This is a genomic window from Pseudomonas sp. FFUP_PS_473, from assembly GCF_002858665.1.
Classification (GTDB): domain Bacteria; phylum Pseudomonadota; class Gammaproteobacteria; order Pseudomonadales; family Pseudomonadaceae; genus Aquipseudomonas; species Aquipseudomonas defluvii.
Genome location: NZ_PJQQ01000006.1, coordinates 112,625 through 207,798, shown reverse-complemented (window position 1 = coordinate 207,798; position 95,174 = coordinate 112,625). Strand labels below are relative to the sequence as shown.

Annotated in this window: 78 protein-coding genes and 2 pseudogenes (1 of these 80 cut by a window edge); 34 read left to right on the top strand and 46 right to left on the bottom strand. The window is 60.8% G+C overall.

The window, feature by feature from the left end; all coding sequences use genetic code 11:
• Positions 1 to 130 precede the first annotated feature (130 nt).
• On the bottom strand, positions 131 to 1,207 hold the full coding sequence (gene hppD / locus CYD26_RS06415; protein WP_065758954.1) for a 4-hydroxyphenylpyruvate dioxygenase: 1,077 nt from the start codon (positions 1,205 to 1,207) through the stop codon (positions 131 to 133).
• Between the two features lie 427 nt (positions 1,208 to 1,634).
• Between hppD and CYD26_RS06410 the strand changes: the two genes are divergently transcribed.
• Together CYD26_RS06410 and rarD are read left to right on the top strand one after the other, a co-directional pair.
• Positions 1,635 to 3,206 carry an EAL domain-containing protein gene (locus CYD26_RS06410; protein WP_102052140.1) on the top strand — a complete coding sequence of 524 codons (1,572 nt, stop codon included), beginning with the start codon at positions 1,635 to 1,637 and terminating at the stop codon, positions 3,204 to 3,206.
• A 49-nt stretch (positions 3,207 to 3,255) separates the two neighbouring features.
• Positions 3,256 to 4,143 carry an EamA family transporter RarD gene (gene rarD, locus CYD26_RS06405; protein WP_102052139.1) on the top strand — a complete coding sequence of 296 codons (888 nt, stop codon included), beginning with the start codon at positions 3,256 to 3,258 and terminating at the stop codon, positions 4,141 to 4,143.
• Here rarD and CYD26_RS06400 read toward each other — a convergent pair.
• Entirely contained in the window at positions 4,106 to 5,677 is a 1,572-nt protein-coding gene (locus tag CYD26_RS06400; protein WP_102052138.1) for a TerC family protein, read from the bottom strand. The genes rarD and CYD26_RS06400 overlap by 38 nt on opposite strands.
• A 272-nt stretch (positions 5,678 to 5,949) precedes the next feature.
• Here CYD26_RS06400 and CYD26_RS06395 point away from each other — a divergent pair, with 272 nt between their 5' ends.
• Positions 5,950 to 6,537 (top strand): LysE family translocator, encoded by a 588-nt coding sequence (locus tag CYD26_RS06395; RefSeq protein WP_065757887.1) that lies wholly within the window; start codon positions 5,950 to 5,952, stop codon positions 6,535 to 6,537.
• On the opposite strand, the gene CYD26_RS06390 is transcribed toward CYD26_RS06395, so the two are convergent.
• Together CYD26_RS06390 and CYD26_RS06385 are read right to left on the bottom strand one after the other, a co-directional pair.
• On the bottom strand, positions 6,526 to 7,311 hold the full coding sequence (locus tag CYD26_RS06390) for an AraC family transcriptional regulator (RefSeq protein ID WP_102052137.1): 786 nt from the start codon (positions 7,309 to 7,311) through the stop codon (positions 6,526 to 6,528). The two genes, CYD26_RS06395 and CYD26_RS06390, sit on opposite strands and share 12 nt — an antisense overlap.
• Positions 7,312 to 7,337: 26 nt before the next feature.
• Positions 7,338 to 7,880 carry a helix-turn-helix domain-containing protein gene (locus tag CYD26_RS06385; protein WP_065757885.1) on the bottom strand — a complete coding sequence of 181 codons (543 nt, stop codon included), beginning with the start codon at positions 7,878 to 7,880 and terminating at the stop codon, positions 7,338 to 7,340.
• Positions 7,881 to 8,040: 160 nt separating this feature from the next.
• Here CYD26_RS06385 and CYD26_RS06380 point away from each other — a divergent pair, with 160 nt between their 5' ends.
• Both CYD26_RS06380 and CYD26_RS06375 read left to right on the top strand, forming a co-directional pair.
• The gene (locus CYD26_RS06380; protein ID WP_065757884.1) at positions 8,041 to 8,823 is read left to right on the top strand and encodes an aldolase; all 783 of its coding nucleotides are present in this window, start codon (positions 8,041 to 8,043) and stop codon (positions 8,821 to 8,823) included.
• A gap of 25 nt (positions 8,824 to 8,848) precedes the next feature.
• On the top strand, positions 8,849 to 9,733 hold the full coding sequence (locus CYD26_RS06375; RefSeq protein WP_099774519.1) for a dihydrodipicolinate synthase family protein: 885 nt from the start codon (positions 8,849 to 8,851) through the stop codon (positions 9,731 to 9,733).
• Between the two features lie 88 nt (positions 9,734 to 9,821).
• On the opposite strand, the gene CYD26_RS06370 is transcribed toward CYD26_RS06375, so the two are convergent.
• The 6 genes from CYD26_RS06370 to lexA form a co-directional block, all read right to left on the bottom strand.
• Entirely contained in the window at positions 9,822 to 10,478 is a 657-nt protein-coding gene (locus tag CYD26_RS06370) for a CoA transferase subunit B (protein WP_065757882.1), read from the bottom strand.
• A 36-nt stretch (positions 10,479 to 10,514) separates the two neighbouring features.
• Positions 10,515 to 11,213, bottom strand: coding sequence for a CoA transferase subunit A (locus CYD26_RS06365; protein ID WP_102052136.1), 699 nt, complete (start codon positions 11,211 to 11,213; stop codon positions 10,515 to 10,517).
• A gap of 193 nt (positions 11,214 to 11,406) precedes the next feature.
• Positions 11,407 to 14,505: an error-prone DNA polymerase gene (locus CYD26_RS06360; protein WP_218197055.1), complete on the bottom strand. Its 3,099-nt coding sequence runs from the start codon at positions 14,503 to 14,505 to the stop codon at positions 11,407 to 11,409.
• Complete coding sequence (locus CYD26_RS06355; RefSeq protein WP_102052134.1) at positions 14,481 to 15,896, bottom strand: DNA polymerase Y family protein; 1,416 nt, start codon at positions 15,894 to 15,896, stop codon at positions 14,481 to 14,483. The genes CYD26_RS06360 and CYD26_RS06355 overlap by 25 nt, the downstream gene beginning before the upstream one ends.
• Before the next feature lie 6 nt (positions 15,897 to 15,902).
• Entirely contained in the window at positions 15,903 to 16,520 is a 618-nt protein-coding gene (imuA, locus tag CYD26_RS06350; RefSeq protein ID WP_102052133.1) for a translesion DNA synthesis-associated protein ImuA, read from the bottom strand.
• Entirely contained in the window at positions 16,520 to 17,137 is a 618-nt protein-coding gene (gene lexA / locus CYD26_RS06345; protein WP_178081691.1) for a transcriptional repressor LexA, read from the bottom strand. The genes imuA and lexA overlap by 1 nt, the downstream gene beginning before the upstream one ends.
• 101 nt (positions 17,138 to 17,238) lie before the next feature.
• On the opposite strand from lexA, the gene CYD26_RS06340 reads away from it, so the two are divergent.
• Positions 17,239 to 17,904 (top strand): HAD family phosphatase, encoded by a 666-nt coding sequence (locus CYD26_RS06340; protein ID WP_102052132.1) that lies wholly within the window; start codon positions 17,239 to 17,241, stop codon positions 17,902 to 17,904.
• Here the strand turns inward: CYD26_RS06340 and CYD26_RS25455 are convergent.
• The 3 genes and pseudogenes from CYD26_RS25455 to CYD26_RS06330 all read right to left on the bottom strand — a co-directional run.
• Positions 17,898 to 17,993 (bottom strand): annotated as a pseudogene (locus CYD26_RS25455) (hypothetical protein); the annotation flags it as partial. The gene CYD26_RS06340 and the pseudogene CYD26_RS25455 sit on opposite strands and share 7 nt — an antisense overlap.
• A gap of 124 nt (positions 17,994 to 18,117) precedes the next feature.
• The gene (xerC, locus tag CYD26_RS06335; RefSeq protein ID WP_371917196.1) at positions 18,118 to 18,963 is read right to left on the bottom strand and encodes a tyrosine recombinase XerC; all 846 of its coding nucleotides are present in this window, start codon (positions 18,961 to 18,963) and stop codon (positions 18,118 to 18,120) included.
• Between the two features lie 262 nt (positions 18,964 to 19,225).
• The gene (locus CYD26_RS06330) at positions 19,226 to 19,897 is read right to left on the bottom strand and encodes a DUF3313 domain-containing protein (RefSeq protein ID WP_102052130.1); all 672 of its coding nucleotides are present in this window, start codon (positions 19,895 to 19,897) and stop codon (positions 19,226 to 19,228) included.
• A gap of 80 nt (positions 19,898 to 19,977) precedes the next feature.
• Here CYD26_RS06330 and CYD26_RS06325 point away from each other — a divergent pair, with 80 nt between their 5' ends.
• On the top strand, positions 19,978 to 20,625 hold the full coding sequence (locus CYD26_RS06325; RefSeq protein ID WP_065757873.1) for a DUF1345 domain-containing protein: 648 nt from the start codon (positions 19,978 to 19,980) through the stop codon (positions 20,623 to 20,625).
• Here CYD26_RS06325 and CYD26_RS06320 read toward each other — a convergent pair.
• Positions 20,614 to 21,810, bottom strand: coding sequence for a pyridoxal phosphate-dependent aminotransferase (locus CYD26_RS06320; RefSeq protein ID WP_102052129.1), 1,197 nt, complete (start codon positions 21,808 to 21,810; stop codon positions 20,614 to 20,616). The two genes, CYD26_RS06325 and CYD26_RS06320, sit on opposite strands and share 12 nt — an antisense overlap.
• 303 nt (positions 21,811 to 22,113) lie before the next feature.
• On the opposite strand from CYD26_RS06320, the gene CYD26_RS06315 reads away from it, so the two are divergent.
• Positions 22,114 to 22,371, top strand: a complete 258-nt coding sequence (locus CYD26_RS06315) for a DUF1652 domain-containing protein (RefSeq protein WP_065757871.1) — start codon at positions 22,114 to 22,116, stop codon at positions 22,369 to 22,371.
• 3 nt (positions 22,372 to 22,374) lie between these two features.
• Here the strand turns inward: CYD26_RS06315 and CYD26_RS06310 are convergent, their stop codons facing one another.
• The 9 genes from CYD26_RS06310 to CYD26_RS06270 all read right to left on the bottom strand — a co-directional run bounded on the left by CYD26_RS06310 (position 22,375) and on the right by CYD26_RS06270 (position 39,105).
• A complete protein-coding gene (locus CYD26_RS06310; RefSeq protein ID WP_065757870.1) occupies positions 22,375 to 24,456 on the bottom strand; it encodes a bifunctional diguanylate cyclase/phosphodiesterase in 2,082 nt (693 codons plus the stop codon).
• A 171-nt stretch (positions 24,457 to 24,627) separates the two neighbouring features.
• Entirely contained in the window at positions 24,628 to 26,115 is a 1,488-nt protein-coding gene (locus CYD26_RS06305; RefSeq protein ID WP_102052128.1) for an efflux transporter outer membrane subunit, read from the bottom strand.
• On the bottom strand, positions 26,112 to 29,222 hold the full coding sequence (locus CYD26_RS06300) for an efflux RND transporter permease subunit (RefSeq protein ID WP_102052127.1): 3,111 nt from the start codon (positions 29,220 to 29,222) through the stop codon (positions 26,112 to 26,114). Before CYD26_RS06300 ends, CYD26_RS06305 begins: the two co-directional genes overlap by 4 nt.
• A 22-nt stretch (positions 29,223 to 29,244) precedes the next feature.
• The gene (locus CYD26_RS06295) at positions 29,245 to 32,340 is read right to left on the bottom strand and encodes an MdtB/MuxB family multidrug efflux RND transporter permease subunit (RefSeq protein ID WP_065757867.1); all 3,096 of its coding nucleotides are present in this window, start codon (positions 32,338 to 32,340) and stop codon (positions 29,245 to 29,247) included.
• Positions 32,337 to 33,629, bottom strand: a complete 1,293-nt coding sequence (locus CYD26_RS06290) for an MdtA/MuxA family multidrug efflux RND transporter periplasmic adaptor subunit (RefSeq protein ID WP_102052126.1) — start codon at positions 33,627 to 33,629, stop codon at positions 32,337 to 32,339. Before CYD26_RS06290 ends, CYD26_RS06295 begins: the two co-directional genes overlap by 4 nt.
• A gap of 216 nt (positions 33,630 to 33,845) precedes the next feature.
• Complete coding sequence (tpx, locus tag CYD26_RS06285) at positions 33,846 to 34,346, bottom strand: thiol peroxidase (protein WP_102052125.1); 501 nt, start codon at positions 34,344 to 34,346, stop codon at positions 33,846 to 33,848.
• Between the two features lie 826 nt (positions 34,347 to 35,172).
• Positions 35,173 to 36,450, bottom strand: coding sequence for a serine/threonine transporter (locus CYD26_RS06280; RefSeq protein ID WP_102052124.1), 1,278 nt, complete (start codon positions 36,448 to 36,450; stop codon positions 35,173 to 35,175).
• Between the two features lie 284 nt (positions 36,451 to 36,734).
• Positions 36,735 to 37,937 (bottom strand): amino acid aminotransferase, encoded by a 1,203-nt coding sequence (locus CYD26_RS06275; protein ID WP_099774502.1) that lies wholly within the window; start codon positions 37,935 to 37,937, stop codon positions 36,735 to 36,737.
• A gap of 136 nt (positions 37,938 to 38,073) precedes the next feature.
• Positions 38,074 to 39,105, bottom strand: a complete 1,032-nt coding sequence (locus CYD26_RS06270) for an Ldh family oxidoreductase (RefSeq protein WP_102052123.1) — start codon at positions 39,103 to 39,105, stop codon at positions 38,074 to 38,076.
• A 147-nt stretch (positions 39,106 to 39,252) separates the two neighbouring features.
• Between CYD26_RS06270 and CYD26_RS06265 the strand changes: the two genes are divergently transcribed.
• From CYD26_RS06265 to CYD26_RS06235, 7 genes are all read left to right on the top strand, one after another.
• Complete coding sequence (locus CYD26_RS06265) at positions 39,253 to 40,122, top strand: MurR/RpiR family transcriptional regulator (protein WP_065757861.1); 870 nt, start codon at positions 39,253 to 39,255, stop codon at positions 40,120 to 40,122.
• Between the two features lie 31 nt (positions 40,123 to 40,153).
• Positions 40,154 to 40,912: a transporter substrate-binding domain-containing protein gene (locus tag CYD26_RS06260; RefSeq protein WP_065757860.1), complete on the top strand. Its 759-nt coding sequence runs from the start codon at positions 40,154 to 40,156 to the stop codon at positions 40,910 to 40,912.
• A 115-nt stretch (positions 40,913 to 41,027) separates the two neighbouring features.
• Positions 41,028 to 41,747 carry an ABC transporter permease gene (locus CYD26_RS06255; RefSeq protein ID WP_102052122.1) on the top strand — a complete coding sequence of 240 codons (720 nt, stop codon included), beginning with the start codon at positions 41,028 to 41,030 and terminating at the stop codon, positions 41,745 to 41,747.
• A complete protein-coding gene (locus CYD26_RS06250) occupies positions 41,744 to 42,454 on the top strand; it encodes an ABC transporter permease (protein ID WP_065757858.1) in 711 nt (236 codons plus the stop codon). Before CYD26_RS06255 ends, CYD26_RS06250 begins: the two co-directional genes overlap by 4 nt.
• A 27-nt stretch (positions 42,455 to 42,481) precedes the next feature.
• Positions 42,482 to 43,723 carry an FAD-binding oxidoreductase gene (locus CYD26_RS06245; RefSeq protein WP_102052121.1) on the top strand — a complete coding sequence of 414 codons (1,242 nt, stop codon included), beginning with the start codon at positions 42,482 to 42,484 and terminating at the stop codon, positions 43,721 to 43,723.
• A 19-nt stretch (positions 43,724 to 43,742) separates the two neighbouring features.
• A complete protein-coding gene (locus CYD26_RS06240; RefSeq protein WP_065757856.1) occupies positions 43,743 to 44,531 on the top strand; it encodes an amino acid ABC transporter ATP-binding protein in 789 nt (262 codons plus the stop codon).
• Positions 44,532 to 44,862: 331 nt separating this feature from the next.
• Positions 44,863 to 45,672 carry a gamma-glutamyl-gamma-aminobutyrate hydrolase family protein gene (locus CYD26_RS06235; RefSeq protein WP_065757855.1) on the top strand — a complete coding sequence of 270 codons (810 nt, stop codon included), beginning with the start codon at positions 44,863 to 44,865 and terminating at the stop codon, positions 45,670 to 45,672.
• Between the two features lie 179 nt (positions 45,673 to 45,851).
• Here the strand turns inward: CYD26_RS06235 and nfuA are convergent, their stop codons facing one another.
• Entirely contained in the window at positions 45,852 to 46,436 is a 585-nt protein-coding gene (nfuA, locus tag CYD26_RS06230) for a Fe-S biogenesis protein NfuA (RefSeq protein ID WP_065757854.1), read from the bottom strand.
• A gap of 152 nt (positions 46,437 to 46,588) precedes the next feature.
• Complete coding sequence (locus tag CYD26_RS06225) at positions 46,589 to 48,889, bottom strand: fatty acid cis/trans isomerase (protein ID WP_065757853.1); 2,301 nt, start codon at positions 48,887 to 48,889, stop codon at positions 46,589 to 46,591.
• 156 nt (positions 48,890 to 49,045) lie between these two features.
• On the opposite strand from CYD26_RS06225, the gene metH reads away from it, so the two are divergent.
• Both metH and CYD26_RS06215 read left to right on the top strand, forming a co-directional pair.
• Positions 49,046 to 52,753 (top strand): methionine synthase, encoded by a 3,708-nt coding sequence (gene metH / locus CYD26_RS06220; protein WP_099774496.1) that lies wholly within the window; start codon positions 49,046 to 49,048, stop codon positions 52,751 to 52,753.
• A gap of 109 nt (positions 52,754 to 52,862) precedes the next feature.
• Positions 52,863 to 53,081 (top strand): DUF2970 domain-containing protein, encoded by a 219-nt coding sequence (locus CYD26_RS06215; RefSeq protein WP_065757851.1) that lies wholly within the window; start codon positions 52,863 to 52,865, stop codon positions 53,079 to 53,081.
• A gap of 418 nt (positions 53,082 to 53,499) precedes the next feature.
• Here the strand turns inward: CYD26_RS06215 and CYD26_RS06210 are convergent, their stop codons facing one another.
• Positions 53,500 to 54,582 carry an ABC transporter substrate-binding protein gene (locus tag CYD26_RS06210; RefSeq protein WP_102052120.1) on the bottom strand — a complete coding sequence of 361 codons (1,083 nt, stop codon included), beginning with the start codon at positions 54,580 to 54,582 and terminating at the stop codon, positions 53,500 to 53,502.
• Between the two features lie 219 nt (positions 54,583 to 54,801).
• On the opposite strand from CYD26_RS06210, the gene CYD26_RS06205 reads away from it, so the two are divergent.
• Together CYD26_RS06205 and CYD26_RS06200 are read left to right on the top strand one after the other, a co-directional pair.
• Positions 54,802 to 56,460 (top strand): nitrite/sulfite reductase, encoded by a 1,659-nt coding sequence (locus tag CYD26_RS06205; RefSeq protein ID WP_102052119.1) that lies wholly within the window; start codon positions 54,802 to 54,804, stop codon positions 56,458 to 56,460.
• Positions 56,444 to 56,938 carry a DUF934 domain-containing protein gene (locus CYD26_RS06200; RefSeq protein WP_102052118.1) on the top strand — a complete coding sequence of 165 codons (495 nt, stop codon included), beginning with the start codon at positions 56,444 to 56,446 and terminating at the stop codon, positions 56,936 to 56,938. Before CYD26_RS06205 ends, CYD26_RS06200 begins: the two co-directional genes overlap by 17 nt.
• A 98-nt stretch (positions 56,939 to 57,036) precedes the next feature.
• On the opposite strand, the gene CYD26_RS06195 is transcribed toward CYD26_RS06200, so the two are convergent.
• From CYD26_RS06195 to hpaA, 13 genes are all read right to left on the bottom strand, one after another.
• Positions 57,037 to 57,930: an EamA family transporter gene (locus CYD26_RS06195; RefSeq protein WP_102052117.1), complete on the bottom strand. Its 894-nt coding sequence runs from the start codon at positions 57,928 to 57,930 to the stop codon at positions 57,037 to 57,039.
• Between the two features lie 175 nt (positions 57,931 to 58,105).
• A complete protein-coding gene (locus tag CYD26_RS06190) occupies positions 58,106 to 59,374 on the bottom strand; it encodes an OprD family porin (RefSeq protein ID WP_102052116.1) in 1,269 nt (422 codons plus the stop codon).
• A 94-nt stretch (positions 59,375 to 59,468) separates the two neighbouring features.
• The gene (locus tag CYD26_RS06185) at positions 59,469 to 60,473 is read right to left on the bottom strand and encodes a branched-chain amino acid ABC transporter permease (RefSeq protein ID WP_065757845.1); all 1,005 of its coding nucleotides are present in this window, start codon (positions 60,471 to 60,473) and stop codon (positions 59,469 to 59,471) included.
• Positions 60,474 to 60,475: 2 nt separating this feature from the next.
• Positions 60,476 to 61,363 carry a branched-chain amino acid ABC transporter permease gene (locus tag CYD26_RS06180; RefSeq protein WP_065757844.1) on the bottom strand — a complete coding sequence of 296 codons (888 nt, stop codon included), beginning with the start codon at positions 61,361 to 61,363 and terminating at the stop codon, positions 60,476 to 60,478.
• A 73-nt stretch (positions 61,364 to 61,436) separates the two neighbouring features.
• Positions 61,437 to 62,651, bottom strand: a complete 1,215-nt coding sequence (locus tag CYD26_RS06175; RefSeq protein WP_099776653.1) for an ABC transporter substrate-binding protein — start codon at positions 62,649 to 62,651, stop codon at positions 61,437 to 61,439.
• A 108-nt stretch (positions 62,652 to 62,759) separates the two neighbouring features.
• On the bottom strand, positions 62,760 to 63,482 hold the full coding sequence (locus tag CYD26_RS06170; RefSeq protein ID WP_102052115.1) for an ABC transporter ATP-binding protein: 723 nt from the start codon (positions 63,480 to 63,482) through the stop codon (positions 62,760 to 62,762).
• Complete coding sequence (locus tag CYD26_RS06165) at positions 63,479 to 64,255, bottom strand: ABC transporter ATP-binding protein (protein WP_102052114.1); 777 nt, start codon at positions 64,253 to 64,255, stop codon at positions 63,479 to 63,481. The genes CYD26_RS06170 and CYD26_RS06165 overlap by 4 nt, the downstream gene beginning before the upstream one ends.
• Before the next feature lie 266 nt (positions 64,256 to 64,521).
• Positions 64,522 to 66,978 carry an AAA family ATPase gene (locus CYD26_RS06160; RefSeq protein WP_102052113.1) on the bottom strand — a complete coding sequence of 819 codons (2,457 nt, stop codon included), beginning with the start codon at positions 66,976 to 66,978 and terminating at the stop codon, positions 64,522 to 64,524.
• Between the two features lie 10 nt (positions 66,979 to 66,988).
• Positions 66,989 to 68,188 (bottom strand): glycine zipper family protein, encoded by a 1,200-nt coding sequence (locus tag CYD26_RS06155; protein WP_102052112.1) that lies wholly within the window; start codon positions 68,186 to 68,188, stop codon positions 66,989 to 66,991.
• A gap of 100 nt (positions 68,189 to 68,288) precedes the next feature.
• On the bottom strand, positions 68,289 to 68,489 hold the full coding sequence (locus CYD26_RS06150) for a hypothetical protein (protein ID WP_099774488.1): 201 nt from the start codon (positions 68,487 to 68,489) through the stop codon (positions 68,289 to 68,291).
• A gap of 92 nt (positions 68,490 to 68,581) precedes the next feature.
• The gene (hpaR, locus tag CYD26_RS06145) at positions 68,582 to 69,004 is read right to left on the bottom strand and encodes a homoprotocatechuate degradation operon regulator HpaR (protein ID WP_083199727.1); all 423 of its coding nucleotides are present in this window, start codon (positions 69,002 to 69,004) and stop codon (positions 68,582 to 68,584) included.
• 99 nt (positions 69,005 to 69,103) lie between these two features.
• A complete protein-coding gene (locus CYD26_RS06140) occupies positions 69,104 to 70,360 on the bottom strand; it encodes a Bcr/CflA family multidrug efflux MFS transporter (protein WP_099774486.1) in 1,257 nt (418 codons plus the stop codon).
• 178 nt (positions 70,361 to 70,538) lie between these two features.
• Complete coding sequence (gene hpaA / locus CYD26_RS06135; protein WP_102052111.1) at positions 70,539 to 71,441, bottom strand: 4-hydroxyphenylacetate catabolism regulatory protein HpaA; 903 nt, start codon at positions 71,439 to 71,441, stop codon at positions 70,539 to 70,541.
• A 201-nt stretch (positions 71,442 to 71,642) separates the two neighbouring features.
• Here hpaA and CYD26_RS06130 point away from each other — a divergent pair, with 201 nt between their 5' ends.
• The 9 genes from CYD26_RS06130 (at position 71,643) to CYD26_RS06090 (ending at position 80,424) form a co-directional block, all read left to right on the top strand.
• On the top strand, positions 71,643 to 72,302 hold the full coding sequence (locus CYD26_RS06130; RefSeq protein WP_099774482.1) for a fumarylacetoacetate hydrolase family protein: 660 nt from the start codon (positions 71,643 to 71,645) through the stop codon (positions 72,300 to 72,302).
• 11 nt (positions 72,303 to 72,313) lie between these two features.
• Positions 72,314 to 73,081 carry a fumarylacetoacetate hydrolase family protein gene (locus tag CYD26_RS06125; protein WP_102052110.1) on the top strand — a complete coding sequence of 256 codons (768 nt, stop codon included), beginning with the start codon at positions 72,314 to 72,316 and terminating at the stop codon, positions 73,079 to 73,081.
• A 5-nt stretch (positions 73,082 to 73,086) separates the two neighbouring features.
• Positions 73,087 to 74,547 (top strand): 5-carboxymethyl-2-hydroxymuconate semialdehyde dehydrogenase, encoded by a 1,461-nt coding sequence (hpaE, locus tag CYD26_RS06120; RefSeq protein ID WP_102052150.1) that lies wholly within the window; start codon positions 73,087 to 73,089, stop codon positions 74,545 to 74,547.
• A 119-nt stretch (positions 74,548 to 74,666) separates the two neighbouring features.
• Positions 74,667 to 75,524: a 3,4-dihydroxyphenylacetate 2,3-dioxygenase gene (hpaD, locus tag CYD26_RS06115; protein ID WP_102052109.1), complete on the top strand. Its 858-nt coding sequence runs from the start codon at positions 74,667 to 74,669 to the stop codon at positions 75,522 to 75,524.
• 55 nt (positions 75,525 to 75,579) lie between these two features.
• Positions 75,580 to 75,972, top strand: a complete 393-nt coding sequence (locus tag CYD26_RS06110) for a 5-carboxymethyl-2-hydroxymuconate Delta-isomerase (protein WP_065757831.1) — start codon at positions 75,580 to 75,582, stop codon at positions 75,970 to 75,972.
• Between the two features lie 46 nt (positions 75,973 to 76,018).
• A complete protein-coding gene (locus tag CYD26_RS06105) occupies positions 76,019 to 77,323 on the top strand; it encodes an MFS transporter (protein ID WP_102052108.1) in 1,305 nt (434 codons plus the stop codon).
• A gap of 13 nt (positions 77,324 to 77,336) precedes the next feature.
• A complete protein-coding gene (gene hpaH, locus CYD26_RS06100; protein ID WP_102052107.1) occupies positions 77,337 to 78,140 on the top strand; it encodes a 2-oxo-hept-4-ene-1,7-dioate hydratase in 804 nt (267 codons plus the stop codon).
• A 10-nt stretch (positions 78,141 to 78,150) separates the two neighbouring features.
• A complete protein-coding gene (hpaI, locus tag CYD26_RS06095; protein WP_065757828.1) occupies positions 78,151 to 78,954 on the top strand; it encodes a 4-hydroxy-2-oxoheptanedioate aldolase in 804 nt (267 codons plus the stop codon).
• A 15-nt stretch (positions 78,955 to 78,969) separates the two neighbouring features.
• Positions 78,970 to 80,424, top strand: coding sequence for an NAD-dependent succinate-semialdehyde dehydrogenase (locus CYD26_RS06090; protein ID WP_102052106.1), 1,455 nt, complete (start codon positions 78,970 to 78,972; stop codon positions 80,422 to 80,424).
• 65 nt (positions 80,425 to 80,489) lie between these two features.
• On the opposite strand, the gene tyrS is transcribed toward CYD26_RS06090, so the two are convergent.
• Entirely contained in the window at positions 80,490 to 81,725 is a 1,236-nt protein-coding gene (tyrS, locus tag CYD26_RS06085; protein WP_102052105.1) for a tyrosine--tRNA ligase, read from the bottom strand.
• A 336-nt stretch (positions 81,726 to 82,061) separates the two neighbouring features.
• On the opposite strand from tyrS, the gene CYD26_RS06080 reads away from it, so the two are divergent.
• Positions 82,062 to 83,360 (top strand): FAD-binding oxidoreductase, encoded by a 1,299-nt coding sequence (locus CYD26_RS06080; RefSeq protein ID WP_102052104.1) that lies wholly within the window; start codon positions 82,062 to 82,064, stop codon positions 83,358 to 83,360.
• Between the two features lie 33 nt (positions 83,361 to 83,393).
• The gene (locus tag CYD26_RS06075; RefSeq protein WP_065757824.1) at positions 83,394 to 83,759 is read left to right on the top strand and encodes a cupin domain-containing protein; all 366 of its coding nucleotides are present in this window, start codon (positions 83,394 to 83,396) and stop codon (positions 83,757 to 83,759) included.
• Positions 83,760 to 84,018: 259 nt separating this feature from the next.
• On the opposite strand, the gene feaR is transcribed toward CYD26_RS06075, so the two are convergent.
• From feaR to CYD26_RS06045, 6 genes and pseudogenes are all read right to left on the bottom strand, one after another.
• Complete coding sequence (feaR, locus tag CYD26_RS06070) at positions 84,019 to 84,981, bottom strand: transcriptional regulator FeaR (protein ID WP_102052103.1); 963 nt, start codon at positions 84,979 to 84,981, stop codon at positions 84,019 to 84,021.
• A 113-nt stretch (positions 84,982 to 85,094) separates the two neighbouring features.
• Positions 85,095 to 85,679 carry a DUF3156 family protein gene (locus CYD26_RS06065; RefSeq protein WP_102052102.1) on the bottom strand — a complete coding sequence of 195 codons (585 nt, stop codon included), beginning with the start codon at positions 85,677 to 85,679 and terminating at the stop codon, positions 85,095 to 85,097.
• Positions 85,660 to 87,159, bottom strand: a complete 1,500-nt coding sequence (locus CYD26_RS06060) for an APC family permease (RefSeq protein ID WP_065757821.1) — start codon at positions 87,157 to 87,159, stop codon at positions 85,660 to 85,662. Before CYD26_RS06060 ends, CYD26_RS06065 begins: the two co-directional genes overlap by 20 nt.
• 214 nt (positions 87,160 to 87,373) lie before the next feature.
• Positions 87,374 to 87,913 (bottom strand): annotated as a pseudogene (locus tag CYD26_RS25855) (methyl-accepting chemotaxis protein); the annotation flags it as partial.
• A 536-nt stretch (positions 87,914 to 88,449) separates the two neighbouring features.
• Complete coding sequence (locus CYD26_RS06050) at positions 88,450 to 89,388, bottom strand: p-hydroxyphenylacetate 3-hydroxylase reductase component (RefSeq protein ID WP_102052100.1); 939 nt, start codon at positions 89,386 to 89,388, stop codon at positions 88,450 to 88,452.
• Between the two features lie 75 nt (positions 89,389 to 89,463).
• Positions 89,464 to 90,633: a p-hydroxyphenylacetate 3-hydroxylase oxygenase component gene (locus CYD26_RS06045; RefSeq protein ID WP_102052099.1), complete on the bottom strand. Its 1,170-nt coding sequence runs from the start codon at positions 90,631 to 90,633 to the stop codon at positions 89,464 to 89,466.
• A 358-nt stretch (positions 90,634 to 90,991) separates the two neighbouring features.
• Here CYD26_RS06045 and CYD26_RS06040 point away from each other — a divergent pair, with 358 nt between their 5' ends.
• The 4 genes from CYD26_RS06040 to CYD26_RS06025 all read left to right on the top strand — a co-directional run.
• Complete coding sequence (locus CYD26_RS06040; RefSeq protein ID WP_102052098.1) at positions 90,992 to 92,479, top strand: aldehyde dehydrogenase family protein; 1,488 nt, start codon at positions 90,992 to 90,994, stop codon at positions 92,477 to 92,479.
• Positions 92,480 to 92,578: 99 nt separating this feature from the next.
• Positions 92,579 to 93,844, top strand: coding sequence for an MFS transporter (locus tag CYD26_RS06035; RefSeq protein ID WP_218197054.1), 1,266 nt, complete (start codon positions 92,579 to 92,581; stop codon positions 93,842 to 93,844).
• A gap of 49 nt (positions 93,845 to 93,893) precedes the next feature.
• Complete coding sequence (locus CYD26_RS06030; RefSeq protein ID WP_102052097.1) at positions 93,894 to 94,334, top strand: heme-binding protein; 441 nt, start codon at positions 93,894 to 93,896, stop codon at positions 94,332 to 94,334.
• A gap of 110 nt (positions 94,335 to 94,444) precedes the next feature.
• On the top strand, positions 94,445 to 95,174 hold the 5' portion of the coding sequence (locus CYD26_RS06025) for an FAD-binding oxidoreductase (protein WP_102052096.1). Its footprint extends 569 nt past the window's final position; 730 of the gene's 1,299 nt are visible here — the first part of the coding sequence; the start codon lies at positions 94,445 to 94,447; its stop codon lies off the right edge, out of view.

The following is a 95,174-nucleotide window of genomic DNA, read 5'->3' as shown; positions in this document are numbered from 1 at the left end:
TCACCTCCAAGTCACCCATTCAGCCACCACAGCCAAACGGGTTGCGCTAACGCGCAACGCGCCATGCCTGGCGCACAACAAAGAGGCCAGCGTACGAACGCTGGCCTCTTGTGTATCACGCTATCGGTAATCAGTCGGTAGCCAATACACCACGGCGTACCTGATCACGTTCAATCGACTCGAACAGTGCCTTGAAGTTACCTTCACCGAAACCGTCGTCACCCTTGCGCTGAATGAATTCGAAGAACACCGGCCCCATCAGGGTCTCCGAGAAAATCTGCAGCAGCAGGCGTTTGTCGTCAGGCTGCGAGGAGCCGTCGAGCAGAATGCCCCGCGCCTTCAGCTCTTCTACCGGCTCGCCATGGCCAGGCAAGCGGCCTTCAAGCATTTCGTAGTAGGTCTCCGGCGGTGCGGTCATGAAGCGCATGCCCAGTTTTTTCAGGGCATCCCAGCTCTTGAGCAGATCATCGGTGAGGAAGGCCACATGCTGAATGCCTTCACCGTTGAACTGCATCAGGAATTCTTCGATCTGCCCTGCACCTTTGGACGATTCTTCGTTCAGCGGAATGCGGATCATGCCATCCGGTGCGGTCATGGCCTTGGAGGTCAGGCCGGTGTACTCGCCCTTGATATCGAAGTAGCGGATCTCGCGGAAGTTGAACAGTTTCTCGTAGAACGCGGCCCAATAGGCCATACGACCACGATAAACGTTGTGCGTCAGGTGATCGATGATCTTGAGGCCCGCACCCTCCGGGTGACGGTCGACACCTTCAATGAAGTTGAAGTCGATGTCGTAGATCGAACTGCCTTCCTCGAAGCGGTCGATCAGGTAGAGTGGCGCGCCGCCAATACCCTTGATCGCTGGCAGGCGCAGCTCCATTGGCCCGGTTTCGATTTCCACCGGCTGCGCACCCAGTTCCAGTGCACGGGCATACGCCTCGTGGGCATTACGCACGCGAAACGCCATGCCGCACACCGACGGACCGTGCTCGGCAGCGAAGTACGAGGCAATGCTCTTGGGTTCGTTGTTGAGGATCAGGTTGATACCGCCCTGGCGGTACAGATGGACGTCCTTGGAGCGGTGGGTCGCCACTTTGGTGAAGCCCATGATCTGAAAGATCGGCTCCAGAACCCCGGGGGTCGGTGCAGCAAACTCGATGAATTCGAAGCCCATCAGGCCCATCGGGTTGTCAAAGATATCAGCCATGCTCGTGTCCTCATCAATACGGTAAAAACAGGTTCAATTGCTATCGATGTCGAGCAGACGGGGTGGCGCGCAGGAGATGCCCCTCACACTGCGTGCGAGGTAGTCACCAAAGATCAGTTTGAACCCATGACACTTCATATGGACCCATTCTCGGCGGGTTTGATTCCCCGGAGGCGGAGAACCTTATTATTGTATGCGTAACCTGATTCTACATGGCGTAAAAACATTTGTCCGCACTTTAGTTCACGCCACTGCTTGCACGGCCATGGGGGTTGCAGGGCACATTCTCGGACAACGCCGGTGCCCTATCAGGATGGTGAGTACACTGTAGCCATAATAGACTACTGCCACACCCGCTATCACAGGCGGGCGGGGCAAGCGCTATGCTTGCCAACGAAGGACCCTTTGCCATGACAGGTAGTCAACCATGCCCCTTTCGCGAAAACGCCGCAGCCGCTCCACTGGACGCGTCCTGCTGCCCTGGCTGGTGGGTTTCATTCCGGTAATTTGCGGCGTGCTTCTGCTGAACTGGCAGGCACAGCGAGAGCTGCAAGCCAGAGCACAGCTCAACGCAGAGCACGCCATCGAACAGTTCGACCGGGTGCTGGACAACATCGCCCAGGCCGCACGCAACCTGCTGCCGCTGGCGGGCCAACCTTGCGAGCAGGTCAAGCTGCCCTTGCGTGAACAGGTCACGCGAGGCACCTTCGTTCGTTCGACCAACCTGTTCTACGACGATGCCCTTTACTGCAGCTCACTGTTCGGCAGCTACCGCGAAGCAGTCAACCCTGGCGACTATACCGACGGCAGCCTCTGGCTGATGGATGGCAACTCCGTCTCCCCGGGGCACCCGCTGCTGGTCTACCGCCTCAGTGAAGGCAGCAAGGGAGCAATCACAACCGTCGATGGCGATCACTTGATACACCTGTTGCGCCTGATCGACCCGGATTCCGACCTGCGTGTAAAGGTGGGCACGCACTGGATGGGAACTGACGGCCGGGTGCGCAACGACCCCGTGCCAGACTTTGCCGTGGCCCCGACAGCCCTGAAGTCCTCGCATTTCAGCTTCACGGTCCATAGCGGTTACCCGGAGGGCGAGGTATGGCGCCTGATGCAACGCCAGTACGGCCCCTTGTTCGGCCTGCTGGTCTTCCTCGGCATCATTGCCGGAGTAGCCTGCAACTGGCAACTGAAGCGCGCCAATTCGCCTCGGGCTGAACTGCAACGGGCACTCGAGGCAGATGAATTCGTGCCGTACTTTCAACCCGTCGTACGCCAGGGTGACTATCGTTGGGCCGGCGTCGAAGTGCTGATGCGCTGGATGCACCCGCGTGACGGCCTGGTACGTCCTGACCTGTTCATTCCCTACGCCGAGCACAGTGGCCAGATCATCCCAATGACCCGTCGCCTGATGCAGCAGGTCGCGGAACAACTGGCACCCCATGCGGACAACTTCGAGGAAGGTTTTCATATCGGTATCAATATCAGCGCAGCCCACTGCCAGGACCTGGCGCTCTACGATGACTGCCAGAAGCTGCTGGCGGCCTTTCCAACTGGGCGCATTCGGCTGACCCTGGAGCTGACCGAGCGTACGCTGATAACCCCCACCGACTGCACGTTCAACCTGTTCGCCAAGCTGCACGAATTAGGGGTGATGATTGCCCTGGATGACTTCGGCACGGGTCAGTCGAGCCTGACCTACCTGCGCCAGTTCAAAGTGGATTACCTGAAGATCGACAAGAGTTTTGTCGGCATGATCGGTGTGGATGCCTTGTCACTGCACATTCTCGACAGCATCATCGAGCTCTCCAACAAGCTGGACATGGGCGTCGTTGCCGAAGGCGTAGAAACACAGGCGCAACGGGATTACCTGGCCCAACGCCAAGTGGACTTCCAGCAAGGCTACCTGTTCGGCAAGCCCTTGCCGCTGAACGGTTTCATCGACGCCTTGGCCCACCAGAAAAAGGAGCCTGCGGTTGCCCAGCCCTCCTGCCCCTGAGATCATTGCAGGTCAACCGTTCTGTCACTTGCGTTAGTTAGAGGCACCCTTGTCCAAAGGTATCGTTTCATCCGTCATGGCTTCGTTCCTGTTTGCCGTGATGTATTTCTACACCTCGCTGCTCAGCCCGCTGGACGGTGAGGAGATCTTCGGCTGGCGCGTACTGCTGACAATGCCCTGCGTTACCCTGTTCATGCTGATTTCCAGGGACTGGTCACTGGTCATCGGGTTACTCGCCAGAATCCGTCAGAAGCCGATGTTACTGCTGGGTTTGTGCGCCACGTCGGCACTGATGGGCGTGCAGCTCTGGCTGTTTCTCTGGGCACCGCTACACGGTCGTAGCCTGGAAGTCTCCCTGGGCTACTTCCTGCTGCCGCTGAGCATGGTGCTGACCGGGCGCATGGTCTATGGCGAACGTCTGTCACGCCTGCAAAAACTGGCCGTGCTTTGCGCCATGGCCGGTGTTGCTCACGCGCTCTACCAACATGGCAGCTTCGCCTGGGAGACCCTGCTGGTGGCCGGCGGCTACCCTGTGTATTTCGTACTGCGGCGCAAACTGCGCACCGATCACCTGGGCGGGCTGTGGACCGACATGTGTCTGCTGCTGCCAGCGGCACTCTATTTCATTGTACAGGGACCACTGTCGGCGGCCGATCTGGTTGAGCATCCGGGGCTTTACGCGCTGATCCCGCTGCTCGGCGTGATCAGCGCGCTGGCCCTGATTTGCTACGTACTGGCCAGCCGGCTGTTAGCGTTCAGCCTGTTCGGCCTGCTTAGCTATGTCGAGCCGGTATTGCTGGTCGCGGTAGCGCTGATGCTGGGTGAAAGCATCGACGCCGACCAATGGCTGACCTATATCCCGATCTGGCTGGCTGTAGTGGTGCTGGTGCTTGAGGGCATCAAGCACCTGCTGCGTCAGCGTCGCCGCCTGGCGTAAGGCGCACCTGCCGCACCCTGCGCTCGGCCACCGCCACCACCGTGAGCTGCCAGCCGTTCCAGTTCAGCTTGTCGCCGACCATCGGCAACCGGTCAAGCAGGCTCATGACCAGGCCCGCAAGGGTCTGGTAATCCTCGGTGGCCTTGGCTACAAAGCCGGTACGGGCCTGAATCTGGCTCAGGTTCAAGGCGCCGTTGACCAGGTACCCCTCTGGGCCTTCGACGATGTCCGGCCCCTCGACCTCAGTGGCATCTGGCAACTCGCCGGCAATCGACTCAAGAATGTCGGTCATGGTCAGCACACCAGTGAAATCGCCGAACTCGTTCACCACAAAGGCGATGTGAGTCGACTGGTTGCGCATTTGCTCAAGGGCATTGAGCACGCTGAAGCTTTCCAGCACATGCAACGGTGTGCGCGCCAGGCGCTCCAGGTCTGGCTCATTGCCGGCCAGCAGCTCTTTGAGCAGTTCTTTCTTGTGCACAAAACCCAACGGCTCTTCGACGTTCCCATCACGGATCAAAGGCAAACGCGAATAGGACGAATGCATCAGTGCCGTGCGAATCGCCTCTGCCGATTGTGCCAGGTCAATGACATCGACCTCGGCCCGAGCCGTCATCACAGTCTTGATCGGGCGCTCGGCGAGGTTCAGCACGCCACTGATCATCACACGCTCGCGGCGATCGAATAGCACCTGTTCGGTTCCACCCTCGACCAGATCGGCGATCTCCTCGCCGACTTCGTCTGCCTCAAGCCGGCGCCCGCCGAGCAGACGCAGCACGGCATGGGCGGTGCGCTCACGCAGTGGTCGGTGCTGCTGCAGGCTGCGCTTGCGACGCACACGAGCCAGTTGGTTGAACACTTCGATCAGAATCGAGAAACCAATCGCGGCATACAGGTAACCTTTGGGTATGTGGAAACCCAGGCCTTCGGCCGTCAGGCTGAAGCCGATCATCATCAAAAAGCCCAGGCAGAGCATGATCACGGTCGGGTGGGCATTGACGAAGCGAGTCAGCGGCTTGCTGGCGACAATCATGATGCCGATGGAGAACACCACCGCGATCATCATGATCGACAAGTGCTCGACCATACCCACCGCAGTAATCACGGCATCCAGCGAGAACACGGCGTCGAGCACCACAATCTGCGCCACGATGGGCCAAAAGGCGGCATGACGAACTGTTCCGCCTGTCTGGGCAACATGACCCTCAAGGCGCTCATGCAGCTCCATGGTGGCCTTGAACAACAGGAACACGCCACCAAACAGCATGATCAGGTCTCGCCCGGAGAACGACTTGTCGAAGACCTCGAACAGCGGCGCGGTCAGGGTCACCATCCAGGAAATACTGGCCAGCAGGCCCAAGCGCATGATCAGCGCCAGGCTCAAACCAATCACCCGCGCGCGATCACGCTGATGCGGCGGCAGTTTGTCGGCAAGGATGGCGATGAATACCAGGTTGTCGATGCCCAGAACCAGTTCCAGGACAATCAGCGTGGCAAGGCCCAGCCAGGCCGTGGGATCGGCTAGCCATTCCATGGGGAGGTACTCGCAAGCAAGGCGTCACAGGGACGAGACAAAGGCCAGGACGGCCAGCTACTGGGGGGCTCCGAGAACGAAGTCATATCAACCTTGATATCAATAAGGGACATCGATCCTACAAGCGTCAGGTGCTCTTGATATAGCGGGAAACTATTACAAAAGCTGTAACGCCCTCCTCCATGACGCCTCACCAGGGTGATTTTCTTCAATACCCTGCCTCCCCTGCTGCTTAGGCTATGTGACCGTTCCCCTTAACCCAGAAGGTCACTATGAGCCTGATGTTATCCATGGCCGCCTTTGCGCTGGCCGCTTCGATTTCTCCCGGCCCGGTCAATATCGTCGCCCTCGGTGCCGGAGCCCGGCATGGTTTGCGCGCCAGCCTGGCGCATGTCACGGGGGCGACGCTGGGCTTTTGCCTGCTGTTGGTGCTGGTCGGGCTTGGCCTTCACGAACTGTTGCGTCACTGGCCCGGCCTGGCCCGCCTGCTGCAGGCGGGGGGTGTGCTGTTTCTGTTCTACATGGCCTGGAAGCTGAGCAGCGACAATGGCGAGCTTGGCGCAGGGAACCGTGAAGAGCCGCCCTCCATGCTCTACGGGGCAACACTGCAATGGCTGAACCCCAAGGCCTGGCTGGCGAGCGTTGCCGGTATTGGCGCGTACGTCGGCGAAGGCGAGGTGGGCCTGCTGTGGCAGTTCACCGGGTTGTATTTCGTGATCTGTTATCTGTCTGTCGCCAGTTGGGCCTGGGCCGGTAGTGTCATCAGCCACTACCTGAACAACCCTCGACGCATGCGCCTGTTCAATCGCAGCCTGGCGCTATTGTTAGTGGCCAGCGCGATCTACCTGTTACTCGGCTGAACGGTAGTGCCCGGGCGTGGCGGCCAGGTGCTGCTTGAAAGCCCGCTGCAGGTGGGCCTGATCGGCAAATCCGGCGTCGGCGGCCACCTCGGCAATCAGCCGCCCCCGACGCAACTGCGCCCGGGCATACTGGATGCGATGGTCAAGCAAGTAGCCGTGAGGCGTCAGGCCGTAGTGCTGCTTGAAGGCCCGAATCAGGTAAGATGCCGATAGCCCGGCGGCCTGACAGATGTCCTCCAGTTTCAGCGGCTCGGTGCAGTGCTGGCGAATATAGTCGGCGGCACGTTCCAGACGCTGGTTGCCCTGCGCTGGCTCGACCCAAACGGGCCCCAATTGATCCAGCAGCTGAACAAAGAATGCCTCTGCTGCCGCGGCCTTCTCCTGGGGGCTGCGTGCTGGATCAACCAGCCACGCATACAGCCTCAAGAGTTCGCTGTACACCTGTACCGACGTGGTATGAGTCGCCGCCAATGGCTGAAATCCCAATCGCTCAAGCCAGGGGGTATCGACATACAGCATGAGGTAGGACCAGGGCTGATCGGCAATCGGGTTGCAGGCATGCACCGTACCCGGGTTCATCATGACCACCGTGCCTGCGCTGATCTCGTGCCAGTGATCACCGTTCAGGTAGGTGCTGCGCCCCGCCGTGACGGCACCGATGGAAAAGCCGGCGTGGGAATGTCGCGCATAACAGACCTTGCGTCCGTCTTCCACGCTGCGGGCCTCAATGAAGGGCAAGGCCGGGTCACGCCAGAATTGTGAATGAATGCTCATGGCTGGCTCAGGTCCTGAAGGCTCGTCTACCCGTTCATCTCATGCACCACCACCAGCAACTGCGCGGGTTGTGGCCCCAGCGAGCGCAATCGATGCGGTGTCTGTGCGTTGAAATACAGCGCATCACCGCGCTCTAGAATGACCCGCTCGTTCATGAAGTCAACTTCTACCTGGCCTTCATGGACAAACAGGAATTCTTCGCCCTCATGCTCCTTGAACGTTGAATCGCTGAACTCGCTTGGCGGGCTGAGCATGAACGGCAACAGGCTGCGATGGCTGATCTGGCTGGCAAGCACGGCATAACCGGAGACTTCGCGGGCACCTGGCAGCAACTGGCGCTGGTGGCTGCGCACCAGGCTATAACGCTCTTGCGTTGGCGTGTCGGCGGCAAACAACTCCTCAACCTTGACGTTCAACGCACTGGCCAGTTTCAAGGCAGCGGCAATCGAAGGGGTGTTCAGGCCGCGCTCGACCTTGGACAAGTAGCTCTTGGTCATACCGGCTTTTTCAGCCAGCGCCTCCAGCGTTATCCCCAATTTTTTTCTCAATAATTTCAATCGGATAGACATGCGAAGCCGTAGATCCCCACAGGCGTGTGCGATTTTGCCTTGCCAATGACACTTTGTGTCATATAGCATCTTTTGTGTCATATGCGTGTCGCCGCGCCACCTCCCAGCAACCCGGCGACATACCTCCCTGACACCCATGACTACTGCACAGGACATCTCCATGGCCAAGACATTAACACTGCCCAAGGATCAATTGATCAAGCAGGCCCTTGCGCACATGCAAGGCTCGCTTGCCGATAATACGTGGACTACCCGAGAAAAGCTGGCCCTCACCTGCCGGATTCTCTTTGAACATGGCCACGACTCCGGTCTGGCCGGGCAAATCACTGCACGTGGCCCGCAGCCCGGGACCTATTACACCCAACAGTTGGGCCTGGGTTTCGATGAGATCACGGCCAGCAACCTGTTGCTGGTCAATGAGGACCTTGAAGTGCTCGAAGGCGATGGTATGCCCAACCCGGCCAACCGCTTCCATAGCTGGGTGTACCGTGCTCGCCCGGACGTCAATTGCATCATTCACACCCACCCGACCCATGTCGCGGCCTTGTCGATGCTGGAAGTTCCCCTGCAGGTCTCCCATATGGACCTCTGCCCGCTGTACGAAGACTGCGCGTTCCTGGAGGCCTGGCCCGGGGTACCGGTGGGCAACGAAGAAGGCGAAATCATCAGCGCCGCACTGGGTGACAAGCGGGCGCTGTTGCTCTCGCATCACGGCCAATTGGCGACAGGGGCCAGTGTTGAAGAGGCCTGCGTGATAGCACAGCTGATCGAGCGTGCCGCCAAGCTGCAGTTACTGGCCATGGCCGCAGGGCAGATCAAACCGATCGAGCCGGCCCTGGGTCGTGAAGCCCATGACTGGATCGCCCGCCCCAAGCGCCACGTTGCCGCCTTCAACTACTATGCCCGGCAAAGCCTGCGCCAGCACGCCGACTGCCTGAACTGATCACATTCTTATCGGAGCCTCGTCCATGTCCACCGCAATTCACGGCATCATCGGCTACACCATCACGCCCTTTACCGCAGACGGCGAAGGCCTTGATCTGCCCGCGCTGGGTCGTTCTATCGATCGTCTGGTCGAAGGCGGCGCTCACGCTATCGCGCCCTTGGGCAGCACCGGCGAAGGCGCCTACCTCAGTGATCACGAATGGGATCAGGTGGCGGAGTTCAGCCTGGCGCACATCGACGGCCGCGTCCCAACGGTCGTCAGTGTTTCCGACCTGACCACTGCCGGCGCCATACGCCGTGCGCGACTGGCCGAACGCCTGGGCGCCGATGCGGTCATGGTATTGCCGACCGCGTACTGGAAACTCAGTGAAGCGGAGATTCTCCAGCACTACCAGGCCATTGGCGACAGCATTGGTGTGCCGATCATGCTCTACAACAACCCGGCCACCAGCGGCACCGACATGTCGGTGGAGCTGATTCTGCGCATCGTCAAGACGGTGGAGAACGTGACCATGGTCAAGGAGAGCACTGGCGATATCCAGCGCATGCACAAACTGCAGGTGCTCGGCGAAGGCCAGGTGCCGTTCTACAACGGCTGCAACCCACTGGCGCTGGAAGCATTCGTGGCAGGCGCGACAGGCTGGTGTACTGCCGCCGCCAACCTGATTCCGGCACTTAACCTGGCCCTTTATCAGGCAGTACAAGCCAACGATCTGGAGCGCGCAAAAGCACTGTTCTACCAACAGTTGCCATTGCTCGACTTCATTCTCAAGGGTGGCTTGCCGGCAACCATCAAGGCCGGCCTGGCGCTAACCGGCCTGCCCGTGGGCGAGCCGCGTCGCCCGGTGTTCGGGCTGAATGAAACTGGCCGTATGCAGTTGCAGGCGTTGCTGGATCAACTGATCTGACAATGCCCGCCCGCAAGGCAGGCTCCGCTCTTTGCAGGAACCCGTCTTGCGGGCGACAGGCCCGGTACGGTCAAGATAAAACGACTGCTTAGAAGGTCATTTCCTTCACATCGTCTGCGACGATCAGCTTGCCGGCCGTTTTCTCGATGATTTCCTCGACGCTGACGCCCGGAGCGGTCTCGCGCAGGATGAACGCACCGTTCTCGATCTCCAGGTAAGCCAGGTCGGTGAGTACCTTGCGGATGCAGCCCGCACCGGTCAGCGGCAGGCTGCAGCGCGACAGCAATTTGGACTCGCCATCCTTGGAGGCGTGGGTCATGGTGACAATGATGTTGTCGGCACCGGCCACCAGGTCCATCGCCCCGCCCATGCCCTTGACCAGTTTGCCCGGGATCATCCAAGAGGCGATGTTGCCCTCCACGTCCACCTCGAAAGCGCCCAGTACGGTCAAGTCGACGTGGCCGCCACGGATCATGGCGAAGGACTCGGCAGAGTTGAAAATCGAAGCGCCGCGGCGCGCCGTTACGGTCTGCTTGCCGGCGTTGATCATGTCGGCATCCAGTTGCGCTTCGGTCGGGAACTCACCCATGCCGAGCAGGCCGTTTTCCGATTGCAGCATCACGTCCATATCGGCCGGGACATAGTTGGCCACCAGGGTCGGAATACCGATGCCCAGGTTCACGTAGTAGCCGTCCTTGAGTTCGCGGGCGACGCGCTGGGCCATTTGTTCGCGGGTAAGTGCCATGGTCAAGATCTCTTTGTTGTTCTGTGCGGGGGCGGGTCAGGCTTTGACGGTGCGCTTTTCGATGCGCTTCTCGAAGGTGCCGACGATTACCCGGTCGACATAGATGCCTGGGGTATGGATCTCGCTGGGCAGCAGGACACCTGGCTCGACGATTTCTTCGACTTCGACCACGGTGATCTTCCCGGCCGTAGCGGCCAGCGGGTTGAAGTTCTGTGCGGTGTTGCGGTAGACCACGTTACCGTAGTGATCGGCCTTCCAGCCCTTGACGATGGCGAAGTCGCCGGTAATGGCTTCTTCCATGATGTACTTGCGCCCATTGAACTCGCGCACTTCCTTGCCTTCGGCAACCGGGGTGCCGTAACCGGTGGCGGTATAGAACGCCGGGATACCCGCACCGCCAGCGCGCATTTTTTCCGCCAGGGTGCCTTGCGGGGTCAATTCCACTTCCAGTTCGCCGCTGAGCAACTGGCGTTCGAATTCGGCGTTTTCTCCAACGTAGGAAGCAACCATCTTGCGGATCTGGTGCTGTTCCAGCAGCACACCCAGGCCAAAGCCATCGACACCACAGTTGTTGGAGACAACGGTCAGGCCCTTGACGCCACGGCGCTTGATTTCAGCGATGAGGTTTTCCGGGATGCCGCACAGACCGAAACCGCCGGCCAGTACCGTCATGTTGTCGGTCAGGCCTTCGAGGGCCTCTTCATAGGTTGCTACGCGCTTGTCCAGTCCGGCCATGCTGATCCGCCTTTTGTAGTTGTAGAACCGACCTCAGGTGTCGGAGGAGCGTCTGGGCCATCTTCACCCCTCCAGACTCATTTGTTAATTTTGTTTTTTTCATTGATTAATTGGTTTTAAAAAATAATAGACCCTCTTCCGCTCGCTGCGCAGGCATCGACCCGCAAGCGGCGCTGGGCGACGCGCTGAAACATCAATGGAAGTCCCGGCTGCGCACGTCCAGCCCGCTCAACAGCGGGCTGAGGTCTTCAAGGCGTCGGGCAATCACATGGCGCACCCCACCCTCGCACTCCAGCCGCCCCACCACCCGCAACAGCCGTGCCCCCACCAAGATGCGGCGCTGACGCTCGGCCAGCGCACGCCAGACCACCACATTGATCATGCCGAACTCGTCCTCCAGGGTGACGAAAGTCACCCCACTGGCGGTCTGCGGTCGTTGTCGTCCGATGACAATACCGGCGACGCTGACCCTGTCAGCATGAGCCAACTCGACCAGCCGCTGCGAACTGCGACAACCCATGCCTTCGAGGCGACGCCGCAGCAAGGCCAACGGATGCGGCCCCAGGGTCGTGCCGGTGCTGCTGTAGTCGGCGAACAAGTCCTCACCCAAGGTTGGCGCGGGCAAGGCCACCGCCTCGTCTGAAGGCGCCGCCAGCCCGGCGAACAACGGCAACTGGGCCTGAACCGCCGCCACTTCCCAGCGTGCCTGGTAACGGTGCCCGACCAGCCCCTGCAAGGCTCCGGCATCGGCCAACAACTCACGCGCACGTGCATCCAGACCGGCCCGCTGGCTCAGGTCGCTGACATCGGCCCATGCCTTCACGGCGCGCGCCTGTTCAATACGCCGGCCATCTTCCTCACGAAAGCCTCGCACCTGACGCAGCCCCAGACGAATCGCCAAGGCATCATCGGTGACCGGCTCCAGGCTGCAATCCCAGTTGCTGTGGCACACATCCACCGGGCGAATCTCGATGCCATGTCGCCGCGCATCCTGAAGAATCTGGTCCGGGCTATAGAAGCCCATCGGCCAACTGTTGATCAACGCGCAGGCATAAATAGCGGGCTCATGGCACTTGAGCCAGCAACTGGCGTAGGTCAGCAAGGCAAAGCTGGCCGCATGGGACTCGGGAAATCCGTAACTGCCAAAACCCTTGATCTGCTCAAAGATCCGCGCAGCAAAGGCCTCGGTGTAACCGTTGTCGAGCATTCCGCGAGTCAAGCGCTCACGGTGCGGCTCCAGCCCGCCATGACGTTTCCACGCGGCCATCGAGCGACGCAGTTGATCGGCCTCGCCCGGGCTGTAGCCTGCCGCGACGATGGCCAGTTCCATGACCTGCTCCTGGAACAGCGGCACGCCAAGGGTGCGTTCAAACACCTTCGCCAGCGCGGGCGAAGGAAAATCGACAGGTTCTTCGTTGTTGCGGCGACGCAGGTAGGGGTGGACCATATCGCCTTGAATCGGCCCAGGGCGAACAATCGCCACTTCAATGACCAGGTCATAGAACGTCTTCGGCTTGAGCCTCGGCAACATGGCCATCTGCGCCCGCGACTCGATCTGGAACACGCCGATGGTATCGGCCCGACCGATCATGGCATACGTCGCTGCATCCTCGGGAGGCACCGTGGCGATGCTCAAGCGACGCCCACGATGGCGCTCAAGCAGGTCAAAACACCGACGCAAGGCGCTGAGCATGCCCAAGGCCAGGATATCGACCTTGAGCAACCCGACCAGGTCGAGGTCGTCCTTGTCCCACTGGATCACCGTACGGTCTTCCATGGCCGCGTTCTCCACCGGCACCAGGCTGTCCAATGGCTGCTCGGAAATGACAAAACCGCCCGGGTGCTGGGACAAGTGCCGGGGAAAGCCGATCAAGGTCCCCGTCAGTGACAGTACCCGGTGCAACAACGGGCTTTCAGGGTCGAAACCCGCTTCACGCAGGTGCTCGGCAGACGGCACACGGTCACTCCAACGGCCACAGCAATCAGCCAATGCGTTGATCTGATCGGGCGGCAACCCCAGCACCCGGGCAATATCCCGCACGGCACCGGCGGCATGGTAGGTGCTGGCCACGGCCGTGAGCGCTGCGCGATGACGCCCATAACGACGAAACACATACTGCAGCACCTCTTCGCGGCGCTCGTGTTCGAAATCGACATCAATGTCCGGAGGCTCGTTACGCTCGCGGGAGAGGAAACGTTCGAACAACAGGTGCGAGGTCATGGGGTCCAGTTCGGTGATACCCAGCACGAAGCACACCACCGAGTTGGCTGCCGAGCCCCGCCCCTGGCAGAGGATGCCCTGCTCGCGGGCAAACCGCACGATGTCATGGACCGTGAGAAAGTACCCTTCGTAACCAAGCTCGGTGATCAGGGCCAGCTCATGCTCCAGCATGCCACGGGCCTTGTCGTCGACACCCTCAGGCCAGCGCCAACGTAGACCGTGCTCGCACAACTGACGTAGCCAACTGGTCGAGGTATGGCCGTGCGGCACCACTTCCCGAGGGTACTGATAGCGCAATTGACCGAGGTCGAACTGGCAGCGCTCGGCGATTTGCACACTGGCCTGGAGCAATTCGGGTGGGTACAACTCGGCCAGGTGCTGCAACGGTCGCAAGTGTCGCTCGCCATTGGCGAACAGACGGTGCCCGGCCTCGGCCACGGTCGTGTGATGGCGGATAGCGGTCATGCAGTCCTGCAAGGCCCGACGTCCACGGGCATGCATATGCACATCGCCACAGGCGACCGCAGGAATGCCGGTCTCAGCGGCCAGCGCCAGCAGGTTCTCCAGCCGCTGGCGGTCGTCCGGGCCACGGTGCAACTGCACCGCCAGCCACAGACGCTCGGCAAACACTTTACGCAACCAGTGGCCGTTGCTGGCGTCACGCTCGTCATCCGGCACCCACAACGCCAGCAGCCCCGGGAAAGGGCTGTTGAAGTCATCGCGGCGCAGGCAGTACTCGCCCTTCTTTGCCCGACGACGCCCCAGAGTGATCAGCCTGCACAGGTGCTGATAACCACACAGGTCCTCCACCAACAGCACCAGCTTTGGGCCATTTTCCAGGCGTATTTCGCTGCCAATGATCAGCGGGAGGCCACTGTCCTTCGCTGCCTGCCAGGCCCGCACAATACCGGCCAAGGTACATTCATCAGTAATTGCCAGAGCCTGGTAACCCTGCTGGCGGGCACGCTCGAACAGCTCCTGCGCACTGGAGGCGCCGCGCTGGAAACTGAAGTTCGACAGGCAGTGCAGTTCGGCATAAGCAACACTCATGCGAACCAGCCTTGCAACCACAGCGCACGACTGTCGCCGACATTGCGGTAGGCCCAGCCGCGCTGGCCGCTGGCGGTTTCGATCAGGTAATAGTCACGGCGTATATCGTCACCGTCCCACCAACCGGACTCGATACGTTCAGGCCCGGCCAACACCTGCAAACCATCCGGCAGCAATGCTTGCGGCTCGGCCAACAACCAGCCAGGACGTGGTGCAGCCGGCAGCGACACTTCAGCCGAACGCCCTTCCCCTGAGTGCCAGGCGCACTCGGGACGGTGGTCAGCCTGCACCTGCAGCGTCCCTACGGCGTCATCACCAAGGCGCGCACGCAACCGCTCGCGCAACTGCTCCCATGGCTGGTACTGCTGCGGCCGGGCGTCGAAAAGCGCTGCCAACGGCGGTACGAAACGCGGCAAATCCTCAGCCAGTAAACGCAGATTACGCACAGGGGCCGCAAGCTGCAGCGCCTCCAACCGCCCACGGGCCAGCTCGAACAACATGCCCGCCTCACGCTCAGCCGCCAGCAAGCCGACCACCACGCGGGTGTCTTCGACCTCGGCATGCTCCAGGTGCAGCGTAAAGCGCTGAACCCCCACATCCCGTCCGACCAGGAACACCGCCAGATCGTTGATCAACCGGCGCAAGGGAAACAACAGCGCCTGATGGGATTCAACATCGAAATTCAGCTCCAGCCGCGCATCGAAACAGTCTGCCGGCATGTAGCACGTCAATGCCATGGCCCGCAGACCCAGCAGCCGATCCAGATGCAACTGCACCGGTGCGGCGAAACGTCGGGCCAGCGCATCACGCGGCAGCGCCAGCACCTGATCCAGGCGGCGCAACCCCATGCGCACAAGCGCCGTGGCGGCGTCCGGCGCTAGACCGATACGCTCAACGGGCATCCGCACCAAGGCGGCGCGGGTTTGTTCGGGGCAGAAAGCGGCCAGCCCGTCATGCCCATTGGCAAGCATCCGGGCGGCTACCGGGTTGCTGGCCAGCACGATCCGATGGCGAAAACCGAGGGCCGTCAACTCCTCACGCAAGCGCGCCTCAAACACAGGCCAGGGCCCGAACAGCCCCAGGCTGGACTCGACCTCCAGCAACAGGGCTCGGGGGTAATCCAGGCTGACCTGCGAGCTGAAGCGGTACGCCCAGGCCGCAAGCAATTGCTGCAAGTGTTCCGTGGCTGCGGGGTCATGCTCAACACACGTAAACCCCTGGGCCAGGGCTTGCGCTGTACTCAGCGTTTGCCCCGCACGCAAGCCAAGGGCATGGGCCGCCGGGTTGACGGCCTGCAACACCCGGCGCTGGCTAGGCCCGCTGATCAATACCAACGGTGCGTCGGGCTCATCACGCCCGCGCAGTACACCATCGAGTGCCAGCTGCGGCAGCAGGATACAGGCCCAGAGCATGCTGCATCAGCCTCGCCAGCACGCAGCAATGGGGGCTGCCGGAGCCCGTCCGCCACGGCACTTGAGCACCCGCCACTGCGCTGGCTGGCAATCGACGGCAATACGCAAGGCCGCCGGTGAAGGGTTCAACGCCGCGTGTTGAGGACGACAGGCAAATGCCAGGGCCTGGCCCGTTTCGGCAGCGACCTGCAAACGGCGCAGGGCCCGATCATCGGCATGCTGCGGCCAACACAGCACTGCGGCGCAACTGCCCGAGCGCAAGCATTGCTCGGTGGCCCAGAGTGCCTCGCTCGGGTCGGCCTGCACCAGCGACAGCCAGCGCAAGTCGACACCAGCGGCCTGCCAGGCAGGGGCATACGGGATATAGGGTGGCGCTACCAGCACCACCCGCTCGCCGCCTGTGGTCAAGCGCGCCAGGCTCGGCCAGAGCAAATGCAGCTCGCCACTGCCAGCACTCGCCAGCAGCACTTCGGTCAGCGCCCCTGACGGCCAGCCGGTATCGGGCAAGGCTGCATCCAGCGGCGCATGCCCGGTGGGTTGTACCTCACGCGGTGGGGCAACCGGCCGCCCTTTCCAGACCTGGCGCGTGTCCAGCAGCCCGTCGAGACTGACGACGGCACCCATCAGCCGCGCCTCAGCAGGCCACAGAACACACCTTCGATCACCAGCTCATGTTCGGGGCCAACGTCAATCGGCGCGTAGTCCGGGTTACGTGGCAACAGGCGGTAATGCCCATCGGCACGCTGGAAGTGCTTGATGGTCACCTCACCGTCCAGGCGGGCAACCACGATCTGCCCGTCACGGGCATCGGCTTGTTGTTTGATGCCGACCAAATCGCCATCGAAAATACCGTCGTCGATCATCGAGTCACCACGCACCTTGAGCAGGTAGTCCGGGGTACGGCTGAACAACTGCGGGTCCAGCAGCAATTGCTCATGAATATCGATATCCGGGCCAATCGGTCGCCCGGCCGCCACCTGCCCCAGCACCGGAATCTCCAGTACCTCGGGCCGACGCAACACACCGGCCAGGCGGATACCGCGTGCCTGGTTCGGCGTGACCTCGATCAGCCCCGCCTCGCAGAGGGCCTGAATGTGTTTACGCGCCACACTGCGCGAAGCAAAACCAAAGGCCTGGGCGATATCGGCCAGGCTCGGTGGCTGGCCGTGCTCGGCAATGCGTTCACGGATGAAGGTCAGGATGGCGGTGCGTTTGGGCGATAATCTAGTCATGGAGTACATTTGTACTCTTTTCGTAAAACACTGACCAGCCCCATTGATCGCCCCAAGGCGAAATGAGTCCGTTATGATCGTCGCCATCAGACCTGTAGCGGAAACCCACCATGCTCAATGCCCTGCTGTTCGACCTCGACGGCACCCTGACCGATACCGACAAGCTGCACCTGCTGGCCATGCAGCAGTTGTTGCTCGAAGAAGGCCGGGTCTTTACCGAAGAAGAGTTCGATGCGCATGTCAGTGGCCGAGCCAATGCCGATTTGTGCCGCTACCTGTTCCCGGAACGCTCGGTTGCCGAGCACCGGGCCTTTGCCGAGCGCAAGGAGGAGCGCTTTCGCGCCTTGTCGCCGCGCCTGCAACCGACACCCGGTCTGTCGCGCCTGCTTGCACATGGCGAGGCTGCCGGCCTGGGCATGGCCGTCGTCACCAATGCACCACGGGCCAATGCCGAGCACATGCTCGCCGCCATGGGTATGGCCGGGCGTTTTCGACATATCCTGGTGGCCGAAGAGCTGCCCTGCGCCAAGCCCGACCCCCTGCCCTATCTCACCGGCCTTGAGCGCCTGCACGCACGCGCCGAATACGCATTGGCGTTCGAAGACTCGATTCCTGGGGTAACGGCAGCCAGCAAGGCCGGCATTTTCACTGTTGGCCTGAGCACCAGCCAACGGCCAGAGGTGCTGCTAGCCGCTGGCGCGCAACTGGTGGTGGAGGACTTCACCGATGCCCGCTTGTGGGCATTGATTGACGGGATGTCCAACCAGGCTCAGTGACGCCGGTAGCTTTTCTTGCCACTTGGCGTCAGGCAATACACACCACCCCGAGGGTCGGTACAGAACGCCCCACTGCCACACGCGCAGCCGTCGTTGCACAGGACGCGCCAGTGCGCAGATAGCCGAAGGTTGCTCGGCGTGATCCTGATGTACATACCGATCTACGAGGTGGCGTCGAGCATCCAGTGAGCGGGAAGCTCGCGACGCCGACCGCTACATATCAAAACGATCCACCGCCCGCCGCCGCTCGTTGTCGTCGCGCATGTCATAGTTGGCAGTGGTCTGGATGTTGCTGTGGTGCGCAAGTTTCTGGGCAATCGACAGGTCGTGCTCTTCGATCACCCGGGTAATGAACGAGCGGCGAAAATCGTGGGGCATGATCTTCACCCCGACCTGCTGCCCCCGCTGGCGAGCGATGTAATAGATCGCATGCTTGGTGATGCGTTCGCGGGTGATATGGCTGCCACGTCGTATGCGGTTGAACAGGAAGTCGTCATCGGCCTGCCCTTCCGGCAGTTGCGAACGACGAAAGGCCAACCAGGCATTGAGCCTGTCGAACGCCCAGGCCGGCGCATACTTGATCAGTTGTTTGTTGCCTTTGCCCAGCACCTGCAGGCTGCGCTCGGAAAAGTCGATCTGCGAGAGTTTCAGATCGACCGACTCGGATTTGCGCATCCCTGTGCCATAGAGCAAGGCAATTACCGCTGCATCGCGTAACCCTTGTGGGCGTGGGTCAGCGGCGCACACCTCCATGAGTTCGCGTATCAGGCTGCGCTTGAGGTTTCGCCCCACGGGCAGGCGTACACCCTGGGTCGCTTTCACCGTGCGAATTTTCAGCAGGTGTTCGTGGCTGATCAGACTCAACCGCCACGCCTCGTTCATGACGCCCCGTACCGCATTGACATACAGCGATGAGGTGTTGGGGGTAAAACCGTCGGCACGCAGCGCCGCCACCAGCGCGGTGACATGTGCGGGGTCGAGCAGGTGCCAGGGTACCTCGGCAATGTCGCAATCCTCAAAGCCGAGCCGGTCGGCAGCATCCTGCAGGACGTACTTCATGGTCAACTGGCTGGAAGGCGCCAGACGCGCAAGGTATTGCAGCAGCGGGTTGTGCAGTGAATCGGGCAAAACGGGAGGTCCTGTAGCAGCGCCAGCATGGTCCGAGGCCAGAGCCAGGTCATTGATTGCCAAGCATTTTGACCTGGCACCGGGCGGATGGTAACTCATCCCGCGTAACGCTGCTGCCAATAGCCGACAAGCCCTCCCATCATGGAAACCGATACCCCGGTCGAGCAGTCGGCCTCAGGACAAACCAACAAACCTAGTGAGACTTGAGTTTCTGGAACGACAGGTTCATATCCGAGGCCCACGTATCCAGTACGACCTTGACATCGTCCGGGACCAATACCTGTTTCTCATTCTCCAGGGGTTTGCCGCTGCCCTTGCGCACGACCTGAGCCAGTACCTTGTTATTGCCCCCGTCGAGAAATGCCGCTTCGGTGGCGATCTCGGTTTCCTGGTCACGGATTCCCGAAGCGGTACTCACGGCAGCAGCCACCAAGGCGATCGGAATCACTTCATACGGTTTCAAGCCTTCGGTCTTGCTGCTGACCGCAGTGATTGCCGGCCTGACGACAATAGTTCCTGGGCCAGGCCCCTTGGCAAGCGGCATCGATTTGCTGATTTCTCGCTTGAGTGCTGCGTCATAGTAGCGGGTAATCCCTTGCAGGGTACTTTGCGGTATACGCTCGGTCGCCTGTGGCTTGGGGTAGAACTGGCTGGGCTCGATGTAGACGCTCGTGTAACGGCCAACCTTCAGGTCAGGGTCCACCCAGCGCATCACCGTTGCCCCGGAAGGCGATGTGTTCTCAGTCAAACGGCTGTAATCCCTGAGAAAACCGGAATATTGCTCCGGTTCGACGACTTTGCTCGAACAGCCGGACAGAACAAGCCCGCTCAGGCACAGCGTACCGACGATCAACGCTCTTTTCATGCTCTCGCTCCATGGCGCGCAAAGGAAGGCTCTGTAGGTATAGGCTAGAGTTGCGCAGGCATCCAACAAAACGAGGCAGCATGGCATTTCACAAACTGGCACACACTCATCCACGCTTGAGCGCAGCGGCTCTACTGGGCGCAATTGCAGGCATACTGATTCCCGCACATGACCTGATCCAGCACATCTTGATTGGCTGGAACATCGGTGTCTGGTTCTACCTGGCACTGGTGCTCTGGCTGACCCTGCGAGCCAACCCGGAACGGGTTCGCAAGGTGGCCAGCATCGAAGACGAAAATGCCGGGTTGGTACTGTTCACCGTGAGTATCGCCGCCATCGCCAGCCTGGCCGCCGTCACCCTCGAACTGGTCGGCAGCCGGGGCCTGGAGAATGGCCAACAGCTGTTGCGCTATGCCTTCACCGGGCTCACCGTAAGCGGTTCATGGCTGTTGATCGGCACTGTCTTCAGCCTGCACTATGCGCGGCTGTTCTACACCGATGAGGCAAAGGCACCCTTGTTGCGTTTTGCCGATGGCGAATGCAACCCCGATTACTGGGACTTCCACTATTTCTCATTCACCCTGAGCGTGGCCGTACAAACCGCCGATGTCGGCGTCGCCGGGCGTGAGCTGCGCCGCGTGGTATTGGCGCACTCACTGATCGGCTTTCTCTTCAACACGGCCATCCTGGGTTTCACGATCAATATTGCTGCCGGCTTACTGAGCTGACGGGCCCTGCCCCTCAAGCGCTTGCACCGCACAGCGGGCAATGCGCTGGCAGGCCAACACCAGTCGTTGACTGTCCAGTACCAGGCCCAGGCGCAGATGCCCGGCGGCACTGGGGCCGAATGCATCGCCGGGCAACACCGCCACACCATGCTCCTCCAGCAGGCGCTCAGCGAAGGCCCGTGCACTCAAGCCGGTTTCACGGATATCGATCATCACGAACATGCCGCCATCCGGCTTGTGCACACGGATTCCCGCACAGCCTTCCAGGCTGGCGCACACCCGGTCACGCCGCTCGCGGTAGGCTTCGCGCATCTGCACAAGTTCTGGGAGTTCGTGCTCCAGGGCCACCTGAGCCGCATTCTGGATGAAGTCCGGCAGGCCATAGAGCATGCACAGGGCCAAGTGCGTCAAGTGATCGGCCAGGGCTGGCGGACCGATCATCCACCCTACCCGCCAACCGGACATGGCATGGGACTTGGAGAGGCTGTTGATTGTCACACAACGCTCAGCCATACCCGGCAGGCTCGCCGGGCTGACATGTTCGCCGTCATACAGCAATTCGCTATAGACCTCGTCGGAGATCAGCCACAAGTCATGCTCAATACACAGCCGCGCCAGGCGCTCCCATGTGGCCCGTGGCAGGCTGGCGCCTGAAGGGTTGTGCGGGCTATTGATGAGCAGGGCCCGCGTGCGCGGGGTGATCAGCGCCCGGACATCCGCCGGTTCAATACAAAACCCCTTTTCGGGCTTGACCGCGACGGGCACCACCTTGGCCCCACAAGCACCGAACACCGCGTCATAGGTGACATACATGGGTTCGGCGACAATCACCTCATCCCCGGGATTGAACACGCATTGGGCCACGCCGTACAGTGCACACTGTGCTCCGGCCAGCACGACGACTTCTTGCGCATCCACCGCTCGCCCGCTGAGCCGTGCATGTCGGTGGGCAATGGCTTGACGCAAGGCCAGGCTGCCACGCACATCCGAATAATGAGTATCGCCTGCAGCAAGGCTGTCGACCGCCGCCTGGACAATCGACTTCGGCGTGTCGAAATCAGGGTCGCCAACCGACAGCAACAAAATGTCACGGCCTTGCTGCTGCAGTTCCAAGGCTCGGTAATGAATGTTCCAGACGGCAGCACCATCACCGGCTATACGTTGGGTCAGGGTTGAATACTGCATGGAAGGCTCCTTGACTGATGGCACACCTCGGGCGTACCGCTGGTCAGAAACCTCCAGGCGGGCATCCCAGCCGACTGCCGGTAAAAATAGCAGAATGCCGTGTGCCTGGCGGCTCAACCCCCAAAGACAAACGTTTGCGTTGAAAAACTATCCGAACGAAGGGCCATGACCAGGGTCAAAAATCCGGTGATAAACCGCGTTCAGGTCCCGGACAACCCCCCAGTGAATGCTATGGTTAGGGTCGCGCTGTACCCTGAGAAATAGCCAACACACCGTGTGACGCTGAAAATCAAGGAGGCCAGCATGAGCAAACTGACGTTTCCAAACGCCTGTCAGGTAATGCGTTGGCATTTCCATCCATTAGGCTTTGAGGCAAGCATGGATGCGCCCAGCAGCATGGTAGCCCGCCTGTTTGACCGCGCTACGGGCGAAACCTTGCTGGCAATTACCGGCATTCCTTGCGCCACCGTGATGCAGGCTACCGATGTCGAGTTGATCATCGAGGCCGTGGAGGCCAAGCTCGATGCCTTTGCACCGTCCAGCACCTTGCACTCGGCATGACAGCTAGGCCGGTACACCGGCCTGGCTGGCCGACTCGATTCTGGCCATGAAGTCTTCGGCGGACTGCGGCTGACCCAACAGATAGCCCTGCAGCGAGTCACAGCCCAAGCGCGTCAGGAAGTCCTGTTGCCGATCGGTTTCCACCCCTTCGGCAACGATGCGCAAGCCCAGCGCCTGGCCCAACGCAACAATTGCCGAAACAATGGCCGCATCGTCGCCATCTTGTTCCAGATCACGCACGAAACCGCGGTCGATTTTCAGCTCGTTGGCCGGCAGCCGCTTGAGGTACATCAAACTGGAGTAGCCCGTGCCAAAGTCGTCGATCGACAAGTCCACGCCCATGTCCGAGAGCTGCTGCAATACCAGCAAACTGGCATCGGCATCACGCATGGCAGTGGTCTCGGTAATCTCCAGCGTCAGGGTATTGGGCGGCAAGCGATGCCGTGCCAATGCCCCGGCAACGCTCTCGACCAGGCTGGCATGGCAGAACTGGATCGCCGACAGGTTCACGGCGATACGCCAATCGGCATAACCTTGATCGATCCACAGGCGCATTTGCCGGCACGCTTCATTCAGCACCCAATCTCCGATGGGGATGATCAGACCGGTCTTTTCCGCCAGCACAATGAAACGATCCGGCAGCAACAGACCGTGCTGTGGGTGCTCCCAGCGCAGCAGGGCCTCCGCGCCAATGGGCTGGCACTTCTGGGCATCGAACTTGGGCTGGTAGAAGAGACGAAACTGCCCCTGCTCCAGCGCCATGCGCAGATCCTGAAGCAATTGCAGCTGCAAGCGGGCATTGCTGTTCATCGACGCATCGAAAAAGCTGTAGCCGTTCTTGCCCGCGCTTTTGGCGTGATACATCGCCGCATCGGCATTGCGCAGCAGCTCGTGCTGATCGGTGCCGTTGCCGGGGTACAGGGAAATGCCGATGCTGGCGGATACCTGAAGGTTTTGATCGCTGATGCGAAACGGTCGCGATATCAGGTTGACCTGCTTGGTCGCGACACCCAGGGCATCATCCGGCTCATCCAGTTCTACCAGCAAGACAAACTCGTCGCCGCCAATACGCGCCAAGGTATCCTGGCTGTGCAGGTGCCCGCGCAGACGCAAGGCAACCTCTTTGAGCAACTGGTCCCCCGTATGGTGACCGAAGGCATCGTTGACCGGCTTGAAGCCATCAAGGTCAATAAACATCAGGGCAAAGCAGCCGCCCTGCTCCGCCACCTTGCTGATGGCCTGATCGATCCGGTCGGCCAGCAAGGTACGATTGGGCAGCCCGGTCAAGGTGTCATGCAAGGCCAGTTGGGTCAGTTCCTCGTTGGCCAGCGTCAACGAGCGCGCCAGTTCTGCCGTGCGCGCTTCCAGGCGCGCATCCAGCACCGACGTCAACAACGCCACGGCCAATACCGCCAGGGTGGTGATCAACACCAGATAATCCAGACCACTGCCGCTCAGACCGCCCTGGGCACCACAGAAACTGCCATCGGCGAAGTTGGCCGCGGCCATGCCGGTGTAGTGCATGCCGACAATGGCAATCCCCATCACCACGGCGGCACAGCCACGGAACTGACGAACATAAGGCGTGTGCAGGCGCAAGCGAAATGCGATCCACAGCGCCGCCGCCGATGCGCCCCCGGCGATCAGCAAGGAGGCCAAGAACAACACGGGGTCGTAATCGATGCCCGGCTGCATGCGCATGGCCGCCATGCCGGTGTAATGCATGCAACTGATGCCGGCACCCATGATGAGGGCACCCAGCCCCAACGTACGCCAAGGCAAGCGCGGCTGGCTGACCAGCCAGAGGGCGAAACCCGACGACAACACCGCAACCAGCAATGACAAGGCCGTCAAGGTGATGTCATACCCCAGCGGGATCGGCAGGCTGAAGGCGAGCATCCCGATAAAATGCATCGACCAGATACCAAAGCCCATGGCCATGGCCCCTCCGCCCATCCACAGGTGTACCGCACGCCCCTTGGCCGTCGCGATGCGGCCGGAGAGGTCAAGCGCGGTATACGATGCAAGGATGGCCACACACAGGGAAATCAATACCAGCGAGGGGGAGTAACTACCAATCAACATGAGGCCTTTGACAACCGGGTTGGAGGACCTGTGTTGAGGCCCGATAAAACCGATGATTGTACTCAAGCTTTAGCGAAACGCACGGAGTTTCAGTGGGTACGTTCCAACCTGCGCGGGCTGCGGCACCGTGCCAAAGCGGGCACCGTACCGCCACCCTCGCAGACAGAACCGTCAAGGCTGCGGGGCGAACGCCGTCTGTGTGTCCCAACCACCACCCAGGGCCGCGATCAACTGCACACTGGCCACCAGACGCCCCTGCAACAAGGTCAGCACACTGCGCTCATTGCTCAAGGCTGTGGTCTGCACATTGACCACATCCAGGTAACCAATCAAGCCCGCCTTGTACTGATTATTGGTCAAGCGTAACGACTCGCGGGCCGAGGCCAGCGCCTCGTTACGTACCTGTGCCTCATCCTCATACACTTTCAACTGCACAAGGTAGTTTTCCACCTCACGAAAACCGTCCAGCACCGTCTGTCGGTACTGGGCGACGGTCTGGTCATAGACCGCTTCGGTACGGTCGACTTCAGCGGCGCGCTTGCCGCCGTCGAACAAGGTCAAGGCCAGTTGCGGCCCGACCGACCAGAAACGATTCGGCAGGCTGACCCAATCATTGAAACTGCTACTGCTGTAACCACCACTGAGGCTCAGGCTCAGGTCGGGGAAGTAAGCCGCCTTGGCCACGCCAATACTGGCATTGGCAGCCATCACCTTGCGTTCAGCCGACGCGATGTCGGGACGACGCTCCAGCAGTTGTGACGGCAAGGCCAGCGGCACCTGAGGCAACGCCGGGATGCGATCGCTCGCCGCCAAGGCAAACTCGGACGGTGCCTTGCCAAGCAATACGGCAATCGCGTTTTCCAACTGGGCACGCTGCCAGATCAGATCGATCAGGTCAGCCTGGGTAGTTTTCAGCTGGGTTTGTGCCTGAGCCACGGCATCCTTGCCGGAGATGCCGGCACGGTACTGGTTCTCGGTCATTTTCAGCGAACGCTGGTAAGCCTCGACAGTCGCCTCAAGCAGGCGTTTTTGCTCATCCAGCACCCGCAGTTGCAGGTAATTCTGCACCAGCTCCGACTGCAGGCTCAGACGAATCGCCGCCATATCGGCCAGGCTCGCTTCAGCACTGGCCTCGTTGGCAGCCAGCCCCTCGCGCAGCTTGCCCCACAGATCAGCCTCCCAACTCACGCCCAGTTGGGTGCTGTAGGTATTACGGATACCACTGCTGTTATTGCTCAGGCTCGAGCTGCTGCTACCGGTGCCCTGGCTTGAGCGCGTCTTGCCGGCGCTCAGGTCAATACTGGGAAACAGCGAGCCGCGAGCACTACGCACCAAGGCCTGGGCCTGACGGTACTGAGCCTCGTACTGGGCGACCGTCTGGTTGTTGGCATTGAGTTGCACGATCAGGTCGTTGAGCAGGCTATCGCCATACAGTTCCCACCAGGCGCCTCGGGCCAATGCATCGGACGGCGTTGCCGGTGTCCAGCCTTCGGCATACTTGAACGGCGCTTGCGCAGGGGTTTCCGGGCGCTGGTAATTCGGGCTCAGGGTACAGGCACTGAGCATCACCAGGCACATGCCGGTCGCCAGCAAGCGCGAGCCTCGAGCGGCCAGCAACTGCTGCAGGGTGCGGTCGGAAAGTAACGGGCGTTGAGTCATAGCGGGGTTTCCAGAGCAGCATCGGTACGCACGCCACGCCAACGGTTGAAGCGATGGCGCAGACGGTCCAGGTAGAGGTAGACCACAGGGGTGGTGTAAAGCGTGAGGATCTGGCTGAAGACCAGCCCACCAATGATGGTCAGGCCCAGCGGTTGACGCATCTCGGCACCCTCGGCACCGCCGAGCAACAGCGGTAGCGCACCGAGGATGGCCGCCAGGGTGGTCATCAGGATCGGCCGCAAACGCAACAGGCACGCGCGACGGATCGATTCTTCAGGGCTCAGCCCGTCATGCCGCTCCAGTTGCAAGGCAAGGTCGATCATCAGGATGGCGTTTTTCTTCACCACCCCGATCAGCAGGAACAGCCCCAGCAACGAGATCAGGCTGAACTCGCTGCCCACCAGGTACAACGTGAGCAAGGCGCCGACCCCGGCCGACGGCAGCGTCGACAGAATGGTCAGCGGGTGAATGTAGCTTTCATACAGAATGCCCAGCACCAGGTACACCGCCAGCAGTGCGCCGAGGATCATGAACGGCTGGCCTTTCTGGCTTTCCTCAAAGGCATTGCCGGTACCGCCCAGCTTGGCGATCACCTCTTCGGGCAGGCCGACCTTGGCCACTGCACGCTCCACGGCGGCCATGGCCGCTTCCTGGCTGTAGCCTTCAGCAATATCGAAGGCGATGTCTTCAGAGGCGAATTGCCCTTCATGACTGACCCGGTCGCTGGCCAGGCTGTTTTCATAGCGGGCAAACGCCGACAGCGGCACGCGCGCGCCCGCCGCTGTGATCACCTGCACCTGCTCCAGGGTACGTGGGTCCTGGGCGTACTGCGGGTTGACCTCCATCACCACCTGATACTGGTTCAGGCTGTCGTAGATGGTCGAGATCTGCCGCTGGCTGTAGGCATTGTTCAGCACCGCAGTGACCATGTTCATGTCGATGCCCAGGCGTTTGGCCTGTTCGCGATCGACCACCAGCGTCACTTGCTGGGTACCGCTGCCTTCACGCGCATCGATCGCAGTGAGCTCTGGCAAGGTCTTCAGGGCGGCAACAACCTTCGGGTACCACTCGCGCAACGAGGCCAGGTCGCCGCTTTGCAAGGTGTAGAGAAACTGTGAAGAGCTCTGCTCGCGCCCACTACCGCCAAATTGCAGGTCTTGATCCGCCATCAGGAACAAGCGCCCGCCCGGCACCTTGGGCATGTTCTTGCGCAAGCGCTCGATGACTTTCTGTGCCGAGTCCTTGCGTTCCTTGATCGGCTTCAGGCGTACCAACACCATGGCGTTGTTGATGCCGCTGTTGCCACCGATGAAGCCAGCGACACTTTCCACCGCAGGGTCTTGGAGCAACGCCCGACGATAGGTCTCCATCTTCGGCTGCATGACCGAAAACGACAGGCCATCGTCACCGCGCACGAACCCCATGAGCTGGCCGGTGTCCTGCTGCGGCATGAAGGTCTTGGGCACCACGACGTAAAGGGCAATGTTCACACCGATGGTCAGCAACAGGCTGATGAGTGTCAGCCGACGATGACGCAGTGCCCAGCCCAGGGTGCGGTCATAACCGGCCATCATGCGCTGGTTGAGTTGCTCGCTCCACCGCTGCAGGCGGGTCTGCTGGCCAACCGGGTGCGGCTTGAGCCAGCGGGCGCAGAGCATCGGTGTCAGGGTCAGCGACACCACCAGCGAGACGATGATCGCGGCCGCCAGGGTGATGGAGAACTCACGGAACAACGACTGAACAATGCCACCCATGAACAGGATGGAGATGAACACCGCCACCAGCGACACGTTCATCGACAACAATGTGAAACCTACTTCCTTGGCCCCGAGAAACGCTGCACGCATCGGCGCGATGCCTTCATCGATGTGCCGGGAAATGTTTTCCAGCACCACGATGGCATCGTCCACCACCAGCCCGGTGGCCAGGATCAGGGCCATCAGCGACAGGTTGTTCAGGGAAAAACCGCACAGGTACATGATTGCGAAGGTACCCACCAGCGATACGGGTACCGCCAGGGTCGGAATCAGCGAGGCGCGCAGGTTGCCGAGGAACAGGAACACCACCAGGACGACCAGGGCCACCGCAATCAGCAAGGTATGCTCAGCCTCCTTGAGGGTGGCCTTGATCACGGGCGAACGGTCCATGGCCAGGTCCAGTTTGACACTGGCCGGCATCAGGGCTTCAAGGGCCGGCAACTGCTCCTTGATCTTCGCCACGGTCTCGATGATGTTGGCCCCGGTCTGGCGGTTGATGACCAGCAACACCGCGTCCTGATCATTGAAAAAGCCACTGTTATAGCGGTTTTCCACGCCATCACTGATCTTGGCCACATGGCTCAGGCGCAGCACCGAACCGTCCTGGTAACGGATCACCAGGGGCTCATAATCCTTGGCCTCGTACAGTTGATCGTTAGCCTGAACCTGCCAGTTGCGCGCACTGTCTTCGACGAAGCCTTTGGGCCGGCGCTGGTTGGCGTTGGCGATGGTCTCGCGCACGTCATCCAGGGCCACGCCATACTGGTTAAGCATCTGTGGTTCCAGCTCGATGCGCACCGCCGGCAGCGAGCTACCACCAATCTGCACCTCCCCAACCCCGGGCACCTGGGACAGGCTCTGCGACAAGATGGTCGAAGCAAGGTCGTACAACTGACCTTTCTGCAACACACTGGACGTCAGCGCCAGCACCATGATCGGTGCCTGGGCCGGGTTGATCTTCTTGTAGGTCGGCATGCTTTTCATGCCGCTGGGCAACAGGTTGCGCGAGGCATTGATCGCCGCCTGCACTTCGCGGGCAGCGGCGTCGATATTCTGCCCTTGCTCAAAACCAAGAATCACCCGCGTCGAGCCCTGGCTGGACCGGCTGGTCAGGGTGTTGACCCCGGCAATGGCGCCCATCGAGCGCTCCAGCGGGGTCGCCACGGTCGAGGCCATGACCTCGGGGCTGGCCCCCGGCAAGTTGGCCGACACCACAATCACCGGGAAATCGATCTGCGGCAGCGGTGCCACCGGCAGCAAGCCGAAACTCACGCCCCCCAGCAGCATGATCGCCAGGCTCAACAGCATCGTCGCCACCGGACGGCGAATAAACGGGCCGGACAGGTTCATCGGCGGCAGCTCCAGTCCAACGTCATACCGGCACTCCCGCGGCACTGCGACCACTGAAACGCCGCGCCAGCCGATCGAAATACAAGTAGATCACCGGCGTAGTGAACAGCGTCAGCACCTGGCTGACCAACAGGCCTCCCACCATCACCAGGCCCAGTGGCTGACGCAGCTCTGCGCCGGAGCCCGTAGCCAGCATCAACGGCACAGCGCCGAACAGCGCCGCGAGGGTGGTCATCAAAATGGGCCGGAAACGCAATAACGCCGCTTCATAGATCGCCGTTTGTGGATCAACACCGCGGGTACGTTCAGCCTCCAGGGCGAAGTCGATCATCATGATCGCGTTCTTCTTGACGATACCGATCAGCAGGATGATGCCGATGATTGCAATCATCCCCAGGTCATGGCCACTGAGCAGCAAGGCCAGCAAGGCCCCGACCGCAGCAGACGGCAAGGTCGAGAGGATCGTCACCGGGTGGATGTAGCTCTCGTAGAGCACCCCCAACACGATGTACATGGTTACCACGGCAGCCAGGATCAACAACAAGGTACTCGACAGCGAGGCCTGGAACGCTTCGGCTGCACCCTGGAAGCGTGTCTGCACCCCGAGCGGCATGCCAATGTTCTGCTGCACCTGCTCAATCGCCTTGACCGCCTCGCCCAGCGCAACACCGGGCGCCAGGTTGAACGACATCATCACTGCCGGGAACTGGCCGATATGGGCAATTGCCAACTGCGCCTGACGCTGCTCGATACGTGCCAGGCTCGACAAGCGGACCTGCCCACCATCGGCGCTCTTGACGTAGACCTGCTCCAGCGCCTGTGGGCCAAGGGTGGCAGCGTCAGCAGCCTGCAAGACCACACGGTACTGGGTAGCCTGGGTGTAGATGGTGGAGATCTGGCGCTGCCCGAAGGCGTCATAGAGCGCGTTGGTGATGTCGGCAACGCTGATACCCAGGCGTCCGGTCGCATCGCGATCGATGATCAGGTACACCTGCAAGCCCTTGTCCTGCAGGTCGCTGGCAACATCAGTGAGTTCCGGCCGCAGGCGCAAGGCATCGACCAGCTTGCCGCTCCACTGCGCCAGCAACTCGGCGTCCGGCGATGACAGGCTGAACTGGTACTGCGTGCGGCTGACCCGGTCTTCGATGCTCAAGTCCTGCACCGGCTGCATGAACAGGCGCATACCGACCAGCTTGTCGACCTCTGGCTGCAGACGCTGGATCACCTGGGCCGCAGTCAGGTCACGTTCATTGTGCGGCTTGAGGTTGATCAACAAGCGGCCACTGTTCAGCGTTGCGTTGTCGCCATCAACCCCGATATACGACGAAAGGCTCTGCACCGCCGGGTCCTTGAGGATGATCGCCGACAAGGCTTGCTGACGCTCACTCATGGCGGCGAACGATACCGACTGCGGCGCCTCGGAAATCCCCTGGATAACCCCGGTGTCCTGCACCGGGAAGAACCCCTTCGGCACCATCAGGTACAACACGACGGTCAGGCCCAGGGTTGCCACCGCCACCAACAGGGTCAGCGGCTGGTGACGCAGCACCCACTGCAAACCCTGGCCATAATGACCAATCATCCAGTCGATCCAGGCGCCGCTAGCACGGTAGAAGCGGCTCTGCTCCTCTGCCTTGGGTTCACGCTTGAGCAGCCGCGCGCACATCATCGGCGTCAGTGTCAGCGAAACCACCAGGGAAATCAGGATGGCCACGGCCAGGGTAATGGCGAACTCACGGAACAGCCTGCCCACCACGTCGGCCATGAACAGCAGTGGGATCAATACCGCAATCAGGGAGAAGGTCAGCGACACCAGGGTAAAGCCGATCTGCCGGGCGCCCTTGAGCGCAGCCTGCAGCGGCGTTTCACCTTCTTCGATATGCCGGGAGATGTTCTCCAGCATGACGATGGCATCGTCCACCACAAAGCCGGTGGCAATGGTCAGTGCCATCAGCGTCAGGTTGTTGATCGAGAAGCCCGCCAGGTACATCACCGCGAAGGTGCCGATCAATGACAGCGGCACGGTGATGGAGGGAATCAAGGTGGCGCTCAAGCGACGCAGGAAGACAAAGGTGACCATGACCACCAGGGCGATGGCGATCAACAGCTCATACTGTACGTCCTTGACCGAGGCCCGAATGGTCTGGGTACGGTCAGTGAGTATCACGACATCAAGGCCGGCTGGCAGGTTGTCGGTAATCGACGGCAGCAGGGTCTTGATCCGGTCGACCACCTCAATGACGTTGGCCCCCGGCTGGCGCTGAATATTGAGCAGCACTGCCTGGTTCTGGTTGGCCCAGGCCGCCAGACGCTCGTTCTCGGCACCGTCGACGATCTCGGCAACGTCCTTGAGCCGCAGCGGCGCGCCGTTGTTGTAGGCCAGGATCAGATTGGCGTATTCCTCGGGCGAACGCAGCTGGTCGTTGGCGTCGAGCATCGACACCCGGGTCGGGCCGTCAAAGTTGCCCTTGGGCTGGTTGACGTTGGACGCACCGATCAATGTACGCACATCGGCCAGGTTAAGCCCGGCCGCCGCCAGGGCATCGGGGTTGACCTTGATGCGTACCGCCTGGCGCTGGCCGCCGGCGATGCTGACCATCCCTACCCCGCTGATCTGCGCGATCTTCTGCGCGACCCGGGTATCGACCAGGTCATTGAGCTTGGGCAACAGCATGGTTTTCGAGGTGATGGCCAGGGTCAGCACAGGGGTATCGGCCGGGTTGACCTTGTTGTACACCGGTGGCGCCGGCAGGTCGCTGGGCAGCAGGTTGCTGGCAGCGTTGATCGCCGCCTGCACCTGTTGTTCGGCGACATCCATGTTCATGTCCAGGCTGAACCGCAGGGTCAGCACCGAAGCACCGCCCGAGCTGGTGGAAGCCATCTGGGTCAGCCCGGGCATTTGCCCGAACTGGCGCTCAAGCGGCGCGGTGACAGCGCTGGTCATCACCTGAGGGCTGGCACCGGGATAAAGCGTCATGACCCGAATGGTCGGGTAATCGACCTGCGGCAAAGCCGCCACCGGCAGCAACCTGTAGGCGATAAGGCCCGCCAGCACGATAGCCAGCATGCTCAGTGTGGTCGCCACCGGGCGCAGGATGAACAGCCGCGAGAGGTTCATGCGCCCGCCTTACCCTTGGCACCCTGAGCACCCGGGCGCGCCGAGGCATCCTGCTGCTCCTGCCCCTGCAAGTGCTGGCCGGGGGTCGCTGGCACCTCGGAACTGTCATTGACCACATCCACATCACTGCCATCACGCAAACGGTCGGTGCCTTCCAGCACCACCCGCTCGCCCTTGGCCAGGCCCTCGATCACCACAGTGTGCTCACCATCGCTGGCACCGACCTTGAGTTTGCGGATGCGCACCTTCTTGTCGCCGTCCATCACATACACGAAGGAGCCCTCGGTACCGAACTGAATCGCTGCCGACGGGGCCAACACCACGTCTTTCAGCGTATCGGCCAGCAAGCGCACATTGACGAACTGGTTGGGGAACAACACTTCGTCCTGGTTCTCGAAGCGTGCCTTGAACTTCAGGGTACCGGTCGTGGTGTCGATCTGGTTGTCCAGGCTGCTCAGCACCCCGACGGCCTGCTGCTTGAGATCCCCCCGATCCCAGGCCTCCACCGCCAGCTTGGCGCCACTGCGATAACGCGCAAGCACCGTCGACAGTTCGGCCTCGGGCAAGGTAAAGGCGACGGTGATCGGCTGGGTTTGAGTGATGACCACCAGCGCCGTGGTGTCGTTGGCCGCCACCAGGTTGCCGACATCAAGCTGGCGCAGGCCAAGACGACCACCGATCGGCGCACGGATCTTGCTGAACTCCAGGTTCAGCCTGGCATCGCCAACGGCCGCCTGATTGGTCTTGATGGTGCCCTGATACTGCTCAACCAAGGCCGCCTGGGTATCGAGGGTCTGCTTGGCGATGCTGTCTTCAGCATAAAGGCCCTTGTAACGCTCCAGGTCGATCTGGGCATTTTTCAGTTGTGCCAGGTTCTGCGCCAGGGTGCCTTCTGCCTGTTGCAAGGCGATCTGGTAGCTGCGCGGATCGATCTCAGCCAGCAGATCACCGGCTTTCACCTTCTGCCCCTCCTGGAAGTTGACCTTTACCAACTCACCGGCCACGCGGCTGCGCACGTTCACCGTGTTGGTGGCCGTAACCGTGCCCAATGCCTTTAGGTACACCGGAAAGTCCGCCACGGTAGCAGGCGCCACACGCACCGGCACCGGCCCACCAAAGGCCCCGAAGCCCGGTCGACCGCCCTTTCCTGGCGCCATACTGGTGTCTTTTACCGGTGTCGAAGGCCACAGCCACCAACACAGGCCGACGACCAGCAACAGGATCAGCAGGCCAACGAGCCAGGGACGAGGGGAACGGGAAGCAGGAGCATGCATTGGGTGATCGACCATTGTGCGCAGGGATATCTTTTGAGAAGGCTGAACGATAAGCAGATGAGACCGTTAAGCAAAGCGCCTTTACCGGCAATTTACTTAGCGCTGACAGAGGCAAGATGCTGAACTATAAATAAAAACGGCCTGGACGAAGGCCAGGCCGTTACAAACGCTTGCAAATCCAGACGCCTTGATCGCCGGTATTACCGGCGATGGCGTCGGATTACTTCAACGTTACTTCAACGCAGCCAGGGCGGCGTCGTAGTTTGGCTCTTCGGCGATTTCCTTGACCAACTCGCTGTGCAGCACCTTGTCGTTCTCGTCCAGAACCACTACGGCACGTGCCGTCAGGCCAACCAGTGGGCCGTCAGCAATGGCCACACCGTAGTTTTCGATGAACTCACGGCCGCGCAGGGTCGAGAGGTTCTTGACGTTTTCCAGGCCTTCGGCACCGCAGAAACGGGCCTGGGCAAACGGCAGGTCAGCCGAGATGCACAGCACAACGGTGTTGGCGAGATCGTTGGCCTTGGCATTAAAGGTGCGCACGGACGTGGCGCAGGTCGGGGTATCGACACTCGGGAAAATGTTCAACACTTTGCGCTTGCCGGCGAAGTCTTTCAGCGACACATCAGCCAGGCCAGCGCCGACCAGGCTGAACGCAGGTGCCTGGGCACCAACCTGCGGCAGTTCACCGTTGACCTGAACCGGATTGCCTTTAAGAGTCACTTGAGCCATGAACGGAGTCCTTATGCGGGAGTTGAGTAAAGGACCAGAGTTAACCACGAAAGTGCCCCTTCACCTATGGGCAGACAAAAATTGTTGAGTTTTCAGACAATTCTTGTAGACAATCTGCAAGATTAAACCCGGCCCTCGGCATACTGTTCGCCCAATTAGCGGGAGTGGTCAAGCGCCCTCAAACACGCACCCTCCTGATGAAAGCAGGCATATCCATTCGCGATGTCGGGCCTGATACCCCGTTCCGCCTTTACGGCGGGTCACTCTTGTCGGGCAAATGTGACCAAAACCCTCGTCCCAACATCCGGCCCTCCGCTGCGCTGCGCTGCGGGTTCAGCGTATGAAAAAAGCACTGCCGGAAAGGCAGACGCCTTAGTGGATAGAGTGGATTTCCTGCATTGGCTTTTTTGTCAGTGCGCGCAGTAGCAGGCGCTGCAGGGTGTCCCTTCAGGAGGCTGAGTGGAGCCGTCGCGTAGTGGGGTGCGAGGCAGGGATGCCTCGCAAGTGCTGATGGGCCATGGATGGCCCGTCGGCGCGCCCACACGGGAGCGATGGCGTAAGGAAGGAACCCGAAGCGCAGCGTAGGGCCGGATGTCGGGACAGGGCGTTTTGCCCACTTTTGTGCCGTTCAAAAGTGGGTCGCCGTAAAAGGCGAAACCTGTCGGTGGTGCCACTGCAGGGAATGGATATGTTCGCGAAGGCGAGTGCCACCCACCACAAACACGCCCACCAAACCTGATGAAAGCAGGCATATCCATTCACGATGTCGGACCTGATACCCCGCGGGGCCGCGCTGAAGGGCCTTCCTGGCCCTCAGCACAAGGCATCAGCCCAACAGCGAATACACCAGCGCCGAAATGGCCACCAGGCCCACCGCGACCACGAACACGTTGGACAGCGCACCGCTGTACTGACGCATGGCAGGTACACGACGGATGGCGTACATCGGCATCAGGAACAGAATGGCTGCGATGACCGGCCCGCCAAGGGTTTCGATCATGCTGAGGATGCTTGGATTGCGCGTGGCAACGATCCAGCACACCACCAGCATGAACGCTGCGGTAACCCGGTCCAGCGCCTTGGCACCCGGGCGCCAGCCGCTTTTGACGATCATGCCCTTAAGGCCTTCGCTGGCACCGATGTAGTGACCCAGGAATGACTTGGAAATGGCCACGAAGGCAATCAGCGGCGCGGCAAACGCAATGGTCGGGTTACTGAAATGGTTGGCCAGGTACGACAGGATCGACAGGTTCTGCGCCTTGGCTTCGGCCAGTTGGGCTGGCGTCAGGGTCAATACGCAACTGAACACGAAGAACAGCACCATCACCACCATCAACAAGTGGGCACGGGCCAGGATCTGCCCGCTGCGCTGCTCAGCGTTCACACCGTAACGGCGTTTCTGGTCGACGGCGAAGGCCGAGATGATCGGTGAGTGGTTGAACGAAAACACCATCACCGGAATCGCCAGCCACAGGGTATGCAGAAACGCAGAGGCCGACGGAACTTCGCTGGCCGTCGTCAGGATGCCGCCGTTCCAATGGGGAATGAGGAACACCGCCAGAAACGCCAGGGCGACGATAAACGGGTACACCAACAGGCTCATGGCTTTGACGGTGGCCTGTTCACCACACCGTACTACGGCCAACAAACCGAGGATCAGCACAAGGGACAGCACCGCACGCGGCGGCGGCGTAAGGTGCAACTGGTGCTCCATGAAGCTGCTGACGGTATTGGTCAAGGCCACGCTGTAGATCAGCAAGATCGGGAAGATCGCAAAGAAGTACAACAGTGTGATCAAGGCACCGGCCTTGAGCCCGAAGTGCTCCTCTACAACCTCGGTGATATCCGCGCCATCGCGACCTGACAACACGAAACGGGTCAGCCCACGGTGAGCAAAGAAGGTCATCGGAAATGCCAACAGCGCCAGGACCAACAGCGGCCAAAAACCGCCGAGACCCGCGTTGATCGGCAGAAACAAGGTGCCTGCGCCGATAGCCGTGCCGAACAGGCCCAGCATCCAGGTGGTGTCATGACGGGCCCAGTTGCCAAGGGCAACGGGGGTCGATTCAAAGCGCTGATCAACGCTTGGGGCCTGCTCGTTCATCCGGGTGCAACTCCACTCGCAAGACTACAACAGGGCCAGGAGCTGCGAAACAGACGCCTCATCGCTCCCAACCTATAGTAAGGGGGCGCGATTTTGCGCTGATTGGTTGCACTTGCAAAGTGCTACCAGAGGAACGGTTGCACCTGGTGCAACATCACCCAGGAAAACAACGTCAAACAGGTACTACCTCATCGCAGGCAGGCCAGCCCCCACACGGCTCGGTGAGCGCTGGGAGCAAGGCTTGCCTGCGAGGGTATTAGTGAAGTGCCAGCACAGGCGCGGCGTTACGCCTGACGCTGCACTGCAGCAAACGCCTTCGCCACCTGCTGCAGGTTGTCCGGGCGCAGGCCCGCCATGCAGACCCGACCGCTATCGATCAGGTACACACCAAATTCGTCACGCAGACGACGAACCTGCTCAACGCTGAAGCCGGTGTAGCTGAACATGCCACGCTGACGCAGGAAGAACTGGAAGTCCTGACCCGGCAACAGCGCGGCCAAGGCATCGACCAGCCCCTGGCGCATTTCAAGAATACGCAGGCGCATCTGTTCCACTTCGGCTTCCCACTGGGCATTCAGGCCCGCGTCGCCGAGCACGGCTGCGACCAGTTGGGCACCGAAGTTCGGTGGGCTGGAATAGTTGCGACGCACGGTGGCCTTGAGCTGGCCCAATACACTTTGTGCACTGTCCAGATCGTCACAGACTACCGACAAGCCGCCTACGCGCTCACCATACAGCGAGAAGATCTTTGAGAACGAATTGCTGACCAGGCAGGGTACGCCTGCACGGGCAACTTCACGGATGGCGTAGGCATCGTCTACCAGGCCTTCGCCAAAGCCCTGATAGGCAATGTCAAGGAACGGGATCAGGCTGCGCGCCTTGACCACTTCGATCACCTGCTGCCACTGCGCCTGGCTCAGGTCGACACCGGTAGGGTTATGGCAGCATGGGTGCAACAGCACAATGCTGTTGGCCGGCAGGGTCTGCAACGTCGCGAGCATGCCATCAAAATTCAGCCCGCGGCTCTGCTGATCAAAGTACGGGTAGGTGTTGACCTTGAAACCTGCACCTTCAAAGATTGCGCGGTGGTTGTCCCAGGTCGGATCACTGACCCAGACCTGCGACTCCGGGAAGTAACGCTTGAGGAAGTCAGCCCCTACTTTCAATGCCCCCGAACCGCCAACGGTCTGCACGGTAGCCACACGTCCACCCTCTACCGCAGGATGACCGGCGCCGAACAGCAGGGTCTGGATAGCCTGGCGATAGCTGCCCAGTCCTTCCATCGGCAGATACAGCGACGCCTGGTGAGGCTGGCCGGCCAGGCGTTTTTCCGCCTCGGCCACAGCGCCCAGTTGCGGTACCACACCGGCAGCATCGTAATACAGACCGATACTCAGGTTGACCTTGTCGGCACGAGGGTCGGCCTTGAAGGTCTCCATCAGCGAGAGAATCGGGTCGCCGGCATAGGCATCAACATGTTTGAACACAGCGTGCAGCTCCTTGGGTCAGGACAGTTCGGACTAACAGCTGTCGCGAGGATACCTGTACTGAACGCCAAGGAACATGTCTTCGCGTGCAACTCGTCAGTGCAGCACTGCACGGCCCCGCATCGCCGTCATCGGCTCATTGCTCTCCCGCAAGGGCTCGCAACTGCTCCAGCTCCTGCACCGTCAGGGTCACGCCCTGCTGCGCCGACAACTCGCGCTCGCGATAACGCCGCTCACCCGGCATACGTTTCAAGCCCACCTCATGCATCTGGCTCACCAACTCGCGGCTGCGCTCGGCAAAGCGATTACCCACTGATTTGGCAGGGTCGATGACAATGATCAATTGCCCGGTCCAGGGTGTCTTCGCACCGGGGTGCTGCGACCAGTCGAACTCGAACGAGAAGTGACCGCCCGTCAACGCTGCTGCCAGCAACTCGACCATCATCGACAACGCCGAACCCTTGTGCCCACCAAAAGGCAGCAGCGCCCCACCCTCCAGAATCGCCTTGGGATCACAGGTCGGCTGGCCGTGGCTGTCCACCCCCATACCCTCCGGCAATTGCTCTCCCTTGCGTGCAGCAATCTGCACGTCGCCGTGAGCCATGGCGCTGGTGGCCATATCAAAGACAATGGGGTCGCTGCCCGCGCAAGGTGCAGCGAAGGCGATCGGATTGGTACCAAACAACGGCCGCTGCGCACCATGAGGGACCACGCAGGTCATGCTGTTGACCACGCTCAGGGCAACCAACCCCTCTTCGGCGAACGGCTCTACGTCTGGCCAGAGGGCCGCAAAGTGGTGCGAATTGTGAATGGCCAGCACCGCCACACCGGCACTGCGCGCCTTTTCCACCAGCAACCCACGGGCTGCGGCCAGTGCAGGCTGAGCAAAACCACCCCTGGCATCAACCCGGACATAGCCAGAGGCGACATCTTCGACGCCTGGCTGCGCCTTGCCGTCTACCCAGCCACTGGCCAAGGTCGATACATACCCAGGAATACGAAAAACACCGTGGCTGTGGGCGCCGTCACGCTGAGCGCTGGCGCAGTTGTACGCCAGCGCGTCGGCAACGGCCTCACTGGTACCGTGACGAACGAATATCCGATGCAGCAAAGCCTGCAGTTCGGCAAAGGCAAGGTGCGCGACTGCAGTATCAGGACGTGCGGACATCTGAAGCTCCCTTGTTGGAATTGGACTGGGCTACAGCGATGAGCAGGCTGGAAACTCTCGCGCAGTGACAGCTATCTGTCAAATGTTGACTTGATGACAGAAAACATTCATTTTCTTCGTCAAGCGCAACCGCCGTGAGAGTCGTCCGTGAGCCAACCGATCAAACAACGCCTGGAAAGCAGCCTGCAGAACGCCTCGGCGTCTGGGCGCAAGATCGCCACTTACATGCTGGGCAACCTGCATGAACTGCCTTTCCAGACCGCTGCCAGCATCGCCGACAAACTTGGCATCAGCGAGTCCAGTGTCGGCCGTTTCTGCCGCGCACTGGGCTATGAACACTTCAAGGCGCTCAAACACGACCTCAAGAATGACCTGGGCGATGGCCCCTGGCTGGTTGGTGATCGCCTGCAAGAATTCCGCCAACAACGGCGCGAGTCTGAAGAAGGTGCCTCTCGCAGCTTTGAACTGGAAGTCGCAGCCTTGGTGCGGGTGCATGAATACAGCCACACCGCGCTTTGGCACAGCGTCGCCCAACGCCTCTCTGAACGACGGAAGATATTCGTCGCCGGCTTTCAGACCGAGCGCGGCATCGCCCTGTGCATGGTGCACCTGCTGCAATACCTGCGTGATGGCGTGCACGCCGTCGATGGCAGCGCCGGGCACTTTGGCGACGTGCTGCTCAGCCAGCCGGACGACTGTGCCCTGGTGGTGTTCGAGGCGCGCCGCTACTCACGCCATGCCCTGAACCTGTGTCGCAAGGCGCAGGAAGCGGGCATCCCGGTAACACTGGTTACCGACACCTTCTGCGACTGGGCCGATGCCCACGCCGACGAAGTCTTTCGTATACCCACCGATTTCAATCTGTTCTGGGAGTCCACCGCGACGATGCTGTCGTGGGTACACCTGATGGTCAACGAGGTCTGCAAGAAACTCGGACCGGATGTTGAAAAACGCTTGGAAGCCACTGCCGCTCTACACAACGAATTCGTTGGCTACACGTCAACGAACAAACAATAGCCAGAGTGCAAAATACCAATCGAGGTACATGATGAAACGAGTCGTCCACCTTGCAAGCGCTTGCGTACTGATGCTCGCCGGAATCGGCGCAGCCCAGGCAGAAACCTTGAAAATCGCCACCGAAGGCGCTTACCCCCCTTTCAACTACGTCGACTCGGATAACAAGCTGCACGGCTTCGACGTCGATATCGCCAACGCCCTGTGCGAACGCATGCAGGTGCAATGCACCCTGGTCGCCCAGGACTGGGAAGGGATCATTCCGGCACTGATGGCCAAGAAATACGATGCTGTGGTCGCGTCGATGATCAACACCGAAGAGCGCCGCAAGAAGATCGCCTTCACCAACCACTACTACAAGACCCCCCTTTCGGTCGCCGTGGCCAAGGACAGCAAGATCACCGACGCACAGACCGACTTCAAGGGCTACACCGTGGGCGCGCAATCGTCCTCGACCCAGGCCATCTATGCCGAAGACGTCTATGGCAAGGCCGGCGCCGAGGTCAAGCTCTACCCTACCCTTGATGAAGCCAACGCCGACCTCGCCGCAGGCCGCCTGGATGGCGTGATTGCCGACAAGTTTCCGCTGATCGAGTGGCTGAACAAGTCCGGCAAGGACTGCTGCAAGTTCATTGGCGATGTCAAAGGCACCACCGCCGATGCCTCGATCGCCGTTCGCAAGGACGACGACGCCCTGCGCGAACGCCTGAACAAGGCGCTGGACGAGATCGTCGCCGACGGCACCTACCAGAAGATCTCCAGCCGCTACTTCGACTTCGATATCTACCAATAAGCCCCACATCCCTGCAGGAGCCGGCCTTGCCGGCGATAGGCGCCAGGCCTAGATCGCGGTGACAACGCGCCGATGCCATACCGGCTCCTGCACGGTCAAAAAAGAGGGTTCGAGCATGATCGAACAACTGTCACTGCTGTCGTTTGCCAGCGGCGGCTGGGGCCAGGCATTGCTGGCCGGCGCCGTAGTCACCATCAGCCTGGCCCTGGCCTGCCTGCCCATTGGCTTGCCCCTGGGGCTGGGTGTCGCCCTCGCCGCCCGCTCGCCAAAGCGCTTCCCGAAGGCTGCAGCTACCGTCTTCTCCACCGTGTTCCGTGGCCTGCCAGAGCTGCTGACCCTGCTGATCATCTATTACGGCTGCCAGATAGCAGCACAGAAAATCCTCGCCGCCATGGGTTATGAAGGTGAAGTGCTGATCAACACCTTCCTGGCCGCGATGATCGCCTTCAGCTTCGTCTTCGCCGCCTTTTCCAGTGAGATCTGGCTGGCAGCGTTCAAGACCGTGCCCAAGGGCCAATACGAAGCATCGGCGGCGCTGGGCCTGAGCAAGACCACAACCTTTCGCAAAGTGGTGTTTCCGCAACTGGTACGTATTGCCTTGCCCGGCCTGTCGAACAACTGGCTGTCACTGCTCAAGGACACGACGCTGGTTTCGACCATCTCCCTGGTGGACCTGATGCGCCAGACCAACCTGGCGGTCAGCGTTACCAAGGAGCCCATGTTTTTCTATGCCGTCGCCTGTTTTGGCTACCTGCTGTTTTCGGCCCTGTCAGGACGCGCCTTTAGCGTTATCGAGCGGTATTTCAGTCGCCACCTGCGGAGCGCACGCCCATGACTTTCGATGATCTGCTAAGGCTGTTCCTCGATCCCGAGCTGCTGGAGCGCTACGGCCCGCGCTTTGTCGATGGCCTGCTGGTGACAGCCAAACTGGTGGCAATCTCGTTCACCCTCGGCGCAATCCTCGGCCTGCTGCTGGCCCTGGCGCGGCTGTCGAACAACCTGGTCGTGCAGCGCCTGAGTGCCGGCTATATCTACTTTTTCCGCGGTTCGCCACTGCTGGCCCAACTGTTCATGCTGTATTACGGCCTGAGTTCCTTCAAGGGCTTCTGGCAGGACGTCGGGCTCTGGTGGTTTTTCCGCGAGGCGTGGTACTGCACCCTGCTGGCGTTCACCCTGAACACCGCCGCCTACCAGGCCGAGATCTTCCGCGGCAGCCTGATGGCGGTCGCTCCCGGGCAGTATGAAGCCGCCAAGGCGCTGAGCCTGAAGCGCTCGACCACCTTCTTCAAGGTCATCCTGCCCCAGTCACTGATTGTCGCCGTTGGCCCACTGGGCAACGAATTGATCCTGATGATCAAGGCCAGCGCCATTGCTTCGCTGGTGACCATCTATGACCTGATGGGTATCACCAAACTGGCCTTCTCGCGCAGTTTCGACTTCCAGATCTACCTCTGGGCTGCAGTGCTCTACCTGCTGATCGTCGAGATCGTGCGACGCAGCCTCAAACACATCGAAGGCCGTCTGGGCCGTCACCTGCGCTAAACCGTGCAGCCTTTCGAGGACCGTTCCATGCAATGCCAAACCATCGTTCTGGGCGCCGGTATCGTCGGCGTCAGCACCGCCCTGCACCTGCAAGCCCGTGGGCGCAAGGTGATTCTGATCGACCGCGCCGAGCCCGGCAGCGGCACCAGCCACGGCAACGCCGGGCTGATCGAGCGCTCCAGCGTGATCCCCTACGCCTTCCCCCGCGAGCTTTCCCGCCTGCTGCGCTACAGCCTGAATCGCCAACCCGATGTGCGCTACAGCCTGCGCTACCTGCCCAAGGCTGGCCCCTGGCTGCTCAAGTACTGGCAGAACTCCTCGCCTGCCGGTGTCGCCGTAGCCACCCGCGCCATGCTGCCACTGGTGGAACGCTGCGTAGAGGAGCACGACGCTCTGATCGAAGCTGCCGAACTCGGCGACCTGATCAAGGCCAAGGGCTGGATCGAGGTGTACCGCAATGCCGAGGCCTTTGCCACTGCACAGGATGAGGCCCACGCGCTCAAGCCCTACGGCCTGCGCTATGAGATCCTCGACCGCCAACAACTGCACGCCCGCGAAGTCGATCTCAGCGAAAACGTCGTTGGCGGCATCCACTGGCTAGACCCCAAAACAGTCAGCGACCCAGGTGGCCTGACGCGCGGCTATGCCGCACTGTTCGTCAAACGCGGTGGCCAGTTCATTCATGGCGACGCCCGCACCCTGCGCCAGGTGGCCGGCGATTGGCAGGTCGACAGCCGCCAGGGGCCGATCACCGCAGCTGAGGTCGTCATCGCCCTTGGCCCGCAAGCCGCCGATCTGTTCAAGCCGCTGGGCTACAGCATTCCGCTGGAGATCAAGCGGGGTTACCACGCCCATTATCGCCCCCGCGCTGGTGCCGAGCTGACGCACTCGATCTGCGACGTACAGGCTGGCTTCGTACTGGCCCCCATGGTCAAGGGCATCCGCCTGACCACCGGCATCGAATTTGCCGCCAGCGACGCGCCGGCCAATCAAATCCAGCTGGAACGCTGCGAGGCCATCGCACGCAAGCTCTTCCCTCTCGGCGAGCGCATCGAAGCCGAGCCCTGGCTGGGGCGCCGTCCATGCCTGCCGGACATGCGCCCGGTCATTGGCCCGGCACCGCGTCACAAAGGCCTGTGGTTCAACTTCGGGCATGCTCACCACGGCCTGACCCTGGGCCCGGTCAGCGGCCGCTTGCTGGCGGAAATGATCACCGGTGCCAAGCCTTTCACCGACCCTGCGCCCTACAGTGCACAGCGCTTCAACTGACTTCGGGAGAACAATAACAATGCCTAGCCCCCTGAGCCTTGCCTCTGCCCAACCCATCGCCCAGCCCGACCCACGCAACGTCGTGGTGAAGATTGAAGGCCTGAACAAGTACTACGGCGCCTACCATGTACTGCGCGATATCGACCTGCAGGTACGCGAAGGCGAGCGCATCGTCCTCTGCGGGCCTTCAGGCTCGGGCAAGTCGACACTGATCCGCTGCATTAATCGCCTGGAGATCGCTGAAAAGGGCACGATTCGGGTCAATGACACCGACCTTGCCGAAAACACCCGCCAAGCCGCTCAAGTACGCAGCGAGATCGGCATGGTGTTCCAGCATTTCAACCTGTTCCCGCACATGAGCGTGCTCGACAACTGCACCCTGGCGCCCATGAGCGTGCGTGGCCTGTCACGCCAGGAAGCCGAGGAGCGCGCACGTTTCTACTTGAACAAGGTCGGCATCGAAAGCCAGGCAGGCAAGTACCCCAGCCAGCTCTCTGGCGGGCAACAACAGCGGGTGGCGATTGCACGGGCACTGTGCATGAAACCGAAAATCATGTTGTTCGACGAGCCCACCTCGGCACTCGACCCGGAAATGGTCGCCGAAGTACTGGACGTGCTAGTAAGGCTGGCCGACACCGGCATGACCATGCTGTGCGTTACCCACGAGATGGGGTTCGCCCGCCAGGTGGCAGAGCGCGTACTGTTCCTGGATGGTGGCCAGATCATCGAGGACAGCCCGCCTGAGGCGTTTTTCAACAACCCTCAAAGCGCACGGGCCAAAGGCTTCCTTGCGCAGATCCTGCACTGAGCCAAGGGCCTTGCGCGATCCTGTCTCGCCAAGGCCCATACTCCCGCAGCGCGCGCCAAAAACGTTAAATATAATGAACTACAAAAATCAAAAATTACCTCTATATTTCAAGCACTTAGCAAGCTTAACGGCAAAATTAGTAGCTTACTAAGCAATAATTTTACACAAAGCTGTTTGACATATTTAACGGCGCTGGCAAGCTATGTAACAGGTTTCGACTGGAAACAGGCCATTGCGTGCCTTCCGGCAGTGCTCGAAACCTCAGGTAGCATCAGGCTGTATCGATGCGCCTGCACAACAATGACAGGCTGCGCCTGTCCAAAGGTGACATATGCCCAACAGCAACATTGGCAATAAGAATCAGACCCTCCGCAAGCCCGTCGTCCTGATGACCATGGGTGCCCAGGAGCGCAAGGGCCACGACTACCAGGTCATGACCCACAAGTACATCGTTCCACTGGTCGAACTGGCAGGTTGCGTACCGGTTCTGGTACCGACCTGCTGCGGTGCCGACGACCTTGAGCAATACCTGAACATGGCCGACGGTGTTTACCTGACCGGTGCGGGCAGCAACATCGACCCAAGCCTTTACGGCCAGGAAAACCACACCCCAGGCAAAGCCCAGGACAAGGCTCGCGACCTGTTCGACATCCCGTTGGTGCATGCCGCAATTGCGCGTGGCCTGCCAATCTTCGGTATCTGCCGCGGCATGCAGGAAATCAACGTCGCGCTGGGTGGCGATATCTATCAGAAGGTCTACGCCGAACCAGGCTTCAACGACCATCGGGAAAACCCGGAAGACCCAGTGGACATCCAGTACCAGGCTGTACACGGCGTACGCCTTGCACCGAACAGCTGGTTGCGTGAACTGTTGCAGACCGATGAAATTCGCGTCAACTCGCTGCATGGCCAGGGCTTGAAAACCCTCGGCAAAGGCCTTGAGCCTATCGCCCACGCCGAAGACGGCCTGGTCGAAGCCGTCCATGCACCCAGCCTGTCGCCGTTCCTCTTCGCCGTGCAGTGGCACCCGGAGTGGCAAGCTGCGAAAAACCCGGACTCGGTCAAGATGTTCCAGGCCTTCGGCGATGCCTGCCGCCAACGCGTGCGTCTTGCACTAAAAAAGCCTGAAATCGCAGCCTGAGTGCTGCGATGCATCGCCAGCAAGGCCAACTCACACTGAGAGCCAACCTTGCTGGCGATACAGGGGCGACCATCATTTGTTGCGAATGACACGCCTACCCTTCTTTTCCGACTGATCGACTGCGCTAACGCGCAAAGGCGCTGGCAGCGCCAGGCCTTTGTCAATCTGTCGCAAACACCCTAGTAGTAGGCGTTCTCTTTCTGAGAGTGGTCGGTGACGTCACGTACGCCCTTGAGCTCGGGAATACGCTCAAGCAGGGTACGTTCGATGCCTTCTTTCAAGGTCACGTCAGCCTGGCCGCAGCCCTGGCAACCACCGCCGAACTGCAGTACGGCAATGCCGTCATCAACCACCTCAATCAAACTGACCTGACCGCCATGGCTGGCCAGCCCCGGGTTGATCTCGGTTTGCAGGTAATAGTTGATACGCTCGTTGATAGGGCTGTCGGCATTGACCATCGGAACCTTGGCGTTCGGCGCCTTGATGGTCAGTTGACCACCCATGCGGTCAGTCGCGTAGTCGACCAAGGCATCCTCAAGGAAAGGCTCGCTGACCGCATCGATCCAGGCGGTGAAGCTCTTCAGGCCCAGGGCGGTATCTTCGGCCTTCTCTTCGCCCGGCTTGCAGTAGGCGATGCAGGTCTCGGCGTACTGGGTGCCCGGCTGGGTGATGAAAATGCGTATGCCGATGCCTGGGGTGTTCTGCTTGGACAGCAGGTCAGCCAGGTAATCATGCGCAGCATCGGTAATCGTTATGGCACTCATTGAAGTGGTTTCCTCACAGACTTGGCGGCAGTTTACGCCAACCTGACGCGCGAACAAAGTCCCAGTATTTTTGTCGGGAAACAACAGCCGCTTCGGGCGTCCTGAGCAGAAAGCCCAAACGCCGGAAGCGGCCTGATGAAGGGAGAATCGCCCTAGAGGTTTTCGTAGCGGTTCATATCCAGTACACCCGCTTCCACCGGCTCGGTTTCCTTGATGTAGGTGCTCAGGTCATGGAAATACTGCCAGAACTGCGGATGACTGCGGCGTACGCCCCAACGCATGACAATACGCTCGAATTTGGCGGTGTCGTCACGGGCCGCTTCCATGTCCTCGACAAACTCCGGTACATCCCGGGCCGGAATATTGAACATGAAGTTCGGGTAGCTGCTCATCACGCCGGGGTAGAGGGTCAAGGTATCCAACCCCAATTGGTACCGCGACTCCTCACCCAGCATGAAGGCAACGTTGCTGTGGGCGTGGTTGCGCAGCATGGAGTAGACCTGCCGCTTGCCGCCCTCGCCTTCTATACGCAGCATGGTCGCTTCCGGCAACTGGTTGATCACTTTCAGCCCTGCTGCAGGACGCGAAGCCAAGCGGCTCAGAGACTGTTCGACATCGCGGAACTCTTCAGTCATCTGTGGCCGTGAGCAGTAGGCGCCATGGCAGCGATTGATCGGGTCAGGAGCTGCGTTGAGGCTACCGGTCCGCTCGATCAGCTTGAGGCCAAAGTCACGTTTCGGGTCACGCTTGTCCAGCTTCAGGGCGCTCGGGGTGCTGGTATCGATCTCCTCGTAGTCCATCCACATTTTCACCTTGCCGCCGTTCTGGTACCAATCGCTGAGGATGGCACCACGCTTGTTGGCCGGCATCAGGCGCAGGAAGTTTACCTCGGCGCCATTGCGGATCAGATCGAAGTACAGCCGGGTCTGGGCCTGGTGCGACACGTTGCCGAACACATCGAAGTTCACCGCCAGCTGATAGTAGGTACGCTCGAACAGCGGATAATCGAACAGCCACAAGGTCAGCGGCACGTCACCAATGAGGCCCTTGTTGACCGAGGCGCTGTCAAAATGCCGGAAGATGGTCAGCAAGGCGTTGTCATTACCCGCCCATAGGCTTGACCAACTAGGCGCCGGCATGTCGGCATAGGCTTCCCGTCGCAGGCTTTCATACTCGTTGCGCTTGTCACGGTAGGTGTGCCAGAGGGTCAAGATGCTGCCAACATCGTCGATCTGCCCAGGCATTGCCAGCAATGGCGTGGCTTCAGCGCGATACTTGGCATCCGTCAGGTAGCGATCATGGGCCGGCTCCTGGAACAGCGCCCAGAAGTGGTCACGAATCACATCCGTGGCGATCTGCCCACGGCACACCGGGCCGCGAATGAAGGTGCGGACGAAATACTCGGCGTTATCCAGCATGAACTGATAGCGCGCTATCGCCGGGATTGCCTCAAACGTCTCGAACGGGTTGGCGCGGTGGCGTGGACCATAGCCCGGCAGTGCAGCCGCGTGCCAGTCGCCGCTGTAGAACAGCTGTTTGACACGCTTGAGCTTCTGCGGCCCCATCGGGTAGGTGATGTGGGTCTTGTGTACGATGACGCCCTGTACGGGCATCAACCGGTAGTAGAAGTCGGTGCCAGGCGGATCGTTGGGCCGACGCGTGGCAATCAGGTCAATGGGTTGGCCACTGGGTGTACGGGAACGTACCCATTGGAAGAAGTGCCCCGGCTCCCCGCCAACAAAGTAAATGTGTGCCAGAAACAGGTGTTCATACAGCCAACGGCCTACCAGCGCTTCGGTCGAACCCGGGCTGTTGAGCAGCGCTTCCCATTCCTGGATCTGTGCCGCCTCCTTGGCGCTGGGCTGGATCGGGTTGTGCTCAACTGGCGCGCCCGCCGCCAACCAACGCTGCAGGGTCTGGTACTGGGCATCGGTCAGGCCGGTGACCGCCAACGGCATGCCCTCACGGGGATGCGCCTTGGCATAGGCGTCGAACTCGCCGGGCAGCGGGCAGACATTTTCCCGGTTCAAGCCCAGCACGATGTCTTCAGGCAGCTTGGCGTTTGGCTTCAGCGGGGTTGAATGCCCCAGCTCCAGCATCCGCGCCATCAGCGCGGCCTGGCTGCCCTGGTTATCCAGCACCGAGTAGAAGCCCTTGCGCCGCCAGGCATCGACACTGTGGGCGTCGTAGAACAATCGGGTCGGGGGCACTGCAGTCGTGCGGTTGCCCTCGTAGACCGGCACCTTCGAAGCGCCGCGCTCGGCGCCTTCAGCACTTTCCAGCTTGAGCTGGCAGGCGGCATCGTTGCAGGCATGGCAGGCAACGCATTTCTCAGTGAAGATGGGTTGAATGTCCCGGGTATAGGAAATAGCCGGGCTGGATTGAGGCGCTTGCCCCAACGCCATGCCACTGATCAGCAGCGCGACGGCGCCGGCAAGTAAACGATGCACCATGTGCCAATTGTCCTGGAAATTAAAAGCCTCACGATTCTACCGGTGGCAGCACCGTGCCAACATGAATGAAATTCATGCAAATTAGTGACACGTCTAAAAACCGCGCAGCTTTGTTATTATTCCGCAACTTTTGTCTTTGCCCGACCAGGTAGTCCTATGTCTGACCGCAGCGCTCGTTTCCAAGCACTTCAGAAAGCACTCAAAGAGCGCATCCTGATCCTCGATGGCGGCATGGGTACTATGATCCAAAGCTACCGTCTGGAGGAACACGACTATCGTGGCACGCGCTTCGCCGACTGGCCCAGCGACGTCAAGGGCAACAATGACCTGTTGCTGCTATCGCGCCCCGACGTCATCGCCGCAATCGAGAAAGCGTACCTGGATGCCGGTGCCGACATTCTGGAGACGAACACCTTCAACGCCACGCAGATCTCCCAGGCCGACTACGGCATGGAAGCGCTGGTGTATGAACTGAACGTCGAGGGCGCCCGCATTGCCCGCCAGGTGGCCGACGCCAAGACACTGGAAACCCCGGATCGCCCACGCTTCGTAGCCGGCGTGCTCGGCCCGACCAGCCGCACCTGCTCGATCTCCCCGGACGTCAACGATCCCGGCTACCGCAACGTCACGTTCGACGAACTGGTGACCAACTACATCGAGGCCACCCGTGGCCTGATCGAAGGCGGGGCCGACCTGATCCTGATCGAAACCATCTTCGACACTCTCAACGCCAAAGCGGCAATCTTCGCCGTGCAGCAGGTGTTCGAGGAAGACAATGTCGAATTGCCGATCATGATTTCCGGCACCATTACCGATGCCTCGGGCCGCACCCTGTCCGGGCAGACGACCGAAGCGTTCTGGAATTCGGTACGCCATGCCAAACCGATTTCGGTGGGCCTGAACTGCGCCCTGGGTGCCAAGGACCTGCGCCCGTACCTGGAAGAACTGTCGAGCAAGGCCGACACCCAGGTTTCTGCACACCCTAACGCCGGCCTGCCGAACGCGTTCGGCGAGTACGACGAAACCCCGGCGGAAATGGCCGCCGTCGTTGAAGAGTTCGCCGCCAGCGGCTTCCTGAACATTATCGGCGGCTGCTGTGGGACCACGCCTGCGCACATCCAGGCGATTGCCGAAGCAGTGGCCAAGTACCCACCACGGGCTATTCCAGACATCCCCAAGGCCTGCCGACTGTCGGGCCTGGAACCGTTCACCATCGACCGCAACTCGCTGTTCGTCAACGTCGGTGAGCGCACCAACATCACCGGTTCCGCCAAGTTCGCCCGGCTGATCCGCGAAGAAAACTACACCGAAGCCCTGGAAGTCGCCCTGCAGCAGGTCGAAGCCGGCGCCCAGGTCATCGACATCAACATGGACGAAGGGATGCTCGACTCCCAGGCGGCCATGGTCAAGTTCCTCAACCTGATTGCCGGCGAGCCAGACATCTCCCGCGTACCGATCATGATCGACTCCTCCAAGTGGGAGGTGATCGAAGCGGGCCTGAAGTGCATTCAGGGCAAGGGCATCGTCAACTCGATCTCGATGAAGGAAGGCGTCGACGCTTTCAAGCATCACGCCAAGTTGTGCAAGCGCTATGGCGCTGCCGTGGTGGTGATGGCCTTCGACGAAGTCGGCCAGGCCGATACCGCCGCGCGCAAACGTGAAATCTGCCAACGCAGCTACGACATTCTGGTCAATGAAGTGGGCTTCCCGCCGGAAGACATCATTTTCGACCCGAACATCTTCGCCGTGGCCACCGGCATCGAGGAACACAACAACTACGCCGTGGACTTCATCGAAGCCTGCGCCTACATCCGCGACCACCTGCCCCATGCACTGTCCTCGGGCGGTGTGTCCAACGTGTCGTTCTCTTTCCGGGGCAACAACCCGGTCCGTGAAGCGATCCACTCGGTGTTTCTCTACCATGCGATCCAGAACGGCCTGACCATGGGTATCGTCAACGCCGGTCAGTTGGAGATCTACGATGAGATCCCCCCTGCCCTGCGCGAACGGGTCGAGGACGTGGTACTCAACCGTACCCCCGAAGGCACCGACGCCCTGCTGGCCATCGCCGATGACTACAAGGGTGGCGGCGCCACCAAGGAAGTCGAAAGCGAGGAATGGCGTTCACTGCCCGTCGGCAAGCGCCTGGAGCACGCCCTGGTCAAAGGCATCACTGCGTTTATCGTCGAGGACACCGAGGAATGCCGCCAACAGTGCGCACGTCCGATCGAGGTCATCGAAGGCCCGCTGATGAGCGGCATGAACGTGGTGGGTGACCTGTTTGGCGCCGGCAAGATGTTCCTGCCGCAAGTGGTCAAGTCGGCACGGGTGATGAAGCAGGCGGTGGCCCACCTGATTCCGTTCATCGAAGCCGAGAAAGGCGACAAGCCGGAAGCCAAGGGCAAGATCCTCATGGCCACGGTAAAAGGCGACGTGCATGACATCGGCAAGAACATCGTCGGCGTGGTGCTGGGCTGTAATGGCTACGACATCGTCGACCTCGGCGTGATGGTGCCGGCCGAAAAAATCCTGCAAGTGGCCCGCGAGCAGAAGTGCGACATCATCGGCCTGTCCGGGCTGATCACGCCGTCACTGGACGAAATGGTGCATGTCGCCCGCGAGATGCAGCGTCAGGACTTCCACCTGCCGCTGATGATCGGCGGCGCGACCACCTCCAAGGCGCACACCGCGGTCAAGATCGAGCCCAAGTACAGCAACGACGCTGTCGTATACGTCACTGACGCCTCGCGTGCCGTCGGCGTCGCCACGCAGTTGCTGTCCAAGGAGCTGAAAGCCGGCTTCGTCGAGCGGACCCGCCAGGAGTACGTCGAAGTACGTGAACGTACCGCCAACCGCAGCGCCCGCACCGAGCGCTTGAGCTACGCTCAGGCCATCGCGGCCAAGGCATCGTTCGACTGGGCTGGCTATCAGCCGGTCGTGCCGACTTTCACCGGCGCCAAGGTACTGGAAAACATCGACCTGAACGTACTGGCCGAGTACATCGACTGGACGCCGTTCTTCATCTCCTGGGACCTGGCGGGCAAGTTCCCGCGCATCCTCACCGACGAAGTCGTCGGCGAAGCGGCCACGGCGCTGTACGAAGACGCCCAACAGATGCTGCGCAAGCTGATCGATGAAAAACTGATCAGCGCCCGGGCAGTGTTCGGCTTCTGGCCGGCCAACCAGGTCAACCACGACGACATCGAAGTCTATGGACAGGATGGCCAGCCACTGGCCCTGCTGCACCATCTGCGCCAGCAGACCATCAAGACCGACGGCAAGCCCAACTTCTCCCTAGCCGACTTCGTGGCACCGAAAGACAGCGGCGTGACCGACTATGTCGGTGGTTTCATCACCACCGCCGGCATTGGTGCCGAAGAAGTCGCCAAGGCCTATCAGGACAAAGGCGACGACTACAGCTCGATCATGGTCAAGGCACTCGCCGACCGCCTGGCCGAAGCCTGCGCCGAATGGCTGCACGAACAGGTGCGCAAGCAGTACTGGGGCTATGCCAAAGACGAGGAACTGAGTAACGAAGCGCTGATCAAGGAACAGTACCTGGGCATCCGTCCGGCCCCTGGCTACCCCGCCTGCCCGGACCACACTGAAAAAGGCACCCTGTTCCAACTGCTCGACGGTACCGAAATCGGCGAGCAAGGCCAGAGCGGCGTCACCCTGACCGAGCACTATGCAATGTTCCCGGCAGCAGCGGTCAGCGGCTGGTACTTCGCCCACCCACAGGCACAGTATTTCGCCGTGGGCAAGGTCGACAAGGATCAGGTGCAGAGCTATACGGCGCGCAAAGGCCAGGACCTGAGCGTCAGCGAGCGCTGGCTGGCACCCAACCTGGGGTACGACGCTTAAGCATCGGTCATCGGTATGGGCGGTTGCAGGGTCGACATTGTGTCGCGCCCCGCAGACGCTCCTTGAGGGGCTACACTGTGGACAGGCCTTCCGCCCACAGGAGCTGATCATGGACGACCCCGCCCAAGGCAAGCCACCGACCTTCTGGCAAATGCTGCAAAGCGTGCTGGCCGCCGCCTTCGGCGTGCAGAGCAACAAGAACCGCGCGCGCGATTTCACCCACGGCAAACCCAGTCACTTCATTGTCCTGGGTACGCTGTTCACCTTGCTGTTTATTCTGGTACTGCTGGGGTTGGTAAAACTGGCCCTGCACCTGACCGCCGCCTGAAACGCAAACCGCCCGCAGGTATCCATGCTGCAGGCGGTCTCATGCTACCCAGCGGGTGATGTCACTGATGACTGACCCAGTACACGGCTGTCACGACCACCAGGATGATCAGGCAGAGTGTCGCCCAAGCGTCGACATGACTGTCACTCTTAACCGACTTGGTTGAATTTCCCATTGCATCGCCTCTTGTAGTGGTTATGGGAATGCATGACACCTGTAGCAGTTAAGCCCAGCGATGCCCTTTGCTCAAGCCAGGTCTTTTGGCTGTTCGTCGGTTAGGGTCTGTATGAAAAGTCTTGAGACGAAGGTCAGGCAAGGCGAAAACAGCCGAGGAAGCGGAGTTTACGGGTTGTAAATGAGCATTCCGAGGCTGTTTTCAACGCAGCATCACCGAGTATCAAGGCTTTTCGTACAGAGCCTAGTAGTCCACCGGCGCCGTCAGGAATGGGTAGCGAAAACTGCGCGCCTTGCCTTCGGCGCTGAAACGATTGAAGTCCAGGCCATAGTCGGGCTCGTTGACCAGCTTCAGCCAGCGCCGGGCTCGAGCGGGATCAATAAGCTGAAGCACAGGCACCTGGTACCGATGCTGGCCATCGCGGCTGATCGGCAACCCGAGCGCATCATCGTGCAACAACACCATGGCCCAGCCACCGAGCGAGAAGTGCCCGCCCATGAGTACGCTCAGGCGCCCGTCGATACGCGCCTGCAAGGCCTCTGGCGAGCTGTTGACGGCGCTGAAGTAGACATCCTTGCCGGGTTTGCGCCCGGCTTCCTCGAACGCCTGCATCGCGCCAAAGGCCATTTCATCGTTAGCCGACCAGACCAGTCGGGTGTTCGGATAGCGATGCAGCAACTGACTGGCCTGCTCATACGCCCGTTCCCGACCCCAACCGCCATAGACAACCTGGCGAAGGTTCACCTCGGGGTGCTCGGCAAGCGCCCGACGCATGCCGCGCTCGCGCAGTTGCGAGGCCGGGGTGATTTTCATCCCGGAAAACGCCAGCAAGTCGATTTGCTGGCCCTTCGCAGGCGCCGGCACCTGGGCAATCAATGCCGTGAGCATGCGATAGCCCGCCTCCTCGTCATTCGTGACCAGGGTCGCGATAGGTTGTGGGTATTTGTCCGGGCTGTCGGCAATGAGCCGCGTCTGGTCGGGCGTCAAACCGTTGTTGACCAGAAACAGCTTTACCCCGCTGCCACGGGACAGGCGAATGATCTCTGGCGCTATATATTGCTCATTGACCAGCACCAGGTAGTCAGGGCGCTGCGGCCCCTCCAGCACTTGCCGAGCCAGCGTCATGGCACGCGCCGGCTCACGTTCGCTGTATTCGACCCGCAACTGCATGCCAAGATCGCTGGCAGCCGCTTGCATGAAGCGCGAGTAACTGACCCAGAAAGTCTCATTGGAGTACCCCGGGTTCAAAAAAACCACCGAGGGCGCCTGAGCATTGGCTGCCAATGGCAGACTCAGCAACAGGCATCTAGCCAGAGCTTTCAGCATGGGGAACAGGCTCGCACAGAATAAAGCGGCGCAGTATAACGCCCCCAACCTGCCCGATGGCTAAACGCAACACAGTCTCACTTAGTCCAAATGGTTCTTTGCATATGCAAAAACTTCACTTTTGCGCATAAACACAAGCTGATATCTTTCCACAGCTCCGCTCCGGAGTGCGCGGCCGTGCGCGCGATTAGCTGCCTGCAGCCTGAAAACAGGACCCTTATGTACGTATACGACGAGTACGATCAGCGGATCATCGAGGACCGCGTCAAGCAGTTCCGTGATCAGACCCGACGCTACCTGGCCGGTGAGCTCAGTGAAGAAGAGTTTCGCCCCCTGCGCCTGCAGAATGGCCTCTATATCCAACGTTTTGCCCCCATGCTGCGGGTCGCGGTGCCCTATGGCCAGCTGACGTCGCGTCAAACGCGGATGCTGGCGAAGATCGCGCGCGACTACGACAAGGGCTACGCCCACATCAGCACCCGGCAGAACGTCCAGTACAACTGGCCGGCACTGGAAGACATTCCGGAGATTCTGGCCGAACTGGCTACCGTGCAGATGCACGCGATCCAGACCAGCGGCAACTGCCTGCGCAACGTCACCACCGACCAGTTTGCCGGTGTGGCCGCCGATGAATTGATCGACCCGCGCCCATGGTGCGAGATCGTTCGCCAGTGGACCACCTTCCACCCTGAATTCGCCTACCTGCCGCGCAAGTTCAAGATCGCCATCAACGGTTCGGTCAACGACCGCGCTGCCATCGAAGTCCATGACATCGGCCTGGAACCTGTGCGTAACGCAGCCGGCGATCTGGGTTTCCGTGTACTGGTCGGTGGCGGACTGGGCCGTACCCCGGTGGTGGGTGCATTTATCAACGAGTTCCTGCCGTGGCAGGACCTGCTCAGCTACCTGGACGCCATCCTGCGGGTTTACAACCGCTACGGCCGACGCGACAACAAGTACAAGGCGCGGATCAAGATCCTCGTCAAGGCGCTCACTCCAGAAGTGTTCGCCGAGAAGGTCGAGGCCGAAATGGCTCACCTGCGTGGCGGCAGCACCACGCTGACCGAAGCCGAATTGCACCGTGTCGCCAAGCACTTCGTTGACCCTGAGTACAAGGCGCTGGAAAACCTCGACCACGAGCTGGCCGAACTGGAGCAGCAACACCCAGGTTTCGCCCGCTGGCGTGCGCGCAATACCCGTGCGCACAAACGCCCAGGCTACGTGGCTGTCACCCTGTCGCTGAAACCGACTGGCGTGGCCCCAGGCGACCTGACCGACAAGCAACTGGACGCCGTTGCCGACCTGGCCGAGCGCTACAGCTTCGGTCAACTGCGCACCTCCCACGAGCAGAACATCATTCTGGCCGACGTCGAGCAACGCCAATTGCACGCACTGTGGCTTGAGCTGCGCGAAAATGGCTTCGCCACCCCGAACATCGGCCTGCTGACCGACATCATCTGCTGCCCGGGCGGCGACTTCTGCTCCCTGGCCAACGCCAAGTCGATCCCGATTGCCGAGTCCATCCAGCGCCGCTTCGATGACTTGGACTACCTGTTCGACATCGGCGAGCTGGACCTGAACATCTCCGGTTGCATGAACGCCTGCGGTCACCACCACGTAGGCCACATCGGTATTCTCGGTGTGGACAAGAAAGGCGAAGAGTTCTACCAGGTTTCCCTCGGTGGCAGCGCCAGCCGCGATGCCAGCCTGGGCAAGATCCTCGGCCCTTCGTTCGCCCAGGATGCCATGCCGGATGTGATCGAAAAGCTGATCGACGTGTACGTGGAACAACGTACCGAAGACGAGCGCTTCATCGACACCTATCAACGTATTGGCATTGACCCCTTCAAGGAGCGCGTCTATGCAGCGAATCATTAAGAACAACCAGGTCGTCGACGAAACCTGGCACCTGCTGCCCAAGGACGTCACCCTGGACGAGCTGAGCAACTGCGACGACTACATCGTACCGCTGCAGCTGTGGCGCGATCACGCCCATGCCCTCAAGGCCCGCGATGGCGGCCTGGGCGTGTGGCTGGACAGCGACGAAGAAGCCGAGGAAATCGGTGAAGATGCCGCCCAGTTCCAGGTCATCGCCTTGAACTTCCCGGCATTCACCGATGGCCGCAGCTACTCCAACGCACGTCTGCTGCGTGACCGTTACCAGTTCAAGGGCGAGCTGCGCGCAATCGGCGATGTGCTGCGCGACCAACTGTTCTACATGGCCCGCTGTGGTTTCGATGCCTTCGCGGTACGTGCCGACAAGGACCCATACGAAGCCCTGGAAAGCCTCAAGGACTTCTCGGTGACCTATCAGGCCGCCACCGATGAGCCGCTGCCGCTGTTCCGCCGCCGCTGATAGCGAAAGCCCGCAGATGCGGGCAACGCTGAGTCACGCCAAAACACCCTGCAAGGCCTACGCCTTCGCAGGGTGTTTTTTTGCAGGCCACCCGCGCTTCAGGACACTTGCGCTTGAGTCGCACGCAAACGCTGCAGCAGACGCGGGCCAAACACGTTGATCAACAAACCGCCCATGACCAGCAATGCGCCCCAGCACTGCACATCGCTCAACCGCTCGTCCAGCAACAGTGCCGAGGAGCTGAGCCCCACCACCGGTACCAGCAACGAAAATGGCGCGACCTTGCCTGCCGGGTGACGCGACAGCAACCGGCTCCACAGGCTGTAGCCGAGCATGGTCGCCACAAAGGCCAGGTACGCCAGCGAGAGGATCGAGCTCAGGCCGATACCTCGCAGCGAAGCCTCAATCAGCACTGGCCCTTCCAGCCACCAGGACAACGCAAAAAACGGCAGCGGTGGAATCAAGCCACCCCAGATGACCAATGCAACCAGGTCCACATTGCCGAAGCGTCGAGTGATGATGTTACCTATCGCCCAACTGGCGGCAGCACACAACGTCAGGATCAGGGCGAAAACCGGGACACTGGTACCGTTTTCACTGCCAATCAACACCAGCCCACCCGCCGACACCAGCAGCCCCAGAACGCTGGCCACACGCAGGCGCTCGCCAAGAAACATGGCGGCGAAAAACAGGGTGAAGAAGGCCTGTGACTGCAACACCAAGGACGCCAACCCCGGCGGCATGCCGTTACCCATGGCCTCGAACAGGAAGGCAAACTGGCCCAGCGAAATCGTGGCGCCGTAGGCAATCAGCCAGCGCCAGGGAAGCGCGGGACGCTTGATAAACAGAATCGCCGGAAACGCCACCAGCAAAAAGCGCAGCCCACCCAGCAGCATGGGCGGTAGCCCATCAAGGCCCACCTTGATCACCACGAAATTGACACCCCAGGCGATGATCACCACCAACGCCAACAGCAGATCCTTGACTGGCATCCTTCCCTCGCACGCCTTGTAATATGTCGAAACAGCATAGCCTTATGCGCGGGCCCGTCATACCTGCAACTGCCACCCGATAGTCTGTTTGCGTCATCGCTGCAGCCATTCACAACCGCGCAGGAAAAAGGCCCGATCGTTGCCGAGTCGGGCCCTGTTCGGCGCATTACTGCACTTACCAGAGCGGCAGGCTGTAGCTGAGGATCAGACGATTTTCGTCGATGTCGCTGGCAAAGCTGGAGCGGTAGGTTGCATTTCGCCATTTGATACCGACGTTCTTCAGTGGACCACTTTGAACGACATAGCCGATATCGGTGTTACGTTCCCATTCCTTGCCCTCGCCGCCTGCTGCGCCAAGTTCGATCTGATCGCCTTTGACATAGCGGGTCATGAAGGTCAGGCCGGGAATACCCCACGCCGCGAAGTTGTAATCGTAACGGGCCTGCATGGAGCGCTCGTCCTGGTTGGCGAAGTCGTTGATCTGCACCAGGTTGACCAGGTAAGGGTCGGTACCCTGAACGTTGGCAAAGCCGGTATCACCGTTCATTTTCTGGTAGCTGAGACCAAAGGCATGAGCCCCCAGGGTGTAAGTGAACATGCCACTGAGCAAGGTGTTGTCGACGTTGCTGCGGCCATCATCGCTGGCATCGGCAAAACGCAGGTCGGACTTCAGGGATTGCCCCTCGGCGATGGGCAATACATGCACCAACGTCAGGAAATGCTGCTTGTACAGGTCTTCCAACTGCGCGTAGTGGTAACCCGTGCTCAGCGTCTTGCTCCAGGCGTAGGTACCACCGACGAAATCGAATTTGTCCGATGTCGCCTTGCCGGTGGTGACGATATTGCGCCGAGGGCCCTTCATCAGGGTCATGTCTTCACGGTTGGTCGAGTCGCGCTGGTTCACCTGAGTCAGGCGCCCGGCGTCGAAGGTCAGGCCACTGAGGTCCGTGGAATTCAGCCAACCACCCTCGAAGGTCTGCGGTAGCAGGCGCGAGTTGTTCGGCGTCAGCACCGGCAGCATGGGGATCAGGGTGCCGACCTTTAGGGTGGATTTCGAGACCCGTACCTTGGCGGCCAGCCCCAACTCGCTGTAGTCGTCAGGTGCCCGCTTCGACTGGGCGCCGCGCGGCAGCAAGCCGGTTGCGCCAGCACGGTCAGGGCTTGAGTCGAGCTTGACCCCGAGCAGGCCCAAGGCGTCGACACCAAAGCCTACGGTGCCGTCGGTGAATCCGGACTCATAGCGCATGATGAAGCCCTGCGCCCATTCCTCGCCCTTGTTCTGCGGCGCCGCGTGCTGGCGGAAATCGCGGTTCATGTAGAAGTTGCGCATCTCCACACTGGCTTTACTGTCCTCCAGAAACGCAGCGGACGCCGGTGAACAAACGCCAATGGCCCCGGCAAGGCCAGGTAACAACAGAATGCGGGTAGAACGAATTGCGCTCATAGGTCTCTCTTCTTATTAGCGTGCTGATGCACCCGTACCAAGCCCAGACCAGCGTCTAGGCGGTATTCCCCCAGCGTTGCCTGCAACGCTGCCCTTAGAAATTGCGCCGTGCGAGTTTCAGCACCCAGCCGACGATGCCGACCCGGAACAACAGCACGCAGATGACGAAGATCAAACCGAGGATCACATGCACCCACTCACCCAGAGGCCCATTGGACAGGTAGCTCTGCAGGGTGACCACGATGCCGGCGCCGACCAGTGGGCCAAACACCGTGCCGACGCCACCGAGCAGGGTCATGAGGATCACCTCGCCGGACATGTGCCAGTGCGCGTCGGTCAACGAAGCCAGTTGGAACACCACGGTCTTGGTCGAACCGGCCAGGCCGGTCAACGCTGCGGAAATCACAAAGGCCAGCAGCTTGTGCGCCTCGACGTTGTAGCCCAGCGAGATCGCCCGTGGTTCGTTCTCGCGGATGGCCTTGAGCACCTGGCCGTAAGGTGAATGGATCGTGCGCTGGATCACGGCGAAGCCGAACACGAATACGGCCAGAACGAAGTAGTACAGGGTCAGGTTGTTGTTCAGGTCGAAGACCCCGAACAGTTGCCCACGGGGCACGCCCTGCAGACCGTTCTCGCCACCGGTGAACGGCGCCTGGACAAAGATGAAGAACACCAACTGCGCCAAGGCCAGGGTGATCATCGCGAAGTAAATACCCTGGCGCCGGATCGCCAGCAGGCCAAACACCAGGCCGAGCGCGGTGGACGCCAGGGTTCCGGCAAGAATGCCCAACTCGGTTCCCAGGCCGCTGTACGCACTCAGCACGTAACCCGTGACGTAGCCGCCCGAGGCGAGAAACGCCGCGTGGCCGAACGACAACAGCCCGGCATAGCCCAGCAGCAGGTTGAACGCACAGGCAAACAGCGCAAAACACAGCAGTTTCATCAGGAACACCGGGTACACCGCCAGTGGTGCGAGCAGCGCTACGCCCAACAGCGCCAGGTAGAACCAGCGCTTGCGCCGTGCCGCCGCCTGACGACGCTCCTGTACGACATTCGGTTGCAGGACGCCAGCGCCCTGCTTGATCTCCAGACTCGTCATCGTCACACCTCTTTCCCGAACAGTCCCGCAGGACGAACCAGCAACACGAGTACCATCACCAGGAACACCACGGTATTGGCCGCCTCTGGATAGAACACCTTGGTCAGCCCTTCGATCAGGCCCATGGCCAGGCCGGTGACAATCGCGCCCATGATCGAACCCATGCCGCCGATCACCACCACGGCGAACACCACGATCAACAGGTTGGCGCCCATGGTCGGCGTCACCGAGTAGATCGGTGCCGCCAATACGCCGGCGAAGGCCGCCAAGGCAGCACCGAAGCCATAGGTCAGGGTGATCAGCAGCGGCATGTTGATGCCGAACGCCTGCATCAATTTCGGGTTTTCGGTACCCGCACGCAGGTAGGAACCCAGGCGCGTGCGCTCGATCATGAACCAGGTCGCCAGGCACACCACCAAGGCCGCTACCACCACCCAGGCGCGGTAGATGGGCAGAAACATGAAGCCCAGGTTGACGCCGCCCTTGAGTTGCTCAGGCATGGGGTAGGAGGAACCGGATACACCGAACAGTTTGACGAAGGTGCCTTCAACGATCAGCGCCAGGCCAAAGGTCAGCAACAGCCCGTAGAGGTGGTCTTCACCGGCGATGCGCCGCAACAGGCCGCGCTCGATGAGCATGCCCAGCGCGCCGACGAGTAACGGTGCCAGCACCAGGGCGACCCAGTAGTTCACACCCAGGTAATTGAGCCCAAGCACGGCCGCGAACGCGCCGAGCATGTATTGGGCGCCATGGGCAAAGTTGATGATCCGCAGCAAGCCGAAGATGATCGCCAGGCCCAGGCTGAGCAAGGCATAGAACGTCCCGTTGATCAGCCCGAGCAGCAGTTGACCGAGCAGTACGCTCAGGGGAATGCCGAATACGATAGTCATGAATTACCATCCGCTGGAAGTCCGTGACACCCGGCTGCAAGCAACCGGGCGCGTAGCCTGATTCAGTTGCCGATCAGCTTTTCGGCAGCAGTTTGCAGGTGCTTTCGGACATCGGCCGGTAGGCCTCATCGCCAGGAATGGTGCTGACGATCTTGTACAGGTCCCACTCCCCCTTCGACTCGGCCGGGGTTTTCACCTGCGCCAGGTACATGTCGTGAACCATGCGGCCGTCAGCGCGGATCTTGCCGTTCTTGGCGAACATGTCATTGACCGGGGTGGCCATCATTTGGGTTCGTACCGCCTGCGCCTCGTCACTGCCGGTGGCCTTGATTGCGTTCAGGTAGTTCGTGGTTGCCGAGTAGATGCCCGCCGGAACCATGCCCGGCATCTTGCCGAAGCGTTTGTAGTAGCGCTGGGCCCAGGCACGGCTTTCATCATTCATGTCCCAGTACCAGCCCGTGGTCAGCATCAACCCTTGGGTAACGTCCAGGCCCATGGCATGAATGTCGTTGAGGAACACCACCATACCCGCCAGCTTCTGCCCGGACTGGGCAACACCGAACTGGCTTGCGGTCATCAGCGAGTTGACCGTGTCGGCACCGGCGTTGGCGAAGGCAATCACATCCGCACCAGACCCTTGGGCCTGGAGGATGTAGGAGGAGAAATCACTGCTGGGGAACGGATGGCGAACCGTGCCAACCACCTTGCCACCGTCGCTCTGGACGACCTTGGTGATGTCCTTCTCCATCGCATGACCGAAGGCATAGTCGGCGGTCAGGATGAACCAGTTCTTGCCCCCGGAAGCGAGTACCGACTTGGCCGTGCCATTGGCCAGGGCGTAGGAGTCATAGGTCCAGTGGATGTGGTTGGGCGAGCAATATTCGTTGGTCAGGCTTGAGGCGGCCGCACCGGAGATCAGCGCCAGTTTGCCGGACTGTTCCACCACCTTGCTTGCCGCCAGCACGACCGAGGACGCCACCATCCCGGTGACCATGTCGACATTGCGCTCATCGACCCACTGACGCACGGTGTTGGCACCGACATCCGGCTTGTTCAGGTCGTCGGCGCTGAAGACCACGATTTTCTTGCCATTGACCTGACCGCCGAAATCTTCGACCGCCATGTTCAGCGCCTCCAGGCCGCCCGGGCCGGAAAGGTCACGGTAAGTACCGGACATGTCGGCCAGGTAACCAATGCGAATTTCATCGTCGCTGATCTGGGCCTGGGCAGCACCGGCGATCAGGCCGGAGGCGAGCATGGCGCAAGCAGTCTTTTGGAAAACCTTCATGTAGTTCACCCACTTTCCACAGTTATTGTTGTTGTAAAGGGCAAAGCGCCCCCCGCCCGGCATGACTGACGCCACGCCGACGTAAACAGCACAGGGGTTAAACGGCGCTCAGACGCCGAGACAGCGGTTCAGCAGTTCCTGTTTCGCATCCAGCTCGGCAGCACTGATTTCCTCGACAATCTGGCCGTGATCCATCAGGTAATGACGATCGGCCAGCGGCGCCGCAAAACGGAAGTTCTGCTCCACCAGTACGATGGTCAGGCCCTTCTGCTTGAGCTTGATCAACACCTCGGCCAGCTTCTGCACGATGACAGGGGCCAGGCCTTCGGTGATCTCATCGAGCAGCAGCAGGTTGGCCCCGGTGCGCAGGATGCGCGCCATCGCCAGCATCTGTTGCTCGCCACCCGACAAGCGTGTGCCCTGGCTGAAACGGCGCTCATAAAGGTTGGGGAACATCGCGTAGATGTCGTCCAGGCTCATGCCATCGCTGCGCACCATTGGCGGCAGCAGCAGGTTTTCCTCGACGTTGAGGCTGGCAAAGATACCGCGCTCTTCAGGGCAATAACCGACCCCCAGACGCGGGATCAGGTGAGCGGCGATGCCGATGGTTTCGTTGCCATTGACCATGATCGAGCCGGTGCGGCGGCCGACCATGTTCATGATCGCGCGCAAGGTCGTCGAGCGCCCCGCGCCGTTGCGCCCCAACAAGGTGACCAGTTCACCCCGCCGTACCTGCAGGTCGATGCCGTGCAGGATATGCGACTCGCCATAGAAGGCATGCAGGTCGCTGATACGCAGTTGCTCGAAATCCGGAACGTTCAGGCTGCTCATGCGTGGGCCTCCTCGAGGCAGACCGCTTCACTGCCCAGGTAGGCTTCACGCACCTGCGGATTTGCCGAAACACTGGCGTAGTCACCTTCAGCGAGGATCGAACCACGCGCCAGTACCGTAATGCGGTCGCACAACTGGCTGACCACATTGAGGTTGTGTTCCACCATCAGCACGGTGCGCCCTACTGCCGCGCGACGCACCAGGCCAATGACCATTTCAACGTCCTCGTGGCCCATGCCCTGGGTCGGCTCGTCGAGCAACAGCACGGTCGGGTCCAACGCCAGCGTGGTCGCCAGCTCCAACGCGCGCTTGCGCCCATAGGGCAACTCGATGGTCAAGGTATCGGCATAGGACAGCAGGTCGACGTCATCCAGCATCTGCAACGCACGCTCATTGAGGGCGTCGAGGCTGCGCTCGGACTTCCAGAAATGAAACGAGTTGCGCAACTTGCGCTGCAGCGCTACCCGCACGTTTTCCACCACACTCATGTGGCCGAACACCGCCGATATCTGGAAAGAACGCACCAGACCAAGACGGGCGATTTCGTTGGGTTGCATGCCGGTGATCGGCTTGCCAAGGTAGTGGATCTCGCCACGGGTGGGCGTGAGGAACTTGGTGAGGAGGTTGAATACGGTGGTTTTGCCGGCCCCGTTAGGCCCGATCAGCGCGTGGATGTGTCCCTTCTGTACACGTAGATCTACCGAGTCGACCGCGGTAAAACCGCGAAATTCCTTGGTCAAGCCACGTGTTTCCAACACGAACTCTGGTGACATGTGTAGCCCTCTAACCTTGATTATTTTTATTGGTTATGGCGCTGCGGGTGTTCTTCCCTTTACGTAAACGCAAACACTAGACGAAGATTACCTTTACGTAAACGGTAATAACATGAAGAGCAGGAAGAAATTTTAACAGTGGCGAAATGTGACAAAAAATGTCGGGAAATGACGGGCAAAATCGGGATAAAACACTTTGCCCGTGCTGAAACGATACTTGGCTGTGATCTACGCCGTAGTTGGTTTTTCGCAGACGCGCAAACGACCTAGCTCGTTTTGCCAGACCAGCTGAACACGCCTGCCAGCGAGCCCCCTACTCCGACACCGAAGCCACCTGCCAAATGGCGGTTTTCCAGGACGTATTTCTTCAAGCTCAGTTGATCCGCGTCATCCAGGCATAGCCCCGGGTTCTTGGCCAGCGCCACTTTCACAGCGCCGTACGTATCCCCAGCCAACACCACCTGCGTCGCCTTGCTCAAGCCCGGATTCCCGGCCAGGTTGAGCCGTACGCTCTGCAGCGGGTCTTTGGCCAGTAGCAACTGCACACCGTGCGCCAGCTTCGGATGCAGCGAAAGCATGATCTTCAGTGCCGCATCGGCATTCTTCAGCAACAGCTGCTGCTCGGCCTCGGTCAGTTCAGGGCGTTTGGCAAAGGCTTGCTTGATACTGCTGTCGCCATGTTCAAGCAGTTGCCGTTCTGCGCCACTCGCCAACGAAGGGTTGAGAATCAACGCCGCCACGACCGAGGTATCCTTGTCCTTGAGCAGCTGCAACTGCATGACCTCAGGCAGGGCCGGGTTGCTCGCCAGCCCTCGACGCACCTCAACCTCCGGGTCGCTCGCCAACAACTGCAGCAGCATCGGGCCTTTCACGCGACCGGCCAATTTGGCCCGCAGCTCCCTGGCAACCTGCCCGTCCTTGACCTGACGCACCAGCAGATCTTCTGGCGCGTTATCGTTCAGGCAGGCCAACGCGAGTAGTTCAACATCATAGAGCGGGCTGTTCTGTGCAATGTTGATACGCATCGTCAACAGCCGCTCAGGGCAGCGTGGGTTCTCGTAAACCGCCTTCACCACACTGCGTTGCGAATCACCCGCCAGCTTCTCCAGTTGATCGTCCGGGCAATCGGGGTTGCTTGCCACTTCTTCACGTTTCACCTGATTGGGGTCTGCGGCCATCCTGATCATCTGCGCCACACTCAAGCCTTGATACTCGGACGCCGGGCGCAACTTGAGCTTCTCGAACAGCTCTTCATACTTACCAACCTGCTCGCGCAAGGTTTCCCGCAAAGGAATGGTGGACTGGATAGCCTCGGCCAAATGCGTTTGCGTCAGCGGGCTGCCAGCAATGAAGGCATTGGCCAGGGCTTCGTTGACCGCGTTCTCGATATCCGCACCACAGTAGTCACGGCACTGCTGGACAAGCTCAGGCAAGTCCAAGCCGTCCACCGGCTGGCGGGCCTTGCGCAGGTGAATCTTCAGAATATGTTCGCGCTCCACCGCGTTGGGGAAGCCGACGTAGAAAATCTCGTCGAAACGGCCTTTGCGCAACAACTCAGGTGGCAGTGCGCTGATGTCATTGGCGGTGGCAATGACGAACACCGCTCCAGTCTTCTCCTGCATCCAGGTCAGGAAATAGTCCAGCAGCCGCGCAGTGACTTCCGAAGCATTGCCGCCGCCCATGCCGACAAAGGCCTTCTCCAGCTCATCGACCCAAAGAATGCACGGGCTGACCATCTCCGCCATGTTCAAGGCGCGACGCATGTTGTGCTCGCTTTCACCGACGTATTTCCCCAGCAGCGAGCCGATATCCAGGCGCAGCAGGGGCAATTGGAACAGGCTGGCAGCGACCCTGGCGGTCAGCGATTTACCGCAACCGGGCATGCCTGCAATCAGTACCCCTTTCGGTGCCTTGACCCCTTGCCGGGTGGCTTTGTCCAACTGCGACACAATGGCCGCACGTTGTGCCAGCCAGTGTTTGAGCTTCTCCAGCCCGCCGATGTCGTCCGGCGCTTCATCGACGCGAACCAACGCCAGTACACCGCTTTTGGCGATGATCTGTTCCTTCTCATGGAGCATGGTTTTCAACCCCTGCTCAGTCAGCACCGGCGTCTGCAGGCTGACTATCCGCAACAACCGGCCGATCTCGCTGGCGGTCAACCCGCTCAGTCCGGACACCGCCAGGTCAACCAGATCGCCTGGCAGGGTCAGTTGCCCACTGGCATCGGCCTGCGCCAGCAGCGCTTGAATGTCCTCGCGATCCGGCAGTGGAAGCGGCAACAAGGTGACTTGAGACTCGATCGAAGCAGGGATGCACACCGACTCGGACACCAGGATGACCGAACAACCGACGGCATGACCACGCTCGATTCGGTTGAGCAATTGTTTGAGGCGGGCAATCGCCAGGCGGTTGTTCTCCAGCGCAAGCCGCGCCCCCTTGATCAGAATCAGCGTCTGCTCCAGGTCTGCATCCAGCAACTGAAGCAGCGCATGCTCCAGCTCGGTAGTGCCAGAGTCCGGGTTGCTCAGCGGCTGTTTGTTCGTGAAGTCGACCCAGCCATGGCCCAGGTTCCACTCATGGATACGTTTGAGCCCGAGCCGCTCTTGAAGCGCGATCAGCAACTGATCGACACGGGCTTCTTCGGCGGAGTGGATGAAAATGGCGGGGGCACCGGCGCGCAACTGCGCTTCCAGTTGCGCCGAAAATACCGGTTTGTTCGTCATCGACATCACCTCAGTTGCACAACCCACCGACGAAATTCTTCACGCCATCGGCAAACGCCGACACCGCCTCCCTGATCCCCTCGCTGACTTTCCTGACGACCTTGCTGGCCACTTCGACAATCTTCCGGCCGCCCTTTTCAATGAGTGCGCCCACCGCCTTACCACCAAGACGCCCGGCAATACCGCCCAACATGCCACCCACGGCCACGCCCTGAGGGCCAAACGCTGCGCCTAGCGACATGCCCCACTGCGTGCCGAGCTCTGCGCCTTTTTCTTCGGCCATCTGCGCCAATGATCGCGCGGCCACCAGCGTGGTCTGTTCGATGGCATTAATGGCACTGTCGGCAAGGATGTCACCCTGCCCCAACTTGTACAGCGCCTTGGCCCGCTCAAGACCGGTATAGGTCGTTGCAGCAATCACCTCGACCGGCGTTTCAGCGGGCAGGCCCAGCCAACCGCGCTTGGCGGCCACCAGCACCCCGCCCGAAACGGCAACCTGTGCGCCGACGTGCTGGGCCGACTTCAGCGAGCTGTCGAAAAATGCCTGCAGGGCCTCGCTGGCCGGTGCGTTTTCCTCACCCCGCATCCAGTTCCAGGCCCGCTGGCCGAGAATGCGTGCACCGTGGCAGGAGGCATTCAGCGCCGCATTGAGCAGCGCCTGATTGTTGATCTCCTTGCTGACCGCCAGCCGGGCGTTGTCGTCCCAAATACTTGGGCGCAGCGCTTCACTGGGCAGCGTGGTCTGGCGGATGTCCGGCTGCATCCCCGGCAACAGCGCAGCATTGGCCGAATGCAGCATCCCCTGCACCTGAGCGGCGTAGTCCGGCAGGTTAAGGTCGGGGTTACGCTGGGCGTCCTGCTCCAACTCCCTGGTCAGCCAGTTGGTCGCGCTTTTGCCCATGTCCAGGTGCTGCTGCAGCGAGGCCTTGTGCTGGTTTGTGCGGGTTACCGAATCAATGAGCACCTGCGCGACACGTTCAGCCTCAGCCTTGTTCGCCCACAGGTCTGGCTGCTGGTTGAACTCGTGCACCAGCCACTGCGCCAGCGGCATCTCATGACGGTGCTGATCATAGGAGCGGATGAACCGGCAGATCACCTCGATAGCCTTGGGTGCACTGCTCACGTCCGCGAATGCCGCATCGCTCAGAACATCCGCCTGCTGTTCGTAAACAGCATCGTCTTGAGGAGAATTTGCACAAACATTAGGCATGACGGGTCCTTGTGGCTGGCTCATGGCAGCGTGTCCTGAGGGTTTTTAAACGTGCGGGTATGGGAAAGGGGCCGTGGCAAGCAGGCATCACGGCCAGCGATCAGTCGAGGTTACGCTCCCAACTTTCTTGATCTTCGCGATCAAGTTCATCCCACTCGGCGTCGTCGTCTTCGCTGTCGTCGTCATCGGCGTGGTCGAACAGCGGGTTGGCTTCAGCCTCTACCGCGTCGAAGTCTTCATCGAACTCATGATCGAGCAGGTGATCGTGCTCGGGTTCGTGAATATCAATCTCGTCGTTCATGAAGGGTTCCTGCATTGAGCCAATACATCCAAGGCGCCTGTATAGGCGTGCTTGGCGTAATCGTCAATGGTCCGCTTCAGGAACCCCCGCGCTCAGGGTTTGATCTTCTTCAATTCGTTCAGCAAGCCCATCAGTTGGTCGAGTTTCTCTTCACCGAACTGACGCTGGATCTCCTGGTAGTTACGCTCCATCTGCTCGCTCATTTCCAGGAAGCACTGATGGCCCTGCACGGTCAGGCTGATGAAGATACGCCGCTGGTCTTCCGTGGATTTGCGCCGTGACACCAGGCCATCGCGCTCCAGGCGCTTGAGCACACCACTCATGCTTGGCTTGAGAATGCACGCCAGGTGCGCGAGTTGATGGCTTTCAAGCTCGCCCTGCTGACGCAGGATACGGATGACCCGCCATTGCTGCTCGGTCAGGTCTTGGGCGTTCAGCGCCGGGCGGAAAAAGGACATGGTCGCTTCACGTGCCTGAAGCAACGTGAGGGTCAGGGAAGGTCTGGGAATAGCCATGATTGAGTTAAACAATGAATGAGGTGGCAGTTTAAGGGTGCCCCGAAGTGGCAGCAAGGGCACCTACGAAAAATAAACATGTTAACAAAATACAAATTGTTACCCACTAGAACCTTGGCGACCTCCAGGGGCACTCCCCGGCTGGAACTGGCCTGCCAACCCCGAACACGCCTCGCCACGCCCCAGATAGATCAGCAGGAACGCACCAAGGCTGGCAACACCGGCAGCCGCTATGGCCAGGCACATCGGCAATGGCGTGCCATTGGCGAAGTAGCTGACCAGCGCACTGAAACCGGCGCCACAGGCAAACTGCCCAGACACCGCCAAACCAGCGGCGGCGCCAGCCTGCTGAGGGTACAGGGCCAATAGACGCGCCACGCTGTTGGCACCCAACAGCCCGGTAACGCTTACATACACGAGGATGCACGTGGCCATTGCCGCCAGGCCGGCCACCCCGGTGAAGCCGACCACAGCCAAGGCCACCCCCGAAAGCGCCGCCAACACCGCGCCTACGCCCAGCATCGGTAGCGTTCCCACCCGAGTGACCAGCCGTGCGTTGACGAAGGTCATGACGATGATTCCAGCGATGTTCATCCCGAACAGCCAGGCGTAGTCGCTTGGCGAAACGCCAAAATATTCCACATAGACGAACGGTGAGGCGGTGATGAAGGCAAACATCCCGCCAAAGGAAAACCCCATGCACAGCATGCAGCCCAAGGCCCGACGTTGCGTGCCAATGTGCCAGTAGGCGGCAAACGCAGCGCCCACTGAACGGCCACGGCGGCTGGCCGGGTGGGTTTCCGGGATCCAGCGCAGCGACGCCAACAGGCACAGCACCGAGAACAGCAGCAATGCGCCGAATATACTGCGCCAACCACTCAGGCTCAGCAGCGCACTGCCCGCCAGCGGTGCCGCCAGGGTGGCGATCATGGTCACCAGGTGCATCAAGGACAGCGCTCGCGCCGCCTGATTCAGCGGATAAAGGTCCCTGACAATGGCCCTGGCCAGCACCGACGCTGCGGCACCACCCAACGCCTGAAAGAAACGCCAGGCGATCAACTGCTCAACACTGGATGCGGCCATGCAGCCGACACTGGCCAGCAGGTACAGCGCCAGGCCGGCCAGCAGAATCGGGCGGCGACCAAAGCGGTCTGAAAGCGGCCCGTAAAACAACATGCCGACGCACAGGCCGAGCAGAAAAACGCCGATGGTCATTTGCACCTGCGTCTGGCTGGCCGCCAGGCTATTGGCGATCTCCGGCAAGCTGGGCAGGTAGGTATCGATCGACAACGGGGCAAAGGCAACGAGCGCAGCCAGCAGCACAAGCAAGCGATCAGGACGGGCAACAGTAGTCATGGGCACACAGACACCGACGAACAGGGATGAGAACGTTAGCATATTAACTATGCAACTGAAGAGCCCTACCGCCTACCCGTCATGAAAAGTGCAATACATCACCCGGAAAAGCCATTTCCGCGCAGCCCTGCAGGCGCCACCATCGGCCAATAAAAAAGGCAGAGGCGCCATGCACTCCCTATCGCAAGCCCACCTGACGCTGCCGGTACTCGCCTGGCGTGATTTGCGCGTAACGCTGGAAAAACCGGCTGAAGTACGCCGGATCCTTGAAGCCCAGCTGATAACAGATCTCGTTGGCCGAACTGCCGGTAAACAACAACAGCCGCTTCGCCTCCTGCATGACCCGCTCCAGCACCAAGCGCTTGGACGGCAAGTCAGCGATGCGTCGGCATACGTCATTGAGCCGCGCCTCGGTCACGCCGATGGCCGAAGCATAGGCCGACAGCGCCCAGTGCTCGCGGTAGTGGCGCTCGATCAACTCATTGAAGCGGTGGAAGATCTGCAAGTCTTCGTGCCGAGCCGGTGTTGCCTCAAGCGAATTGGCGCACAGCCGCAACAGGCTGATCATGATCAAGCGCGTCAGGCTCGACAATGCCGAAGCGTGGCCGGGCAGCGACTGACTGTTTTCTTCGCGCAATGTCTCGAACAGGAACTCCAGGCGACGCGCCTCGTCCTGGTACGGCCCCGACAGCCGACCGAGGGCCACGCAGGCAGCCGGCAAACGCGGCCCCAGAATCAAGCCGGGCTCTGCCTCCATCAGTTGCCAGACCAATTGCTGGCGCACGGTCAGGACATGGCCATCGGCATCGGCTTCGGTGACAAACGAGTGCGGAATGGTCGGCGGCGTGAGGAAGAACATCGGCCCCGCCTCCACGTACTGCTGGTCATCCAGATAAACCCGCACCGTACCGCTCTTGACGTAGTGCACCTGAACAAAACGGTCGTGCCGGTGCACCGGCATGTTGCGGCCGAAAAAGCCGGCGAGATTACCCAGCTTGTCGTAATGCACTTCGCTGTCGCTGTAGCGCTGGTCGTACACCTTGCCGATGTTGATGTTTGGAATCGGATGGCGATCTTTCATCGCGGGCTACTCATGCTGTTCTTGGTCGCCACGCTGGACCTGTTCGCAAGTCACGCGGCGTTTGCCCATCGTACCACTGCCACGGTAAAGGCCGGCGCGATGGCAAATACCTTGACGGTCGTTAACATATTAATTATAACGATAACACATTAACAAATAGACGCAGGGCAGCCCATGTCCTGCCCCTGCCAGGAGAAAAGCATGAGCCGTGCCCTGCATGACGTTGCGACCGGCACCTTGTTCGGCGTTGCACTGAACTATCAGGGGCTGCTGAATCAGCACCTCGCCGCCTTTAACGAGCCGCCCTACAAGCAACCGCCGGTCAAACCGGTGTTGTTCATCAAGACCCCCAACACCCGTAACCAGCATGACCATGCAGTGGTTTACCCCCAAGGCATCGAGCACCTGCAACCAGGCCCCGCGCTGGGCGTGGTCATTGGCAAGGACGCCAGCCGCGTCAGTGTCGAAGATGCGCTGGACTATGTGGCCGGCTACACCATCGTCAACGAATTCAGCCTTCCGGAAGACAGCTACTACCGCCCTGCCGTGAAAGCCAAATGCCGTGATGGTTTCTGCTCGTTCGGCCCGGAGCTGGTGCCGACCTCGCAGGTTGCCAACCCTCAGACGCTCGATATCAAGCTCTGGGTCAACGGTGAACTGCGCCAGTCCAACAGCACCGCCAACTGTGTCCGCTCGGTGGCACAGCTGATTGCCGAACTCAGCGAGTTCATGACCCTGCATGAAGGCGACCTGCTGATCACCGGCACCCCTGAAGGCCGTGTCGATGTACTGCCTGGCGACCGCGTCGAAGTCGAAATCAGCGGCCTGGGCCGCCTCGTTAACCACATCGTGGCCGAGTAAGAGGAGCCCTCATGAAACACGCCCGTATCCGCTTTGAAGACGAGGTTCACCTCGCCACGGTCGACGCCGACAACGTCCTGCACCTGGCCGATGGTCGCCGTATCAACGAAGACCAGGTCGAGTGGCTGCCACCGGCCACCGGCAGCATGTTCGCCCTGGGCCTGAACTATGCCGACCACGCCGCCGAGCTGGCTTTCGCACCGCCGACCGAGCCACTGGCCTTCATCAAGTCGCCCGGCACCTATACCGGCCATAAACAGACCACCTGGCGCCCGGACAACGTCGCCTACATGCACTACGAGTGCGAACTGGTGGCTGTGATCGGCAAACCGGCACGCAACGTCAAGCGCGAAGACGCCCTGGCGTACCTGGCCGGCTACACCGTGTGCAACGACTACGCGATCCGCGACTACCTCGAGAACTACTACCGCCCCAACCTGCGGGTGAAGAACCGTGATGCCACCACCCCGGTCGGCCCATGGATCGTCGATGTGGCGGACGTACCAGACCCAAGCAACCTGACACTGCGCACCTGGATCAACGGCGAGTTGAAACAGGAAGGCAGCACCCGGGACATGATTTTCGACATTCCCTACCTGATCGAATACTTCTCCAGCTTCATGACCCTGCAGCCGGGCGACATGATCGCCACCGGCACACCTGAAGGCCTGGCCGATGTCGTGCCAGGCGATGAGGTGGTAGTTGAAGTCGAGGGCGTCGGTAGCCTGGTCAACCGCATTGTCAGTGAAGCTGACTTCTTCAAGAACAAAAAGGCTTGAACACCATGATCAAACACTGGATCAACGGCCGCGAGGTCGAGAGCAAAGACACCTTCGTCAACTACAACCCGGCCACCGGCGAGGCCATCGGTGAAGTCGCCAGTGGTGGTGCTGAAGAAGTCGCGCAGGCCGTTGCCGCCGCCAAGGAAGCGTTCCCGAAGTGGGCCAACACCCCGGCCAAGGAACGTGCGCGGTTGATGCGCAAACTCGGTGAGCTGATCGAGCAGAACGTCCCACACCTGGCCGAACTGGAAACCCTGGATACCGGCCTGCCGATTCACCAGACCAAGAACGTGCTGATCCCGCGCGCCTCGCACAACTTCGATTTCTTCGCTGAAGTCTGCACCCGCATGGACGGTCACACCTATCCGGTCGACGACCAGATGCTCAACTACACCCTGTACCAGCCAGTGGGTGTATGCGGCCTGGTGTCGCCGTGGAACGTGCCGTTCATGACCGCCACCTGGAAGACGGCGCCGTGCCTGGCACTGGGCAACACCGCCGTCCTGAAGATGAGCGAACTGTCGCCACTGACCGCCAACGAGCTGGGTCGCCTGGCCGTTGAAGCCGGCATTCCCAACGGCGTGCTGAACGTGATCCAGGGCTACGGTGCCACCGCAGGCGACGCCCTGGTTCGTCACCCGGATGTGCGCGCCATCTCCTTCACCGGCGGCACCGCCACCGGCAAGAAGATCATGCAGACCGCCGGTTTGAAGAAGTACTCCATGGAGCTGGGCGGCAAGTCGCCGGCGCTGATTTTTGAAGATGCCGACCTTGAGCGCGCACTGGATGCGGCACTGTTCACCATCTTCTCGCTGAACGGCGAGCGCTGCACCGCGGGCAGCCGGATCTTCATCCAGGAAAGCGTGTACCCGCAATTCGTTGCCGAGTTCGCCGCCCGTGCCAAGCGCCTGATTGTCGGCGACCCGCAAGACCCGAAAACCCAACTAGGCTCGATGATCACTCAAGCCCACTACGACAAGGTCACCGGCTACATCAAGATCGGTATCGAAGAAGGCGCCACCCTGCTCGCCGGTGGCCTGGAGCGCCCGGCCAACCTGCCGGCGCACCTGAGCCGCGGCCAGTTCATCCAGCCGACGGTATTCGCGGACGTGAACAACAAGATGCGCATCGCCCAGGAAGAGATCTTCGGCCCTGTGGTCTGCCTGATCCCGTTCAAGGACGAGGCCGAAGCACTGCAACTGGCCAACGACACCGAGTACGGCCTGGCCTCCTACATCTGGACCCAGGACATCGGCAAGGCCCACCGCCTGGCGCGTGGCATCGAAGCGGGCATGGTCTTCATCAACAGCCAGAACGTGCGTGACCTGCGCCAGCCGTTCGGCGGCGTGAAAGGTTCCGGTACCGGTCGCGAAGGCGGTCAGTACAGCTTCGAAGTGTTCGCCGAGATCAAGAACGTGTGCATTTCCATGGGCAGCCACCACATTCCACGCTGGGGCGTCTGATACCCGCACGGGAGCCGCCGTTGTTGGCGATAACGACAGCACCCTGTATAGGGTGAGCACCGCGTCGGCAAGGCCGGCTCCTACAACGCACAACAAGAACAATTTTCAGGAGTTTCATCATGGGCGAAGTCGTCCTGGCAGCCAAAGTCTGTCATGTGCCATCGATGTACCTTTCCGAACTGCCGGGCAAACACCATGGCTGCCGTGAAGCCGCCATCGCCGGCCACAAGGAGATTGGCCGCCGCGCACGCGAATTGGGCGCCGATACCGCCGTCGTGTTCGATGTGCACTGGCTGGTCAACAGTGCCTACCACGTCAACTGTGGCGAACACTTCAAGGGTATCTACACCAGCAACGAGCTGCCGCATTTCATCAAGGACATGCACTTTGAGTACCCTGGCTGCCCGGAACTGGGTGAACTGATCGCCGCCGAGGCAAATGCCGCCGACGTGCGCACCCTGGCCCACAACATTCCAAGCCTGGAGCTGGAGTACGGCACCCTGGTGCCCATGCGCTACATGCACATGGACGTTCCGGACGAACAGAAATTCAACGTCGTTTCGGTTGCGGCCTGGTGCGCCTGGCATCGCCTGGAAGACAGCTTCACATTCGGCGCCGCCGTACGCCGGGCCATTGAAAAGAGCGACCGCAAGGTACTGGTGCTGGCCTCCGGCTCGTTGTCACACCGTTTCTCGGACGACCGCAACGCTGAAGCGAACATCCACAACTGGACCCGCGAGTTCGACAAGCAGATGGACATGCGCGTGGTCGAACTGTGGAAGCAAGGCCGCTTCAAGGAGTTCTGCGCCATGCTCCCGGACTACGCCGCGCACTGCTTTGGCGAAGGCGGCATGCATGACACCGCGATGCTCCTGGGCCTGCTCGGTGGTGCCAACTACAACAAGCCTGTCGAGGTGCTCACCGAGCCGTTCGGCAGCTCTGGTACCGGCCAAATCAACGCCATCTTCCCGGTTTAACGTAGCGCAAGCCTTGAGCAACAGGCTCAAGGCTGCCCGGCGCAGAGGAGTTCCCATGCCGCATTTCATTGCCGAGTACACCGACAACCTCGAAGAGCAGGCTGACCTGCCCGGCCTGTTCGAGAAGGTTCATGCCACCTTGGGCGCCAGTGGCGTGTTCCCACTGGGCGGCATCCGCAGCCGTGCCGTTCGCCTGGACACCTGGCGCATGGCCGATGGCAAGCATGACTATGCCTTCGTGCACATGACCCTGAAAGTCGGCCATGGCCGGGACCTGGCCACCCGCCAGCGTGTCGCCGAAGCCCTGTTCGAGGTGATCAAGGCGCACTTTGCGCCCCTGCAGGCCGAACGCCTGCTGGCCTTGTCCTTCGAGATGATCGAGCTGCACGAGGTCCTGAACTTCAAGGAAAACAACGTCCACGCGTTCCTCAAATCACAAGGCAACTGACCTCGTTGCCTTTACCCCTGATCTCTCTAATAAAAAGCACAAGATCATGAACACAGCCCATAGCGTTCAAGGCATCACCGCCGCTACCCAGGACCGTACCCACAGCATCGTCACCTGGCGACTGATGCCCCTGCTGCTGATTTGTTACCTGTTTGCCCACCTCGACCGCATCAACATTGGCTTCGCCAAGATGCAGATGAGCACCGACCTGCACTTCAGCGATACCGTCTACGGTTTCGGCGCAGGCCTGTTCTTTGTCGCCTACGCACTGTTCGGCGTACCCAGCAACATGGCCCTGGACCGGGTTGGCCCGCGCCGCTGGATCGCCACCCTGATGGTGGTCTGGGGCATGCTCTCCACCGGCATGCTGTGGATCGACAGCGCGAGCGGGTTCTACGTACTGCGCTTCCTGCTGGGCGTAGCCGAAGCAGGCTTCTTCCCCGGCATCCTGGTCTTTCTCAACCGTTGGTACCCGGCCGGGCGCCGTGCGCAGGTCACCGCCTTGTTCGCCATTGCCGTACCGATGGCCGGGGTGATTGGCGGCCCACTGTCGGGTGGCATCCTCGAGCGTTTCCATGAGTTTGCCGGGCTGCGTGGCTGGCAGTGGATGTTCCTGATCGAAGGCGCGCCTGTCGTACTGCTGGGCCTGATCGTACTCAAGTGCCTGCCTGACAGTTTCGAGACCGTGAACTGGCTGTCCGACGCGCAGAAACGTCAGTTGCGCGAACAGCTCAGCCATGAAGAGCAACGCAAGTCGATCACTTCGTTCTCCGGCATCCTCAAGGACTCGCAGGTCTGGCTACTGGTCGCCGTGTACTTCGCAGTGATGCTGGCGGTCAACACGCTGGCGTTCTGGATGCCCACCTTGATTCACGGTGCCGGCATCGGCAGCGACGGCAAGGTCGGCCTGCTCAGCGCCGTGCCCTACCTGTTCGGCTGCCTGTTCATGATCGCCTGCGGACGCTCTTCGGACCGTCACCGGGAACGCCGCTGGCACCTGTGCGTACCGCTGCTGATGTCGGCACTGGGGATCGCAGTCGCCGGCCTGGCACCCACCAATCCGGTCATGGTGCTCAGTGGTCTGGTTGTCGCCGGTATGGGGGCCAGTGCCGCCTTGCCGATGTTCTGGCAGTTGCCACCGGCATTTCTTTCCAACAGTACCCAGGCCGCCGGCATCGCCCTGATCAGTTCGTTCGGCAGCATCGCCTCGTTTCTTGCGCCTTACCTGATCGGCTGGATGCGCGACACCACGCACAGCGCCAACCTGGCCTTGTATGTACTGGCGTTGTTCATCGCTCTGGGCGGTTTCCTGGTGCTGCGCACCCGGGCTGCCATCGTTAATCCACAGTAAGAGAGCCTTTTCCATGCTTGACAACAGCCTGATTCTGCAAGCCGCTGCCCAACTCGACCGTGCCGAACGCTCGCGCGAACAAGTCCGCCAGTTCTCGCTCGAACACCCGGCCATCACCATCGAAGACGCCTATGCCATCCAGCGCGCCTGGGTAGCGCAGAAGATCAAGGACGGTCGCAAGCTGGTCGGACACAAGATCGGCCTGACCTCACGGGCCATGCAAGTGTCCTCGAACATCACCGAACCGGACTACGGCGCCCTGCTCGATGACATGATGTTCGAAGAAGGCAGTGACATTCCCTTCGACCGCTTCATCGTGCCTCGGGTCGAGGTGGAGCTCGCGTTCATCCTCGGTAAACCGCTCAAAGGCCCGAACGTCAGCGTGTTCGACGTGCTCGACGCCACCGAGTGGGTAATCCCGGCACTGGAAATCATCGACGCGCGCATTCAACAGATCGACCCGCAGACCAAGGCCACCCGCAAGGTCTTCGACACCATCTCCGATAACGCCGCCAACGCCGGCGTGGTCGTGGGCGGGCGGGCCGTGCGCCCGACCGAGATCGACCTGCGCAAGGTACCTGCCGTGCTCTACCGCAATGGCGTGATCGAGGAGTCCGGCGTATCTGCGGCCGTACTCAACCACCCAGCCAAGGGCGTGGCATGGCTGGCAAACAAACTGGCGCCGTATGACGTCACCCTGGAAGCCGGTCAGATCATTCTTGGCGGCTCATTCACCCGTCCGGTTGCCGCCAACCCAGGCGATACCTTCCATGTCGACTACGACATGCTCGGCTCTATCGCTTGCCGTTTTGTCTGAGGAGCAGCCCATGGACATGCCCATCAATACCTTCAAGCAACGCCTGAAAAGTGGCGAAGCCCAGATCGGCCTGTGGCTCGGCCTGGCCGATGCCTATTGCGCGGAGCTGGCGGCCAATGCCGGTTTCGACTGGTTGCTGATCGATGGCGAACACGCCCCGAATGACCTGCGCGGCATGCTCGGCCAATTGCAAGCCGTGGCGCCCTACCCGAGCCAACCGATCATTCGCCCGGTGATCGGCGATACCGCCCTGATCAAGCAGGTGCTGGACATCGGCGCCCAGACCTTGCTGGTGCCCATGGTCGAAAGCGCCGAGCAGGCGCGCGAACTGGTCCGCGCCATCCACTACCCGCCGCAGGGGGTTCGCGGGGTTGGCAGCGCCCTGGCCCGCGCCTCGCGCTGGAACAGCATTCCCGGCTACCTGGATCACGCCGACCAGCAGATGTGCCTGCTGGTGCAGATCGAAAACCGTGAAGGCCTGGCCAACCTGGACGCCATCGCAGCGGTCGACGGCGTCGACGGCGTGTTCATCGGCCCGGCCGACCTCAGTGCCTCACTGGGCCATCGTGGCAACCCTGGCCACCCCGAAGTCCAGGCGGCCATCGAAGACGCCATCGTGCGGATCCAGCAGGCTGGCAAAGCCGCCGGCATTCTGAGCGCTGACGAAGCACTCGCCCGACGCTACATCGAACTGGGCGCAGCCTTCGTCGCCGTCGGCGTCGACACCACCGTGCTGATGCGTGGCCTGCAGGCCCTGGCCGGCAAATTCAAAGGCTGCGCCGCGCCCACCAGCGCGGGCGGCAGCGTCTACTAACTGCTGAGCATGACCATGACACTCAACGACTTGAAACTGCTGCGCGAGCACGCCTACGTCAACGGCCAATGGCTTGAGGCGGACGACCATGCCCGCTTCAGCGTGAGCAACCCGGCCAACGGCGAAATCATCGCCACCGTCAGTTCACTCGGCCAGGCCGAAACCGCCCGCGCCATCGACGCCGCTCATGCGGCCCTGCCGGCTTGGCGCGACAAAACCGCTAAAGAGCGCAGCACGATTCTGCGTAAATGGTTCGAGCTGATCATGGCCAACCAGGAAGACCTGGCGCGCCTGCTGAGCTGGGAACAGGGTAAGCCGCTGGCAGAAAGCCGTGGCGAAATTGCCTATGGCGCCAGCTTTATCGAATGGTTCGCCGAAGAGGCCAAACGGGTCTATGGCGACGTCATTCCTCACGACAAGCCAGGCCGTCGCCTGCTGGTCATCAAGCAGCCGATTGGCGTCGTCGCCGCGATTACCCCGTGGAACTTCCCCAACGCCATGATCACCCGCAAGGTCGGCCCGGCCTTGGCGGCAGGCTGCACCGTTATCGTCAAACCGGCCTCGGAAACCCCATTGTCGGCACTGGCGCTGGCCGAGTTGGGCGAGCGTGCCGGTATTCCTGCAGGCGTGCTGAACATTGTGCCTGGCACCCGCTCGCGCGAGATCGGTGCGGAGCTGACCGGTAACCCGCTGGTGCAGAAGCTCTCGTTCACCGGCTCGACCGGTATCGGCAAGCTGTTGATGGCGCAATGCGCTGAAACCATCAAGAAAGTCAGCCTGGAACTGGGCGGCAATGCGCCCTTTATCGTCTTTGACGATGCCGACCTGGATGCAGCTGTTGAAGGCGTGATCGGCTCCAAGTTCCGCAACACCGGGCAAACCTGCGTCTGCACCAACCGTATTCTGGTCCAGAACAGCATCTACGAGGCCTTCAGCGAACGCCTCGCGAGCGCCGTCAAGGCGCTCAAGGTTGGCAGTGCCGATACCGACGGCGTCCAGCAAGGCCCCTTGATCAATGCCAAGGCGGTGACCAAGGTCGAAGAACACATCAACGATGCGCTGGGCAAAGGCGCGACGCTGCTCGCCGGCGGCAAGCCCCATACCTTGGGCGGCAACTTCTTCGAGCCCACCGTGCTGGGCGATGTAACCCCGCAGATGCTGGTGGCCCGTGACGAAACCTTCGGGCCACTGGCACCGATCTTCCGCTTCGACACCGAAGCAGAAGCCATCGCCATGGCCAACGACACCGAGTTCGGCCTGGCCTCCTACCTCTATACCCGCGACCTCGGTCGTGCCTGGCGCGTCAGCGAGGCGCTGGAATATGGCATGGTCGGCGTCAACGAAGGGCTGATCTCCACCGAAGTGGCCCCCTTCGGCGGCATCAAGCAGTCCGGCCTGGGCCGCGAAGGCTCCAAGTACGGCATTGATGACTACATCGAGCAAAAGTACATGTGCCTGGGTATCAAGTAACGGCCAGGTTCGTTGACCAACACGGCCTGCTGAGCAGGCCGTGTTTCAGCTAAACCCCGCTCGCGTCAGCCCACCACCTTGATGTCGAAATGGCGTTTCTTGCCCAGGCTCACCCGCCATTGGCTGGCCTGCCGGTCCATTTCCCGCTCAGCCGACTCAACCAGCTCCCCATCCAGCCGCAGCCCACGCCCCTCGGCCAAACGACGTGCCGCTGAGCGTGATGCCTGCAAGCCCGTCTCGACCAGCAGCTCGGCCAGGGTGATACCCGCCTGCACCTGGGCGCGCGAAATATTCAGCGTGGTCAGCTCCGCCGCCTCACCGTGGGCAAATACGGCAGTTGCCGCCGCATGGGCTTGCTGTGCCGCCGCCTCGCCATGGGCCAGCGCCGTGGCGTGGTCAGCCAATACGCACTTCGCCTGATTCAACGCGGCACCGCCCTGCGCCGTGAGCGCCTGAATCTCCTCCAGCGGCAGCTCGGTGAACAGCGCCAGGAAGCGCCCGACATCGCGGTCATCACAGTTGCGCCAGAACTGCCAGAAATCGAACGGTGCCAGGCGGCTACCGTCCAACCACACCGCGCCACTGACCGACTTGCCCATTTTCTTGCCATCGCTGCTGGTCAACAGCGGCATGGTCAGGCCAAACAGCTGGCGATTGTCACGACGACGCCCCAGCTCCACACCATTGATGATGTTGGCCCACTGGTCAGCACCGCCCAGTTGCACCGTGCAATCGTACTGGCGCGCCAGCTCGGTAAAGTCGTGGGCCTGCAGCAGGGTGTAGCCGAACTCAAGAAACGACAATGAATGCTCGCGCTCCAGGCGCTGGCGAACCGCGTCGAAGGTCAGCAAACGATTGATGGAGAAGTAGCGCCCCACCTGATCCAGAAACTGCAGGTAACCAATGCCATCGAGCCATTGGGCGTTATCGACGACAAAACCAGCGCCCTCTCCCAGGTTCAGGTAACGGCCAAAAGTGCGGGTAATGCCAGCGATATTGGCCTGGATCTGCGCTTCGCTGAGGATCGGCCGGCTCTCGTCACGAAAGCTCGGGTCACCGATACGGGTCGTGGCGCCACCGATCAACAGGATCGGCCGGTGCCCGGCCTTCTGTAGCCAGCGCATCAGCATCAGGCCTTGCAGGTGGCCTACGTGCAGGCTGTCGGCGGTGGCATCAAAGCCGAGGTAGATCGTTCTTGACCCAGTGGCCAAGTGCGTGCGCAAGGCTTCCAGGTCGGTACTCTGGTGAATAAAGCCCCGCGCCTGCAGGTGGTCGATCAAACGGTCTTGGGTGTCGTTCATTGCTGTCTCCAGGGGTAAGGCCCGAGGAGAAGGGAGCACTATCCGATTCGCCTCAGGCGGATCGGGTGCACGCAGCAACTACCGCCTCATGGGGTGAGCGGGTAGCCGTAATAGTCGCTGCGACAGGTCATTAATGTATTCATGAAACGATCATCCGAAATGCAAGGGCTGCCGTCAAGCGGCCCGGCCTGAAACGCCTGCGCTGGCAGGCCAGATCAAAGCCGTCGGCACGCAGAGTCAAGACACCTACCGCTCGTTAGGAACTTAATAGGCCCCAGGGGACAGCGCTTGCGAAAAGCCCTGCCGTCGTGCCAATTCAACCGTTCAGGCTGCGCCATGATCACTATCGAAACGCCTACGTACTACTCGGCTACCAAGAAATACAACCTCAGTTTCCCGACGCTGGAAAGTGACATTGAAGCGGACGTCGTCGTGATTGGCGGCGGTTTCTCCGGCATCAACACTGCGCTGGAACTGGCCGAAAAAGGCATCACCAACGTTGTGGTGCTGGAGGCACGCTACCTGGGCTTTGGCGGTACGGGCCACAATGGCGGGCAGATCATGGCCGGGATCGGGCACGACCTGGAGAAGATCAAGAGCAGTGTCGGCGAGCAAGGCCTGCGCGAGATCTTCGAGATCAGCGAACTGGGCGCCGGGATCATCAAGGACCGTATTGCCAAGTACGCCATCGACGCAGACTTCTGCCACGGCTATGGCTACATGGGCTTCAACGCCCGCCAGGAAAAAACCCTGCGTGCCTGGGAGAAAGACTTCAAATCGATCAACAGCAAGGACGAAATCCGCTTCCTGGCCGGCGCCGAGGTCAAGCAGATCATCGGCTCGGACGCCTACAGCAGCGCCCTGCTGCACATGGGCGGCGGCCATGTGCACTCGCTGAACCTGTTGCTCGGTGAGGCCAAGGCGCTGGTCGGCCTGGGCGCACGTATTTTCGAGCATAGCCCGGCCCTGGAAGTAAGCTACGGCGAGCAGATCACCGTGCGTACCGGGCGCGGCTCGGTGAAAGCGCGCAAGCTGCTGTGGGCCTGCGACAGCTTCCTCAACAAGCTGGAACCAGAGTTGCACGCACGCACCATCAACACCTACGCGTTCCAACTGATGACCGAGCCGCTGTCCGACGAATTGATCCGGCGCATCAGCCCGATCCGCGGTGCCTACAGCGATATTCGCCCAGTCATCGACTACTACCGGGTCACCAACGAGAACCGCCTGCTGTTCGGTGCCGCCACACCGTTCATCGAACACATCCCCAAGGACCTGAAGGCCTGGAACCGCAACCTGATGCTGAAGATCTTCCCGTACCTGAAGGACGTGCAGATCGACCTGGCCTGGGGCGGCCCAATGGCCACCGGCGCCAACCTGTTCCCGCAGATCGGCACACTCAGCGGCCGCCCGAATGCGTTCTATGTACAAGGCTACTCGGGCTTCGGCGTCACCCCGAGCCACATCATTTGCAAAATCCTCGCCGAGGGCATGAGCGAAGGTTCATCGCGTTACGACCTGATCAGCTCGGTCAAACACGCCCAGATCCTCGGCAAAGACCACATTCGCCCCCTGCTGCTGACGGCCGGCAAAAGCCTGCATCAGCTGTCCGGCTACTTCAACGGCCGTCGTTGAAACCCCTTATCGTTCACTCACTGGAGCACTGCCATGACCCTTACAACTGTACAGAACAACATTGCGCTGTCCGAACTCGACGCCTGGGGCACCGTTGCCGACCTGGGTTCCGAGATTCTGGAAGGCGAAGTCAAAGCCTTCGGCAAAATGACCTTCGGGGCACCGACCGATCCGGTTAGCAGCGCCTACTTCGGCACGACCCAAGGCAAGTTCCGCATGGTCTACCCATTCAACGAACAGGCCGTGGTCGTCACCGGCGAAGTGCTGCTCACCGATGAGTCCACCGGCCAGAGCACGCGCTACAAAGCCGGCGACAGCTGGTTCGTGACCAAGGGCACCCCGGTGCTCTGGGAAGTCGTCAGCGAGAGCTTTGTGAAGCACTACTTCGCGGTCGTCTGACCCGTCTCAAGGCTCCCCTTCACCAACAAACCCTCGCTTTCAGCGGGGGTTTGCTTTTTCAAGCCAACGTAGCCGCCTTCACAGACTGCGGCGCCCCTTTGTGGGAGTTGGCTTGCCAACGATGCAAGCGCTGCGCACTCACTGCCGTACCGGCTCACCCAATGACACTACCGACCGAAAGGTAGGTAGTGAACACCGAGCTTGCCGACGACATACGGACGTCCTGGGTAAACGTGCTATCGAGTGATCAGGTTATCGGTTACGCCGTGCCAGCCGTGGCGGCGTTGAGTACGTGAGCACGAAAATCTTTCGGCGATTGTTCGAACTGCTTCTTGAACGAGCGGCTGAAGTGCGCCGAGTCGGTAAACCCCCATTTGTAGGCAATGGCGGTAATCGATTCGGTCTTCAGGAACGGGTTGGAAAGGTCGTCGGCGCTGCGCTTGAGGCGGGCACGCTGAATGTAGCGGCAAACGCTGTCGCCCTCCTCTTCAAACAGACGGTAGAGATGGCGCACCGAAATGTTCAAGCGACTGGCCAGGCTTGCCGGGCTCAAGCCTGGCTGGGTCAGTGATTCATCGATCACCTTCTGCACGTAGCTGCGCAGGTTGACGCCATTGACGGTCAGCGAAGTGCTACTGGCGTCAGCGCGTTCGAAACCCGGGCTGAGCAACGAAATGAAGGCACTCTGCAGCGCATCACCTTGCGCATTGGCCGAGGAATGCTCATCGGTGTCCTTGCACAGCTCATCCATCAACACATGCAACATGCGGCCACACGCGTTACTGGAGGAAATTTTGCCAAAGGTCTCACCCTGGCCTTTCAGGTGCTTGCGTACCTCAGTGCGCGATAACGACAACGAGGTGTGTTCAATCAAACCGAACGGGGTGATTTCGCAGGGGCCGACAGAGTCCATCAACAGCATCTCACCCGGCGCAAGCTGGATTTTGACGCCCCCCTGAGTGATTTGCGAATAACCGGTCCGCTGGCTGACAAGGAAACAATGCTGGTCATCGTCACGGTCAGGGTTGTCACCGAAGCGCTTGATGTTGCCTGCATTGGTTCGCAGGTTGGACAGTTGCAGGCCGGCCCGCAGGCTGGTCGATATCTCACCGATGAACAGCGACCGGTTAAACGCCAACTCGGTCTCGAAACGGCCACAGACACTTTGCATGGCTGTGGTCCAACGCTCCAGTCTGTTGCCATCAAGCTGGGGGATGCTCATGAATACCTCCACACGCGAACTTATTTTTATGACTAAATTGTTAACATGTTACCAATGAGCACACAACCATAATCCATCACGCAATGTGGAGCAGTATTCATGCCACCCTTTGATTAACGTGTCAGTAACACCCGTTGCAGAGCCGTCAGCGTATGCTCAAGCAGCACTTTCTGTTCGCTGCTGAATTTTACGTAGCGACGAAAGGCAGGCATACGGTTGACGACTTCGCTGCCCCCCATGTGTTCCAGGGTAACCGTCCAGCCGTTGAGCGCGTACTCGATGCTCAGGTGCTTGAAATCCAGCGGCATCAGCACCGCGCTGAGCCTGGCGTCGCCCAGCAGCCGCTTCGACACGGCCTCGAACAGCGTCCGGTCGCCGCTGCGGTAGCGGCAACGAATACCGGTACGCTTGAGCGAGCCAGTATGGTGCAGATCAAAGTGGACGTTGCCCTGTTCAAAGGCAGGCACCTGGAGACGGAACTCGGTCATGACCAGATGCATCAGCAACTGCGCTTGAGTACGCTCGCTGACCTGCACGCGCAGCCCCGCCGCGCCCAGATCGAACTCGGCACGGCCCGTCTCCGTCAGGTGAAAACGGTGTATTCCCAGGTTACGCCGCAGCAACTCCAGGGTGACCCCAGGCCGATAACCGGCCGGGGCCCGCTGGGCGCTGAACAGGTCAAACAGCTTTGCTAGCATGATGGACATGACCGCTAACGTGAATGCCAGGCTCGTTGGCGAACTCCACCGCCAGGACGTCTTCGACCCGTGCCGGGGCAAACGGGTTGACCTTCTGCACACACAGTGTCCAGAACAGCGCATAGGCTGCCGTGGCCGCCAGCATGATGCCGAATGGAACGTAGATGTCGGCGGGGTTCATGCCCGGCGGGGTAATGAACCACATCCCCAGCAGGATACCGACACTGGAGAGGATCTGTGGCAGCGGGAAGAGCGGCGAGCGGTAGGCACGTGGCAGGTCAGGACGGCGAATGCGCAGGATGACCACCGACAGGGTCACCAGCAGGTAGGCCGTACTCCAGGCGCAGACCGCAGCCAGTACCAGGTGCAGGATGTTGTCTGCGTTACCCCCCAGGTACCAGGCATGCAGGCAAGGAATCAGTACCGCGACGAGGATGCACAGCAGCGGCGTCTTGAAGCGCGGATGCAGGTAGGTGAACACCTTGGGCAATGCACCGTCCACCGCCATGCCGTAGAGAATCCGCGGTACGCCGGCCATCAGGGTATTGATGGTCGCAGCGCCGGCGAACAGGAAGCCGATACCCAGCCACAACGGGCCAATGTCACCCATGACCTGGGCCGCAAACTTCGGAATGGCCATCGGCGTGTCCAGCAGGTGCAGCCCGGTGGCCGGATCAAGCACAATGTTCTCGACCTGACGCTTCATTGCCGCGCCATAGATGAACATGCACGACGCCACACCCAGCAACCCCAGGGCCATGGCCTTGGGCATCACCGAGGCAGACCTGCGCAGGTCCGGGGCTAGCGGCGTGACAAACTCGCAGCCGACAAACATGAACATGGCCATGCCAACCAGCGACAGGATGGTGATCAGGTCGGTGCCCACCAACGACTCACCGAACAGGCCGTCCAACTCTACTGCCGGCGCAGAAATCAGGCCAAGCACGCCAAACACCATCAGGGTGGTCCACATACCGAAGGTCAGGATGATCTCCGCACGACCGAAGGCGCTGACGCCGAAGGCATTGAGAATGCCGAACACGATCACGAACGCCACACCCAGCAACCACGAGCCACCGGCGGATTCGGCCAGGGTATTGAGGTGCTCAAAGTTCACCAGGGCCATGACCCCTGAGAGGATGGTCTCGGCGGTACCGGCGAAGACATGGACGATCAGGTAGGCTGAAAGCGTACCGGTAATGGCGAAAAAGCGCCCCATGCCGCAGTTGATGTAGTCGTAGACCGAACCGGTGGTTGGCAGGATCGAGGCCGCTTCGGCAAAGGTCGTAGACTGAGCCAGCATCATGACAGCGGCAATCACCATGGCCACGGCGAAGGCACTGCCACCAATCCCGAAGCCCATGGTTGCGGTCAGGATGACCGGGCTGGCCATGATCAGACCAACCGTACTGGCCAGTGCCGTGGGAAATCCGACGGTGCCGCGATTCAGATGCTCGGTGAGCTTTTTATTGATTGACATCTGGATAATGCCCCTGACTTCAGTGTGTGACATAAATGGCGACAAAACCCGTCAACCTGCAACGCCCCTTCCAGGTGCGGGTTGTCACCGTGTACGTCCACTGTGCGCTTCGCCTCCGCTCATCGTCTTGCCCGTGGCTGCCGTCGTCTTTGTTGCAGCCTGCCACATATGAAGGTCGAGCGCTTGCCTGCAACCGACCTCGCCGGCTTTATTGGCGGTGCAACATGGCCTGGATTTGCTGGGTGGCCTGGCGGGTACTTTCGGCAAGCTTCTTCACTTCATCGGCGACCACCGAGAAGCCGCGCCCCACCTCACCGGCACGTGCCGCTTCAATCGCAGCATTCAAGGCCAGCAGGTTGGTCTGCTCGGCGATGCTCTTGATGACCCCGACAACAGTCGCGATCTGCGCGTAGGTCGCCTGGTTCTGGGTCAGCATCTGTTCGTGACTGGCCTGTGCACTGCGCTCGTCACTGATGTCGCGCACCGCGCCCAACACACGGGTAAGCACGCCCTGTTCATCACGTACCGCTCGACCACGCTCACGGCACCAGATAAAACCACGGGTCTTGTGCTGCATCCGGTACTCGAACACATACTCGCCGCTACCACCGGGCTTGAGAATCTCCCGATCGAAAACCGCCATGATGTCAGCCAGGTCGTCCGGGTGCGTGATACTGACCTGCGCATCCCAACCATCGGGCAACTCCTGCGGCAGGTAGCCCATCAGTGCACGGAACGGGTTAGAGATACGCATTGAGCTGGAGGGATGGCGCACATCGCCATGGGCGACCGAGATGTCCCAGGTGCCTTCGGTGAGGGTCGACTGCAACAACGCCCAGATCTGTGCCTGTTGAACAAGCGCCTGGGTCTCGTGCTGTTGATCCAGTAACGCGACCTGCAGTGCCTCGCAACGCTGTTGCAGAAGCGTCTGCTGTGCCTGTGCGCTTTGCAGATGGTGTTGTTCCTGATCGAGCCGGGTGGCCAGCTCTGCTGCAGTGGCCTGCGCCTGCGCCAACTGCTGGTCGACCTGTTGGCGCTCGACGCTGAGGGTTTCCAGCGTCGCCCGCAACTGCGGATGGCTGGCCAGCAACGGCGCCTGATGCGCCGCACCGGGCTGGCCGGCAATTATTTGCAGCAAGACCTCAGTCAACTCACCTGCCCAGTGATTGCGTTTGAAAAACATCAGCGCACCGTTTGGCTATCCAGTCGGGGGGAGTGTGAGTTGACCGTATTCCCAGATCGCCGTCTTGCGCCGCCGTGCCAAGGTAGTTGTTCGCCGCTGCCAGGGCGTCAGCTCTTGATCACCGCCTTGAGCACCGTCTTGAAGGTTTCGATCTGCTCTTCGCTGAACTGACCAAACACCTTGTCCTGCTGTTCACGGGCAATCGCCCACAGGGCTTCGGTTTCTTCAATGCCCTTACCCGTCAACACCACCCGCTCATGGTCATCGGACACCAGCCCTTTGCGCTTGAGGTTGGCAACAGCCTCGACGATCTCGCGCTCGGGCATCGCCACTTCGCGCTGCAGGTCAGCAAGGCCCAGCCCCGCATCGTTCTCCAGCACCATCAGCATGCGCGCCTCACTGGTGCGCAAGCCGGTAGACAGTTGCCGCGGCTGGTAGCTGGTCTGATAGGCCCGCAAGGCCTGAGTCATCAGGTAGTACAGGTTATGGCTCAGACGGCCCTGGAAGTTGCTGCTGGGCGGCTGCCCCTCCTCACGCTTGGTCATGCGTGTGTGTGGCAACACCATGGAGTAGGCACCTTGGTGATACAACAGTGGCGAGCGACCGCAATCATCGAACGCCACTACCTTGCCGACCAGAATCCAATGGTCCCCGCCGTCCAGTTGCTGGTACTTCTCGCAACTGAAACGCGCTGAGCAATCCGCGAGCAGCGGTGCGCCACCCTCACCGGCCTCGTAGACGATCCCGGCGAAGCGGTCATCCTTGGGGCGGGCAAAGTTGTTCGACAGGTCGATCTGGTCTGCCGCCAGGATGTTGACCGCAAAGTGGCTGGCCTCCTCGAACACCTCAAGGCTGCTCGAGCGCTTGTCGATGCTCCACAGGATGAGTGGCGGGTCCAGGGACACCGAGTTGAAGCTGTTGGCGGTCACGCCAACTTTGCGGCCGCTGGCATCGGCAGCCGTCACTACGGTGACACCCGTGGCAAAGTTGCCCAGCGCCCGGCGGAAGGCCCGTGCGTCGAAGGTGGTTTCAGTAAGGGTGGACATGCAAGACTCCCGGGCTGTCGCGACGACAGCCTCGTTTGTTGTTATTCGATACGCGTGACGAGAAGAACCGCTGAATCAGACCATCGAAGGATCAGGCTCAAGGCCCATCAGTTCACGGCCGAGGATCTGCGCACAGACATCGTAGTCGGTGTAGGCGTGAGCACCGGTCAGGTGCGCATCACGGAACAGGCGCTGACTTTCATTGCTCTCGAACCACGCACCGCCGCCAGACGCATCCATCAAGCGATCAACCGCTTGAATGCACATCTTTACAGCGTAGCCCTGATTGGTCCGCCAGAATGCCAGGGTGCCGCGGCTTGGGTACTCGTGGCGCTCGCTGTGCTCGGCAATGTCCTGCCAGCTTTTTTCCAGCAAGGCGCGGGCAGCAGCGACCTGATGGGTGGACTCGGCCAGACGCATCAGCGCCGGGGTGGCGGCACCTACGGCAGCACCGGTGTAGGCACGCACGCGGTTACGGGTTTTCTCACGGAAGACCTCAAGCATGCGCTCGGCAATGCCCAGGCTCACGGTGGAGAAGCCACTGGCGAAATACGGGCGATAAGGTGCGTAGAAAATCTTGCTGTCGGGGTACAGGCCAAAGCCGGCGGACTTGCCTTCCATCATGTCCTTGGCCTTCTGGATACGGTGCTCAGGCACGAAGGCGTTGTCGATGATCAGGGTGCGGCTGCCACTGGCGCGCATGCCGACAGCGTACCAGTCATCGCGGATCTGGTAGTCACTGCGCGGCAACACGGCGAAGCAGTAGTCCTGAGTGCCCTCGGCGTTTTTGCGGCGAAAGCCGACAATCGCCCACTCGGCGTGATCGCAACCACTGCTCCAGCCCATTTCACCGCTGAAGGTGACGCCACCTTCAACCTCTTCGGTACGCCCGAACGGGGCGATGCTGCTGCTGGCGGTGGCATCGGGGTTGCTGCCCCAGATCTCCTCCTGCAGTTTGGCCGGGAACATCGCCAACTGATGGCTGTGGGTGCACAGCAGGCTCATGGCCCAGGCGGTGCTGGCACAGGAGCCGGCCAGCAGTGCAATGCACTCGGCAAACTCGGGCAGGGAAATTTCCAGGCCTCCGAACTTCTTCGGCAGAAATGCGCGGTGCAGGCCAGTGCCTTTGAGCAGCGCAATGTTCTCGGCAGGTACGGTACGCGCCTTCTCGGCCTCGTCCGCATTAGCGGCGATGGTTGGCAGAATGGACTTGAGATCTTCCAGCAAGGAGTTTGGCTTTTTCATGGTCTGGCTCATTATTATTGGACCCAAGTGACCTGCCGCGGCCAAAACCCATTTGGCTGCGGCATTGAGCGCTGGACGCAGTAGACCAGGCGCCGCTCACTTACGAATGCCGGGCCAGTATGCGAGGCAGTCTCGCCCAGGAAAATGCACGTTCCAGATGGAAGATTGTACTTTCCATAGCCAACACCCTCTTCAGGCCACACCCGACAGCAGCCACCTGCCTGACCGATGGCAGGCACAGACATGTCGCTGACAGGCAGAGTCAAGATCGCCCCGCCAGCGCCGGGTAAGCTCGTGCCATACGTCTATTTCAGCGCGGCAAGCCGCCGCCTGCTTCCCTGCCTGGAGTCTGCCCAGCATGAGCGATATCGCACTGCTTCCCTCGGTCAACGCCTTCCTTGAGCGCGACCATAGCCTGTACATCGACGGCGGTTATGTCGCCAGCAGCTCAACGAACAGGCTCACGGTGCTGAACCCGGCCACTGGCGAGGCGATTGCGCAGGTCAGCGATGCAACCCAGGCCGATGTCGAGCGCGCCGTCGATTCGGCCAATCGCGGCTTCAAGGTCTGGTCACGCACCAGCCCGGCGGCACGCGCCAGCGTGTTGTTCAAGCTCGCCGACCTGCTGGAGCGCCACCGTGAGGAGCTGGCGCAGATCGAAACCTGCCAATCGGGCAAGATCATCCACATTTCGCGCGCCTTCGAGGTCGATCAGGCGGCCCACTTCCTGCGCTACTACGCCGGCTGGGCAACCAAGATCACTGGCGAAACCATCACCCCGTCGCTGCCCTCCTTTGCTGGCGAGCGCTACAACGCCTTTACCCTGCGCGAACCGATTGGCGTGGTGGTCGGCATTGTGCCGTGGAACTTCTCCACCATGATCGCGATCTGGAAGCTGGCCTCGGCCTTGACCACCGGTTGCAGCATCATCATCAAACCAAGCGAGTTCACCCCGCTGACCATCCTGCGCATCGCCGAGCTGGCCAGTGAAGCGGGCCTGCCTGCCGGAGCACTCAACGTGCTGACCGGCGGCGGCAGTGTCGGCAAGGCGCTGATCGAGCACCCAGGCACCGACAAGGTGTCCTTCACAGGTTCGGTCCCGACCGGCATCGCCGTGGGCCAAGGCGCGATGGGTGCCAAACTGACCCGCGCCACCCTGGAGCTGGGCGGCAAGAACTCGGCGGGCTTTCTGCCTGACGTCGATATGGACAAGGCCGTCAATGGCATGATCGAAGCCGGCTTCCTTCACTCCGGGCAGATCTGCGCCGCCGCAGAACGCTTCTTCGTCCACCGCTCGCAGATCGAGCCGATGATGGACGCGCTGTCCAAACGCCTGGCGCAACTGAAGGTTGGCTCGCCACTGGATGAAAGCACCCAGTTTGGCCCGGTTGCGAACAAGCAACACCAGCAGAAACTGGCCCGGTTCTTCGCTACCGCCCGCGCCGAAAACAGCACCATCATTCATGGCGGCCAGATCAGCGAAGGCCCCGGCTGCTACGTGGAGCCGACGATCATCCTGGCCAACTCGGTGAACGACACCCTGCTCAATGAAGAAACCTTCGGCCCGGTCGCGACCTTCTTCCCGTATGACACCGAAGAGGAACTGCTGGCGCTGATGAACAACACCGCCTACGGCCTGAGCGCCAGCCTATGGACCAACGACCTGTCCAAAGCGCTGCGCCTGGTACCGGAAATCGAAGCCGGCACGGTCTGGGTCAACATGCACACCCTGCTCGACCCGGCCGTCCCCTTTGGCGGAACCAAGTCCTCGGGGATCGGCCGTGAATTCGGTGGGGCCTTCATCGATGACTTCACCGAACTGAAGTCGGTGATGATTCGCTACTGAACGCGGTGCAGGATGAATAATCTGTTGGCACAGGCGCATGACGGGACGGCGCACTAAGTTAATATGTGAACATTATCAGCCGCTGACGGGCGCCTTGTCGTGAACCACCCCCAACCTTCCACGTCGTCTCGCTGGCCCTCCTCGATCCGGGCGCTGCGCCACCGTAACTTTCGCCTGTACTTCGTTGGCCATGCGATTTCCACGCTAGGCACCTGGGTGCAGATGGTGGCGTTGTCCTGGCTGGTCTACCGGTTGACTGATTCCGCAGCGCTGCTGGGTATCACCACCTGCGCCAGCCTGTTGCCGCAGTTGTTTGTCGGCCCGATTGCCGGGGCCTGGATTGATCGCCACGACAAGCGCAGGTTGCTGATACTGACCCAGAGCCTGCTGGGCCTGCAGGCGCTGTTACTGGCGCTGCTGACCTACAGCGGCCACATTGGCGCGAACCTGATCGTGCTCATGTCGTTCGTCCTGGGCGTGCTGAATGCCGTGGACACACCGCTGCGCCAATCGCTGCTCAGCCGTTTCGTCGATGATGTCGACGACCTGCCAAATGCCCTGGCCTTGAATGCCTCGCTGTTTACCTGCTCGCGCTTCGTCGGCCCGCCGCTGGCCGGGCTGCTGCTCGGCATGACCGGCGAGGCGGTGTGCTTCGCCCTGAACGCGCTGTCCTACGGCGCGCTGATCTCCGGCCTGCTGGCCGTGCGCATGAGCGCCGGTGTGCGCGCCAACGGCAGCATGCGCAGTGTCTTCCGCGAAGGCCTGACCTACGCCTTGCAGACGCCATCGGTACGCGGTCTGATTCTCGGCGTACTGATCGTGAACATCACAGCCTCAAGCTACGCCGTGCTGCTGCCGGTGTTCGCCCGGGACATCTTCGCCGGTGATGCCAGGACGCTGGGCTGGCTTTGGGGGGCGGCCGGGTTCGGCTCGCTGCTTTCGACCCTGCTGCTCGCCGCTCACCGGTCCGCCGAACAACTGCAGCGCTTGATCATCGCCACCGCCGGCGCCAGTGCCGTCGCCTTGCTGGTGTTTGCGGCCAGTACCCAGCTGGCACTGTCGTTGGCGGCAATGGCGGTGCTGGGCTTCGGCGTGACGATCAACAACGTCGGCACCAACATCCTGCTGCAGAGCCAGGCACCTGAAGTGCTGCGTGGCCGGGTAGTATCGCTCTACACCTCGACCCGTTTCGGCTTCGACGCCATCGGTGGCCTGCTCGCCGGCCTGCTGGCGGCACGCTTTGGCGGCCCATGGGCCATGCAGATCGCCGGCGCCTTGCTCCTGCTTTACTGCGCCTGGCAACTGCTGGCGCAACGCCGAAGCGCTCGGCAACAGGCACAGGCACAGGCCAGCGAAACGCATTGAGCACGCACCCGGCCGTTTCAACCGATCAATGAACAGACAAGGTCGCGACATGAACGAACTGCTACGCCAGCAACCCACCATCACCCTGCGACTGGCCATGCAGGCGCTGCAAGCGGCCCTGGAAAAAGCCGAAGAAGAACAGGTACGCATCAGCCTGGTCGTGGTCGACCCAAGCGGCCTGCCGATTCACAGCGCGCACATGGACAGGGCGCCCCGGCCATCGCAGGACATTGCCCTGAACAAAGCACTGACGGCCGTGGGCTTCGGCATCGCCACGCAGGGCTGGCAAGCCCGCCTGGAGAAGTGCTCCGAGGGCGTCCGCCAAGGCTTGCCGCTGCAACGCAATATGGCCCTGTTTGGTGGTGGTGCACCCTTCCTGCATGAGGGGCAGGTAATCGGCGCCATTGGCGTTTCCGGTGCCTCCGAAGCCGTCGATGGCCGTTGCGCCGAGGCCGCCGTCGAACGCGTCCGCACGCTGCTCGGCCACTAGACTCAAGGTCAACGGTTACGCCCGTGGCCCGCTTGAAGGCCAAGGCCCGCACCGTCGCCCCAAAGGGTGCATCCTGTTTTACCTCACAACCTTTGTTCCAGGTGGCAGCCATGATCAACATCGAAACGCCAACCTACTACACAGCGACCAGGAAGTACGACCTGCACTTCCCGGACCTGCAAGCCGACCTGGAAGCGGATGTCGTGGTCATTGGCGGTGGCTTTTCCGGTATCAACACCGCACTGGAGCTGGCCGAAAAAGGCATCACCAATACCGTTGTGCTGGAGGCACGCTACCTGGGCTTTGGCGGCACCGGGCGCAACGGTGGGCAGATCATGGCGGGCATTGGCCACGACCTGGAAAAGATCAGGCAGGATGTCGGCGAAGCGGGCCTGCGCTCGATCTTCGAGATCAGTGACCTCGGTGCCGACATCATCAAGGCGCGTATCGCCAAGTACGCCATCGACGCGGACTTCTGCCACGGCTATGGCTACATGGGCTTCAACCGCCGCCAGGAAAAGACCCTGCGCAGTTGGGAAACAGCGTTCAAATCCCTAGATTCAAAACACGAGATCCGCTTCATGGCCGGCGCCGAGGTCAAGCAGATCATCGGCTCAGACGCCTACAGCAGCGCCCTGCTGCATATGGGCGGCGGCCACGTGCACTCCTTGAACCTGTTGCTGGGGGAAGCCCAGGCACTGGCCAGTCATGGCGTAAAGATCTTCGAGTACAGCCCGGCACTGGAGGTGTCCTACGGCGAACGGATCACCGTGCGCACGGCCAAAGGGTCGGTCAAGGCAAGCAAACTGCTCTGGGCCTGCGACAGCTTTCTCAACAAGC

What these genes read in the sequence shown, in the direction of transcription:
- CYD26_RS06155 (WP_102052112.1), bottom strand. Translation starts at nt 68,188, where the DNA reads ATGCCTAATGTTTGTGCAAATTCTCCTCAAGACGATGCTGTTTACGAA.
- CYD26_RS06130 (WP_099774482.1), top strand. Translation starts at nt 71,643, where the DNA reads ATGAGCCGTGCCCTGCATGACGTTGCGACCGGCACCTTGTTCGGCGTT.
- CYD26_RS06065 (WP_102052102.1), bottom strand. Translation starts at nt 85,679, where the DNA reads ATGCTAGCAAAGCTGTTTGACCTGTTCAGCGCCCAGCGGGCCCCGGCC.
- CYD26_RS06150 (WP_099774488.1), bottom strand. Translation starts at nt 68,489, where the DNA reads ATGAACGACGAGATTGATATTCACGAACCCGAGCACGATCACCTGCTC.
- CYD26_RS06175 (WP_099776653.1), bottom strand. Translation starts at nt 62,651, where the DNA reads ATGAAGGTTTTCCAAAAGACTGCTTGCGCCATGCTCGCCTCCGGCCTG.
- CYD26_RS06160 (WP_102052113.1), bottom strand. Translation starts at nt 66,978, where the DNA reads ATGACGAACAAACCGGTATTTTCGGCGCAACTGGAAGCGCAGTTGCGC.
- CYD26_RS06305 (WP_102052128.1), bottom strand. Translation starts at nt 26,115, where the DNA reads ATGACTCAACGCCCGTTACTTTCCGACCGCACCCTGCAGCAGTTGCTG.
- CYD26_RS06390 (WP_102052137.1), bottom strand. Translation starts at nt 7,311, where the DNA reads ATGAGCATTCATTCACAATTCTGGCGTGACCCGGCCTTGCCCTTCATT.
- tyrS (WP_102052105.1), bottom strand. Translation starts at nt 81,725, where the DNA reads ATGAACGACACCCAAGACCGTTTGATCGACCACCTGCAGGCGCGGGGC.
- tpx (WP_102052125.1), bottom strand. Translation starts at nt 34,346, where the DNA reads ATGGCTCAAGTGACTCTTAAAGGCAATCCGGTTCAGGTCAACGGTGAA.
- CYD26_RS06380 (WP_065757884.1), top strand. Translation starts at nt 8,041, where the DNA reads ATGGCCAAGACATTAACACTGCCCAAGGATCAATTGATCAAGCAGGCC.
- CYD26_RS06090 (WP_102052106.1), top strand. Translation starts at nt 78,970, where the DNA reads ATGACACTCAACGACTTGAAACTGCTGCGCGAGCACGCCTACGTCAAC.
- CYD26_RS06255 (WP_102052122.1), top strand. Translation starts at nt 41,028, where the DNA reads ATGATCGAACAACTGTCACTGCTGTCGTTTGCCAGCGGCGGCTGGGGC.
- hpaI (WP_065757828.1), top strand. Translation starts at nt 78,151, where the DNA reads ATGGACATGCCCATCAATACCTTCAAGCAACGCCTGAAAAGTGGCGAA.
- CYD26_RS06290 (WP_102052126.1), bottom strand. Translation starts at nt 33,629, where the DNA reads ATGGTCGATCACCCAATGCATGCTCCTGCTTCCCGTTCCCCTCGTCCC.
- CYD26_RS06320 (WP_102052129.1), bottom strand. Translation starts at nt 21,810, where the DNA reads ATGCAGTATTCAACCCTGACCCAACGTATAGCCGGTGATGGTGCTGCC.
- CYD26_RS06170 (WP_102052115.1), bottom strand. Translation starts at nt 63,482, where the DNA reads ATGAGCAGCCTGAACGTTCCGGATTTCGAGCAACTGCGTATCAGCGAC.
- CYD26_RS06410 (WP_102052140.1), top strand. Translation starts at nt 1,635, where the DNA reads ATGCCCCTTTCGCGAAAACGCCGCAGCCGCTCCACTGGACGCGTCCTG.
- xerC (WP_371917196.1), bottom strand. Translation starts at nt 18,963, where the DNA reads ATGAAGTACGTCCTGCAGGATGCTGCCGACCGGCTCGGCTTTGAGGAT.
- CYD26_RS06250 (WP_065757858.1), top strand. Translation starts at nt 41,744, where the DNA reads ATGACTTTCGATGATCTGCTAAGGCTGTTCCTCGATCCCGAGCTGCTG.
- CYD26_RS06330 (WP_102052130.1), bottom strand. Translation starts at nt 19,897, where the DNA reads ATGAAAAGAGCGTTGATCGTCGGTACGCTGTGCCTGAGCGGGCTTGTT.
- lexA (WP_178081691.1), bottom strand. Translation starts at nt 17,137, where the DNA reads ATGTACTCCATGACTAGATTATCGCCCAAACGCACCGCCATCCTGACC.
- CYD26_RS06355 (WP_102052134.1), bottom strand. Translation starts at nt 15,896, where the DNA reads ATGCTCTGGGCCTGTATCCTGCTGCCGCAGCTGGCACTCGATGGTGTA.
- hpaR (WP_083199727.1), bottom strand. Translation starts at nt 69,004, where the DNA reads ATGGCTATTCCCAGACCTTCCCTGACCCTCACGTTGCTTCAGGCACGT.
- CYD26_RS06185 (WP_065757845.1), bottom strand. Translation starts at nt 60,473, where the DNA reads ATGACGAGTCTGGAGATCAAGCAGGGCGCTGGCGTCCTGCAACCGAAT.
- CYD26_RS06375 (WP_099774519.1), top strand. Translation starts at nt 8,849, where the DNA reads ATGTCCACCGCAATTCACGGCATCATCGGCTACACCATCACGCCCTTT.
- CYD26_RS06365 (WP_102052136.1), bottom strand. Translation starts at nt 11,213, where the DNA reads ATGGCCGGACTGGACAAGCGCGTAGCAACCTATGAAGAGGCCCTCGAA.
- CYD26_RS06210 (WP_102052120.1), bottom strand. Translation starts at nt 54,582, where the DNA reads ATGCTGAAAGCTCTGGCTAGATGCCTGTTGCTGAGTCTGCCATTGGCA.
- CYD26_RS06200 (WP_102052118.1), top strand. Translation starts at nt 56,444, where the DNA reads ATGCAGCGAATCATTAAGAACAACCAGGTCGTCGACGAAACCTGGCAC.
- CYD26_RS06030 (WP_102052097.1), top strand. Translation starts at nt 93,894, where the DNA reads ATGAACGAACTGCTACGCCAGCAACCCACCATCACCCTGCGACTGGCC.
- CYD26_RS06075 (WP_065757824.1), top strand. Translation starts at nt 83,394, where the DNA reads ATGACCCTTACAACTGTACAGAACAACATTGCGCTGTCCGAACTCGAC.
- CYD26_RS06260 (WP_065757860.1), top strand. Translation starts at nt 40,154, where the DNA reads ATGAAACGAGTCGTCCACCTTGCAAGCGCTTGCGTACTGATGCTCGCC.
- CYD26_RS06045 (WP_102052099.1), bottom strand. Translation starts at nt 90,633, where the DNA reads ATGAAAAAGCCAAACTCCTTGCTGGAAGATCTCAAGTCCATTCTGCCA.
- CYD26_RS06300 (WP_102052127.1), bottom strand. Translation starts at nt 29,222, where the DNA reads ATGAACCTGTCCGGCCCGTTTATTCGCCGTCCGGTGGCGACGATGCTG.
- CYD26_RS06235 (WP_065757855.1), top strand. Translation starts at nt 44,863, where the DNA reads ATGCCCAACAGCAACATTGGCAATAAGAATCAGACCCTCCGCAAGCCC.
- CYD26_RS06190 (WP_102052116.1), bottom strand. Translation starts at nt 59,374, where the DNA reads ATGAGCGCAATTCGTTCTACCCGCATTCTGTTGTTACCTGGCCTTGCC.
- CYD26_RS06105 (WP_102052108.1), top strand. Translation starts at nt 76,019, where the DNA reads ATGAACACAGCCCATAGCGTTCAAGGCATCACCGCCGCTACCCAGGAC.
- hppD (WP_065758954.1), bottom strand. Translation starts at nt 1,207, where the DNA reads ATGGCTGATATCTTTGACAACCCGATGGGCCTGATGGGCTTCGAATTC.
- CYD26_RS06245 (WP_102052121.1), top strand. Translation starts at nt 42,482, where the DNA reads ATGCAATGCCAAACCATCGTTCTGGGCGCCGGTATCGTCGGCGTCAGC.
- CYD26_RS06270 (WP_102052123.1), bottom strand. Translation starts at nt 39,105, where the DNA reads ATGTCCGCACGTCCTGATACTGCAGTCGCGCACCTTGCCTTTGCCGAA.
- CYD26_RS06240 (WP_065757856.1), top strand. Translation starts at nt 43,743, where the DNA reads ATGCCTAGCCCCCTGAGCCTTGCCTCTGCCCAACCCATCGCCCAGCCC.
- CYD26_RS06110 (WP_065757831.1), top strand. Translation starts at nt 75,580, where the DNA reads ATGCCGCATTTCATTGCCGAGTACACCGACAACCTCGAAGAGCAGGCT.
- CYD26_RS06050 (WP_102052100.1), bottom strand. Translation starts at nt 89,388, where the DNA reads ATGTCCACCCTTACTGAAACCACCTTCGACGCACGGGCCTTCCGCCGG.
- hpaH (WP_102052107.1), top strand. Translation starts at nt 77,337, where the DNA reads ATGCTTGACAACAGCCTGATTCTGCAAGCCGCTGCCCAACTCGACCGT.
- CYD26_RS06395 (WP_065757887.1), top strand. Translation starts at nt 5,950, where the DNA reads ATGAGCCTGATGTTATCCATGGCCGCCTTTGCGCTGGCCGCTTCGATT.
- CYD26_RS06040 (WP_102052098.1), top strand. Translation starts at nt 90,992, where the DNA reads ATGAGCGATATCGCACTGCTTCCCTCGGTCAACGCCTTCCTTGAGCGC.
- CYD26_RS06280 (WP_102052124.1), bottom strand. Translation starts at nt 36,450, where the DNA reads ATGAACGAGCAGGCCCCAAGCGTTGATCAGCGCTTTGAATCGACCCCC.
- hpaD (WP_102052109.1), top strand. Translation starts at nt 74,667, where the DNA reads ATGGGCGAAGTCGTCCTGGCAGCCAAAGTCTGTCATGTGCCATCGATG.
- CYD26_RS06060 (WP_065757821.1), bottom strand. Translation starts at nt 87,159, where the DNA reads ATGTCAATCAATAAAAAGCTCACCGAGCATCTGAATCGCGGCACCGTC.
- CYD26_RS06385 (WP_065757885.1), bottom strand. Translation starts at nt 7,880, where the DNA reads ATGTCTATCCGATTGAAATTATTGAGAAAAAAATTGGGGATAACGCTG.
- hpaE (WP_102052150.1), top strand. Translation starts at nt 73,087, where the DNA reads ATGATCAAACACTGGATCAACGGCCGCGAGGTCGAGAGCAAAGACACC.
- CYD26_RS06400 (WP_102052138.1), bottom strand. Translation starts at nt 5,677, where the DNA reads ATGGAATGGCTAGCCGATCCCACGGCCTGGCTGGGCCTTGCCACGCTG.
- CYD26_RS06340 (WP_102052132.1), top strand. Translation starts at nt 17,239, where the DNA reads ATGCTCAATGCCCTGCTGTTCGACCTCGACGGCACCCTGACCGATACC.
- CYD26_RS06295 (WP_065757867.1), bottom strand. Translation starts at nt 32,340, where the DNA reads ATGAACCTCTCGCGGCTGTTCATCCTGCGCCCGGTGGCGACCACACTG.
- CYD26_RS06080 (WP_102052104.1), top strand. Translation starts at nt 82,062, where the DNA reads ATGATCACTATCGAAACGCCTACGTACTACTCGGCTACCAAGAAATAC.
- CYD26_RS06195 (WP_102052117.1), bottom strand. Translation starts at nt 57,930, where the DNA reads ATGCCAGTCAAGGATCTGCTGTTGGCGTTGGTGGTGATCATCGCCTGG.
- hpaA (WP_102052111.1), bottom strand. Translation starts at nt 71,441, where the DNA reads ATGAAAGATCGCCATCCGATTCCAAACATCAACATCGGCAAGGTGTAC.
- imuA (WP_102052133.1), bottom strand. Translation starts at nt 16,520, where the DNA reads ATGGGTGCCGTCGTCAGTCTCGACGGGCTGCTGGACACGCGCCAGGTC.
- CYD26_RS06310 (WP_065757870.1), bottom strand. Translation starts at nt 24,456, where the DNA reads ATGTTGATTGGTAGTTACTCCCCCTCGCTGGTATTGATTTCCCTGTGT.
- CYD26_RS06180 (WP_065757844.1), bottom strand. Translation starts at nt 61,363, where the DNA reads ATGACTATCGTATTCGGCATTCCCCTGAGCGTACTGCTCGGTCAACTG.
- CYD26_RS06205 (WP_102052119.1), top strand. Translation starts at nt 54,802, where the DNA reads ATGTACGTATACGACGAGTACGATCAGCGGATCATCGAGGACCGCGTC.
- CYD26_RS06165 (WP_102052114.1), bottom strand. Translation starts at nt 64,255, where the DNA reads ATGTCACCAGAGTTCGTGTTGGAAACACGTGGCTTGACCAAGGAATTT.
- CYD26_RS06325 (WP_065757873.1), top strand. Translation starts at nt 19,978, where the DNA reads ATGGCATTTCACAAACTGGCACACACTCATCCACGCTTGAGCGCAGCG.
- CYD26_RS06315 (WP_065757871.1), top strand. Translation starts at nt 22,114, where the DNA reads ATGAGCAAACTGACGTTTCCAAACGCCTGTCAGGTAATGCGTTGGCAT.
- CYD26_RS06125 (WP_102052110.1), top strand. Translation starts at nt 72,314, where the DNA reads ATGAAACACGCCCGTATCCGCTTTGAAGACGAGGTTCACCTCGCCACG.
- feaR (WP_102052103.1), bottom strand. Translation starts at nt 84,981, where the DNA reads ATGAGCATCCCCCAGCTTGATGGCAACAGACTGGAGCGTTGGACCACA.
- CYD26_RS06370 (WP_065757882.1), bottom strand. Translation starts at nt 10,478, where the DNA reads ATGGCACTTACCCGCGAACAAATGGCCCAGCGCGTCGCCCGCGAACTC.
- metH (WP_099774496.1), top strand. Translation starts at nt 49,046, where the DNA reads ATGTCTGACCGCAGCGCTCGTTTCCAAGCACTTCAGAAAGCACTCAAA.
- CYD26_RS06215 (WP_065757851.1), top strand. Translation starts at nt 52,863, where the DNA reads ATGGACGACCCCGCCCAAGGCAAGCCACCGACCTTCTGGCAAATGCTG.
- CYD26_RS06225 (WP_065757853.1), bottom strand. Translation starts at nt 48,889, where the DNA reads ATGGTGCATCGTTTACTTGCCGGCGCCGTCGCGCTGCTGATCAGTGGC.
- CYD26_RS06140 (WP_099774486.1), bottom strand. Translation starts at nt 70,360, where the DNA reads ATGACTACTGTTGCCCGTCCTGATCGCTTGCTTGTGCTGCTGGCTGCG.
- nfuA (WP_065757854.1), bottom strand. Translation starts at nt 46,436, where the DNA reads ATGAGTGCCATAACGATTACCGATGCTGCGCATGATTACCTGGCTGAC.